Source organism: Streptomyces sp. NBRC 110035 (assembly GCF_000829695.1).
Taxonomy (GTDB): domain Bacteria; phylum Actinomycetota; class Actinomycetes; order Streptomycetales; family Streptomycetaceae; genus Streptomyces.
In genome coordinates this window covers 227,501-324,448 of sequence record NZ_BBNN01000017.1, presented here as the reverse complement: position 1 = coordinate 324,448, position 96,948 = coordinate 227,501, and the positions used below count along the sequence as shown (strand labels likewise).

Genomic DNA, 96,948 nt, shown 5'->3' with positions numbered 1-96,948 from the left:
TCGGCTCCGCGTCCCGCCAGATGAAGCCGTGGAACGGGGCCACGGTCACCGCCGTGTCGGCGCCCTGGCCGGCGACCGCGCCGGCCACCCCGTCGATGTCCTCGCGGATCAGGAACGGGCTGGTGCACTGGACCAGCAGGACGACGTCCACCGCGGCGCCGTGCAGCGCCTCGTGGGCGTCCATGGCGTGCAGGACGGCGGCCTCGGAGGTGGCGAGGTCGCCCGCGATGGCGGCGGGGCGCATCACGATCTCGGCGCCGGCCTGCCGGGCGGCGGCCGCGATGGCCTGATCGTCGGTGGAGACGACGACGTCCGTGACGTGGCGCGCGGCGCGGCACTCGCGGACCGCGCGGGTCACCAGGGGCGCACCGCCGACCGGCGCGAGGTTCTTCGCGGGCACGCCCTTGGAGCCGCCGCGCGCGGGGATCACGGCGAGCACCCGGCGCGCCGGGACGTCCTGGCCCGCTGGCGGTCGGTACATGGGATCAGCTCCTTGAGCCGGACGGGAAGGGAGGCGGTCTCGGCCGGCCGGAGACGGGGTGCTCACAGCTCGCCCATCCGCCGGATCACCGGGGCCACCCGCTGGACGCCGTGGCGGTAGGCACCGCGCGCCGCGCGGCGCACGATCTGCCGGACCGGTCCGGGCTCCTTGTCGGCGGCGGGGGTGCCGGGCAGCGGAGTGCCGTCCGGGCCGAGGTGGTGGCGGGCGAGCAGGGCGGGCAGGTAGCCGGGCGCGGTGACGGTCGTGTAGTACGGGGCCGGCGGCGGCAGGCTGCCGGGGCGGTCGAGCAGTTTGGTGATGCGCGCCCGGGCGGCGTCGAAGGCGGTGTCGTACGACGCCTCCCCGGCGGCGGTGCCCCCGGCGGCGACACCCTGCCGGGACACCCACTCCTCGTCCGGCACCGGCCGGTGACCGGCGTCGAGCTGGTCCCAGGAGGCGAGGCAGCCGGAGCCGACGAAGTGGTGGTTGCCGAGTGCCTCCCGCACCCCGAGGTCGGTGAGGACCACGGTCGGGACACGGCGGTGCAGGGACTCCAGCGCGGCCGTGGAGCTCACGGTGACCAGCAGGTCGGTGCGGTCCAGGACCTCGCCCATGTGCCCGTACACCAGGCGGAAGTTGGCCGGCGGGTCGAGCCGCTGGACCAGCTTCTGGTACGGCAGTTCCTCGATGTGCGTGGTGTGCTCGCCCGGCTTGGAGCGCAGCTTGAGCAGCACCTCGCGCTCGGGGTGCCGGCGGGCGTGCTCGACCAGCCGGTTCAGCAGGTAGGTGCGGTCCCGGCGGTTGTCCGGCACGGAGGGCTGGGCGGCGAAGACGACCGTGTAGGGCCTGCCCCCCTGCTCCGCGGACGGGTCGGGCTCACCGGCGTAGGCGGCCCCGCCGAGGAACGGCAGCGCGACCTCCGTCACCGAGCCGGCGTCGGCGCCCACGCCTTCGTACACGGCGCGGAAGCGCTCGGCGTCCTGACGGGAGTTGGCGAGGACGAGGTCGGCGCCGTGGCGCAGCAGCAGGCCGTCGGCGAGCTTCTCGTAGACGACTCCGACGTACCCGGTGACGACGACGGGCCGCTTCGCCCGGCCGGCGGGGTCCTCGGAGCGGACCCCGGCGTCCGCCCAGATCCGCCCGAGTCCGTGCAGCATCGCCTGCACCCCGCCGCCGACCAGGGCGAGGACCAAAATGTCGTACGTCTCCTCGCGCATGGCGTGCAGGAACTGGACCGCGGTCACCTCGTGGAGGGCGTCCGCCTGGACGCCGACCTCTTCGAGCTGACGGGCGGTGGGAGTCGCACGGCCCCGCAGGAGATAACCGTCCAGACGGATGTCCGAGTTCTCCGGGGCGATGCGGTTCGCGGTGAGCGATCCCCATTTCCACCGGGTGTCGGAATCCGCGAGGACGGCGACTCGCAGGGTCTTCTTCGCACTGGCTGGCACAACGAAGACGCTAGAAGCAATTTCTAGGGGCCGCCCAACCCAAATCCAACAAATGGTGAACAGGAGACCGCCGAATGGAGAATCACCCCGCCCGCCACTCGGAAAAACGTTCGCTTCACTGCTTCGCCACGCGCCGTTCATCCCGCATCAAGGTTCAATCAATGACGAATGACGGGCCGCCGCCTAACGTCGAAGACGTGCCCAAGCTCTCCGTCATCGTGCCGTTCTACAACGTGCGCCCATACGTCCCAGATGCCCTGCGAAGTCTGCGCGCCAACGCGCGGGACGACTTCGAATTCATTCTCGTCGACGACTGCTCGACCGACGGGACCGCGGACCTCCTCGCGCGCGCCGAGCGCGAACTGCCGGGGGCGGTGCTGGTCGGACACGAGAAGAACGGTGGCCTGGCCACCGCCCGCAACACCGGTATGGACCGGGCCCGCGGCGAGTACCTGACGTTCCTCGACGGCGACGACTGGCTGGCGCCCGGCCATTACGCCAAACTGGTGAACGCGATCGAGGAACTGGGCTGCGACTTCGTCCGCACCGACCACGTGCAGTGCACCGCGCGGGCCCGGGTCGTGCACCGCGTCCCGCACGGCCGGCGCAATGTGGTGCTGGACCCGCGTGACGCGATCCTCCCCGCCCACCGGACCACCTCCGTCGACTACGCCTACGCCTGGGCGGGCATCTACCACCGCAGGCTCGTCGAGCGCGGCGTGCTGCACTTCACCGACGGGCTGCGCACCGCCGAGGACCGGCCCTGGATCTGGAAGCTGCACCGGGAGGCGGAGTCCTTCGCGGTGACCGGCCTCCTCGGGGTCTTCTACCGGCGCGGCGTCTCCTCGTCGCTCACCCAGATCGGTGACGCCCGGCAGCTCGACTTCATTCGCGCGTTCGACCAGGTGATCGAGGAGACCGCGCGGGATGCCGAAGCGGCGGCCCTGCTCCCGAAGGCCGTGCGCACGTACTGCGCCATCATTTCCCACCATCTGGGAACCATCGAAAGGTTCGAGCCGCCCGTGGCACGACAACTGAAGGCGATGAGCACCGCCGCGCTGCGACGCATGCCGCAGGACGTACTCGAGGACGCGCTCGGCTCGATGGACGCCGAGCGCGCCGGCCGGCTGCGCAGGCTGCGCCGCCGCGCGACGTCGGTCCCGGAGGTCGCCGCGTGACCACGCAGATCTTCATGGCGTCGACCCTGTACGGCACGGCCACGCTCGCCGCCGCGCTGGACTCGGGCTGCTTCGCGCCCGCCGACCGGCGGATCCTGTTGGTCTCCAACAACGCGACGACGCCCGAGACGACGCCCGCCGTCGACGAGATGCCCGGGTTCGAGCGGCTGCGGTCCCGGTTCGACGACGTGCTGTCGTGGAACGAGGCCATCTTCCCGTTCCACCCCGGCGGCTGGGCGCCGCGCCTGGAGGACGTTCCGCTGTGGGAGCGGTATCTGCGGCTGCTCTGGGAGCTCGGCGACGACGACCTCGCACTCGCCGTGGAGTCCATCCAGGTCAACCCTGCCCTCGGGATGACGCAGATCTTCACCGACGCGCCCGTCACGGTCTACGCGGACGGTCTGATGAGCTACGGCCCGACCCGCAACAAGATCGACCCGCTGGTCGGCACCCGGGTGGAGCGGCTGCTCCACCTCGACCTGGTACCGGGTCTCGAACCGCTGCTGCTCACCGAGTTCGGGGTGGCGCCGGAGATCGTGGCCACGCCGGCCTTCACCAAGGTGCTGGCCGAACTGGCCGGCACCGGCGACGCGCTGCCGGACGTGACGGAGCCCGCGCTGCTCCTCGGCCAGTACCTGTCCGCGCTGAACATCCTCTCCCCCGAGGAGGAGGAGAACCTTCACGTGCGGATGCTGGAGGGCGCGGTGCACCTCGGTCACACCCGGGTGGTGTTCAAGCCCCACCCCACGGCCCCGGCACGTTTCACCCGCACCCTGGAGGACGAGGCCGAGCGGCTCGGCGTCGCCCTCACGGTGGTGGACACCCCGGTCCTGGCCGAGGTGCTGTACCAGCGGATGCGTCCGGCCCTGGTCGTCGGCTGCTTCTCCACCGCCCTGCTGACCGCGTCCGCCCTCTACGGCCTGCCGGTCGCCCGGGTCGGCACCGAGACCCTGCTGAACCGGCTGACGCCGTTCGAGAACAGCAACCGCGTACCGGTCACCGTCGTCGACGCGCTGCTGCCGGAGCCGACGGACGGGGCGGCCGTCGCCGAGCGGCGCGGGCGCATGGACACCGGCGCCCTCGGCGACCTCGTACGGACCGTCGGCTTCACGATGCAGCCGAAGATCCTGCCGGACCTGCGGCCCGAGGCCGAGCGGTACCTGGCGACGCGGCTGGACGACACCACCCGGCGGTACTTCAGGAGGAAGCGGCTGACGTCCCTCGGGCTGCCCGGCGGGGTGCCGCCCCAGCTGGCGTTCCTGCCGCGCAACACCACCGTCCGGAAGGTCGCGCGCAAGGCGCGCAGGCTGCGCCGGACGATGATGCGCCGCTGAGCACACGGGGGCACCCGTCCGGGACACCGGTGGGGGGGGCGGGCGCCCGGTACACCGGACGGGACGGGCGCTGCCGGCCTCATCGGTCGACCGGCCTTCCGGTCCAGGCGAACGGCGGGTGAAGACCGAAGAAAGACCGAGTCGCAACCATCTGACTCCATGGATTCCATGGTGAACTGACGGTCACAGCCATAGGCTCACGACGCTTGCCGTCCCTCTCCGGCGTCACCCAACCCGTGAGGCATCCCATGACGAACCTCGGTCGGCTCTACCCGCTTCTCGACGACGTCCAGCTGCCGGACGACCTCCCCTACTCCCAGGTCAGCACCTGGGAACTGCGGTTCCTCTATCTGCTGGGGCGCCATCACCTCACGGGCGGGGACCGGCTGGTCGAACTGGGATCCGGTGGCGGCGGCTCCACCTACGCTCTCGCCCTCGGGCTGCGCGAGAGCACCCTCTTCGACGAGCGCCGGGGGCGGCTGCACGCGTACGACTTCTTCCGTGTGGGCAGGGGCACCTTCGCGACGGAGAAGTTCTTCGCCCCGGGGAGCAGGCCGGCCGACGACGGCTCCTTCCTGGAGGACTTCCGCGGCCGCCTCGAGCCGTTCCTGCCGTTCCTGGAGATCCACGCCGGAGACCTCTGGGAGACCTCGGACCCCGAGGACACCAGCCCGGTCGAGTTCCTGCACATCGACATCGCCAAGACCGCCCGGGTGTTCCGCTGTGTGACCGAGCGGTTCCTGACCAGGCTGCGGCCCGGCTCGGTCGTCCTGCACCAGGACTTCGCCGGTCCCCGGCTGCCGTGGCTGCACCACAGCACGGGCGCGCTGCTGCCGTACATCGCGATCGCCGGGCCGCCGATCCGCTCCACGCTCGCCTTCGAGGTCGTCCGGCCGATCCCCGAGAGCGTGCTGAGGTCCCTCGCCGAGGACACCTACTCCGTCGACGAGAAGCTGGCGCTGATCTCCGCCGTCCAGGAACGGATCGACCTCGACCACACCGGCGGCATCCCCTTCACGTCCGTCCTGGAGTTCGCCAAGGCCTACGTCGCCCACTACGCCGGCGACCACCGGCGGGCGTGGTCGCTGGCCAAGCCGCTGGTCGACGACGCGTACCTGAGCCGTACCCGCTCCGACCACTTCGAGCAGCTGCGCAAGGCGTACGACGAGGACCGGGCGAGGAACGGCGGCGGTTCACGGCTGGCCCGGCTGGCGAAGAAGGCCGTGGGACGCTGAGTCCGCGGACTCGGCGCGAAAGGAGTCGGCGCGCGGCACGCGGGAGCCCCCGCCGCCCGTCCCGGAGGGCTTCCGGGCGGGCCGCGGGGGCTCGGCGTGTCACTCCCCGAGGATCGCCCTCAGGTCGGCCGCGTTCGCCTCGGTGACCTTCCACAGCGACTGCTGACGCTCGTGGACGTCGGCGACGGTCGCCGCGTGGCGGTCCAGGATGCCGGTCGCCCGCTCGGTGAGCACGGCGCCCAGGTTCCGGTCGTGCACGGAGACACCCCACTCGGGGCGCTCGATGTCGGCCAGGAAGTACGCCATCTTCGGGTGCGAGATCAGGCTGATGATCGGCGTGCCCACGCCGAACGGGATCATCCCGGCGTGCCCGCGCATGCCGATGACGAGGCGGGTCTTCGCGTACAGGTCCCGGATCCCGTCGTTGTCGAAGTCGTACATGGGGATGACCGGCAGTGAGATGCCGTGCTCGCGGCGCAGGTCGAAGGCGATCCGCTCGTCGTCCAGGGAGTGCGCCACGCAGCGGACCTCGGTGTGCGCGCCGATGCCCCGCACGGCCTTGGCGATCTCCGCGAGGAAGTGCCCGTAGTCGTGTCCGAAGCGCAGGCCCGCCCGGTCGTAGGCGGCGTTGAGCAGGACGGTGTCCTCGCGCTCGGCCGGGTCCGTCCAGCCCGGCACCAGCTGGCGGCTGACCGTGGTGGGGCAGGGCTGGAAGCGGACCTTGTCGTGCAGGTGGTCCGGGAGCATGGCCCGCACCTTGGCGATGGAGCCGTGGTTGCGCAGCCCGAAGAAGGAGGACTTCTCCACCAGCAGGCGCAGGCTCTCGCGGAACCGCCCGGCACGGTACGACTGGCCGTCGAAGGCGTTGAAGCCGACCGCGTAGACCATGATCGGCGCGTCGATGGCGCGCAGGTGTTCGTCGGGCACGTTCCACTGCCAGGCGCTGTTGCCGTTGGGCATGGTGTCCGGGATGAACAGTCCGCCGCCGCCGATGACCAGGCCGCGCCGGGCGTTGACCCGCTCCAGGGCGGCCTCGTCGAACAGCCGGTGGGCGTGGACGGAGTGCCAGCGGCGGGAGGTGGTGTCCGGCCCGAAGCCCAGGCGGACGGTCTCCGGCAGCAGCTTGTCACCGGCGTTGCCCTGGCGGTCCATGTAGAAGGCGACGTGCGCCAGCTGGTCCCCGGCGCCGCCCAGTTCCCGCTCGGGCACGGAGGCGGCGCGCTGCGCCCACAGCCGGCTCGAGCGGTGGGTGGGGTCGACGGAGATGCCGGCGGTGGCATGGCGCAGCGACGTGGCGTCGTCGCCGTGCACCCAGGCCATCTGGGCGAGCCGGGCGTAGGCGGTGGCGGCCCGGTTGGGAGCGGCGGCGGCGAGCAGCAGTCGTGCCCTGGCCTCGTCGTAGCGGGAGACGCTCATCAGGGCGTGCCCGAGCACCTCGTGCGGCCAGGCCTCGTCGAGCGGGATGTGCACGCTGCTCAGGATGTCGACGGCGTCCTGGTAGTCGCCGGCCGCGATGTGCGCGGCGGCCACCTTGCGGGCGCTCTCGGTGTCCTTGGTACGCGCGACGTGCGGGGTGCCCAGGTGCACCACCAGGTCGTGGTGGAGGCCCCCGGACTGGGCCAGGTAGGCGGCCTGGAACTCGGCGTCGGACAGGTCGAACTCGCGCCAGCGGCCCTCCGCCTGCCCGTATCCGGCCTCGCCGCCCTGCCAGGGCTTGTGGCGGCCGGTGAAGTGCAGGATCGCGGTGTCCTCGGGGACCGGCAGGTCGCCGGACAGGCGCCGCTTGACGAAGTTGTAGCGGGCGTCGAGGCGGACGAAGTCGCCGTCCAGGACGGAGTTGAGGATGCCCTGGTCGTGCTTGTCGAGTTCGTAATCGCCGCTGCGTCCGGTCGCGTCCAGCCTGGCGCAGAAGGCGTCGCTGAGGTACTCGCGCTGGATGACCAGCAGCCCGGAGTTCAGCTTGTGCTGCCCGTAGAAGAACTGCGGGACGGCGGCCAGGCCCTCGCGCAGCCTCAGCAGTTCACCGAGGTCACGGAGGACGACCATGTCGGTGTCGAGCGTGATGATGGTGTCGTACTCGCGCAGCCGGAAGACGTCGAGGATGAAGTACGCCTTGCGGACCAGGTAGTTGTCCTGGTCGCCCTTCTTGTACGTGTCGTAGTGCTCGGTGTTCACCCGGCGCAGCACGATCCGGGGGTGCAGGGCGCGGATCCTGGCGACGGAGCCGGGGCGCAGGTCGTCGTGGAGGACGACGAAGTCCTCGCACACGCCCGGGTTGGACAGGGCGAGGCTGCGCAGGAGGGCGAGGAAGCCGGGCAGGTAGTTCTCGTCGACGTAGGAGGCGAAGGCGACGCGGCGCTTGCCGGTGAGCGCGTCCGACGAGAGAGCCGGTGCCAGGGGGGCGCCGGTCACGGCCCCGGGGGTGTTGGTCATCGCAGGGAGATCCTCATGTCGGTCACTCGCTGGGCCCGCTGCATGACCCATTCCTTCTCGCTGGTGTACTCGTGCACGGAGGTGATCGGCATCTTCATGGCTTCCGGCACGCGGTAGGCACCGCTCTCGTAGAAGTCGAAGCCGATCAGGTCGAGGGTGGGGCTGACGTCCAGGAAGTCCAGCAGGAACAGCATGTTGAAGCCGGTGGTCGGAATGCCGGACCAGGCGTCGGAGCCGAGCTTGCCGATGTTGCGCACGGGCCAGCGCAACGACTCGTCGCCGAGGTGGCGCTGGGCACCGGGCACCAGGCGGTTGCGCAGGGAGTACTTCCAGTCGCCGGAGATGCCGCCGAACACGAGCCGGGTGGTGACCGGCTGGTCCCAGTTGAAGCCGTGCTTGTGGATGGTGGCGTGGATGTCGGTGCGCCCGCCGGTGTGCTTCTCGTCGATGCGGTACGAGTTGAAACGGACCACCAGGTCGTAGGCGTCGATCTCGGCGCCCATCGAACTGCTGGCGACCCGACCCGAGTTGGCGATGAGGCAGACGGACTTGCCGGCGATCAGGTTGCGGAACTCGCCGAGGCTGACCCACTGCACGCCGCCGATGGTGGGGTCGGCGACGGGCCCCCGCATCCGGTTGCGGCGCTGCTCGGCGTAGAGGGCGAGGGCCTCGGTGAGCGCGGGGAGGTCGGCGTCGCCGCGCGCGGCGCGCAGTTCCAGGTACTGGCTCAGGAGTTCCTGCCGGTCGGCGACCGGCGCCTGCTCGGCGGCCAGCGCGAGGAGCGCTCCCACCATGCGCGGCTCGGCCTGCGGCCAGTCCCCCACGGCGTGCGCGGCAAGGCCCTCGGCCCATACGTCGGTGGCGGGGCCGGCGGCGAACTGCTCCGCGCGCGGGCACTGGCGCCGCAGCAGGGCCAGCAGCTCCTGGTCCTTCTCCCCGGCGACGCGCAGCCCGGCGATCTTCGCGGAGACGCCGAACCCGTCGCTGTCGGTGAGGTCCAGGTACCGCTCGTAGGCGGGTACGGCCTCGGTCTCGTCGCCGAGGGCCTCCATCAGCCGGGCGCGCAGCCGCCAGCCGGCGCGGGAGTTCTTCCGCTGGGCGAGCACGGTGTCGCTGATGACCAGCGCGAGGTCCAGCTCGTCGTCGTAGCCGCACTCCAGGGCCTTGTTGGCGACGGCGAGCAGGGCGTCCAGCGCTTCGTTGGGAATGCCGGCGGCGGGGGCCGACGCACCCTTGACGGCCCGCTTGAGGCGGGCGGCGGCGCCGCCCGGCACGGCGGTGGTGGCGGCGGCGGTGGCGTCACCGGTGGTGACCACGACGAGCAGCTTGCGCAGCTGCTCCGCAAGCTCGATTCTGCGGCGGTCCACACTGCCGACGAGTTTGCCACTGTGTACCGCGCAGGCACGCAGACAGTCGTCCAGCCCCCCTCCGCGCACACGTGCCCGTCTGTTCTGAACCGTCGTCATGGCACTCCTGTTTTGCCGAACCAGCTGCGCGCTCAACTTATCGCGACAGCATGGGTTGCGTTTTCTTCTGCGTAAGGGGGATGCCAGGAGATTTTAGAAAGCCAAAACGACATCCAGGTGAACTCGTCTCTACTGGACGGGAAATCGTTGGCCTGGCGTTCGATTGCTCTCCACCCGTCGGACTAACGTGCTGACATACCCGCGGCCGAAGCCGGCCGGAATCATGGAGCACAGGGGTTTCCTTGACCAGCACGCTCGCCCGTCCGACACCCGAAGAGACCCGGCGGGCGGAGCCGGGGAAGCCACGCGTCCGCCCCCGTCTGCGGGCCCTGGACGGACTGCGTCTGGTCGCCGCGCTGATGGTGGCCGCCTACCACTACGGCGGTCGCGGCGGCGACGTCACCACCGCCTGGGGAAGCTCCCCGAAAGACCAGTTCCCCACCCTGCACGAGTACTTCGCGTACGGCTGTCTCGGCGTCCAGGTCTTCTTCGTGATCAGCGGGTTCGTCATCTGCATGAGCGGCTGGGGCAGGCCGCTGAGGTCGTTCTTCGCCTCCCGCGCCTCCCGGCTGCTGCCCGCCTACTGGGCGGCGGTCCTCCTCGTGACGGCGGTGTTCGCGCTGCCGGTGGTCGTCTACGAGGCGGTCTCGCCGAGCGACGCGCTGGTGAACCTGACGATGCTCCAGCAGCCGCTCGGCGCGGACCGGGTGCTGGGGGTGTGCTGGACCCTGTGGGTGGAGATCCGCTTCTACGCGCTGTTCGCCCTGTTCGTGGTGATGCCCGGGGCGAGCCGGCAGCGGGTGATCCTGTTCTGCGCGGTGTGGACCATGGCCGCCGCGATCGCCGACGCCGCGAACGAGCCGCTGCTCGACCTCGTCCTCATGCCGGAGTACGCGCCGTTCTTCGTCGGGGGCATCGGCCTGTACCTCGTCCACCGCGACCGCAAGGACGCGTACGCCTGGGGCATCGTCGGGGTGAGCTGGCTGATCGGCCAGCGCTACGCGGTCCAGGACCTGTGGCACGCGCCGAGCGCGGACGCCTTCTCCCACCGGACCTCGTTCGGCATCATCCTGATCGTCACGCTCGGCTTCGTCGCCGTCGCCGCCATCGCGCTGGGCTGGCTGAGCTGGGCGAACTGGCGCTGGCTGACCGTCGCGGGCGCCCTCACGTACCCGTTCTACCTGGTCCACGAACACCTGGGCTGGGTGGTCATCCACGGCCTCCACCGCGGCCTCGGCCTCGGCTCGGCGGAGACCTTCGCCCTGACCGTCGTGGCGATGCTGCTGCTGGCCCGGCTGCTGAACCGGTACGTGGAGGAGACGCTGACGCCGAGGATCCGGGCACGGCTGTCCCGGTCATCCCCCGAGCTGCTGTCCAGGGCTGCCTGAACACCTGGGGTCCGCGGGCCTGTACGGCGAGTCCCCCCTGCGCCGCGAGGAATCGGTGCGTGTCCCGGTCGGCGGCCGCTTCGCCCGCTCGGCCGGATCCGGCCGAGGCACCGGCCCCGATCCGGAGCGGACCCGGCGTGCGCAGGAGGGTCGCTCCCGCGCGCCGGGTCCGCCGCCCGTTCCACGCCCGTGACAACGCGCGGAATCAGCTCAGAGGCAGAGGAGACAAATCCACCGGGGCGGCCCCCGCGACACGGAAGTTGTCGGCGTGCTCCAGCGTGAAGCGCTCCCAGCCACCGGCGACGCTGTCCGAGCGGGCTCGCAACTGGCCCGCGTCCTCACCCGTGTAGTTGGCCTCGGTCACGACGTACTTGCCGTTGGCCCGCGACTGCAGGGCGTACTTCCGGTCTCCCTGAGGTACCAGCGTGTACGACTCCCACCCTCCGGTGACGGACTCGCTGCGGGCGCGCAGCATCCCCTCGTGGGCACCGGTCCGGTTGAGCTCGGTGGCGACGAAGAGACGGCTGGCCTCCGACCGGAGCGCCACCGTCGCTCCGTCGTCACGGGTGTGGAACGTGAACTGTTCCCAACCCGCCACCGTGTCACTGCGTGCCCGCAGCCTGCCCTCGTTCTCGCCGGTGGCGGTCACCGCGGCGGACACGTACTTGCCGTTCGCCTGTGCCTTCAGCGACCAGCGGGCGACCCGGACGCCGATCCAGTCCGCGATGTCGTCCAGCCGGGTCTCCACCGCGCCGAGGCGGGTCTCCTCGGAGCCGAAGCATCCGCCTTGCCATGAACGGCTGCTGACAGCGACGAGCTCGTCCCCCTCGCTGCCGGAACGGACGGCCGGGCCGCCCGCGTCGCCCTTGCACACCGCGGCGCCTTCCCGGCCCTCGATGTCCAGCTCCGCTTCCCGGGTGCCGGTGACGGAGAACGTGCCGACATGCAGCCGGGTGGGCGCCCACTCGTCCTTGGTGCGGCCGTATCCAGCCACGGACAACGGCTCTCCCACGGCGGGGGCCACAGCGCCGAGAGGCACGGGAGCGATGTCCCGCACCGGCGAGGACAACCGCGCCAGCACCAGATCGCGATCAGCGCGGGGCACCAGTTCCACGATGTCCCGGACCTGGCCGGACGTGGACGTCAGGTCGGCGCGTCCGATGATGGCTTCGGTGGGGAGGGGAGGCGCACCGGCGGCGACCGACGCGTACCGGGCGGGGTCGTCGGCGAAGCAGCTCGCCGCCGTGACGATCCACCGCTCCTCCACGAGCGCCCCGGAGCAGGCTCGGTCCGCCTCACCCATCTCGATTCTCGCGACGTAGGCCTTCTCCCCGCCGCCGGCCGGGTCGCCCACCGTCGCCTGCGCCGGACCCGCGACGAGCGTTCCCGCCACGACCAGCACCCCGGCGAGCCAGGACCCGCATCTCGTTCTCCTGCTCACGCTTTCGCCCCTGTCACAGATCGTCGACCGCCTTCCCAGGTGTCGGACCGTTCCTCCCCGCCCGCCGAGGACCAGGAGCCGCCGGTGCTGTCACGTTCCCCGGACTCGGCACCGGCGCCGCCCCGGTGCCGCTGTTGCGACAGGCGGTTCGGACACTTCACGCACTAGATCATCCGGGCGGCGACCTGCGGGCGGAAATAAAAAAACGAGCGCTTCCCACCCTCGAGGAAACCGGGATTCCCCTTTTCCTTCACCCTGCATTTTCCGTACGTTCAGACATCGGCGGCGCAGCGGCGCCCACACCGCCACCAGCCATGAAGTCGACCGGGAGCCGAACGCGGGCCGACTCCGCAGCCTCGACCCCGGTCACACCCCGCCAACAAGCGGAAAGACCGCCCTCTCCGGCGAATAAACTTTTCCCGCCCCACCACGAGGTTCGGCGGGAAACTCACGGAAATTCACTCACCTCACTGCACGCAATGCGTTTTTAACGTGAATGTCGGACACCTTCGTGTGGACAGACGGCAGCTGAAAGCTTTAGATCTGACGGGACCACAGATCTCTTCAGGTTCCCTGGGGTGTACAACCATGTGAGGAAGAGGATGAGGAAACGCGTTACGCGGACACTGCTGTCGTGCACGGCGGCCGGGGCGGCCGTCCTGGGGCTGGGTGCGGGGCTCTCCGGCTTGGGACCGGGCGGGCAGGAGGCGCCGCCGATGGCCGCGGTGGCGGAGGGGGACCCGGGGTACGCCGTCGAGGACTTCGCGTACCCGCAGGCCGACAAGATCCTCGAGGAGCAGGGCATCCTGCTCAAGCGGGGGGACGGGCACATCGTTCTCGCCGCGTGTGACAGCGGGACGGGGCTGTTGAAGGTCTACACGCGCAACAACAGCACCGTCTGTTTCCGCACCACGGGCGACAGCGGCTACCTGAGCCTGGAACTGCCGGCCGTCTACGGCGTGCAGACCAACGCGTACCAGGCCGACCTGCACACCACCGTCGAGGACGAGGAACACCAGTACGAGGTGGATCCCAACTCCTTCGCCCCCGTGGGGGAGGCCGCCGACCCGGAGGGCCGCCGGCACGTCCTCGTCGAGATCGTCACGTCCAAGTAGCCGCCACCCGTTCCCGAACGGGGACAAGCAGCGCCCCGGAACTGCCGCGGCCGGCCCGGCTCTCCGGCATCCCCGTGGTGGAGAAACCGGGTCGCCGGTCTCACGCCGCCAGGGACAGCTTCGCCGCGAAGCCCAGGAACAGGACGCCCGCCGCCGAGGTGGCGCCCGCCGACAGGGCCCGGCGGCGGCGGAAGGCGGCGGCGAGCCGGGTGCCGCCGAATATGAGGGCGCTCAGGTAGAGGACGCTGGCGATCTGGGCGAGGATGCCGAGGACCACGAAGGAGAGCGCCGGGTAGGCGTAGGCCGGGTCGACGAACTGCACGAAGAAGGAGACGAAGAACAGGATCGCCTTCGGGTTGAGCAGGCTGATGACCAGCGCCCTGCGGTACGGCCGTTCCCCGGGGGCCGCGTCGGCCCGAACCGCCTGGGAGGCGCTCTCCAGGGCGCTCTGTTCCCGCCGGGTCCGCCACATGCCCCAGGCCGCGCGCAGCATGCCGACCGCGAGCCACGTCAGATAGCCGGCGCCCGCGTACTTCACGATGCCGAACAGCACGGCGTTCGCCTGGAGCAGCGAGGCGACGCCCGCCGCGGACAGGGTCATCAGCACGGCGTCCCCGCACCACACCCCGGCCGCCGCCCTGTAGCCGACCCGCACCCCGCGCCGGGCGGCGACGGACAGGACGTACAGGGAGTTGGGGCCGGGCAGCAGCACGATGAGGATCAGGCCGGCCAGGTAGGTGGGGAGGTCGATGACGCCGAACATGGAGGGAGTGTCGCACAGGGGTGCGGCACTCCGGCTCGACTGTACGGGGGTCGGTCAGTCGTCGCCGTCCAGGAGGATGGCGACGGACAGGTCGAGGGTGGTCCCCACGGACCCCGGGGCGGGGACGGACCGGCCCCGCTCGACGTGCCGGGGGTCGGGACACGTGCCGTCCTCCGGGTCGGTGTGGAGCAGGACCTGGTCGTGGTGACGATCCGCGACGAGGTGGACCGGAATGCCCGCCTCGGCGTAAGCCCCGACCATGTCAGAAGGCGTCCGAAGGCACGTACGTCCCCCAGACCTCGCGCAGTGCGTTGCAGACCTCGCCGACGGTGGCGCGGGCGCGCAGGGCGTCCTTCATGGGGTAGAGGACGTTGTCCTCGCCCTCGGCGGCCTTCTTCAGGGCGGTCAGGGCGTTGTCGACGGCCCGCTGGTCGCGCTCCGCGCGGAGTGCGGCCAGGCGTTGGGCCTGCTGGGCCTCGATGGCCGGGTCGACGCGGAGGGGCTCGTAGGGTTCCTCGGTCTCGAGCTGGTAGCGGTTGACACCGACCACGACGCGTTCACCCGAGTCGGTCTCCTGGGCGATGCGGTAGGCGGAGCGTTCGATCTCGCTCTTCTGGAAGCCGTGTTCGATGGCGTTGACCGCGCCGCCGAGATCCTCGACCTTGTCCATCAGTTCCCGTGCCGCGGCCTCCACCTCGTCGGTCATCCTCTCGACGACGTAGGAGCCGGCGAACGGGTCGACGGTCGCGGTCACGTCCGTCTCGTAGGCGAGGACCTGCTGGGTGCGCAGGGCCAGGCGGGCGCTCTTGTCGGTGGGCAGCGCGATGGCCTCGTCGAAGGAGTTGGTGTGCAGGGACTGGGTGCCGCCCAGGACGGCGGCCAGGCCCTGGACGGCGACGCGCACCAGGTTCACCTCGGGCTGCTGGGCGGTCAGCTGCACGCCGGCCGTCTGCGTGTGGAAGCGCAGCATCAGCGACTTGGGGTTCTCCGCCCCGAACTCCTCCCTCATCACCCGGGCCCAGATCCGGCGGGCCGCGCGGAACTTGGCGACCTCCTCCAGGATCGTCGTGCGGGCGACGAAGAAGAACGACAGGCGGGGGGCGAAGTCGTCGACGTCCATGCCGGCCGCGACCGCGGTCCGCACGTACTCGATGCCGTCGGCGAGGGTGAAGGCGATCTCCTGCGCCGGGGACGCGCCGGCCTCGGCCATGTGGTAGCCGGAGATCGAGATCGTGTTCCACTTCGGGATCTCGGCCCGGCAGTACTTGAAGATGTCCGCGATCAGGCGCAGGGACGGCTTGGGCGGGAAGATGTACGTCCCGCGCGCGATGTACTCCTTGAGCACGTCGTTCTGGATCGTGCCCGTCAACCGGTCGGCGCTGACGCCCTGTTCCTCGGCGACGAGTTGGTACAGCAGCAGCAACAGGGAGGCCGGGGCGTTGATCGTCATCGACGTCGAGACCTTGTCCAGCGGGATCCCGCCGAACAGCACCCGCATGTCGTCGATCGAGTCGATGGCCACGCCCACCTTGCCGACCTCGCCCGAGGCGATCGGGGCGTCGGAGTCGTGGCCCATCTGGGTGGGCAGGTCGAAGGCGACCGACAGGCCCATCGTGCCGTTGGCGATCAGCTGCTTGTAGCGGGCGTTGGACTCGCTCGCCGTGCCGAACCCGGCGTACTGGCGCATCGTCCACGGCCGGCCCGTGTACATCGTCGGGTACACGCCCCGGGTGAACGGGAACTTCCCCGGCTCGCCCAACTGCTCGGCCGGGTCCCAGCCCTCGAGGGACTCCGGCCCGTAGACCGGTTCGATGGGCAGTCCGCTCTCGGTGGATCGGGCACTGCCCGACTCGCGTGCCATGGTGTGATGCCTCCCGCTGAGCAGCGCTGCTCGGCTGCTTGCCCGTTCACGTCAGGTCAGGTGCCCGTCAGGTGCTCACCCGTACCGACCGACTGCCCGCCGGTACGGACCCGGCCCCTCGACGGACTGTAGTCGTGGGGGTGCGACCCGGTGCAGGGGCGCACGCTGGGACCTTCCTCACAGGGTCGGTGGGACCCCGCTCACAGCGCTCGCCTCCGCCGCCGTCCGCCTGTCACTGACCACCATGCCCCCTGGTTCGGGAGTGGTCACGTCGGGGAGCATCTCGGGTGACGGCCCGCAGGGGCCGGTGAGGCGAGGGGGCTCGCGTGCGTACTACGGGCACGAGGACGAGGACGAGGGCGCGGGCGTCGGCGGGGACCCGGCCGCGGCCGGGCACGGGTGCGGCGGCGAGGGCCGTCGCCGCGGGCGTGGCGCTGGCCGCGCTGGCCGGGGGCGCGGTGGGCTGCACCGTGCAGCCCGTCGACGCGGACGGCAACGGGCGGTCACCTGTGCGCATCGAACTGCCGAGCGGCACGCCGTCGGTGTACCGGCCGCCCTCCGGTTCCGGGTCCGACGACGGGTCCGGGTCCGACGACGGGTCCGGGTCCGGTTCCGGTTCCGGCAGCGGTTCCGGGTCCGAGGCCGACGACGACGGCGGGGGTTCCGGCAGCGGTTCCGAGGCCGACGACGACGGCGGGGGTTCCGGCAGCGGTTCCGGGTCCGCGGCCGACGACGACGGCGGCGGGGGTTCCGGCGCCGGTGACCGGCCGGAGAGCGTGCCTGCCCGGCCGCCGGCCCGGGTGCTGTGGGCCCCCGGCGACTCGGGGCGTGACATCCGCGAGCTCCAGGCGCGGCTGCGTCAGGTCGCCTGGCTGTTCGACGGGCCCACCGGGACGTACGACGGTGCCACGCGGGAGGCCGTCGAGGGGTTCCAGGGCAAGCGGGGGCTGCCGCGGACCGGGCGGACCGACACCGTCACCTGGCAGCGGCTGCTCGGCATGACGCGCGAGCCGGGCCGCTGGGAGCTGTACCTGATGGGCGGCCAGCCCGCCGCCGCTCCCGACGCGCGCTGCCGGACGGGACGCGTGCTGTGCATCAGCAAGTCCAGCCGTACCCTGCGCTGGATGATCGACGGGCGGACCCTGACGACGCTGCCCGTCCGCTTCGGCTCCGAGCCCACACCGACGCGCGACGGTGTCTTCGAGGTCTACTGGAAGTCCCGCGACCACGTGTCCACGCTCTACGACTCACCGATGCCGTACGCCATGTTCTTCAGCGGCGGCCAGGCCGTGCACTTCTCGGCCGACTTCGCCGCGCGGGGCTACGCCGGGTCCTCGCACGGCTGCGTCAACGTGCGGGACGAGGCGGCCATCGCCGGGCTGTACGAGCAGGTGCGCAACGGCGACAAGGTCGTCGTCCACTGGTGAGCCGCGCCGCGCGGACAGCCGGCGGCATCAGAGGGGTGACGGGGGAAGGGCGCGGGCGGGACCGGGGGAACGTGTCCCGCCCGCGCCGAGTGCACGGGCCGCAGGTACGGGGGGAACCCCGGCTCCGTGCAGAAGCCGATGACCAGTCGGCTCACCCAGTACTGCGCCCCGGTGGCCGAAAACGTCACACCTGGCGACGCGGACCTCCCGAACGCCCGTAAAGCCGCAGGTCAGCCGGATGTTTCGGCGCCCTTGCCGTTCTTTCCGCCCCTGCCCTCGTCACCGTTGGCGTTCCCGTCGGCATCGGCGTTGCCGGTCGCGTTGCCCTTCCCGTTCCCGTTGTCGCCGTTCGCCGCGCCCTCGGTGCCGCCGTCGCCGGTGCCGGTGTCGCCGCCCCCGTCACTCTTCGCCGTGGAGCCGGAACCGGAGTCGGGGCCGGCGCCGGTGCCCGTGTCGGCTCCGGCGCCGTGGGCGGCCAGGACGTTCTCGCAGTACGGCCCGACATGGACAAAGCCGCCCGCCGCGTCCTCCAGCAGGCGCTTGCGGCTGCCCGGGAGCTTGCGGCCGTCACGCAAGGCACGGCAGGCCGAGGCGATCTGTTTCCCGCGGCCGTTCCCGGCCGCGGGATCGTCGGTCTTCATACCGGGCTCCGTCACGCCGCCGTCCTCGTCGACGCCGGTGCCCGGTCCGTCCTGCTGTCCGGTACCACCGTCGGCGTCCCCGGACGGCTTGTCCGGATCGCCGTCCCCGGGCCTGGCGCCGCCCGGCGCGTCCCTCTCCGACCTCGGCGGCAGGGGGCGTTCGGGTGAGGTGGTGGCCGTGGCCGTGGCGGCGGGGCCGGAGACTCCGGACGGTGCCGGCAGGACCCCGGTACCGGCCAGGACCGCGGCACCGCCGACCATGCCCACGGTCAGCGCGGCGGCCAGCCCGAAGCGCGCCGGGCGCGCCCAGCAGGGTCCGCGCTCGGCCCCGGGACGGCCCGCGGGCGGGACAGCGATGCCGACCAGTCCCCCGTCGGTGTCCTGCGCGGCCTGTTCCGCCCGCTCCTCGCGGACCGTGCGGAAAACGGCCAGTGCGGCGGCCTCACCGGGGAGTTCCCCGCCGGCCGGCGGGGGTGGGGCGGACAGGGCACCGAGGACGCGCGCGAGCCGTTCGGCCTGTTCCCGGCCGACCGGGTCGACAGCTTCGGGTGACTCTCCGCCCAGCAGTCGCTCCGCCGTTTCGCGGTCCAGCCACCTGTGCTGCTCGTCGGCCATCACATGTCCTTCTGCGTCCGCGCTCGCACATGCGTCACACTCGCGGACGTCACCGCAGGGCTGCGTGGTTCTCTCGGGGGCGGGAGGGCGTCGAGCACCCCCGCGGATTCCGGATACGCCTCCGGATCGCCGTCGAGTATCTCAGCCAGCCGCCTCAGCCCCCGGTGCGCGGCCGTGCGCACGGCGCCCGGCCGTTTGCCCAGTGCGGCGGCGGCGGTCTTCGCGTCGAGGCCCACGACCACCCGCAGGACGACGGCCTCGGCCTGGTCCTGCGGCAGCCGGGAGATGAGGGCGAAGGCGCCGTCGGTGGCCATCGCCTCAATGGCCTGGTCGGCGGTGTCGGACTCGGCGGGCCGCCCGTTCAGCTCGCCCTCGTCGCCGCCGATCGCGGGGCGGCGCCCCCGCATGCGGATGTGGTCGAGGGCACGGTTGCGGGCGATCCGGGCGGCCCAGCCGCGGAACCGGTCCGCGTCACCGCTGAACCGCTGCAGGTCCCGGGCGATCTGCAGCCACGCCTCGGACGTCACGTCCTCGGCGTCGAGCTCACCGACCAGCGTGCGTACGTACCCCAGCAGCCGTGGGTGCACGGCCCGGTACACCGTCCGGAACGCGGTCTCGTCCCCGTCCTGTGCCGCCCCCACCGCGGCCGTCAGCTCCGCGTCGTCCCCCAGCACCGCGCACCCTCTTTGCGCCTCAGCCGGCGCCGCTCTCGCGGACCGGGTTCTCGCCGTCGTGGTCCCTCACTTGATGGTTGCGGTCTCCGGCCGCGAGCGGATCGTGGTCATGTTTCCGTCGCAGCCTGGCGCGAAAGGCACGTTACGACCTCAAACCTCTCCCCGTCCATGTCCGTCCATGTTTCCGTGCGTGATTCAACAAAGCTGTGACCGGGCGGTGTGACAGAAAACGCACGCATGGCGCTGGAGGAGTTACGGACCGCCGCGCGGTCCGTGCCGCGCGACGGCCGGGGCCTCTCCTGTGGGGGGTGGCGGCCTCGGCCGTTGCCTCGGCAGCCGTGGTCTACGGCTTCTCCTCGCCGCCCGGCCGGGCGGACGCGCTCTGACGCCCGCTCGCGCCGTTACCCGAACCACCGGTGTCGTTGCCGGAGTTGCCCGCTCCGCTCGAAGGGCTGCTCCCGGTTCCTCCCGCGCCGTCGGTCCGGGCCTCCGGCGCACCGGTGCCGGCGGGCTCCGCCTCGCCCGTCGCCGGACCGACCCGCCCGGCGCAGTACGCGTCGATGTTCGCCGCGCCGCCCGCCGCCTCGACGAGCCGCTTCCAGGCGGTCGAGTCGAGCGCCCTGCCGCGTTCCCCGAGCTTCTCGTACGCGCGGCAGTGAGCCCCGGTCTCCCGGGGCAGGAGGGCGCTCTCCGTGGCGGCGGGGCCGGAGCCGGGGTCCGGGTCGACATCGGCATCAGTGTCGGAGGACCGGTCGGCGGACGGGGCCCCGGACACCGCGGAGGTGTCGGCCGGTGCCGTGGGGCGGCCCCCGCCGTCCCGGGAACCGTCCGACGGCCCGGCCGCACCGATCCCCGCGACGGCGACCCCGCCCAGGCCGAGGCCGGCGATCAGGACGGAGAGGGTGGCCTTCACCGAGAGGCGGCCGAGGCGCCCCCGGGGACGCCAGTCGTCGCGACGCCGGGTGCGGGTGGAACGCGTGGCCGCGTCCCGCGCCTCCCGGAACGCGGTCACCGCCCGCTGCTCGGCCCCGGCGTCGACCACGTCCTGGACCAGGGCGTCGGCGAGCAGGGCCTCGAGGCCGGCGGTGTCGGGGGTGACGGCGTCACGGGCAGGATGCCGAGCGGAGGCGGAACCGGAACCCGGGCGGTCCGGTCCGGCCGTGCGGTGGCCCTGCGACGTGCCCTCATCAGGGTGCACACGCCGACGGCCGGGCGTCCCGCCGTCGTTCCTCCGTTCACCCATGTCCGTTTCCGTTCCTGCTCGATCCGTTCGATCCGTTCGATCCGGGCGACCCGGCCGGTCCACTCACCCGGCCCGGCCCGGCCCGGCGGCAGCCGCCCGGCCGACGCGTACGTTCCGCGCGTCCGGGCGGTTCAGATCACCGGGCCGACGCGCTTCACGGACGGCTCCGTCGGCCGTCACGCGCCGACCCGGTCACTGGTCACCGGCTACTTCGACTCACCCCAGCGTCCGCGGGGCCGCATCCGTCACACTCTCGCCGCCCAGCTGTGCGGCCAGGCGTTTCAGGCCCCGGTACACGGCCGTCCGTACCGCGCCCGGCCGCTTGCCGAGGACGCGGGCGGCGGCGGGGCCGTCGAGGCCCACGACCACCCGCAGCAGTACGGCCTCGGCCTGGTCCCGGGGCAGCCCGGCGACCAGCTCCAGGGCACGCTCGGTGGAGAGAATCTCCAGCGCCTGGTCGGGCGTGCTCTGCGGGCCGGGGAGGTTCAGCACGTCCTGTTCCAGCGTCGAGGGCCGTGGCCGCGCCCGTTGCCGGCGCAGGTGGTCCAGTGCCCGGTGCCGGGCGATGGCCGCCGTCCAGCCCCGGAACCCGGCCCCGTCGCCCTTGAACCGGCCGAGGTCACGGGCTACCTCCAGCCAGGCGTCGGAGGTCACGTCCTCGGCGTCGTCTCCGACCAGTCCGCGCACGTAGCCGAGCAGTGCGGGCTGCACGAGCCGGTAGGCCACGGCGAAGGCGGCCTCGTCACCGTCCTGGGCCCGCGCGACGGCCGCGCCCAGTTCCCCGTCGTGCGCCTGTGCGCGGCGGGGTCGCCCTCCCTTGCCCAAGAACTGTCCTCGTCCGTACCGGTCCGCGGCGCGGCCGTGCGGCGCGCCCCGTCGGGTCGTGCCGCACGGCCCCACGGTCGTCAGCGTCCGGCGCCACGAAAGTGTCACAGCCCGCCGGCCGCCCCGTGCGTCCCGCGAACCCGCCGGTGCGGACCGCCACGGCCGTCTGCGCGGCCCGTGCGTGCCGCCCGCCGTCTCAGAGGTCACCGCTCGACGCGTCCCGGCACAGCAGGCGCAGGGAACCGTCGGCCGTGTAGCAGCGGCGGGCCTCCTCCATGGGGTCCCAGAAGCGGCCGTCGGGAGTACGGACCCAGTACTCGCCGCCCGAGGCCACCCACTCGCCGCCGGCCTGGCGCACCATCACCTCACCGGCGTAGGCGCCGAACCCGCGCAGCACCGTCTCCACGGCGGCGTACGGGGCCGCCTCCCCGCGTATGTCCTCGATGGCGCGGTCGACGCTCCACAGGCTGCGCGCCGAGTAGTCGAGGCGCAGCCGCGCCCCTTCGCGCATCGCCGTCACGGTGTCCGCCGCCCACCGCACGGGCTTGGCCGCGGCCGAGGGCCGGGTCTCCTGCCGTGTCGTCGCGGTCGTAGAAGTTCCAGTCGTCGCAGTCGTCACACCCGATAGAGCGCCCGGGCCCGTGGTTTCGTCACCCGGATGCGCGGGGGCACGGGCAACCGGCGCAGAACCGGCCCGGCTCCGCCGCATCCCGGTCACAGGCGCCACCGTTTCGGCGGGTGGCCGGCTCTGCGAGCCGCGCGGCCGCCCTGCGGACGACGACGCCACTTCTGCCCCGGGCTCCGGCGCGGCCCGGGTCAGCCGTCCCTGCGGTTGCGGCGGGACAGGGCCGCGACGAGGACGCGCCGGCCCTCCGTCGAGACCTCCATCGCGCGCCGCAGCCCGGCCGGGCCGTGACCGGCCAGGACCTTCAGGACGGCGATCTGGCGGCGCAGTTCGGCGGCACCGAGCGGCGACAGCGGCAGACCCTCCGTACGGCCCCCGCGGGCTGCCTCGATCGCGTCCGCCACGTGCTCGTCCGGAGCACCACCGTCCAGGATGCGGTGGATCCGCAGCGCGGAGACCGAGCAGGCGTGCGCCCACTCCCGCAGTGCGGCGGCAGAGTTCCCGGCCGGGGCGGTGGTGAGCATCCGGTACGCGAGCGCCGCCGCGGCGTCCGCGCCGTCCGCCGCGGCGAGCTTGCCGCGCGTCTGCTCCAGCCGCTCCGCCCAGTCCTCGGCGGCGGCGTCCTCGGCGAGGCTCCCCCACAGCGGGCGCAGCGTCTCGTCGTCACCGCCCAGCAACGGCACGCAGCGATCCAAACAAGCCAGTCCGCTCGCGGCCAGTGCGCGCTCGTCGGCCTGCGCGATCAGTTCCACCAGGCTCATCCACGTCCCCCTCAGCGGGTCTTCGCGGGCCTTCGAGAAGACCCTTCAGGGACCTCACCAGTACGGAGGCCGCTCTTTGCCCTTACTGCGTGCGACGGCCCGGGAGTGTCACAGGGGCACCACTCCGAGCCGGTCGAGCAACCGGAAGAACAAGGTTTCGGCCACGGGGTCGGGGGCTGCGGTCAGCACCTCGACCAGTTCCTCCGCGGACACGGTATGTCCGGCCTCGGCGGCCCATGCGACGGCCCGGTCGGCTGCGTCACGGGGTTCCAGGAAGTAGTCCTCCAGTGTGAGCCCTCCCTGCACCACGCCCGCCGCGCCCTCGCCCCCGTCCGCCGCCGGGGCGCCGAGGTGGCCGGCCATCGCGGACCGCGCCAGGCAGGTCGTCCAGGCGCCGCTCTCCGGTGCGGCCGCCTCCACCACCACGCAGTCGCTGTCCATCACGTAGCCGAACAGCGCGGGTGCGCCGGTTTCCCCGGCGAGGTCGTTCATGTTCCCTATGCCGCCGTCGCCGCTCGGGTACTCCCAGACCTGCCATCCGCCCGGCGCCGACGTGCGCAGGGTCATGCCCCGCGCGCCGGCCAGCGCGTCCCGTTCGGCGAGCGGCCGCTCGTCACGGCCCACGACGAAATACCCCCAGTAGCCCATGTGCCGGTATTCCCCCCGGTGTGTTGGTTTCGGCTCAGCAGAAGATGACCACAGTCGCACGGGGGTTCGCAGGAATACGCCGCGATCCGCCCCGCACACCTCCGTCTGTACCGACTGGGGGACGCCGAAACCGCCCCACCGGGTCGGGCTCAGTCCACCTCGTCCGCCAGGCTCCGGAACTGTGCCCAGGACAGCGCCGGTTCGGCCGGGTCCCAGAGCTTCTGCGTGGTCGCCCGCAGCGGCATCCTGATCCCGGCCGCGACCTGGTCCTGTGTCTGGGAACGGGACAGGTCGCACCAGACGGCGAAGGACCCGCCGAGGATCAGGCCGTCGTACCGGGCGGGGACGGCGGTGGTGCCGCGCAGCACGCGCGGTGTCCACTGCTCGTAGATCCGCTCCCCCGTCGGGTAGACGAAGTCGTTCGGCTCGCCGAGCACGTAGTAGAGGAACTCGTCGTTGTAGTTGACGACCTCGCGGCCCTCGCCCAGGTAGTCCGCCGGCTGCCGGGCGCCGATCTCCTTGCCGGTCCAGTAGGCGACCTGGATGTCCTTCGCGGCCGGTACCGACCCGCCTTCGAAGAAGCCGTCGTTCCAGGCCCGGAGGGTGCGGTCGTGGGCGCGGACGGTGTCGGCGCGGTCGTTGAGCCAGCTCGTGGCGAGGTCCTCGACGGTCGCGCCGGGACCGTGCTCCTTGCGCGCGGCGGCGGCCAGGCCCGGGAACGACGCCTCGGGATCGGAGACCACCAGCGCCTGGTACTCGTCTGCGCCGAGGTGCCACTGCGAGCCGGGGAACAGTCCGGCGTACTCGTTCAGCAGGTCGTCGACGATCTCGGCGGCCCCGGGATCGGAGATGTCGATCGCGCCGCGCACGGGCCCGCCGCCCGCGTCGCGCAGCTGGAGGCCGGGGTGGGCGGCGATGACCGCGCCGAGGTGTCCGGGCGAGTCGATCTCGGGCACGACGGTGATGTGCCGGCTCTCGGCGAGGTCGACGATCCGCTCGACCTGCGCCTTGGTCAGATGCTGGTCGGAGACGATCTCCGGGTGCGCGTCGGACTCGATGCGAAAGCCCTGGTCGTCGGAGAAGTGCAGCCCCAGTTCGTTGTACTTCAGGTCGCCGAGCTCGCGGACCCGGTCCTCGATCCAGTCGGCGGTGAAGTGCTTACGGGCGATGTCCAGCATCATCCCGCGCCGCTGCTTGGCCGGCTCGTCGCGCACCACGCCCTCGGGGGCGGTCCCGGCGCCGCGGACCTGCTGCTTGAGGGTGCGGGTGCCGTAGAAGACGCCCGCCTCGGCGGGAGCGCTGACGGTCACCCGTCCGCCCCGCACGGTCATCGTGTACGACTCCGGGTTCGCGCCCCGGCCCTCGTTCAGCTCCAGGCGCAGGTCCCCGGCACGCTCGTCGTTCCGCTCCCCCGCGTACGCGAGGCCCAGCTCGCCGGCTATGAGGCGGCCCTCGTCCGCCAGCGCCGGATCGCCGACGACCACCCGGTGACCGCGCCCGGGCCGCCAGCCGGGGCCCCGCTCGGCGCTGTGGTCACGGACGGCGGGAATGGTCCGGGGCGCCTTCGACAAGGGGTAGGAACGGGTGGGGCCCGGCTCGGGCGTCCCGGAGGACGGCGAGCCCGCCACGTCCGCGGAGCGGGAGGCGGCGGAACCGGCCGGGCCTCCGTCGTCGCCCGACGTCGCCCAGAGGCCGATGCCCACCCCGGACGCCGCGACCAGCGCACCCGCGGCGAGGGCCACGGCCAGCGTCCGCCGCTGCCGCGTTTGCCGGGCGGAGGGCGGACGCCTGTGCTGCCTGTGCTGACTCACACGACCAACCTACGGCCCATCCGGGTGACGGATGTCGAGGAGGCGTTCCGAAACTCTCCCGTCCGAGTGAATTTCGACTATCGATCGGACACGTCATCGACTCACTCGACAACGTGACGGCACACCTCCCACACCCTTCACCACCCCACTCCCACCCTTCCCGCCCTCTTCCCTCACCGACGCACACGTGACACCCCGAGGACCCACGCTGCCCGCGCACCGTCTCCCGCACCTCCCCGGCCGTGTCGCCCTCCCCGGACAGTCGCGCGGCACCCCCCGGAGCGCCCGACACGCCCGGCGTCCCGTCCGGCCTGAAGCGCTTCAACGCCCTGCCGCCCGAGGAGGCCGAGCACGCCCTGCTGGCCTGCCTGCACAGCCCTCGCCGGGCGGCGCGCGTCGCGACCCACCGCCCGTACCCGGACCTGGAATCCCTCCTGGCGGCGGCGGACGAGGCGGCCTACGACCTGCCCCGCGCGGACCGCGCCGAGGCGCCGGCCGCGGAATCCCTCCCCGGCCTCCCGGCGGACGCCTACTCCGCCCACACGGCCCTGAACGCGGCCGAGGCGGCCTACGGGAGCCGGTTCGGACATCCGTTCGTCATCTGCCTCGACGGTCTGAAGCCGGACGAGGCGCTGGACCACGTACTCCAAGGCATCCGGTCACGATTGGCCAACGATCCGGAGGAGGAACGCCTGGTCGCCGCGGAGGAACTCCGGCGTCTGGCCCAGGACCGCCTGGCCGCCCTCCTTACGGACGCGGACCGCTGACGGACGGACGGCGCACCCCTCGGGGGCCGCGGCAGCCGCCCGGAGGCGACACCAAGCCGCACCAAAGCCCCTCGACGGCTCCCCGGAGCCCGCTCCGCGGCCCGCTTTCCTAGCCCGTAAGCGTGCCAGTTCGATCACAGCGGCAGGGCCCCTGTCCACCTCGCGGCCACACGTGGCTACGATGCTGGGGGCCGGTGGACCGTACCCGGCCGGGCCCGACCGACAAGGAAAGCCGGCGCGGCCCCAATCCCCGCTCCCGGAGGAAACTTCCGTGCCGGCTGGAACGCTGTACCGCGGCCGGGAAGGAATGTGGTCCTGGGTGGCTCATCGAGTCACCGGCGTCCTCATCTTCTTCTTCCTGTTCGTCCACGTGCTGGACACCGCCCTCGTGCGCGTGTCCCCCGAGGCCTACGACACCGTCGTGGCCACGTACAAGACACCGATCGTCGCGCTGCTGGAGTACGGCCTCGTCGCCGCCATCCTCTTCCACGCGCTCAACGGCCTGCGTGTCATCGCCGTCGACTTCTGGCTCCAGGGCGCCCGGTACCAGAAGCAGATGCTCTGGACCGTCGTCGGCCTGTGGCTCGTGCTGATGCTCGGGGCGATCTACCCCGTGCTCGGCCACGCCGCTCGTGAACTGTTCGGGAGCTGACGCCCATGTCCACGACTGAATCCACCGCTTCGGGCATCGGCCCCGTCGAGGGAGCGTCGCTCTACTCGGTCGACAACCCGGCGCCGGTCATCGAGCCCCCGCGCAAGCGGACCAAGAAGACCCCGAAGACCACCCGGGGCAACTTCGAGATGGCCGCCTGGCTGTTCATGCGCCTGTCCGGCGTCGTCCTGGTCGTCCTGGTCATCGGGCACCTGCTGATCCAGCTCGTCCTGGACGGCGGCGTCTCCAAGATCGGCTTCGCCTTCGTGGCGGGCCGCTGGGCCTCGCCGTTCTGGCAGGTCTGGGACCTGCTGATGCTGTGGCTCGCGATGCTGCACGGCGCGAACGGCCTGCGCACGGTCATCAACGACTACGCGGAACGCGCGAACACCCGGCTGTGGCTCAAGGGCCTGCTCTACACGGCCACGGTGTTCACCATCCTGCTGGGCACGCTGGTGATCTTCACCTTCGACCCGAACATCCGCTAGGCACGGGGCTGCGAGAATCATGAAGATCCACAAGTACGAGACCGTCATCGTCGGCGCCGGTGGCGCGGGCATGCGCGCGGCCATCGAGTCGACGAAGCGCAGCCGTACCGCCGTCCTGACCAAGCTCTACCCCACGCGCTCCCACACGGGCGCCGCGCAGGGCGGCATGGCCGCCGCGCTGGCCAACGTGGAGGAGGACAACTGGGAGTGGCACACCTTCGACACGGTCAAGGGCGGTGACTACCTGGTCGACCAGGACGCCGCCGAGATCCTGGCGAAGGAGGCCATCGACTCCGTCCTCGACCTGGAGAAGATGGGCCTGCCGTTCAACCGCACCCCGGACGGCACCATCGACCAGCGCCGCTTCGGCGGTCACAGCCGCAACCACGGCGAGGCCCCGGTCCGCCGCTCCTGCTACGCGGCCGACCGCACCGGTCACATGATCCTCCAGACGCTGTACCAGAACTGCGTGAAGGAGGGCGTGGAGTTCTTCAACGAGTTCTACGTCCTGGACCAGCTGATCACCGAGGTCGACGGCGTCAGGAAGTCGGCCGGTGTGGTGGCGTACGAGCTGGCCACCGGTGAGATCCACGTCTTCCAGGCGAAGTCCGTGATCTACGCCTCCGGCGGCAACGGCAAGTTCTTCAAGGTGACGTCCAACGCGCACACCCTGACCGGTGACGGCCAGGCGGCCGTGTACCGGCGCGGGCTGCCGCTGGAGGACATGGAGTTCTTCCAGTTCCACCCGACCGGCATCTGGCGCATGGGCATCCTGCTGACGGAGGGCGCCCGCGGTGAGGGCGGCATCCTGCGCAACAAGGACGGCGAGCGCTTCATGGAGAAGTACGCGCCGGTCATGAAGGACCTCGCCTCCCGCGACGTGGTGTCCCGGTCCATCTACACGGAGATCCGTGAGGGCCGCGGCTGCGGTCCCGAGGGCGACCACGTCTACCTGGACCTCACCCACCTCCCGCCGGAGCAGCTGGACGCCAAGCTGCCCGACATCACGGAGTTCGCGCGGACCTACCTGGGCATCGAGCCGTACACGGACCCGATCCCGATCCAGCCCACCGCGCACTACGCCATGGGCGGCATCCCGACGAACGTCCGGGGCGAGGTGCTGGCGGACAACACCACCGTCGTCCCCGGCCTGTACGCGGCCGGCGAGGTCGCCTGCGTGTCGGTGCACGGCGCCAACCGGCTGGGCACCAACTCGCTGCTGGACATCAACGTGTTCGGCAAGCGGGCCGGCATCGCGGCCGCCGACTACGCGCAGACCGCCGACTTCGTCGAGCTGCCCGAGGCCCCGGAGTCCCTCGTCGTCGCGCAGATCGAGCGGCTGCGGTCCTCCACCGGCACCGAGCGGGTCTCGGAGATCCGCCGCGAGCTGCAGGAGACCATGGACGCCAACGTCATGGTGTTCCGCACGGAGCAGACGATCAAGACGGCCGTCGAGAAGATCGCCGAGCTGCGCGAGCGTTACCTGCGCGTCTCCGTCCAGGACAAGGGAAAGCGGTTCAACACGGACCTGCTGGAGGCGATCGAGCTGGGCAACCTGCTCGACCTGGCCGAGGTCATGGCCGTCTCCGCGCTCGCCCGCAAGGAGTCCCGCGGCGGCCACTACCGCGAGGACTACCCGAACCGGGACGACGTCAACTTCATGCGCCACACCATGGCGTACCGCGAGGTGGGCGACGACGGCTCCGAGTCGGTCCGGCTCGACTACAAGCCGGTCGTCCAGACCCGCTACCAGCCGATGGAGCGTAAGTACTGATGGCTACCCCTGTTGTGGACAAGGCGGAAGCGGCCGGATCCCCCGAGCCCGGCTTCGGCGACTCCCCGTACATCACCGCCACCTTCCGGATCCGCCGGTTCAACCCGGAGGTCTCCGCCGAGGCGACCTGGGAAGACTTCCAGCTGGAGATCGACCCCAAGGAGCGTGTCCTCGACGCGCTGCACAAGATCAAGTGGAATCAGGACGGCACGCTGACCTTCCGCCGTTCCTGCGCCCACGGCATCTGCGGCTCCGACGCCATGCGGATCAACGGCAAGAACCGTCTGGCGTGCAAGACCCTGATCAAGGACCTCAACCCGGAGAAGCCGATCACGGTCGAGGCGATAAAGGGCCTCACGGTCCTCAAGGACCTGATCGTGGACATGGAGCCGTTCTTCCAGGCGTACCGGGACGTGATGCCCTTCCTGATCACGAAGGAGACCAACGAGCCGACCCGTGAGCGGCTGCAGTCCGCCGAGGACCGCGAGCGCTTCGACGACACGACGAAGTGCATCCTGTGCGCCGCCTGCACGTCCTCGTGCCCGGTCTTCTGGAACGACGGCCAGTACTTCGGTCCGGCCGCCATCGTCAACGCGCACCGGTTCATCTTCGACTCGCGCGACGAGGCCGGCGAGCAGCGCCTGGAGATCCTCAACGACCGTGACGGCGTCTGGCGTTGCCGTACGACCTTCAACTGCACGGACGCGTGCCCGCGCGGCATCGAGGTCACCAAGGCGATCGCGGAGGTGAAGCGGGCGCTCATCACGCGCCGCTTCTGACGCTTCGCCCGCACACGGCCAAGGCCCCGGTCCGATGGACCGGGGCCTTGGCCGTGTGCGGGCGCCGGAGCGGCCGGTGCCGCGTCAGCCGCGCAGGACGCGGCCCTGCTTGTCGGTGCGGTCGTTGCTCACGAGGAACATGACACCGTCGATCAGTGCCCAGAAGCCGAGGCCACCACAGGTGAGCAGCTGGGCGACACCGACGCCGACGGAACCGACGTAGAAGCGGCCGATGCCCAGGGTCCCCAGGAAGATCTGGAGGAGACCGGCGACGATCTTCGACTTGTCGGAGTAGGGGCGACCCTGCGGGTCGTAGCCGTAGGGGGCCTGGGGGTCGGCGGGGACGGTCATGGCACTGCTCCTGGGGAGAACAAGGTGGAACGCGCCGGGCTGACTGCCCGGACGGCTCAGGAGGAAGCAGCGGACACACGCATACGGGTCCCGCGCGACCACGGCGCCAAAACCCACGGTTCGCGAACCGTCCCCCCTGCGCCAGAGGCGCGTAAGACGCCCGGCGTTCGAACGGGAAAGCGAGAAGTCGAATGTTCCCGTTCCGTGATCATCTCGGCCCGATTACCGCACGTTTCAGACGATGTTGCGGGCGATCGTCCAGGCCACGGCCGTCGCCAGGATCAGCACCTGGACCCGGGGGCCGATCCGGGGCGCCCAGGAGCGGCCGCGCAGCCCCTCCAGCGTCCAGCGCCCCCACAGCGCCAGCGCGAACGGCGCGGCGAGCAGCAGGGCCCTGTTGTCCAGCCAGGCGGCGGCGAACTGGCCGTGCATCAGGTCGTACGCCATGCGTGTGCCGCCACAGGCCGGGCACAGCAGGCCGGTGACGGCCCGCAGCGGACACCGGGGCAGGAGGTGACCCGGCTCGTGCGGGTCGGTGCCCCACAGGTAGGCGGCGCCGGCGACGCCCGCGGCCAGCACCGCGACGGGGGCCACCGCGGGATGCCACCGCGGGTGCCCCCGGAACGGGACCTGGGGTGCCGCGTCAGCCACGCAGGATCCGCCCCTGGGCGTCCGTGCGGTCGTTGCTGACCAGGTACATGATGCCGTCGATCAACGCCCAGAAGCCGAGACCGCCACAGGTGAGCAGCTGGGCGACACCGACGCCGACCGAACCGGTGTAGAAGCGGCCGATGCCGAACGAGCCGAGGAAGAGCTGGAGAACACCGGCGACGATCTTCGACTTGTCGGAGAGGGGACGCCCGTAGGGGTCGTACCCGTAGGGCGCGCCGGGGTCGGGAGCGCCGGGGACGAACCCGGGGGGCGGGGGCTGCTGGAACCCGGGCGGGGGCGGGTAGCCACCGGGGGGCGACGGGTAGCCGCCGGGGGGCTGCTGGCCGCCGGGGGGCTGCTGGGGCCCGGGCTGCGGGTAGCCGTAGGGGCCGGACGGACCGGACGGACCGGAGTTCGGGGGGCCGAAACCGGGTGGCGTGGACGGCTGCTGCGGCTGCTCGCTCACAGTGGGTCTCTCCTGAAAGATACGGATGACTGTCGGTCATCTTGCAGGACTCGGGCGGCAATGAGAAGTCGGATCCCGACCGGGGCCTTTGGCACGTGATCCGCCGGGGAGGCTCCGGGGCCGTCCGCCCGGACGAGTGACCCTCCGCCGCCCGGTCACCGCCTCGGCCCGCTCTGTGCCGTTACCGCCTAATGTGACGCCATGTCAGACGACGAGTCCTACGAACTGCTCGGGTTCGACCATGTGCTGCTGCCCGTCGGGGACCTCGACGAGGCCGTCGGATTCTACGGACGGGCCGGGTTCCCGGTCGGCTTCCGGCTGGACGAGGCCGGGATCGTGCTGCTGAAGGTGGGCGGCGAGACGCCCGGGGTGCTGCTGCGGCACGAGGCGGGCCTGGGCTGCCGGCCGCCGGCGTGGCCCTCCGTGCGGGTGTGGCTGGAGGTGCCGGACGCCCGTCTCGCCGCCGAGGCGCTGGAGGGCGCCGGGATCGGCCTGCTCGACGGACCGTTCACGGGCGCCACCGGCTGGACCGTCGAGTTCGCCGACCCCTGGGGGAACGTGGTCGGCCTGACCGACTACACCAAGCGCCCGCAACTGGGCCGCCGACCGTAGGGCGTGTCGCGAAGGTCCCGTCTGCCCGGCAACGCCCGGCCCGCACGCTCGCCGCGTTGTCGGGGGCGCCCCGATACGACCGGTATCGGGGCGCCCCTCCGCCTTGCGGTCGCACGCACCGGACGCCGCCGGGCCTGCCCTTCGGGCAGACGACGCTCCTTTCGCGACACCCCCCGGCACTCCAGCCGGATTCCGCGGCTTGAGCTGGGGAGACGTGGAGCGGTGGGAGTGCGGCGGACGGGATGCCGCGGGCCTCCGGTTGCCGGCCGGTCCGCGTGGACGCCGTCCCAGAACGCGACCGCGTCAGTGGTGCTCGTCAGGGCTCCTTGTGTCGGTGTGCGCTCAGTCCTGCCAGGCATCCCACGGACCGGCACGGAATCTTGCGGTTACGGCAAGACGGCCTGACGGATCGCGCAACGGACGACGACGTGCCCGACTCGGTGGGGCCGCGCCTGCGTGCGCTGCGCCGTGACCGCGGCATCACCCTCGCCGGCCTCGCGGCGGCGACCGGCGTGTCGGAGAGCACGCTGTCCCGGCTGGAGAACGGGCAGCGTCGGCCGAGCCTGGAACTGCTGCTGCCGCTGACCCGTACCCATGACGTTCCGTTGGACGACCTCGTCGGCGCCCCGCGCACCGGCGACCTCCGGATCCGCCTCAAGCCGATCAGGCGGTTCGGGATGACCTTCGTGCTCCTGTCCCGGCGACCGGGCGGGGTCCACGCGTTCAAGACGATGATCCCCGCCCGGCCACGACCCCTCGAACCGGGCCCGCAGACCCACGAAGGCTTCGAATGGCTCTACGTGTTCAACGGACGCCTGCGGCTCGTGATCGGCGAGCGCGACCTGACGCCGCCGCCCGGTGAGGCAGCCGAGCTCGACACGTCCCTGCCCCACCGGCTGGGCAGCGCCGACGGCGGCGCGGTCGAGCTTCTCGTCCTGTTCGGCCTGCAGGGGGTGCGTGCGCACGTCCGCACCGATCCTCCTCGGTCGTCTCGGGCCGGGAGCCGGCCGTGAACCCGAAGAGGACTCCTGGATGCGCGTCAGCGACGGGCGTCACCGCGTGAACGCCGCGGCCTGCGATGTCGCACCCACTGCGCAGCGCCGGATGTCGGAGTGGACGAACCGGTGCGCGTGGCCGGCGCCCGGCGGGCGGTGGAGGAGTGTTCCCGGGCGGCGACGCCCGGACTCGGTCACGGCGCCGGAGCAGTCCACACCCCCGGTGCGGGTGACGGCAGGACCTGGCGGCGGTCCGCACGGGCGCGGGGGCGTTCCGGCCTGGGGCTAGGCTCTCTGTCCGTGTCCGTGAAGAACGACGGCCCCGGTGACGGTGCCGCACTCAGCAAGTCCGAGCAGACCCGCGCCCTGATCCTGGAGACGGCCATGCGGCTGTTCCAGGAGCGCGGGTACGACAGGACGACCATGCGGGCCATCGCCGCGGAGGCCGGGGTGTCCGTCGGCAACGCGTACTACTACTTCGCGGGCAAGGAACACCTGATCCAGGGGTTCTACGACCGGATCGCCGCCGAGCACCAGCGGGCGGTGCGGGAGGCCCTGGAGCGGGAGACCGATCTGGAGGCCCGGTTCGCGGGCGTGCTGAAGGCGTGGCTGGACATCGCCACGCCGTACCACGAGTTCGCCGTGCAGTTCTTCAAGAACGCCGCCGACCCGGACAGCCCGCTCAGTCCCTTCTCGCCCGAGTCGGAGCACGCGCGCGCGGAGGCGATCAGCGTCCATCGGGACGTGCTGGCCGGCTCGAAGGCCAAGGTGCCCGTCGAGCTGCGGGAGGTGCTGCCGGAGCTGATGTGGCTGGCGCAGATGGGGCTCGTCCTCTACTGGATCTTCGACCGCGCCGAGGGCCGCGAACGCAGTTACCGTCTCGCCGAGCGCGGCGCCCGCATCACCGCGCGGGGCGTCGCGCTGGCCCGCTTCCGTGCCCTGCGCCCGCTGGTGCGCGAGGTCCACGACATGTTCACGGAGTTCCTGCCGGGGATGACCAGGATGCTGCCGGACCCGGCGAAGGCCCGGAGAGTTCCTGCCGGAAACGGTGACGGGACGGGCCCCGGGGAGCCCGCCGACCACGACGGCACAGACCACACGGCGCCCGCCGACCACGACGGGCGCCCCGGTCCGGTCAGTTGACGGCGTCCACCTCACCGGGGGCGAGTTCCACGTCGTGCACCAGCGGGCCGTCGAGCACCGTCACCTGCCCCGCGCGGGAGCCGTGCGGGGCCGCCGTCACCGCCAGCAGGTAGGTGCCCGGGGACGGGACGGAGACGACGTACGAGCCGTCGGCGCTGGAGACGGGACGGTCCAGCCGGCGCCCGCCCGTGGTCAGCAGGGTGACGGCCGCGCCGTCCACGGGACCGCCCTCGGCGGTGCGGACGAAGCCGTGCACGACCGAGGCGGACGGGGCCGCCGGGCCGGGCCCCTCGCCGGGGGCCCCAGCGGCCGGGAGCGGGTCCGCGGCGTCCTCCTTCGGCTCGACCGCCAGATGCGGCAGCCTCTTCTCCAGCCCCGCCGGCAGCCACCAGTTGGCCTTGCCGATCAGGTGCATCACGGCCGGGACCAGCGCCGTACACAGGATGAACGCGTCCGGGGCGACGGCCGCGGCGAGCCCCACGCCCGCCGTGCCGGCCGCGTAGTCGCCGCTGAGCACGAAGGCGAGGAAGACGCACACCATGATCAGGGCCGCGGAGTTGATGACGCGGCTGGTCTCCGCGAGGCCGACGCGCACCGCGCGGGCGTTGTCCCGGGTGTGCACCCATTCCTCGTGCATCCGGCTCACCAGGAACACCTGGTAGTCCATGGAGAGGCCGAAGAGCAGCGACAGCATGATGATCGGCAGGAAGGCCGCGATGGGGCCCTCCCTGCCGAAACCGAGCAGGTCCAGGCCCCAGCCCCAGAGGCCCAGCACGCCCTGGCGGACGAGGTCGGCGATCCGCGCTTCCTGGTCCGGGACCCCGAGCCGCGCGACCTCACCGTCCTGGGCACCGGCTACCGTGCCACGGCCACCCGGCTCGGTGACGGCACGTACATCCTGATCGCCACCTCCACCGAGTCCCTCCACGCCGGGGTCGCCAAGGTGGTCAGGCCCGATGCGGCCATCGGGACGCTGCTCCTCGCGCTGCCGGCCCGTCTGACGATGGTCAGTGTGAGGCGCCGGATGCGGCCGCTGGAGGACACGGTGGAGACCTCGTCGGCGATCGCCGAGGGCGACCTGACCCGGCGCGTGCCCTCCAGCCGGGACCCCATCCTGGAGGTGGAGCAGCTGCGGCTCGCCCTGAACTCGATGCTCCAGCAGGTCGAGTCGGCGTACCGCACGCGCGAGCGCAGCGCGGCCCAGCCGCGCCGGTTCGTCGCCGACGCCTCGCACGAACTGCGCACGCCGCTGGCGGCGATCCGCGGTTACCTCCAGTTGTACGACCGGGGGATGCTGCGGGAGCCGGAGGAGCGGCGGCGTGCCTGGGACAGGATGCTGGCGGAGTCCGACCGCATGGCGCGGCTCGTGGACGAACTGCTCGTGCTGGCCCGCCTCGACCAGCGGCCCGAACTGCGGCTGCGGAACGTGGACGTGTGCCGTCTGGTGCGGGACGCGGCCGAGGACCTGCGGGTGCAGCAGCGGGAGCGGCCCATGACGGTCGACGCCGGCGGCGCGGTGCTGGTGCGGGCCGACGAGTCCGGGCTGCGACAGGTACCGGGCAACCTGCTGGGCAACGTGCGGACGCACACACCGGCCGAGGTGCCGCTACGACTCGGGGTGACCCGCGCCGACGGGGTCGTGCGGCTGTGCGTGGCGGACGACGGCCCGGGGCTCGGCCCCCAGGACGCGGCACGCCTCTTCGACCGCTTCTTCCGGGCCGGCGGCGGCGCGGGCAGCGGTCTCGGCATGGCGATCGTGCAGGGCGTGGTCCACGCACACGGCGGCGAGGTGACGGTACGGACCGCTCCCGGCGAGGGCCTGGCGGTCACGGTGACCCTTCCGGCGCGGGCGGAGGCAGAGGGGTGGGGAGCGGACCCGGCGGTCTCCGCGTCCTCACGGAAGGAGCCGGTCACGGCGCCGGCCGGCCCGGCGGACCGGACCGACCCGCTGCCCACCGCCTTCCGGGACGGGTGCTGAGCACGCGGAACGGACCTGGGCCGCGGAGCCCGGGGCACCGGTCCGTGCCGCAGGGACCCGGGGTGGCACCCGGGCCCCTGCGGCGGGGCCGTCAGGTCTGCTTCGACGCCAGTTCGATCACCGTGATGTCCGACGGCGCGCCGATCCGGGTCGGCGGGCCCCAGGCGCCTGCGCCGCGGCTGACGTACAGCTGGGTGTCGCCGTAGCGGTCCAGACCCGCGAGGGTCGGGTTGGCGGCGGCGGCGAGGTAGCTGGCGGGCCAGAGCTGGCCGCCGTGGGTGTGGCCGGAGAGCTGGAGGTCGACACCGTGGTCGACGGCCTCGTGGACCATCACCGGCTGGTGGGCGAGAAGCACGCAGGCGCGGTCCCGGTCCCGGTCGCCGAGCGCCCGTGCGTAGTCGGGTCCCTGGCCCTCGTCCTCGCCGGCCAGGTCGTTCACGCCGGCGAGGTCGAGGTGCGGGAGGTGGGTGCGCGCGTTCTCCAGCGGGTTCAGGCCGAGTCGGCGCACCTCGTCGACCCACTCCTCGGCGCCGGAGAAGTACTCGTGGTTGCCGGTGACGAAGAAGGAGCCGTGCCGTGCCCTCAGCTGCGCCAGCGGGGCCGCGGCCGGGCCGAGTTCCCTGACCGTGCCGTCCACCAGGTCGCCGACGACGGCGATCAGGTCGGGCTGGGTCGAGTTGATCGTGTCGACGACCTTCTGCGCGAAGCCCCGGCCGAGGACCGGTCCCAGGTGGATGTCGCTGACCACGGCGATCCGGTAACCGTGCGCCGCGCGGGGCAGCTTGGCGAGCGGCACGGTGACCCGCTTGACCTTCGGCCCGCGCACCGTGCCGTACGTGCCGTACCCGACCGTTCCGACGGCCGCCGCGGCGGCGGCCCCGGCGACCACCCGGGAGACGAACAGCCGCCGGGAGGGACCGGCGGGCCCCACCGGGGTGACGGGCTCCTCGAACGCGTCGGGGACGTCAGGGGCATCGGAGGCGGGCGCGGCGGTCGTGGTCCCGGCCGGCGCGGGGGCGTCCGCGTCCGCCGGCCGGGATGTTCCCGGTGCCGACGCGGCCGGTGCGGCAGTGGCGGCCGCCGGTACCGGCGTCGGCTCCCGGCTCGGCGGGGCGGTCGGCGTGCGCCGCGCCCGGCGCTCCAGGACCCGGCGCAGCACCGGGCGGACGGCCTCGCCCACGAGCACCGCGAGGAGCAGGTAGAGACACAGGACCAGCCAGAGGTAGCCGGGCCAGGCCAGGACCTGCTTGAGCCAGAACGGGACACCGCTGCGCGTGGCGAAGAACGCCGCGAAGGTCACCGCCCAGCCTCCGGCGATCACCACCACGCCGATGCGGCGCACGGCACCCGGGGCCCGGGTCGTGTCGCGGAACAGACGGCGCCACAGGTACCAGTTGCCCGTCACCAGGACGGACAGGACCAGCAGGGCGATGAGTACGAAGGCTATGGCCACGGTGCGGTGTTCCCCAGATTTCCGTTACGACGTCCGTGACGTCCGGCTCAGTGCGCGCAGACCGCGCAACCCGATGCCCCCGATGACCGTCCCCCATACGAAGGAGACGACGGCCAGCAGCAGGTGGACCCAGAAGTACGCCGTCGGCTCGCCGTCGTCGAAGGCCAGCCCGCTGCCGTCCTTGACCAGGTTCTTGACGAAAGTGATCCAGATGATCCAGCTCCACACCCCGAAGACGAGCAGGAACCAGGAGACGGGGCGGCTGAGTTTCACCAGATCTGACCTTTCATCGCAACACCGGGCGCCCGGATTCGGCCAGGGCTCCGGAGGGTTTCCCCCGGGCGGGCACGGTAGGGGTCCAGTATCACCGGCCGGTGTCCGGTTCCGTTCGCGGGGTGGGGAGGGAGAGGGGACTTCCTCAGGCGCTGCATGTACGTTTCCGATCGTGCCCGCACCCAAAAACTCCATCACGCGCTCGCTGTTGGTCACTTCCGTCATAGTGGTGTCCACCGCACTGACCGCTCCCGTCGCCCTCGCGGCCCCGAGCCCGTCCTCCACCCCCTCGTCCAGGCCCTCGGCCGACCCGTCGAAGGGGTCCAAGGCCGCTCCTCCGGCCAGGATGTCGACGGTGGGCGGCGCCCGGCTCGGGCAGGCGGGGACCCAGGTCGACCTCGCGAGCGGCGTGCCGGTGCTGCCGAAGGACCTGTCGGCCCGGTCCTGGATCGTCGCCGACGCGGAGTCCGGCGAGGTGCTCGCCGCGCACAACGCGCACTGGCGACTGGCCCCGGCGAGCACCCTGAAGATGCTGTTCGCCGACACGCTGCTGCCGAAGTGGCCCGGTTCGACGAAGCACCGGGTCGAACCCTCCGACCTGGCCGGCATCGGCCCGGGCTCCAGCATGGTCGGGATCAAGGAGGACGAGACGTACACCGTCCACGACCTGTGGCTCGGCGTCTTCCTCCGCTCCGGCAACGACGCGGTCAGGGTGCTGTCCGCCATGAACAGGGGCCTCGAGAACACCGTCGAGGAGATGAACGAGCACGCCGAGGAGCTCCAGGCCCTCGACACGGTCGTGATGAGCCCCGACGGCTACGACGCCGAGGGGCAGGTGTCGTCCGCGTACGACCTGACCCTGATAGCCCGTTCCGGGCTGCAGAAGAAGGACTTCCGGGAGTACTCCTCGACGGTCCGCGCGGACTTCCCCGGTGAGACGAAGAAGAACAAGAAGGGCAAGAAGGTCCGCGGGTCCTTCGAGATCCAGAACACCAACCGGCTGCTGTCCGGCGACTACGACGTGCCGGTCTACGAGGGCATCGCGGGGGTGAAGAACGGCAACACCACCAACGCGGGCGCCACCTTCACCGGGGTCGCCGAGCAGGACGGCAGGGTGCTGCTCGTCACCGTGATGGACCCGCAGAAAAAGGAGAGCAACAGGGTCTACAAGGAGACCGCGCGGCTGCTCGACTGGGGTTTCAAGGCTGCCGGGAAGGTCGACCCGGTGGGTGAGCTGGTGCCGCCCAGGAGCGCCGCGCGGACCGGAGCCCGGCCGGGCTCCGGTGCCTCACCCGGCGAGGCGGGCGGCGCGGGCGAGGTGGCGCCCGGCGCCGCGGGCTCCCAGCCGGTGGCGAGCGCCGCGGCCGGGAGCGGGGCCGGCGGCATCGGGGCCGCACTCGCCGTCACGGGCGGGGTGCTGGCCCTGCTCGCGGGCGGGGCGTTCCTGGTCAACCGCCGCTGGCCGCTGCCGGATCTGGTGCGCCGCCGGCCACGTCCGTGACCTGCCCGCCCTCCTCCTTGTTCCGCGTCGCCGTCCAGGCGGCGCAGAACACGACCAGTTTCATGCTGAGGTTGATCCACAGCAGCAGGGCGACCGGAACGCCGAACGCGCCGTACATGCTCTTCGCCGCGACGCCCTGCACATAGCCGCTGAGCAGCAGTTTCAGCAGTTCGAAGCCGACCGCGCCGATGAGCGCGGCCACGACCAGACGGCGGCGGGCGGGTTCGACGCCGGGCAGCGGCGCCAGGACGTACAGCAGGAGCAGGAAGTCGGCGCCCGCGGCGACGGCGAAGGCCGCGATCTGCAGCACGATCCCGCCCCAGCCGCCCTTCTCCAGCCCGACGGCGTCACTGGTCCAGTCGACCGCCGTCGAGGCGACCGTGGAGGCGACCAGGGTGACCAGGACCGCGCCACCGAGCCCGACGAGGATGCCCGCGTCCTTGGCCTTGCGCAGGAGGGGGTTCTCCTCCGGTTCGGGCAGCTCCCACACCGCGCGCAGGCACTCGCGCGTCGATCCGGCCCAGCTGATGCCGGTGAACAGCAGGGCGGCACCGGCGATGAGACCGACGGTGCCGGCGTTGTCCACCAGGCTGCCGATGTCCAGCTGGTCGGAGATGCCGGGCACCTGTTCGGCGATCTTCTCCTGGAGGGTGTCCTGCTGCTCCTGGCTGAGCATGGCGGCGCCGACCGCCGCGGCGACGGTGAGCAGCGGGAACAGTGCGACGAAGCTGGTGAACGTCATCGCGGCGGCCAGCCGCGTCCAGGCCACCCGTTCCATCCGCTCGTACGACCGCCACGCGTGCGTGAGCATCAGCCGCGTGGCCCACGGGCCGACGACCGGGAGTCTCTTCAGCCAGTCCATGAACCGCCTCTGCCCCCGTGGGGGAGGTCCCATGTGCGGAACGACGTCCCCTTCGTCACCCGTCCCGGCTTCGTCCGTACCCGGACGACCGCCGCGCCGCCCGGAGCTCCGCCCGCCACCACCCCGGAGGCGGTCGCGACGGCGGTGGAGCCGGGGCTGCGCCGCCGCGCGGAGACGGTGTGGGTGCCGGGCGGACTGCGCGTGGTGACGTCGGCGCTCCGGCACCTGCCCCGGGCGGTGTTCCGGCGGCTGCCGCTCTGACGTCCGGGCCCTGCGGGGGCCGGAGGTCAGAGCGCGGTGACGGAACCGCGGTCGGCACGGCCGGACTGCGGGGGCACCGCCGGCGAGCCGAACGGGAAGTCCCGCAGCTTGCGCCACACAGCGTCGGCTCCCTGTTCGTAGAGCGCGAAGCCGGTGCAGGGCCACCGCGCCTCGTAGTCGGCGAGCTCCTCGAAGGCGCGGTCCATCGCCGCCTCCTCGATCCCGTGCGCCAGGGTGACGTGCGGGTGGTACGGGAACTGCAGCTCGCGCGCGACGGGGCCGGACGCGTCGCGGACCTGCTTCTGCAACCAGGTGCAGGCCTCGGCGCCCTCCACGATCCGGACGAACACGACCGGCGACAGGGGCCGGAAGGTGCCGGTGCCGGAGAGCCGCATGAGGAACGGCCGGCCGGCCACGGCGACCTCGTCCAGATGCGTCTCGACGGCCGCCAGGTCGCCCTCGTCGACCTCCGTCGGCGGCAACAGGGTGACATGCGTGGGGATACCGTGAGCAGCGGCGTCGCCGAAGCCCGCGCGCAGCTGCTGAAGCCGGCTGCCGTGAGGCTCCGGGACCGCGATCGACACACCGATCGTTACGGTCCCCACGTCGTCTCCTTCGTTTCCGTCGTTCGGTCCTTGTGGTGGCGCCGCCCCGGCAGGTCCGGTGCGCAGCGGGTGGCCGCCGAAGCGGCCGCCCTCGTACCGACTGTACGACCACGGCCCGCTCCCGGGCAGGCACAGCCGGAGTGATGTACGGCGCTCAGCCGGTGGTACGGACCGGGGCCGGGCCCGCGTTCAGTTCCGCGGTGGTGGCCGCGGGAGTCCCGGTCCGGGGCCGGGTCAGTGCTTGGCGGGCAGGAAGCCCACCCGTTCGTAGGCCAGGGCCAGGGTCTCCGCGGCGACGGCGCGGGCCTTCTCCGCGCCCTTGGCCAGGATCGAGTCGAGTGTCTCGGGGTCGTCGAGGTACTGCTGGGTGCGCTCCCTGAACGGGGTCACGAACTCCACCATGATCTCGGCGAGGTCCGTCTTCAGCGCCCCGTAGCCCTTGCCGGCGTAACGCTCCTCCAACTCGGTGACGCCCGCTCCGGTGAGGGTCGAGTACACGGTGAGGAGGTTGCTGATCCCCGGCTTGTTCTCGACGTCGTAGCGGATCACGGTGTCGGTGTCGGTGACCGCGCTCTTCACCTTCTTGGCGGTGGCCTTCGGGTCGTCGAGGAGGTTGACGAGGCCCTTCGGCGTGGACGCCGACTTGCTCATCTTGACCGTCGGGTCCTGGAGGTCGTAGATCTTCGCCGTCTCCTTGAGGATGTACGGCTTGGGGACGGTGAAGGTCGGGCCGAAGCGGGTGTTGAAGCGGTCGGCCAGGTCGCGGGTGAGCTCGATGTGCTGGCGCTGGTCCTCGCCCACCGGCACCTCGTGCGCCTGGTAGAGCAGGATGTCGGCGACCTGGAGGACCGGGTACGTGAACAGGCCGACGGAGGCGCGGTCGGCGCCCTGCCTGGCGGACTTGTCCTTGAACTGGGTCATCCGGGAGGCCTCACCGAAGCCGGTGAGGCAGTTCATGACCCAGGCGAGCTGGGCGTGCTCGGGGACGTGGCTCTGGACGAAGAGCGTACAGCGCTCCGGGGCGAGCCCGGCGGCCAGCAGCTGGGCGGCGGCGAGCCGGGTGTTGGCGCGCAGCTCGGCCGGGTCCTGCGGGACCGTGATCGCGTGCAGGTCGACGACCATGTAGAACGCGTCGTGGGTCTCCTGCAGGGCCACCCACTGGCGTACGGCGCCGAGGTAGTTGCCGAGGTGGAACGAGCCTGCGGTGGGCTGGATTCCGGAGAGCACGCGAGGACTGTCAGGGGCCATGCCCATCATTCTCTCAGGCCCCGGGGTGCGGTCGGGCACTGGTCCGGAACAGGCGGGTTCCGACCCGTGCGCGGGGGTGCGACAAGGGGGTGGGGCGGGAGGGGGCGTCATGCGACGGCACGTGGGACGGGGTGCGGGGACGGGGGTGTGGGGACGGGGGTGGCGGGTCGCCGCGGGGGCCGCCGGAACCCTGCCGACACGCCGCTCGGCGGTCCGCCGCCGTGCCGGACCGCCGCGCGAGGAACCACGTCGGGAGCTGATCGGCCGCTGAGTGCCGTCGGCGCCGTCAGCCGAGGTCGATCTCCGGGTACAGCGGGAAACCGGCCACCAGGTCGGTCGCGCGGTGGGAGACCTCGTCGGCGATCTTCGCGTCGAGGACGTGGGCCGCCTTGGAGGGTGCGCCGGACTTCGTGGTGCCGGCCTCGGTGGTGGTCAGGACGCGGTCGATCAGGCCCGCGACCTCGTCCATCTCGGCGGCGCCCAGGCCGCGCGTGGTCAGCGCGGGGGTGCCGACGCGGATGCCGGAGGTGTACCAGGCGCCGTTCGGGTCGGCCGGGACGGCGTTGCGGTTGGTGACGATGCCGGAGTCGAGGAGGGCGGCCTCGGCCTGGCGGCCGGTGAGGCCGTAGGAGGACGCCACGTCGATCAGGTTCAGGTGGTTGTCCGTGCCGCCGGTGACCAGGGTGGCGCCACGGCGCATCAGGCCGTCGGCGAGGGCGCGGGAGTTGTCCACGACGCGCTGGGCGTAGTCCTGGAAGGAGGGCTGGCGGGCCTCCGCCAGGGCGACCGCCTTGGCGGCCATGACGTGCGGGAGCGGGCCGCCCAGGACCATCGGGCAGCCGCGGTCGACCTGGTCCTTGAGGGAGTCGTCGCACAGGACCATGCCGCCGCGCGGGCCGCGCAGCGACTTGTGGGTGGTGGTGGTGACGATCGGGGCGTGCGGGACCGGGTCGAAGTCGCCGGTCAGCACCTTGCCGGCGACGAGACCCGCGAAGTGCGCCATGTCGACCATGAGCGTGGCCCCGACCTCGTCGGCGATCTCGCGCATGATCCGGAAGTTCACCAGACGGGGGTACGCGGAGTACCCGGCGACGATGATCAGCGGCTTGAACGCGCGGGCGGACGCGCGCAGCGCCTCGTAGTCGATCAGGCCGGTGCCCGGGTCGGTGCCGTAGGAGCGCTGGTCGAACATCTTGCCGGAGATGTTCGGGCGGAAGCCGTGGGTGAGGTGGCCGCCGGCGTCCAGGGACATGCCGAGCATGCGCTGGTTGCCGAAGGCGCGTCGCAGCTCGGCCCAGTCGGCGTCGGAGAGGTCGTTGACCTGGCGGACGCCGCTCTCCTCCAGGAAGGGCACCTCGACGCGGGCGCCGAGGACGGCCCAGAAGGCGACGAGGTTGGCGTCGATGCCGGAGTGCGGCTGGACGTAGGCGTGACGGGCGCCGAAGAGCTCCTTGGCGTGCTCGGCGGCCAGCGACTCGACGGTGTCGACATTGCGGCAGCCGGCGTAGAAGCGGCGGCCGACGGTGCCCTCGGCATACTTGTCGCTGAACCAGTTGCCCATCGCCAGGAGGGTGGCCGGCGAGGCGTAGTTCTCGGAGGCGATCAGCTTGAGCATCTCGCGCTGGTCGGCGACCTCCTGGCCGATGGCGTCGGCGACGCGCGGCTCGACGGCGCGGATCACGTCGAGGGCGGAGCGGAAGGCGGTGGAAGCGGTGGAGAGGGGCTCGGCGGGCATGAGGGACCTCCGGACGTGGCGTTCGGCGTTCACGGCATGGCCCAGGCGCACGGCACTCGGCCGGTCCCGGCGGGTCACGGGTCCGGGGGCCGCTTCCCGATGGTCGGTCCCATCCCAGCACGCCAGTCACGGCCCGCCGGCCAGCCTACCGGGCGGCACGGGGTGCCGTGGCAAGGCGTCCGCCATGCGAGCGGACGCGCCCGCCCGGCGGCCGCGGGCCGCGGGCCGCCGACCGTCAGCTGCGGGCCGCGGGTTCGGTGTGGCCGGCCGCGCGGTTCCCCGCGCCCCTCTGAAGGGCCCGCGGCCCCCGAAGGCGTCGGGTCAGGGGACGCTCACAGGATCACGTGCGGGAGGAAACGGGCGTACTCGTCGGTGACCAGGCCCGACGACTCGCGGATGCCGAGACCGGCGGACTCGCCCCCGACGGTCCAGGCGCCGAGGACGACATGGTTGCCGTCGAAGTCCGGCAGCGGGGCGAGCTGCTGGTAGCAGCAGGGTTCGTCACGGACCACGGGGGCGCTGCCCGGCGGGTGGATCGTCACCCCGGCGCCCTCGCGGCCGAGCAGCGGCTTGGCCACGTAGCCGGTGGACGACGCCAGGTCTCGGGGGCCGTCGAGATGGGCCGGGAGGAGGTTGGGGTGGTCCGGGTAGAGCTCCCAGAGGATCGCCAGCAGGGCCTTGTTGCTCAGCAGCATCTTCCAGGCGGGCTCGATCCACAGGGTGCTGCCGGTGCCGCCGCCGTTGTCGAGGGTGTCGAGGACGTGGCCGGCGAAGCGGTCGGTGGTGAGCCATTCCCAGGGGTACAGCTTGAAGATGCTGCGGATGAACCGGAGGTTGTTGTCGACGAAGCGGCCGGAGAGCCGGTCCCAGCCGATCTCCTCCACGGTCAGCCATTCGGTCTCGAGGCCCGCCTGCTCGGCCGTCTCCTTGAGGTAGGCGACGGTCATGAGGTCCTCGCCGAGCACGTCGTCCCAGGAGTGGGCGAAGTACAGCGGGCTGCCCGGCGGGAGGAGCGCGGCCTGCCCCCGCCAGGCGTCGACGAGGCGTTCGTGCAGGGAGTTCCACTGGTCGGCGCCGGGAAACCGTTCCTCCATCCAGAACCACTGGGGCGAGGCGGCCTCCACCAGGGAGGTGGGGGTGTCGGCGTTGTACTCCAGCAGCTTCGCGGGGCCGGTGCCGTCGTAGCGGAGGTCGAAACGGCCGTAGATTGAGGGGAGTTCGGCCCGCCGGTGCCAGGCCTCGGCAACCGCGCGGGCGACCCTCGGATCGGTGATGCCGAGGTCGGCGAAGCGGTCGGCGCCGACGATGTGGTCGGCGGCCGCGAGACACATGCGGTGCAGTTCCTCGACGGCCTCCTCCAGCGCCTCGACCTCGTCCATGGCGAAGACGTAGTACGCGCTCTCGTCCCAGTACGGGACCCAGGCGCCCTCGGGGACGGGGATGCCCGCCGCCCGGTCGGCCTCGAGCGGCTTGGGCAGGGTGAGGGGGTAGATCAGGCCCTGCTCCTCGACGGTCCGCTGCCAGCCGGGGCGGGGTTCGATGGTGCGGCGTTCCACGGGTGAGCCCTTCGTTCCTTCGCCCGTCCGGGTCCTCAGCCGCCCCTCTTGCCGGAGGACGAGCCGAAGCCGCCCCGGTCGACGGCCTCGCTCCGGCTGAAGGTGCCGTCCTCGGCCCAGCTGCCGCTGACATCGGCGTCGTAGTACCAGTCGGCGTCGACGCGCTGCGCCGAGCCGGACCTGCCGGCCCTGCCGGCGGAGCCGGAGGCCGTTGTGCAGTTCTTGTCGGCGACGACCTTGTAACCGTTGACGTAGTCGTAGCTGTCCCGGTCCACGCAGCGGCGGTCCGGATCGGAACTGCACGCGGACAGGGCCGCCGCGAGGACCCCCATACTGCCGAGCATCACCGTGCCGGACCGCAGCCGCCGTGCCCGAGCCTTCCGGGCCGTGCCCTGCACCGTCTTCTGGGCTGTGCTCTGGGCTGTGCTCCGCGTCATCTTCTCCGCTCCCCCGTGTGTGCCGCGTGGCCGCTGCCGGTCCGTCATGCTCCCCGGCTCGCGGCGGACAGCCTAGGCGCCGACCGGCAGGCGCGGGCAGGGGGCCCGGCCGGGCCCGGTTCCGGGGCCTTTGGGAGGGTGTGTGCGCTCGGCACGGCCGCCCGTCGCGAAGGCCGCCGGGCCCACCCCTCAGGGAAGAGCCCGGCACAGGGCGTCCAGGGTCGCCGTCCAGGCGTGGTCCGGCGGTGTGCCGTAACCGACGACCAGGGCGTCCAGGGGGGCGACTTCGGCGGCGGGGTGGCGGAAGTACGCCAGGCCCTTGACCGCGAGGCCCTGCCAGGCGGCCGCCCGGACGACCGACTGCTCGGTGCCCGGGGGCAGTCGGAGCACCGCGTGCAGTCCGGCCGCGATGCCCGTGACCCGGACGTCGAGTGCCCGCTCGGCGAGGACGTCGACCAGGGCGTCGCGGCGACGCCGGTAGCGCAGCCGTGCGGCGCGCACGTGCCGGTCGTGGGCGCCGGAGGTGAGGAACTCGGCGAAGGTGAGCTGTTCGAGGACGCCGACGGAACGGACGGCACCGTGCTCGACGACCTCCGGCAGCAGGGACGGGGGCAGCACCATCCAGCCCAGACGGAGACCGGGGGCGAGGGACTTGCTGACCGTGCCGAGGTGGACCACGTGGTCGGGGTCCAGATCCTGGATCGCCCCGACGGGCTGGCGGTCGTACCGGAACTCGCTGTCGTAGTCGTCCTCCAGGATCAGGCCGCCGGTGCGGCGGGCCCAGTCGATGACGGCCGCCCGGCGCTCCGGGCGCAGGACACCGCCCAGGGGGAACTGGTGGGCGGGGTTGAGCAGCACCGCGGCGGCGTCGCCGGGGTCGGCGTCGTCGGAGGGGACCGGAGTGGTGCGCAGGCCGGTGCGTTCGATCAGGTCGCGGTGTTCGGCGAGGCCGTAGGACTCCACGGCGAGGGTGCGGGCGCCGCGGGCGCGCAGGATGTCGCAGAGCAGGTGGAGGCCGTGGGCGAACCCGGAGCAGATGACGATGCGTCCGGGGTCGGCGCGTACGCCCCGTACGCGGGCCAGGCGGTCCGCGAGGGCGGTGCGCAGTTCGGGGCGGCCCCGCGCGTCGCCGTAGCCGAGGGCGTCGTGGGGGGCGGCCGCCAGGGCCCGGCGGGAGGCCCTGAGCCACTCGGCACGCGGGAAGGAGGCGAGGTCGGGAACGCCGGGGGTGAGGTCGTACCGCGGCCGCCCGGACGGGCGCCGCGGGGTGGGCCGCCGGGCGGGCGGCCGGGGCACCGCGCGGTCGGCGACCCGGGTCCCGGAGCCCTGCCGTGCGGTCAGCCGGCCCTCGGCGACCAGCTCGGCGTAGGCCTCGGCGACCGTGTTGCGGGCGATGCCCAGGTCGGCGGCGAGGGCGCGGGAGGAGGGCAGCCGGGTGCCGGGGGCGAGCCGGCCGCTGCGGACCGCTTCGCGCAGGGCGTCGGTCAGACCGCGGCGCAGACCGGGTCCGGCCGGTTCCAGGTGGAGGTCGATACCGAAAGTGGCCCATGGTTTCGCCATGCGAATGGACCATACTCCTGGGCTGCCTCGCTCCTACGCTCGTAGCCATGACCACGATCACCACCACGACCACCACCACGAACGACGGCACGAACGACGGCACGAACGACGGCACCGCGACGGCAGCCACCGTCGGCGGAGGTACGGCCACGGAGTACGCGCCCGAGGAGACACCCCGACTGGACTGGGCCGCGCTCGCCCCCGACGTCTACAAGGCGATGGTGCGGCTCGACGCGGCGTCCCGTGAGGGGATCGACCCGAGGCTGCTCGAGCTGGTGAAGATCCGGGCTTCCCAGCTCAACCACTGCGCCTTCTGCCTGGACATGCACTCCAAGGACGCGCTCGCGGCGGGCGAGAGCGTGGAGCGGATCGTGCAGCTCGCCGCCTGGGAGGAGTCGCGCCACTTCTACACCGGGAAGGAGCTGGCGGCGCTCGAGCTGACCGAGGCGGTCACCGTGCTGACGGACGGCTTCGTGCCCGACGAGGTGTACGGGAAGGCCGCCCGGTTCTTCGACGAGCCGGAGCTGGCGCGGCTGATCGCCGTGATCACGGTGATCAACGCCTGGAACCGTTTCGGTGTGACGTGCCGGAGGACGCCGGGTCACTACACGCCGGGGCACTACAGGTAACGGCGTGCACCACGCTGCCGGCCGGCGACGTCGGGTCCGCGCTGCGGGGCCGGGACGGCGCCGCCGGGCAGGGGGTGGGTGGGAGGCGGTCCGATCCACCGGGCCCCCGGAAGGGGGCCGCCCGGCACTTCGACGCCGACGGGCCGGCCCGTCGCCCGGCGCCGGTCGCCGCCGTCTGCACCGGTCGCCGTCGTCTGCGGCGGGGACCGGCCGGTGGCCAGCCGGCGGTTCCCTCCGGGGGACCGAGTGGTGAGCGGGGCCGGCCGTTTCCGTGCCCTCCACCACGAGCGGGCTCCGGGCGACCCGCCCGTCCTGCCCGGCCCTTGGGACGCGGCCGGCGCCCGGGTCCTCGCCGAGGCAGGGGTCCCGGCGCTCGCGACGCCCGGTACGGGGGTGGCGGCGTCCCTCGGGCACGAGGACGGGGCGGCGCCGGGCCGCACGGGCACCGGCCGGCATCGCGGCCGGACTCACCCCCGGGGGGGGCCTCTGGCGCTGTGACCGGGAGGGGTGCCGGAGCCGGCGAGCCCTCCCGGCCACAGCACCAGGGGCACGGTCACCCCCGTGCGGCGGTGGGACTTCGGTCAGGCCAGCCACGCCTTCCAGACGTCCTCGTTGGCCTTGGCCCAGGTCTCGGCCGCCTTCGCGGAGCTCATCTTCTTGTCCGCGATCATCGCGGCGACCTCGTTCTGCTGCTCGGCGGTCCAGTTGAAGTTCTTCAGGAACCGGGCCGCCTCCCCGCCGTCCTTGGCGAAGTCGGCGTTGAAGTACTTCTGCAGAGGCGTCTGGGCGTAACCGCAGGCGACCTTCTTCGGGTCGGCGTCGCAGCCCTCCTTGTACTCGGGCAGCTTCACCTCGACCAGGTCGACCTGCGCGTTCAGCCACTGCGGCGTCCACCAGTAGGTGATGAACGGCTTCTTGGCCTTGTAGTCCTCCTTGATCTGCGTGATCTGCGCGGCCTCGGAGCCGGCGTACACCGTCTTGAAGTCCAGGTCGAGGTTCTCGATGATCGCGTCGTCGTTGGTGGTGTACGACGGCGACCCCTCGAGCAGCTGGCCCTTGTTCCCGCTCTCCGCGGTACGGAAGAGATCGCTGTACTTGTTGAGGTTCTCCCAGTCCGTGATGTCCGGGTGCTCGTCCACGAGGTACTTCGGCACGAACCAGCCGATGTGGCCGGTGACACCGAGGTCGCCGCCCTCGACGACGGACTTCTTGCCCTCGACGTACCGCTTGATCTTGTCCGGCGCGCCGCCCCAGTCCTCGAGCACGGCGTCGACCTTGCCGCTGTTGAGCCCGTCGATGGCGACCGACTCGTCGAGCTGGGTCAGCTCGACCTCGACCTCGGTGTCGAGCTCGTTCTCCAGGAGGTACTTGGCGACGGCCCCGTTGGCCTCGGCGCCGACCCACGACGGGACGGCGATGGTGACCGTGTCGGAGCCGCCCGACGAGGAGGAGGAGGAGTCGGTCTTGGCGGCACCGCACGCGCTCAGGCCGGTGACGGCGAGGACGGCGGCCGTGGCGGTCGCGGCGCGCAGGAGGTTCTTTCTGCTCTTCATGTGAGTGTCTCTCTCGGTGGGAACAGGCAGGGGGTTGTTTCCCTGCGGAGGGGGCTTGGGAGCCGGGTACGGGCGGGGGGGGGCCGGGGCCCGGGAACGGCGGGCTAGCGGGTACCGGCCTGCCGGCCCGGGCGCTGTGTGGTGCGGTCCAGGACCAGTCCCAGCAGCACGATCGCCACACCGGCGCCGAGGCCGACGCCGAGCTCGCTCTTCTGCAGGCCGTAGACGACGTCGTAGCCGAGGGCGCCGGAGCCGACGAAGCCGCCGACGATCACCATGGCCAGCACCAGCACCACGCCCTGGTTGAGGGCGAGCATCAGCGCGGGCCGGGCCAGCGGCACCTGCACCTGGCGGATCTGCTGGAAGGAGCTCGCGCCCATGGAGCGGGCCGCCTCCAGCGTCGCGGCGTCGACCTGGCTCAGGCCCTGCACCGTGATCCGTACGACGGCGGGCAGCGCGTACAGCACGGCCGCGGCGACGGCGGCGGAGCGGCCCACGTTGAACAGGGCCACCACCGGGATCAGGTAGATGAACTGCGGCAGGGTCTGCATGGTGTCCAGCACCGGCCGCAGCAGGCGGTTCAGCAGCGGCACCCGGGCCGCCACCACGCCGATCAGGAAGCCGAGCACGAGCGTGACGGCGACGCCCGCGATCGCCTGCGACAGGGTGTCCAGGGAAGTGGCCCACACACCGATGACGCCGACCCCGGCCATCGCCAGGCCCGCCGTGCACATCGCGCCCCAGCCGCCCGCGAGCAGGGCCAGGGCTGCGGCCAGCAGCACCATCAGCCACCACGGCATGGCGGTCAGGCCGTCCCGGAGCGGGTCGAGCACCCAGATGGTGAAGCCGTCCGCCCAGGTCCGGGTGCCGCCCAGCACGGGCACGCCCTCGGCCAGGTGGCCGGTGAACCAGCCGACGGCGTCGTTGACGGGCGGGGCCATGTTGACGGTCCAGGTCGCGGGCCACTCGGCGATCAGCAGCAGCCACCCGACCGTACCCAGCGCCGCACCGGAGCCGGCGGCCACGGCCCAGGCGCGCCGGCCGTGCAGCCAGGAGGAGCCGGCCGGGGCCGCGCCCTCGCTCAGCCGCTCTCCGGCGACGGCGGTGGTGCGGTCCAGCCAGATGGCCAGCAGCACGATCGGGATGCCCGCGGCGAGCGCCCCGCCGACGTCGACGGTGGACAGTGCGCGGAACACCTCCTCGCCGAGGCCGCCGGCGCCGATCACGGAGGCGATGGTGACCATCGACAGCGCCATCATGATCGTCTGGTTCAGGCCGAGCAGGATCTCCTTGCGGGCCAGCGGAAGCCGGGCCGTCAGCAGCCGCTGCGACGGGCTGGTGCCCAGCGACGTCGCGGCCTCCATGACGGACGGGTCCGCGCCCCTCAGACCGAGCGCGGTCAGCCGTGCCATCGGCGGGGCCGCGTAGATGACCGTCGCGATCAGGGCGGACGGCACGCCGATGTCGAACAGCAGCACCAGCGGCAGCAGGTACGCGAACGCCGGCATGATCTGCATGGTGTCCAGGACCGGCCGCAGGATCCGCTCGAAGCGGTCCGACAGCCCGGCGCCCAGGCCCAGCAGCGCGCCGATCGCGGCCGAGACGGTGACCGCGACCGCCATCAGGGCCAGGGTCTCCATGGTGGCTTCCCACATACCGAGCACGCCGCACACCGCGAAGGCGGCGAACGTGACGCCGGCCAGCTTCGGTCCGCGCCGGTCGCGCAGCCCGCCCGCCCGCCAGGACAGCAGCACGGCGGCCGTGATCACCGGGAACCAGCCGAGGGACTCCAGCAGGTCCGTCATCCAGCTCACGGAGCCGTCGGACCAGTTGCTCAGGTGCAGCAGGAAGTAGAGGAAGACCGGGTGGGTCTCCCGGTTGTTCACGACCCAGGTGTAGGCGTCGTCCAGGGGCGTCCGGACGTCCACGGTCAGCTCGGACGGCCAGGTTCCGCTGCCCCACAGCAGGGCGGCGAGCGGCACGAGCACGGCGGCGGCGACGGCCAGCGGCAGCAGACGGCGCACCACGGGGTGCCGCAGCAGGGGGCGCCGCTCGGCGGACGCGGGTTCCTCCGGCTGTCCGGCCTGCTTCGTCGGCGGGGCGGGCGTGATGACGGCGCTCACGCGGTCCACCCCCGGCCGTGGGAGACGGCCCCGGTGGCCACCGGGGCCGTGCCGGTGGCCACCGGGGTCATACGGGGAGGGGAGGTCATGCGGCCGCCTCCTCGCGGTCCAGTCCGGCGACGACCCGCAGCAGGTCCACCTGGTCGACCTGCCCCAGGCACGCGCCGTCCTGCACCACGCACGCGGCCCGGCCGCTGCGGGCGACGGTCTCGATGGCCTCGACGACGATCGTGTCGGGGGTGAGGGAGCCGGGGTGCTCGGAGCCGCCGCAGCCGCCCGGCCGCATCGCGGTGCGCACGGTCATGACCTGCTCGCGCGGCACGTCGCGGACGAAGTCGCGGACGTAGTCGTCGGCGGGCGAGCCGACGATCTGCTCGGGGGTGCCGAGCTGCACGATCTCGCCGTCCCGCATCAGTGCGATGCGGTCGCCGACCCGGAGCGCCTCACTGAGGTCGTGGGTGATGAAGACCATGGTGCGGCCCTCCTCGTGGTGCAGCCGGATGACCTCCTCCTGCATGTCCCGCCGGATCAGCGGGTCGAGGGCGCTGAACGGCTCGTCGAAGAGCAGCACCTCGGGGTCGGAGGCGAGCGCCCGTGCCAGGCCCACGCGCTGCTGCTGACCGCCGGAGAGCTGGCCGGGGCGGCGCAGTTCCAGGCCGTCGAGGCCGACCTTGTGGACCATCTCCTCGGCCCGGGCCCGCCGTTCCGCCTTGGACATGCCCTGGATCTCCAGGCCGTAGGCGATGTTGTCCAGGACGGAGCGGTGCGGCAACAGGCCGAAGTGCTGGAACACCATGGCCGCGCGGTGCCTGCGCAGCTCGCGCAGCCGGTTGCGGTCCATGGCGAGGACGTCCTCGCCGTCGATCTCCAGGGAGCCCGAGGTCGGCTCGATGAGCCGGGTCAGGCAGCGTACGAGGGTGGACTTGCCGGAGCCGGACAGGCCCATGACGACGAAGACCTCGCCCTTGCGCACGTCGAAGGAGACGTCCCGGACGGCCGCGGTGCAGCCGGTGCGGGTGCGCAGTTCGGACTGGGTGAGGCCCGCGGTCTCCGGATCGGCGGGGATGCGCTCGGCCTTCGGTCCGAAGACCTTCCACAGGTTGCGCACGCCGAAGACGGGCGGCTGCCCGGACGGGTCCGCGGACGGGGTCTGCGTACCGGGCCGGGGCTTCCCGGGTGTGACGGTGCTGCTCATCAGGCGTGGTTCCCTTCGCTGGTCTCGGCCAGCAGTTCGGCCGCCTTCTCGCCCACCATCAGCACGCCGATCATGGGGTTCACGGCGGTCATCGTCGGGAAGACGGAGGCGTCGGCGATGCGGATGCCCTCCAGGCCGCGGACCCGCAGTTCGGGGTCGACGACGGCCCACGGGTCGGTGGCCGCGCCCATCCGGCAGGTGCCCGCCGGGTGGTAGACGGTGTGCGCGACCTTACGGGCGTACTCGCTCAGCTCCTCGTCACCGGTGACGTCGGGGCCGGGGGCCACCTCGCGCTTGAGCCAGTGGGCCAGCGGTTCGGTCTGCGCGATCTCGCGGGCGATGCGGATGCCGTCGACGAGGGTGCGGGCGTCGTAGTCGTCCGCGTCGGTGAAGTAGCGGAAGTCCAGCGCGGGCTTGACCTCCGGGTCGGCGCTGGTCAGGTGGAGCCGGCCGCGGCTCTTCGGCTTGGGGATGTTCGGGGTCATCGAGACGCCGAACTCCGGCCGCCGGTAGCCGAGGCGCTCCGGATTGTCCGTGAACGGGATCTGGTAGAAGTGGAACATCAGGTCGGGGCCCGCGTGTCCGGGGTCGCGGCGCACGAACAGGCCGGCGTCGGAGTCCATCGCGGAGTTGTCCGGGATGGGCCCGTCCGTCTCCCAGACGATCACCGACTCGGGGTGGTCGAGCAGGTTCTCGCCGACACCGGGGAGGTCGTGCGCCACGGGTATGCCGAGCGCCTCCAGGTCGGCCTTCGGACCGATGCCGGAGTGCAGCAGCAGCCGGGGCGAGTCGACGGCTCCGGCGCACAGCAGGACCTCGCCGCGGGCCCGGACGAGGATCTCCTCGCCGTCCTTGGTGCGGACGTGGACGCCTTCGGCGCGGGTGCCGTCCAGCTCCAGCCGGTACGCCCAGGTCTCCAGCAGGAGCGTCAGGTTGGGGCGCTCGTCCATCACCGGGTGCAGGTAGGCGACCGACGCCGAGGAACGCCGGTTGTTCTCCGGGTGGTAGGCGAGGTCGAAGAAGCCGACGCCGTCGTTGAACGGCTTCTTGTTGAAGCCCTCGACGCGCGGCACGCCGAGCGTGCTCCGGGCGGCGTCGACGAAGTCACGGGCGATGGCGTTCCGGTCCTTCTCGTCGACCGGGACGATGTTGTTCTTGAGCCGGGCGTAGTACGCCTCCATCTGCACCGCGCCCCACCCCTGGGCGCCGGCCTTCTCCCACTCGTCCCAGTCGGACGGGAGCGGCTTGAAGGCGATGAGGGTGTTGTGCGAGGAGCAGCCGCCGAGGACGCGGGCCCGGCTGTGCCGGATGTGCGAGTTGCCGCGTGGCTGCTCGGTGGTGGGGTAGTCGTAGTCCAGCTCGCCGCCGAGCAGGCCCATCCAGCGGCGCAGGGTCAGCACGTCGTCGCGGCCCACGTCGCTGGGACCGCCCTCGATGACCGCGACGGTGACGTCCGGGTTCTCCGTCAGCCGGGAGGCGATGACGGACCCTGCGGTGCCGCCGCCGATGACGACGTAGTCGTACGTGTGGTCGCGGGTGGCGTCCGGGCCGTGCTCCCGGTCGGGTTCGTGGCGGTGTTCGTGCAGGTGCTCGTGGGTGCGCTCTGGCATGGGCGGTCGCTCCTCCGGGGGCTCGGGGCGGGTGGGCAGGAAGTTGTGCGGTGTGCTGTTCGAAACGGTGGGGCGGGGCGGGGCGGGTGGTTCCGCTGCCCCTGGTGCGCCGGACACGCCGGGGTGCCGCGCGCCCCGAGGGCCGTGGGTGCCGCGATGCCGCGGGTTCCGGGGAGAGGCGCGGGGCCGCCTCTCCCCGCGGTGCCGCGTGTTCGCCGCGTTCGCCGTGTGGGCCGCTCGGTGGGGGCGGGCTCAGCCGGCGAACCAGCGCACCGGCTTCGGCGCGAGGTTCTGGTAGATGTGCTTGGTCTCGCGGTACTCGGCGAGACCCGCCGGGCCGAGTTCACGGCCCACTCCGCTCTTGCCGAATCCGCCCCACTCCGCCTGCGGGAGGTAGGGGTGGAAGTCGTTGATCCACACGGTGCCGTGGCGCAGCCGTCCGGCCACCCGCCGGGCGCGGCCCGCGTCGGCGGTCCAGACGGCGCCGGCCAGCCCGTACTCGGTGTCGTTGGCCAGGGCGACGGCCTCGTCCTCGGTGCGGAAGGTCTCGACGGTGAGGACCGGCCCGAACACCTCCTCGCGCACCACCCGCATCCCGCGGTGGCAGTGGTCGAGGACGGTCGGCTCGTAGAAGTAGCCGGCCTCGGGCCGCTCCGCGGACGGCTCGGGCCGCTTGCCGCCGGAGCGCAGCACCGCGCCCTCCTTCAGCGCGGAGGCGACATGCGCCTCGATCTTGTCGCGCTGCTGCTCGGAGACCAGCGGGCCGCACTCGACACCGTCCGCGGTGCCCCGGCCGAGCCTGATCCGCTCGGCGCGGCGGGCGAGTTCGGTGACGAAGCGGTCGCGGACCGACTCCTCGACGATGAGCCGCGCGCCCGCCGAGCAGACCTGGCCGCTGTGGATGAAGGCCGCGTTGAGCGCCTGGTCGACGGCGGTGTCGAAGCCTTCCTCGGTGGCGCAGGAGTCGGCGAAGACCACGTTGGGGTTCTTGCCGCCGAGTTCGAGGGCGACCTTCTTCACGGTCGGCGCGGCGGCCTCGGCGACCTTGGTGCCGCTGACCAGTCCGCCGGTGAAGGAGACCAGGTCGACGTCGGGGTGCTCGGCGAGCCGGGCGCCGACGGTGTGGCCGGGGCCGGTGACGATGTTGGCGACACCGGCGGGCAGGCCCGCCTCGGTCAGCAGGCCGATGAGGGCGGCCGTGGTCAGCGGTGTGATCTCGCTGGGCTTGACGACGAAGGTGTTGCCGGCCGCGAGCGCCGGGGAGATCTTCCAACTTGCCTGGAGCAGCGGGTAGTTCCAGGGCGTGATCATGGCACAGACGCCGACGGGCTCGTGCACGACCACGCTGTGGACGTCGGTGGAACCCGCGTCGACGACCCGGCCGGGGGCCTCTCCGGCGACCAGGTCGGCGAAGTAGCGGAAGGCGTCGGCGACGCAGTCGATGTCGACACGCCCCTCCTCGACGGTCTTGCCCGTGTCCCGGCTCTCCAGCAGGCCGAGTTCCTCCCGGTCCCGGACGAGGAGACCGGCGACGCGGCGCAGCAGCGCGGCCCGCTCGGCGACCGGGGTGTGCGGCCACGGGCCCTCGTCGAACGCGCGCCGCGCGGCGGCCACCGCGAGGTCGGCGTCCTTCTCGTCGCCCTCCGCGACGACGGCGAACGGCAGGGCGTCCGCGGGGTCGAAGATCTCGCGCGTGGCCCCCGAGACGGCCGCCCGCCACTCGCCTCCCGCGTGGATGGAGGTGCGCACCTGAAGCTCTGTAGTGTCCGCCATGATCGCCTACTGCCTTCCGTTCCTGTTCAGCGCCCGCGAGTGACCCAGGTCGAGTGACCGGATCGAGCCACACAGGCGTCACCCACAGAGCGGGAGGGCTTCTGCCCGCGGGCTTCGCATGCATGCGCGATTCACGGCGGAAAGTGTGCAGCGTCACGAACCGTGCGACCGGAAACGGGCAAACCACCCCGCATCGCCGACCGCGATCGGTTCAGCGGAGGTCCGTGGCCGTCCCGCAGGTGGTGTCCGGCGGGCAGAAGTGTGCGAGGGCGGTCCGGATCAGCTCGCGTTCGTCCTCGTGACCGTCGGAGTCGGCCCCGTAGGCGGCGAGCGCGTACAGCTTGCCGTCGGCGGCCTGGAAGCGCAGGTCGACGACGTGCCAGGTCCCGATGTCGGGCTCTCCCCTGAAGGAGTCCGCGAGGTACTCCAGCCGGGAGCCGGTGAAGTCGCCGTCGTCCAGGGTCTCCAGGGAGAGCTGCTCGAATCCGGGGGCCTTCGGGGTGGCGTCGGAGAGGAACAGTTCGTACGACGCGTCGGGCGAGGGCTCCGCCACCTCGAACACCTGGAGCCGCCTGCCGCTGCCGGGACTGCGGTAGCTGACCACGTCCATGCCGTACTGGGAGGACACGCTGGTACGGGTCCACCCCTCGGGGCGGGCGAGGGTGAAGCCCTCGGAGTCGGTGTACCGGTCGTAACCGGCGGGGACCGTGCTGTCCGGGTCCGGGGTGGACGGCGCGGTCTGCTCGGCGGGGAAGGACGGCTGCCGCGGGGCGGGTGGCTCCTGCGGTCCGGGGGTTTCGGAACCGGTGGGCTGCGACACGCTCGCCGAGGCGGCCTTGTCGTCCTCCTGGCCGTCCGCACCCTCGCCGCCTCCCAGGGTCCGGGTCAGCACCAGTCCCACGGCCGCCCCGACCACGACGGCCCCGCCCACCACGGCCCACACCCGCCTCCGGTCGAGCCCGTGCCGCGCCGGTGGCGGGGACGCGGGCGGGACGGGTGGCCCGGCGGGGCCGTGGGGCAGCTCGGGAGACGACCATGAGGCCGGTGCGGGCTGCCCGGAGGGCACCGACGGAGGACCGCCGCCCGGCCACCGGATGCCCGTGAGGGTGGGGGCGGAGGGCGAGACATCCGGGGGCGGTGGCATCACCGGAGCGGACGCCCCCGCGGCGTCCGCCGTCGTGCCCTCCTCCCCTTCCTCCCAGCGCTGGTTCTCCTCGTTCCAGTACCGCGGTCCCCCACCCATCGCTTCCTTCTCCTCCCCCGTCGTGTCTCCTGCGTCTTCTGCGTCTTTCGGGTACTGCCGTCCTCACATCCCGAGCAGTCCCGCCACGGTCCCGGCCGAGGCGAGCAGCGCCATGACGGCCTGGGCGTCCGTGAGTACCTCACGCAGCCGCTGACGGCGGCTCTCGCCGGCCGTACCGGTCCGGTCGATCTCCTCCTCGGTCTCCGCGAGGGCGGCGTCGAGCTGTACGGTCTGTCCGCTCCTCTGGAGCCGGGACAGGTCGGCCCGCAGTTCCCTTACCGCGGTGAGCAGTTCCTCGGTGGCGGCGTCGCGCGGAGCCGGGACGCCGTGGTGGCTCTCCGCGCGCGCGTGGCTGCCGATGGCGAAGGTGCTGTGGGAGACGTCGCCCACGCGGACGCCCTTTTCCTCACTGGGTGCCATTGCTGGAAGATCCTCTCTGCGGCGCGGGGCCGCCGGTGGTGGCGGCACGGGCGTGCGCACCGATGGCGAAGGTGGAGCCGTCGACGCGGTTGATGTTGACCGCGCCATTGCTGATGTTCACGATCTTCTGTACGAACTCACCGGTCTCGTAGCCGGCTTCGGCGAGCGCGAGCCGCACCCCGTGCCCGACGCGGTCCTGGATGCTGCGCAGGTAACGCCGCACATCCATGTCCTGGAAGGTGGAGCCCGCCCTCACCGCGGCCAGTTCACGCACCGAGACGGCGGGTCCTTCGAGCAACCCACCGCCCCGGCCGACGGTCAGCAGCCGCCACCCGTGGCCCAGGCCACGGCACAGGACGATCAGCGCGCGGCCCGCGGAGCCGGGCACCTGGACAGCGGCCGCGACGGTCCTGCCGAACCCGGTGGCGGTGCGGAGCTCGTGCTGGACGCGGTCGACGTTCTTGAACTTCTCCTGCAGCGGGGGCATCACGTGCGGGGCGATCTCCAGCATGAGCATCCGCCCCTGCGTGTGAACCCGCACGTAGACCGTGACGATCAACTCCTCCTCCCAGCCGCCGACCCGGATGCGCAGGAAGTGCCGGCGGCCCTCGCCGCCCTCCTCGACCGCCCGCAGCCGATGCCGCTCGATCTCCTGCGGCGTGTACAGGGCCTGCGCGCGATCGGTCTGTTCCTTGTCGACGGGAAGGAACACGCACTCGTCGATTTCCAGATGCCGCAGCCGGTCGCGCGCGGCGGAGCCCGCGCTCTCGGCGGGCACACGCAGTTGTTCGATCAAGGGCCGGATCCGGTCGAGGATCGCCCGGTTGCTGAGCGGCTCCTGGTTCTCCTTCTGCTCGTCCGGCCGGAGTTCGACGGCCAGCACCCAGCTGTCGCGCCCGATTCCCGCCCCGCGGAACGGACTCGCCTCGTCGTACATCACCAGCGGCGCGTGCTGTTCCTGCCGGATACGCTCTCTCAGCCGGACGAACCGCTCTCCCCCGGCCTGTTCCGCGGAATCTTCCGCGACGTCCCGGAATCGCCGCCGCGACAGTTCCTCGGTGAACACGCGGGCGAACTGGTCGCGCCGGCCCGCCGCGCACAGTCCGATCAGCACGAGGAAAACGAGCGCCGTCCAGGCCTGCCACGGCTCGAACGTCCCCGCAGCGCCGGTGAAGAGCGGAAACAGAAGGTCACCGAGGCCGAAGACGTCGCCGCTCGAACCACTGGAGCCGTAGGAGTCGTAGGCGGGATCGTACGAACCGTACGAGGAACCGGAATCCGAACCGGAACCGCCGGTGTCGGCACCGAAGCCGACCCCGACCATGGCGGCCAGGCACACCGCGAAGTAGAGACGTCCGAACCAGAGCACCAGGGCGGCGCCGGACTGCCTGACCTGGGGCGACTCACCGTCACGGCCTTTGACCCAGGGCACGAGACCGAGCAGCACGCTGGGCACGAGCAGCGCGGCCAGCAGGCCGTCGGTCACCAGTACGCCCACGGCCCAGAGCCCGAGGACGGCGGCCGACCAGCACAGCGCCCGCCGCTGGGCCCGCAGCGCGTGCGCCAGGACCCGGGCCGCGTCGAAACCCGGCGAGGGGGCCACGATCCGCTGCTCGTGGAGGTACAGCTCTTCGATGACCCGGTCGCGGTAGACGAGGTCCAGGTTGACGCCCCCGCACAGCAGCCTGGTCACCTCGCTGGCACGTGGCGGGACGCGCGGGAGGTCCGGCGGTGCCGTGCCGTCCGTGTGGTGCGATTGCTGCGGCACGTGGGCAGTGCTCATACCGGTCCCCCGATGCGGATGCGCATGTGTCCTTGGTGGCGGAAGAGTTGAAGAACCATCAGCATAAGGGGGCGACAACATCACGCAAAGCGAATTGTCAAGGGTGCGATGATGTGACTTGCGTTAACCTTTGGCCATGAGTTGGAGCCATGACCGCTCCACCGCACACGTGGACGCGCCCGCACACGCGAACGGGCCCCGTACCGGTCAAACCCGGTACGGGGCCCGTGGCCCGGAACGTGACCGACGGATCAGATGAGGCCGAGGCCTCGGACCGCCTCGCGCTCCTCCTCGAGCTCCTTGACGGAGGCGTCGATGCGGGCGCGGGAGAAGTCGTTGATCTCCAGGCCCTGGACGATCTCGTACTTCCCGTCCTTCACGGTGACCGGGAAGGAGGAGATCAGGCCCTCCGGGACGCCGTAGGAGCCGTCCGACGGGATGCCCATGGAGACCCAGTCGCCGTCCGCGGTGCCGTTGACCCAGGTGTGGACGTGGTCGATGGCCGCGTTGGCGGCGGAGGCGGCCGACGAGGCGCCACGGGCCTCGATGATCGCGGCGCCGCGCTTGGCGACGGTCGGGATGAAGTCCTCGGCCAGCCACTTCTCGTCGTTCACGACCTCGGCGGCGTTCTTGCCGGCGACGGTGGCGTGGAAGACGTCCGGGTACTGCGTGGCGGAGTGGTTGCCCCAGATGGTCAGGCGCTTGATGTCGGCGACCGTCGAACCCGTCTTCTTCGCCAGCTGGGTCAGCGCGCGGTTGTGGTCCAGGCGGGTCATCGCGGTGAAGCGCTCGGCCGGTACGTCGGGCGCGGCGGCCTGGGCGATGAGCGCGTTGGTGTTGGCCGGGTTGCCGACCACGAGCACCCGGATGTCGTCCGCGGCGTGGCCGTTGATGGCCTGGCCCTGCGGCTTGAAGATGCCGCCGTTGGCCTCCAGGAGGTCACCGCGCTCCATGCCCTTGGTGCGCGGGCGGGCGCCCACGAGAAGGGCGACGTTGGCCCCGTCGAAGGCCACGTTCGGGTCGTCCGAGATGTCGATGCCCTGGAGCAGCGGGAACGCGCAGTCGTCCAGCTCCATGGCCGTGCCCTCGGCCGCCTTGAGCGCGGGGGTGATCTCCAGCAGACGCAGCTTGACCGGCACGTCCGCGCCGAGCAGCTGGCCGGAGGCGATGCGGAAGAGCAGGGCGTAACCGATCTGGCCGGCCGCGCCGGTGACGGTGACGTTCACGGGAGTGCGGGTCATGGCGTTCTCCGTATGACAGCTGGCGGTGGGGCGTCCCTGCCCCGGGGTACGGGATCCCGTCCGGCTCGTGACCGGTGCCCGCCACGGTGATCGATCACCGGTACGGAGGGATCACCGCTGGATGATCGATCTCTTGGCGTCAAGAGATCCAGCGGTCAGGCTATCGCGCATCCACGATCGTGGACGGCCGGGCTCCATGTGGCCCGTCCCACAGAGTGACCGGGGCATACGCGAGCGCACTCACGGGAAAGGCGGCCGCCTGCCCGCAAGAGGGACGGAGGCGGCCGCCGTTCGGGTGACCGATCCTGCCGGACTCCCGTGGGGGTGACGTGCTCATGCCCGGCATTCGCCGGCTCATGCCCGTCCCGCGCCACGAACTTCACCGGGGGCATGCCGACCCGGGCGGGCCCCGGAGGGCCGCCACCGTCCCGCACCGCCGGCGCTCACCTCCCTGCGCCCGTACTCGGCGGGCCGGCGGGCGTGCCCCGGAGACCTACTCCGCGGTTCCCGCCGCCGTCCTCTCCGTGCACCCCTCCTCGCCGGAGGCCAGCAGCACGCACGCCTTGGCGTCCGCCGCCTTCCCGACCGCCATCATCGGGGTGTACGTGATCGTGTCGCCGACCTCGGTGATGCTGTCGCTCTGCTTGCTCTTCCCGCCGGTGATCTCGACCGTGTCGCCCTGCGCGGCCTGGGTGATCCGGCCCCACGCGGCACCGCAGACCTCGCTGTAGCGGACCTCGACGACAGCGGTGCCGACGGTCGCCGTCTGCGTCGTGGTGACGAGGTCACCGCTGCACCCCATGCTCTCCGCGTCCTTGCCGTGGCAGCTGTCGCCGCTGCACTCCACCCCGGCGGGCAGATTCGCGGGGACGGAGGCCGTGGGCGAGGGCGACTTCACCGCCTCGCCCTCCTTGTCGCCCTCGAGCCCGGTGACGTAGAACGCGGCCGCGATCACCACCAGCACGCAGACGGCACCCGCGAGGAACCCTCCCGCGCGCCGCTTGCCACCGGAGCCTCCGGAACCGCCACGGCCCGCCGCGCCCTGGGACGGCACGTCCTGCGCGCCCGGCGTACGCCCGTCGTCCCCCGCGGGCTGCGTGGCCGCGTGCGCCGGGACGTTCCGGCGCCCCGCCGGGGACGGTCCGGCGTACCCGGCCATGCCCCAGGAGTTCGACCCCGCCGTGTCACGGACGTCCGAGGGGGTGGGCTGCGGGGGCACCAGCGGGGAGCCCACGGCCGGTCCGGCGCCGCCCGGCCGGACCGCGGCACCGCCGCCCTTGCGGCCCCGGCCGCCCGCACCGGCCGACGACGGTCCGGCGAGCTCGCCCAGCGCGGAACGCGCCTGCGAGATCCTGATCGCCTCCATCGTCATGTCGTGACGCATCTCCGAGCGGCTCCAGGCCCGCTCGGCCAGCTCCCACATCGTGGTCAGGTGCACCGGATTGGTTCCGGTGACCTCGGCCAGTGCCACGATCGCGCCCTTGGGCGCGAGCAGCCGGCCGTTCAGATAACGCTCCCAGGACGTCTTGCTGTAGCCCGTGCGGTCCGAGACCGACGCGACACTCATGCCACTGCGGTCCACCACCCGCCTGAGCTGACTCGTGAACTCCTTGATCTGCGGATCGAGTTCATCCGGCAAGGCCTTCCAACGAGGCATCGATTCCCCACCTTCCCCCCGGTCGTGCTGGTATTTCCTCGCGCGTGGTGCCTCTGCCGAGTCCCCGTTCCGGCCACCCACATGGATGCCGCCGGTCAGGATCTCGGTTCCCGGGGTGGGGCGCACGGGAGCGTCAGGGCCGCGGGCATGCGCCGTCGCACGCTCACTCGCTCGTGTCCCAGTCTCCCACCGGCAGCCCTTCCGACCGAACGGAACCGGCACAACGCGGGGGACACCACAGGTTGTCCCGGATCGTCATGATTATCACGCCGCCCGGTTTCCAGGGGCACTTCGCGGAAGTTCCCGGGCCGGTCCGGGCCATCCGGGGGACGTACCGGAACGGTCACTTCCGTGCCACAGCGCCCTGACAGCCGTTGAACAGCCGGTTCACGGTGCAGGAAGGTTGCTTCCGGCGGCAGCCCGTCCTTTCACGGGGGTGAGGACGGGCCGCCGTTCACCGGATGTGCGGAACAGTGGGGCGGGGCAGCGGGGGCGTCAGCTGTTGCTGACGGTGAAGTGCAGGGTGTCCTTCAGGAACGGGATCTCCAGCCAGGGGTCGGGCTGCGCCATCATCGCCAGCAGCGCGATCGACAGACCCAGCACCCCGTACGTGGCGATGTCCGTGAAGCGGGAGCGCACGGCGAGCATGCCGACGCCCGGCAGCACCCAGCGCAGCGCCCCGCCGACCAGCAGCGCCACGCCGATCAGCAGCGTGCCGATCCGGAACAGGTCGAGCGCCGTCAGCAGCAGGCCGAGCCCGGCCACGAGCAGGACGGCGAGGATCGGCCACTGCCGGGCGGGCGCGGGAGCGTCACCGGGTGCGGCCCGGCCGCCGCCCTCCGGGCGGGCGGTGTCCTTGGTGAAGAGGGGGAAGCGACGGGTGGCGCGCCGTGGCCGCCCCGAGGCGTCGGGCGCGCTGACGGGGTCGACGACCGTGATCTCCTCGTCGGCGACGTCCCCGGAGGCCTCCTCGTCGGCGGCACCCTCGACCGGCTCCCGTTCCTTCCCCTTCTCCTTTTCCTGTTCCTGTTCCCGCTTCCGGTCCTGCTTCTGTACTTGGCTCTGCTTCTGCTTGTGCCCCCGGTCCGGCTCCGGCTCCGGCTCGTTCGTCTCGCCGAAGTCCGCCCCGGTCTCGCGGGCCCCGGCCTTCGCCTCTCGGGCGCTGCGGTCAGCCGGCACTGCGCTCCGCCGCCTCGACCACGTTGACCAGCAGCTGGGCCCGGGTCATCGGGCCGACACCGCCGGGGTTCGGGGAGATCCAGCCGGCCACCTCGGCCACGTCCGGGTGCACGTCGCCCACGATCCTGCCCTCGGCGCTGCGGGAGACGCCGACATCGAGGACGGCCGCGCCGGGCTTGACGTCCTCGGGGCGGACGAGATGGGCGGAGCCGGCGGCGGCGACGATGATGTCCGCGCGCTTGAGGTGCGCCGACAGGTCGCGGGTGCCGGTGTGGCACTGGGTCACGGTGGCGTTCTCGCTGCGCCGGGTCAGCAGCAGCGGCATCGGACGGCCGATGGTCACACCGCGGCCGACGACGACGACCTCGGCGCCCTTGATCTCCACGCCGTAGCGGCGCAGCAGGGTGAGGACACCGTTGGGGGTGCAGGGCAGCGGAGCCGGCTCGTTCAGGACCAGCCGGCCGAGGTTCATCGGGTGGAGGCCGTCGGCGTCCTTGTCCGGGTCCATGAGTTCGAGGATGCGGTTCTCGTCGATGCCCCTGGGCAGCGGCAGCTGGACGATGTACCCGGTGCAGGCCGGGTCCCCGTTCAGGTCGCGGACGACCGCCTCGATCTCCTGCTGCGTGGCCGTTTCGGGCAACTCCCGCTGGATGGAGGCGATACCGACCTGGGCGCAGTCCCGGTGCTTGCCTGCGACGTACTTCTGGCTGCCGGGGTCGTTCCCGACGAGGATCGTGCCGAGGCCGGGCGTGACGCCCTTCTCCTTCAGCGCCGCCACGCGGGCGGTCAGATCGGACTTGATCGCTGCTGCGGTGGCCTTGCCATCGAGAATCTGGGCGGTCATGGCCCCATCCTCGCGGATGACCGGCCCCGGGTTCCAATCCGCCCGCATTCCGGCCGCCCCGTGCGAAGGCCGCACCCGGGCCGTGCGACGGGCGCGCCCGGGCGGCCTCGAGGTTCGCGATCCCACACACCGGCTCCGGGCCGCCCCCGCACCGGTCGCGTTCCACATGCATCCGGCCAAGATCAGCAATGTTGCACTTGCACAACACCATCTGCCTGCGGCTGGACAATCGACAGATCCGTCGAGAACGATGAACGGACAGTGCCGCGGGCAGTACCGGGGGGACGGACCGCATCTGTAGACCTTCCTCCGACCCGCGCCCCGCGTGTCCCCGCACCTGAAGCGACAACGGAGGAAGAACCGCCATGAGCTTCGGCGACCCGAACAACCCCTACGGGCAGCCGCCCCAGCAGCACGGCGGGCCCGGCTACGGCTACCCCCAGCAGCAGCCCCCCGGCCAGCCCGGTTACGGCTACCCCTCGCCGCCGCAGTTCCCGCAGCCCTACGGACAGCCGGGGCCGGGCCCCGTGGCGGTGATGCCGGGCAGCGTGAAGGCCGCGCGCGTGATGCTGTTCGTGCTCGGCGGGTTCCAGGCCCTCGGTGGCGTGCTGATGATGGTGGCCAGCGCCTGGTTCGCCGACTACCTCCAGGAGGAGCTCTCCTCCGACCCGAACATCTCGTCGGACGACGTGAACACGGCCGGCGACATCGGCGCGGGCGTCATGATCGTGTTCGGTGTGATCGTCCTGGGATTCGCGTTCTGGGCGATCCTCACCGCCGTGAAAATGGCCACGGGCCGCGGCGGGGTGCGCGTCTCCGCGATCGTCTACGCCTCGGTGGTCACGCTGTTCAGTGTGATCAGCCTGCTCACGGCCAACGTCTTCGCGCTGATCAGCCTGATCCTCGGCATCCTGATCATCGTGTTCTGCGCCAACCGCAACGGCAGCCACTGGTTCAACCGGCCCCGGTACTGAACCCGTTCCCCCGCCGTGCCGGATCCGCCCGGCACTGCTTTCGGCCCATCACGCACCAGGGCCGTGTCTCCCCCGTACGGGGGAGACACGGCCCTGGTGCGTCGCCCTGATCTGGCGGGATGGCCGTCAGGCACGGGGAGGCGCACCTTGTACCGCATCATCGCCGTACCTCCGCCGACCCCGGGGGACGCAGGACACCACAGCACACGGCTCCGGCCCGCCCCGGGCGAAAGCCTCGCCTCCGGCCGGGCCGCGCGCGTCGGGGCCGGGCCGGAGCGGCTGGACACGCCGGTGCCGTCCGGTTTCCCACGGTTCGCCCTCCCCGCGGTCGGCGGCCTGCTGCCGCTGGGGGCCCGGGCACCGCGCCACGCCTGCCTGCGCACCGACGGCGAGCACCCGCGCGTCGACGGCGGTCCCGGCACCACCGGCCCGGGCCCGCGGCCCAACGGCAGGAAGGAGGAGTCGCCGGTGTCCCCGGCGCTCCGCTTTGGTCCGGTCCGGGAGGAGGACCCGACGGTGCCGGCGGCGGCGCCCTGCCGCCGGACGGTCCGATGACCGAGCCGTACGCCGTCACGGTGCCCAAGGGCTACCGGGTCGGCGTGTGGGAGGTGCGCGAACCGATCGCCACGGGCGCCTTCGGCAGTGTCTACGCCGCCCGGCGCACCGGCGAGGGCGAGGGCGACAGCACCGGGGCGGCGCGGGACAGGGCCGGGAAGGCACCCCCCGGGCGCGCGGTCCCGGGCGCCCGGGACCCGAGCGGGTACGAGGGGTGCGGGAGCCGCAGGAACCGCTGCCCGGGTCGGTCGCGCTGAAGTTCCTGCCCACCGGCACGGGCACACCCCGGCAACTGAGCCATCTGCGCGAACTCGTCGAGCGTGAGGTCGAGCTGCTGCGCCGACTCAGCAGACCCCGGCCGATCCGGATGTACGAGACACTCACCGTCGACGACCCCGGCCGCCCCACGCTGGACGGCGCCACCGTCCTCGTCGTGGAGAAGGCGGAGGGCTCGCTGTCCGCCCTGCTCGCCGCCGCCTCCCGTACGTCGTACCGGAAAGTGAACGACGCGGGCGGAGTTCCCCCGAAATACCGCACGTACGCCGACCGCGTCACCCATTACCTCAGGGAGTACACGCCTCCGGCCGGGAGGTGACCCCGGGACGTCCGAGGTCGCGTCCCTCGGCCCGCGCGCCCCTCCGCCCGTCCGCTCGCGCGGGCAGTCGGAGGGGCGCGAACCCCGGCGGGCAGTCGGCGTCACCGTCGCTCCACCGTCAGTGGAAGAAGTGGCGCGTCCCCGTGAAGTACATCGTCACGCCGGCCTTCTCCGCGGCCTCGACGACCTGCTCGTCGCGGACCGAACCGCCTGGCTGGACCACGGCCTTCACGCCGGCCCCGGTGAGGATCTCCAGGCCGTCGGGGAAGGGGAAGAACGCGTCGGAGGCCGCGTAGGAACCGGCCGCGCGCTCGGCTCCCGCCCGCTCCACCGCGAGCTTCGCGGAGTCGACCCGGTTGACCTGGCCCATGCCGACGCCGACCGAGGCACCGTCCTTGGCGAGCAGGATGGCGTTGGACTTCACGGCCCGGCACGCCCTCCAGGCGAAGGCCAGCTCGGCCAGCTCCGCCTCGGACAGCGCCTCGCCGCTCGCGAGGGTCCAGTTCGCGGGGTCGTCGCCCTCGGCCTGGAGGCGGTCGGCGACCTGGAGGAGGGCACCGCCGTCGATCGGCTTGACCTCGACCGGGGCGGCGGGGGCCTCGGGAGCGCGCAGCACGCGGATGTTCTTCTTCTTGGTGAGGGCCTCGAGGGCGCCCTCCTCGTAGTCCGGCGCGACGACGACCTCGGTGAAGATCTCGGCGACCTGCTCGGCCATCTCCTTGGACACCGGACGGTTGACCGCGATCACGCCGCCGAACGCGGACAGCGGGTCGCAGGCGTGCGCCTTGCGGTGCGCCTCGGCGACGTCCGCACCGGTCGCGATGCCGCACGGGTTGGCGTGCTTGATGATCGCTACGCACGGCTCGCTGTGGTCGTACGCGGCACGGCGGGCGGCGTCCGTGTCCGTGTAGTTGTTGTACGACATCTCCTTGCCGTGCAGCTGCTCGGCCTCCGCGAGGCCCCCCGTGCCGGAGACGTACAGGGCGGCGGGCTGGTGGGGGTTCTCGCCGTAGCGGAGGGTGTGCGCGCGGTCGTACGTGGCGCCGAGGAAGTCCGGGAACCGCGACTCGTCGACCGGGGCGTACTCGGAGGCGAACCAGGAGGCGACCGCCACGTCGTACGCGGCGGTGTGCCGGAAGGCCTCGGCGGCGAGCCGCTTGCGGGTGGTGAGGTCGAAGCCGCCGTCCTTCACCGCCGACAGGACGTCGGCGTAGCGGGCGGGGCCGGTCACCACGGCGACCGAGGGGTGGTTCTTCGCCGCGGCGCGCACCATCGACGGACCGCCGATGTCGATCTGTTCCACGCACTCGTCGGGCGTCGCCCCCGAGGCGACGGTCTCGCGGAACGGGTAGAGGTTGACCACGACCAGGTCGAACGGCTCCACGCCCAGCTCGCCGAGCTGCTGCCGGTGGCTGTCGAGGCGCAGGTCGGCGAGGATGCCGGCGTGGACCTTCGGGTGCAGGGTCTTGACGCGGCCGTCCAGGCACTCGGGGAAGCCGGTGAGCTCCTCGACCTTGGTGACCGGTACACCGGCGGCGGAGATGCGGCCGGCCGTGGACCCGGTGGAGACGAGCTCCACACCGGCCTCGTGCAGGCCGCGCGCGAGGTCCTCGAGGCCGGTCTTGTCGTAGACGCTGACGAGCGCCCGTCGGATGGCCCGCTTGTTGCTCTCGGCGGTCACTGGATAACTACCTTTCGTCCCTCAATGCGATAGCCGTTGCGGGCGAGCCGCCCCACGACCTCGACGAGCAGCCTTCGCTCGACTTCCTTGATGCGCTCGTGCAGCGCGCTCTCGTCGTCCTCGTCCCGGACCTCCACCACGCCCTGCGCGATGATCGGCCCGGTGTCGACGCCGTCGTCGACGAAGTGGACGGTGCAGCCGGTGACCCTGGCGCCGTACGCGAGCGCGTCCCGCACGCCGTGGGCTCCGGGGAAACTGGGCAGCAGGGCAGGGTGGGTGTTGACGAACCGCCCGCCGAAGCGCGCGAGGAACTCCTTGCCCACGATCTTCATGAACCCGGCGGAGACCACGAGGTCGGGCGCGTGGGCGGCGACGGCCTCGGCGAGCGCCGCGTCCCACTCCTGCCGGGTGGCGTGGTCCCCGACCCGGCACACGAAGGTCGGCAGCCCGGCGCGCTCGGCGCGGGCGAGCCCTTCGATGCACGCGCGGTCGGCACCGACGGCCACGATCTCGGCTCCGTACGCCTCGGCGCCGGTGGCGGCGATCTCGTCGAGAAGCGCCTGAAGGTTGGTGCCGGATCCGGAGACCAGCACGACGAGACGCCTGACGCGCTCGGCCACGGGCTTGGCGGCCACGGTGAGGCCCTTTCTCGGGGAGCACTGGTGCGGTCGGGGACCAGCACTTTGTACATTCATACGAATGCTTCGCGCCCTCGGATACGGGGAAGCCTACGAAGCGGCCGACCGCCCGCAACGATACCGGCACATGAGGCGGCCCTCACGGGACGGGGGCGTGGCCGGAAGGTAGCGTCTGGGAAGAGCCGGTTCACCACGTCCGGGAACGACCGGTCGCCCGGGAACGCCACCTGTGCACCAAGCGTTCACAGGATGAGGCGCCCGGGCCGGGAAGCGGACGGGAACGCGTCGGCTCGGCCGCACATGTCCCAGCCCGCCTGGCAGTAGCCGCAGTCGGGCAGTGACTGCAGCAGTTGTTGATGGACTTGATGGACTTGATTAAGGGGAAGACGCTCACTTGATGCCGGACCGCAGCCTGCGATTCCTCACATTCCCCCAGCCGTCGGCGCAGGGAGGGGAGCGTGGCGCCGTGCTGCTGCGGGAGCGCCCCTCCTCGCCGCCCGAGACGCCCGGGACACCCCGGGGCGAGGGCGGCGGCGGTGACAGGCGCCGTGACTCCGAGGAGAACAATCCGTTCGCGCCGCCACCGGAGGGGGCTCCGGACCAGCCCTGGCAGCCCCGCCGCCCGTCCGGCGACGAGGACGGTGACAGTGGCGGCCAGGGAGACGGCAGCGGCCGCCCCCTCTGGGGCGGGCGGTGGAGCGACCGGCAGCCCGGCCGCTCCACCGGCGGCTTCGGCGAGCGCCCGCACGGCCCGGAAGGGCAGGGCGGCGGCGGGGCCGGCGGCCCCCAGAACCCCGGCCCGCGCTGGGATCCCACGGATCCCGTCCAGCGCCGGGCGCGCTACTCCCTGCTGTCCGGCATGTGGGCCTTCTTCTTCGCCCTGTTCGGCTGGCCGTACGTCGCGCTGCTGCTGGGCGCGCTCGCCCTGCACTGGGCCGTCAGCGCCCTGCGGGCCAAGCCCCACGCGGCGTCCGCCCCCGACTCCCCGGCGCCGACCGCGCAGACGGACCGTCCGCAGAAGGGCCGTCCGCAGACCACGGCGGCGGTGAGCGGGCTGGTCACGGCCTCCCTGGCGCTCATCCTGGTCGCCGCCGGCTTCACGGCCCAGATGGTCTACCAGGATTACTACACGTGCACGAACGACGCCCTCACCCAGCAGTCCAAGGAGTCCTGCGACGACCTCCTGCCGGACCCGCTCCAGAACCTGCTCGGGACGGCCGAGTGAGAACCGGCTGACAGCCGGTCGGCAGCCGGTTGACCGGCAGTCGTCCGGCAGCGTGCCCCGGCTCCCCGGCACCCGCTTTCCGAAGCCGCCTCCCGCCCTACCGGGCGGGAGGCGGCTTCGGGGTTTCGGGAACGGTGGGGAGACCCCGGCCGGGGAGGTCATGGCCGGGGAGGTCATGGCCAGGGAGGTCATGGCCGGGGGCGGGATCCGCCGGAAGGAAGTCGTAGGGGCCGGCGGCGTCCCGGCGCCGTCGGCCGTCCGCCGTCGCGCCGGTGCCGTCCTCCGGCGCCCCCCGGCGCGGGCTGCCGATCCTCACCCTCCATGCCCGCGCAGTCGCCCGCGCCCCTGCCCACGCCTTCTCGTCCACGCTCGCCGGTGCCCGCTCCGCCCGCTCGCTCCGGGGCGTGCGGCACCGCCAGGCCCGTACCGGCAGGGCCGTCGCCGTGGCCACCAGCCCGATCCACACCAGCGTCGCGCCCCCCGTCTGCCACCAGACCGGCCCGAACCGGGAGAGCGCGGCGACACCCATCGGCCCGCCCGCCCACGCGGCGAACAGTGTCAGCAGGACCGCGCACAGGACCGCCGCGACCACGGCGACACCGGCCGTCCGGCCCGGCGACCAGACCACGTACGGTTCCCGCCCCGCCCGCCCGCCTCCGGGCTCCGCCGGGTGCCCGGCCGTCGTGGCCCCCTGCGCGACGTACCACCCCGCCGACGCCCCGGCCGCCAACGGCACGGCCAGGGCCGTCCAGTTCGCCGGCGTCCCGGCCCCCGCGTCCGGCACCGCCGCAAGGAGCGGGAACGCGGGCAGCAGCGGAGCCGGCGCGGCGGAGAGCGGGGTCACGGCATGGCCGACGCCGAGGAGGAACCCGGGGCCCAGGGCGTACGCCGCCGCCCACACCGCCGCGTTCGGCAGCAGAACGACGCCGAGCAGCAGCACCGCGACCCACCCCGACCACCCCTGCGTCAGCCGCAGGAAGGCGTCCCGGGTCTCGCCGCCGTGCCACAGCAGTGAGACCGTCAGCAGCAACGCTCCACCGCCGACGAGCACCGCCGACCCCGCCGCCGCCGCGCGCGCGGCGACTCCGAGGCGCCCGTCCGGGCCGAGGAGCAGATGCCGTACGCCCCGTGGCAGCAAAGCCCCCGCCGTCCGTTCCAGCGGCCCGCGCGGGCAGCCGTACGCCCGCCACACCCCCACGCCCGCCGCCACCACCGCGACCAGTGGCACGTACACGCCCGCCGACGCCCACGCCGGCCTCAGCGGGCCGCCCGCGGCGTAGAGCGCTGCGGGCGTGCCGACGGCCAGGTAACCGAGGACGACGCCCGCCCAGGCCGTCGGGCCGTGGACGAGCGGGGCGTCGCCCGAAGCTTCCGGTGCCTCCAGGGCACCCGACGCCTCCGACGCGCCCCCGTCGGTGGCGTCGCGGGCCGCACGGTGCAGCAGCCACACCGGGAGCGCGAGCAGGAGCAGCGGCGGGACGCCGAGTGGAGCGGGCACGCCCGAGAGCGTGTCGGTGCGGACCAGTTCGGCACCGTGCGCCAGCAGCCACAGCGCCGCCGCGACACTCAACGCGCCGTCGGGTCCGCTGTCCGGGTACGGCGAGCTGATCCACAGCAGCGTCACGAGCATGGCGAACGCGGCGAGTCCGAGCCCCGCCGCGAGGGCACCGCCGAGGAGGGAGGGGCCCAGTCCGGGCGAGCGGTCGCGCACCCGGGTGAGCAGGAGGGACGGCCTCGTTCGTCGGGTGGTCGTCTGGATCACACCCGCCATGCTCCCAACGACACGCCCTTTCCCCGCGTAACAGGCAAAGCACCGCCGTGTCGCTCAATATACGTTTATGTACTTTTTTGCACGAAGGGGCGCCCTGTGACACGGAGCCCTGCCACTCCCCTCCCCCCGCCCGAGGAACGCCGACGCCTGCGCGAGTCCCGCTCGCTGACACAGGATCAGCTCGCCCGGCGGGTCGGCGTCAGCCGCGAGACGGTGCGTGCGTGGGAGTCCGGCCGCACCGCACCGCGCGGCCGGAAGGGGGAGGCGTACGCGAAACTGCTGACCACCACCACCGCCGCCACCACCACCACCGCCACCGCCACCGCCACCGCGACGAACCCCGAGCCCACCGAGCCCTTCACTCCCGCCAGGTCCCTCACCCCGACCGAGCCGGCGAAGTCGGCCGAGCCCTCCGGGTCCTCCGAGTCCTCCGAGTCCGCCGAGTCCGCCGAGTCCGCCGAGTCCTCCGGGTCCCCCCGGCGTTCGACCGAGCCTCCGGCGCGTTCGGCCGCCCGGCGGGCCGTCCGGGAGCCGCCCGCCCGGTCCTCCTTGAAGGAGACCGTGGATCCCGCCTCCCTGACGCCCGCTCAGGCATTCGACGCCCTGTACGCCTTCTGCGCCCCGGCGCTCGTACGACAGGCGTATCTGCTGTCCGGCCGTCGCGACCTGGCGCGTGAATCGGTCGAGCGGGCCTTCCAACTGGCCTGGGAGCGCTGGCCCGAGGTGGCGCGCGACCGTGACCCGGCCGGCTGGGTGCGCGCAGCGGCGTACGAGTGGGCGCTCGCCCCGTGGCACCGGTTCCGGCCCCGCTGCCGGCACCCGGAACCACCGCCCTCGCAGCCCGTCGACCGCGCGCTGCTCGACGCCCTGCTGCGACTGCCGCCTCCGCACCGCCGCACGCTCGTGCTCTACGACGGTGTCGGCCTCGACCTGCCGGAGACCGCGGCGGAGACGGAGGCGAGCACGTCCGCGACCGCGAGCCGCCTGCTGCACGCACACGAGACCCTCGCGGCCCGGCTGCCGGAACTGTCGGATCCGCTCGTGCTGCACCGCCGGCTGGCCGAACTGGCCTCCGCCGAACACCTCCGGTCCGCCGAACCGCCGGAGGTACGCGACGGCAGCGAGCGCAGGGCCCGCCTCCGGACCCGGGCCGTCATCGCCTTCACGGTCGCTCTGATCGGCGCCACCGCACTCACCCTGCACACGGCCCCCACACGGTACGACCCGCCGGTGCCGCCCGGCGAGACGGTCCAGGGGGTACCGCCGCGGGTGGCACCGGGGCCCCTGTCCGGCGAGGAGCGGGAGTTGCGCGCCAAGCTCCGCGAGGAACTGCTGCACGGCCCGGAGCGGCTGGCACCGCAGTCACGGTGACGGTCCCGGCCGCGGCCCCGGTACGGCTTCCGGTCCCGGCCGCGGCCCTTCCTCCGAAAACGACGACGGGCCCGTCCCCTCCGGGGGAACGGGCCCGTCCGTGTTCTGCGGCTGATCAGCCCGCGAGGATCTCGCGCGCCAGCTTGGCCGTCTCGGTCGGCGTCTTGCCGACCTTGACGCCCGCGGCCTCGAGGGCCTCCTTCTTGGCCTGGGCGGTACCGGACGAACCGGAGACGATGGCGCCGGCGTGGCCCATGGTCTTGCCCTCGGGCGCGGTGAAGCCCGCGACGTAGCCGACGACCGGCTTCTTCACGTTCTCCTTGATGTACGCCGCGGCCCGCTCCTCGGCGTCGCCGCCGATCTCACCGATCATCACGATCAGGTCGGTGTCGGGGTCGGCCTCGAACGCGGCCAGCGCGTCGATGTGGGTCGTGCCGATGACCGGGTCGCCACCGATGCCGACGGCCGACGAGAAGCCGATGTCCCGCAGCTCGTACATCATCTGGTACGTCAGCGTGCCGGACTTCGAGACCAGGCCGATGCGGCCCGGCTTGGTGATGTCGCCCGGGATGATGCCGGCGTTCGACTGGCCCGGGGTGATCAGACCGGGGCAGTTCGGGCCGATGATCCGGGTCTTGTTGCCCTGCGACACGGCGTACGCGTAGAACGCGGCCGAGTCGTGGACCGCGATGCCCTCGGTGATGACGACCGCGAGCGGGATCTCGGCGTCGATGGCCTCGACGACGGCGGTCTTGGCGAACGCCGGCGGTACGAAGAGGACGGATACGTTCGCGCCCGTCTTCTCCATCGCCTCGGCGACCGTGCCGAAGACCGGGATGTCGTTGCCCTCGATGCCGACGGAGGTGCCCGCCTTGCGCGGGTTCACACCGCCGACGATGTTCGTGCCGTCGGCCAGCATGAGCTTGGTGTGCTTCATGCCCGTGGCACCGGTCATGCCCTGGACGATGACCTTGGAGTCCTTGTTGAGGAAGATAGCCATGGCTGTTCTGTCCCTCGTCCCTTACTTCGCAGCCGCGAGCTCGGCGGCCTTGTCGGCCGCGCCGTCCATGGTGTCCACGCGCTGCACGAGCGGGTGGTTGGCGTCCGAGAGGATCCTGCGACCCAGTTCGGCGTTGTTGCCGTCCAGGCGCACGACCAGCGGCTTGGTGACTTCCTCACCCTTGTCCGCGAGCAGCTGCAGCGCCTGCACGATGCCGTTGGCGACCTCGTCGCAGGCGGTGATGCCACCGAAGACGTTGACGAACACGGACTTGACGTCCGGGTCGCCGAGGATGATCTCCAGGCCGTTCGCCATGACGGCGGCGGAGGCGCCACCGCCGATGTCGAGGAAGTTGGCGGGCTTCACGCCGCCGTGCGCCTCACCGGCGTAGGCGACGACGTCCAGGGTGCTCATCACGAGCCCCGCGCCGTTGCCGATGATGCCGACCTCGCCGTCGAGCTTGACGTAGTTGAGGTTCTTCTCCTTGGCGGCGGCCTCCAGCGGGTTGGCCGCGGCCTTGTCGTGGAACTCCTCGAAGTCGGGGTGGCGGAACTCGGCGTTGTCGTCGAGGCTCACCTTGCCGTCGAGGGCGAGGACGTCGCCGGAGGCGACCTTGGCCAGCGGGTTGACCTCGACGAGGAGCGCGTCCTCGGCGATGAACGTCTTCCACAGCGTGACGAGGACGTCGGCGACCTTGCCGGCCACCTCGGCCGGGAACTTCGCGGCCTCGACGATCTCGCGCGCCTTCTCGGGGGTCACGCCCTCGTTGGGGTCGATCGGCGTCTTGGCGACGGCCTCCGGACGGGTGGCCGCCACCTCCTCGATGTCCACGCCGCCCTCGACGGACGCGATGGAGAGGAAGGTGCGGTTGGCACGGTCGAGGAGGAAGGAGACGTAGTACTCCTCGACGATCTCCGGAGCGGTCTCGGCGATCATCACCTTGTGGACCGTGTGGCCCTTGATGTCCATGCCGAGGATGTCCGTCGCGCGGGCGACGGCCTCGTCCGGGGTTGCTGCCAGCTTCACACCACCGGCCTTGCCGCGGCCACCGACCTTCACCTGCGCCTTGACGACGGACTTGCCGCCGAGACGCTCGGTGATCTCGCGCGCCGCCTCAGGCGTGTCGATGACTTCACCGGCCAGCACCGGTACATCGTGCTTGGCGAAGAGGTCCCTCGCCTGGTACTCGAACAGGTCCACGCGCTTCCGTCCCTATCAGTGATCTCGCGGTTCGTTGGATGCGTGGGCGTGCCGCGAAGGGCAACGTGACGACGTCCGCTGTGTCACAAGGGAAGCGCACACGGTGTCCGAGCGCGCGGCATGTCCATCTCGCAGGCTATCGCCGGTTGCGAGGCCTCCCGAAATCGTGGGGTCACACCTGAGCGGTGATACCTGTCACATGATGCCCGATTCGGTGACACAGAGTGCCATGGGCAAGTGACCTCACCGGGCCGGGGTCGGCCCGGTGAGGTCCGCCGTACACCCGGCGGGCGGGAACGTTGCCGCCCTTCGGGGTGCGGGGTGGCCGGCTCCCACCCCAATGGGGCAGGCCACCTCATCCACGGCCCCCGGACGGACAGGCCGATGGCGTTCGGCCGTCCACGTCCGGATGTCCCGTGAAACCTTTATTACTCGCGAGTCAGGTTAGTCGTGTGATCTGCATGACGCATACGACATAGGTGATGTACACGACGTAGGTGATGTACGCGATGGACAGAGGCCTCGGAGACGGCGGGGAGGTCCGGGGCTCGGGTTTCCGCACCCGGAGAGGGGCGGGGGCGACCCGGCAGGCAGGCCCACGGCACCGTGCACGGTCCCGCACGGACAGGGCCGTGCGGGACCGGCCGGGGAGCACGGTCCGCCCGTCGCGGGCTTGCCTACGCGGGGGAGACGGGGACGTCCCGGTACCGCTCCCGTGTGTCGGCCGCTCCGGCCTGCGCGGCGGCACCGGGGACGAGCAGGGGCGGGGCGGAACCTCGCGTCACGGTGACGGCCGGGGTGTCCCCGTGACGCGGGGTTCCGTGGCCGGTGGCGGTGCGGTTGCCCCTCGTGCCGTCCGGGCTTTCGCCGGGGGTGCGGGGAGCGGGGGCCACCGGCTCGGCACGCTCCCCGCGGCCCCGCGGCCGTCGGCTCCGCCGTGCGGTCAGGTGTCGTACGCCTCGGCGCCGACCCCGGCGCCTCCGTGGTGCGGGCCGTACGGGGCGGCCTCCGCCGCTCCGGGTCGACCCGCGGCCGGTGACGCGGAGGCCTCCGGCTCCGGCTGAGGAGCGGGCGCCGTCTGCCGAGAGGCCCCGGCGCCCGGTGCCCATCGGCGGGTCGCACGTGAGCGGCGCAGGCAGGGGGACCGACAGCAGCCGACAGCCCCGGGGATCCGGGCGGCACCGGGAGATCGGGCGGCACCCGGAGCACCGGGAGCTCAGGGAGTGGCGCGGGCTGCGCCGTCCTCCTCTTCTCCGCGCCTCTCCCCTCCTTTCTTCCCCCCTCCTCACACCGGGTCCGGTACCGGCAGCGGACGTTTCTCGATCGCCGCGGCCATCACCTCCGGAAACAGGTCGGGCGTGCAGGCGAACGCCGGCGCGCCCAGCGCGGCCAGTGCGGCCGCGTGCTCCCGGTCGTAGGCGGGCGCTCCCTCGTCGGACAGCGCCAGCAGCGTCACGAACTGCACCCCGGACGCCTTCATCGCCGCGACCCTCTTGAGCATCTCGTCGCGGATGCCCCCTTCGTAGAGGTCGCTGATGAGGACGACCACCGTCTCCGCGGGCCGGGTGATCTGTGACTGGCAGTACGCCAGCGCCCGGTTGATGTCCGTACCGCCGCCGAGCCGGGTTCCGAAGATCACGTCGACGGGGTCGTCGAGCTGGTCCGTGAGGTCGACGACCGCCGTGTCGAACACGACCAGCCGCGTGGCGATCGACCGCATGGACGCGAGGACCGCTCCGAACACCGACGCGTAGACGACGGACGCCGCCATCGACCCGGACTGGTCGACACAGAGGACGACCTCCTTCTTCACCGACCGCGCGGCACGCCCGTAGCCGACGAGCCGCTCGGGCACGACCGTCCGGTACTCGGGGAGGTAGTGCTTGAGGTTGGCCGCGATGGTGCGGTTCCAGTCGATGTCGTGGTGGCGGGGCCGGTCGACGCGGGCGCTCCGGTCGAGGGCACCGGTGAGGGTGGCCCGGGTGCGGGTGGCGAGCCGCTTCTCCAGCGCGTCGACGACCCTGCGGACGACGGCCCGTGCCGTCTCCCTGGTCGTCTCCGGCATCGCCTTGTTGAGCGACATCAGAGTGCCCACGAGGTGGACGTCGGCCTCGACCGCCTCCAGCATCTCCGGTTCCAGGAGGAGAGTGGCGAGCCCCAGCCGGTCGATGGCGTCGCGCTGCATGATCCGGACGACGGAGGACGGGAAGTAGGTCCGGATGTCCCCGAGCCAGCGCGCCACCGACGGCGCGGACGCCCCCAACCCCGCCGAACGCTCCTGCCCCGACCGCTCCTTGCCTCCCTTCTGCGGTCCGTCCGCCTTGCCGTAGAGCGCGGTGAGCGCTCCGTCCACGGCGGCGTCCTGCCCGGACAGACCGCACCCGGTGCCGTCCGCCGCGCCCCCGCCCAGCACCAGCCGCCACCGCCGCAGCCGCTCCTGCTCCACGTCCGTCACCGCAGCCGACATGTGTCCCCCTCGTGCTGTGATCCTCCGCGCCGTGGCCCTTCACTCCGTCGCCCTTCGGGCCCGGGGTTCTTCGGTCCGGGGTCCTTCGGTCCGGGGTGTTCGTCCCGCACTCGTGCGTCCTGGGCTCGTGCACCCTGCGGCTGTGCGCCTCGCTGCCGTACCCGTGCGTCGGTCATCGCGCCGCCTCCACCAGGCCGGCACACGCGCCCCCGCCGCCTTCGCCGCCCCGGGCGGCGGCCCGGTCCTCGTCCAGGCCGAGCAGCAGCCGCACCACGGGCAGGACCGCGTCCGCACGGGCGGTGTCGAGGCCGGCCGCGAACCCGGGTGCTCCACAACCGGCGGTCGCCGGGCCGACCGGCGCCCCCGGTCCGCGCCGGACCAGCTCGCCCAACGTGCGCCGGACCCCGGACTCGTACGCCGAGAACGTCCGCCGCAGCAGCGGCAGTACGTCCGTGAACGCCTCCGCCGGCACGCCCGTCAGCCACGCGTCGACCAGTCCGCGGAGCCGCTCGTCGTGGACGAGGAGCAGACCGCCGCCCGAGCCGCCTCCGACGAAGCCCTCGATCCACGCCGCCGCGTCCGCCGGTGCCGTACCCGGCGACGACAGCACCAGCCCCATCTGCCGGGCCGCCTCGTCGTGCGCCAGTTCCCCGTCGTCCAGCAGCAGGCGGACCGACCGTCCCCGTATCACCCCGGGCACGGTGTCCCGCGTCGCCAGCGTGCGCAGCACCGACGCCCAGCGGGTGCGCAGGTCGCCGTGGCCCGGCGCGGGTGCGTCGCCGAGGAGGCCGACCGCGCCGTGCACGGCGTCGAGGTGGCCGCGCATCTCGTCGGCGGCGTCCGCGTCCAGTCCGGCACACGCCGGCGGCAGGCCGACCAGGATCCGCTCCGCCAGCCCGGCGGCGACCTCCGCGAGCGCCCCGGAACCGGTGCCGCGCACATCGCCGTAGCGCAGCGAGCGGACCAGGGCCGGCAGGGCCCGGGCGAGATGGCCGACGTCCGAGTCGAGGGCCGCGCGGTCGGCCAGTATCCGCATCACCGTCGGCAGCGCGTCGGGCAGTTCGGCCAGGAGGCAGCGCTCGGCGAGCCCGGTGACGTCGGCGAGGCCCTGTGCGGCTTCGGCGTCCGCCTCCGCCCTGGCGGTCGCGGCGGCGCGTACGGTCGTCCCCCATATCCCGGCCTCCGCGACCCGCACGGACAGCTCCGGTTCCCAGCGCAGCCGCCAGGCCTCCCGGAAGGTGCCCGTACTCCCGTACGAGGCGACCGGCTCGCCCCAGTCCACGGCGAGCAGACGCAACCGGTGCAGCAGTCTGCTGCGCTCCCCGTCGGTCTCCTTGCGCAGGTCGAGCTCCAGCTCGCGCTCCGCGGCCTCGGGCTTCAGCCGCAGCCTGCGCTGGGTCCGCGTGAGGTCCCGCTGGAGGGGTACCGCGGGCGCCGCCGCCGGCACCTCCCCCAGCACGTCCCCGACGACCAGCCGGTCGTGCACCAGCGCCAGCGGGACGTCGGAGCCCTCGCACATCACCGCCCGGACGGCGTCGGTCGTCTCGCCCAGACCGGGCAGGGGCCGGCCGCGCATCGCGGCGAGCGCGTCCGCCAGCCGCACCGCCTCGATGACATGGGCGGAGGACACGATCCGGTCCTCGGCCCGCAGCAGCCCCGCCACCTTGGTCATCCACCGCTCGACGGGCCGGTCCACCGCGCCGAACAGATGCCCGTACCAGCCGGGCGAGGTGATGCCCGCGCCGTATCCGCTGAAGCGGGACAGCCTGCGGTTCGTCCACGGCACCCAGGTCATGTCCGCCCTGACCTTCGGCAGCCCCTTCAGCAGGGCCCGGTCGGCGGTGACGGTGGTCCTCCGCCGCAACGCGGGCACGTGCCAGGCACCGCAGACGACGGCCACGCCGCCCCCGAACTCGCGCTGCGCCGCCCGGATCTGAAGGCGCATGTACGCCTCCCGGACGGGATCTTGGTCGTGTCCGCCGCTTCCGCCCTCCTCCCGGAGCGCCGTCATGGCCTCCTCCAGAACCGTGAACGGTGCGAGTGCCTCGCCCTTCTCCCCCACGCCCCGGTGCTCGACGACGTCCTCCCACCAGCGCTCGGCGTCGTCGTACCCGGCTGCCTCGGCCAGCACCGCGAGCGGATCGATCCGCACACCGGCACCCGCGCCGGACGCCCGCTCCCCGTCCGCCGTTTCGCGGTCCTCCGGTCCGCCCTCCTCCTCCTTGCTCCAGGCCAGGCTGTGGACGGCCGGCAGGTCGATGAAGCGGGCGGGGACGCCGTGTTCGAGCGCCCAGCGGATCGCGACCCACTCCGGGGAGAACCCGGCGAGCGGCCAGAACGCCGAGCGGCCGGGCTCGTCCACGGCATGGGCGAGCAGGGCGACCGGCGGGCGCATGTCCTCGTGCACGGCGAGCGGAATCAGATCGTTCGCCTCGGGCGGGCCCTCGACCAGGACGGCCTCCGGCCGGGTCTCCTCCAGCGCGGCCCGCACCGCCCGCGCCGACCCCGGCCCGTGGTGCCGCACTCCGAGCAGCAGCGGTCCCGTTCCCCGGACGCCACCGGGCCGGTCCACGTCGCTCATGTCTCCCATGCCGTCCCCGTCCCCCTCGAAGCCCCGCCGGGCGGGCACGCCGGCTCCCGGCACGCCGCGCTCCCCCTGCCGTTCACGCGCCGGCCTCCCGGCAGGCCCGGTAGAAGTCCGTCCAGCCGTCACGCTCGCGGACGACGGTCTCCAGGTACTCCTGCCAGATGACGCGGTCCGCCGCCGGGTCGCGGACGACCGCGCCGTGAACGCCCGCCGCGACGTCCCCGGCCCGCAGCACGCCGTCGCCGAAGTGGGCCGCCAGCGCCAGACCGTTGGTGACGACGGAGATCGCCTCGGCGGTCGACAGCGTGCCGCTGGGCGACTTCAGCTTCGTCCGGCCGTCGGTGGTGACCCCGTCGCGCAGCTCGCGGAAGACGGTCACGACCCGGCGGATCTCGGCGATGCCGTCGGGCGCGGCCGGCAGGTCGAGGGAGCGGCCGATCTGGTCCACGCGGCGCGAGACGATGTCGACCTCCGCCTCGGGGGTTTCCGGCAGTGGCAGCACCACGGTGTTGAAACGGCGGCGCAGGGCGCTGGACAGGTCGTTGACCCCGCGGTCGCGGTCGTTGGCGGTGGCGATCAGGTTGAAGCCGCGGACCGCCTGCACCTCCTGGCCCAGTTCGGGAATCGGCAGTGTCTTCTCCGACAGGATCGTGATGAGCGTGTCCTGGACATCGGCCGGGACACGGGTCAGTTCCTCGACACGGACCGTCGTCCCGTCCGCCATCGCACGCATGACGGGGCTGGGCACGAGAGCGTCGCGGCTGGGTCCGTGGGCGAGCAGGCGGGCGTAGTTCCAGCCGTAGCGGATGGCCTCCTCCGGGGTGCCGGCGGTGCCCTGGACCAGCAGGGTGGAGTCACCGCTGACCGCGGCGGCGAGGTGCTCGGACACCCAGGTCTTCGCGGTGCCGGGCACACCGAGGAGGAGCAGCGCGCGATCGGTGGCCAGGGTGGTGACGGCGACCTCGACGATGCGGCGCGGGCCGACGTACTTCGGTGTGATCACGGTGCCGTCCGCCAGCGTGCCGCCGAGCAGATAGGTCGCGACGGCCCACGGGGACAGCTTCCACCGGGCGGGGCGCGGACGGTCGTCCTGCCCGGCCAGCGCGGCGAGTTCGGCGGCGAAGGCGTCCTCGGCGTGCGCCCGCAGGACCTCGGCCGGGGGCAGGGTCCCGGAGCCGTTCTGACGCGGGTCGACGGATGTCGGTTCTACGGAGACAGTCATGGTGCGCTCCCCCTCCGGCTCGGCCGGTTCGGATCTGGTGACCACCGTGCACCACACCACTGACAATCGCTTTGAGCTGTGCAAACGCAAGCACCGGGGCGATTGTCAGTGGTGCGGCCTACCTTCGATGACATGACTCAGCAGGGGGAGCGCTGGAGTGCGGACCAGGTGCTGGCCTTGGCGCCCGACACCGCGTCCCGCAAGGCGGGAAGCAGGCTCGGCGCGGCCGGTCCGTGGTCCGGGGCCGGCCGTTCGGACGAGGGGGCGGTGTGGGGGCTGTGCGAGGGCAGCGGCAGCAAGCCGTATCGGACGGTGGTCGACCTCGCGGACGCCTCCGGTCCCGCGTACAAGTGCAGTTGCCCGAGTCGTAAGTTCCCGTGCAAGCACGCGCTCGGTCTGCTGCTGCTCCGGGCCGGCGACGAAGGGGCGGTGCCGCGGGCGGAGGTGCCGGAGTGGGCCGGTCGGTGGATCGCGGACAGACGCGGACGCGCGGAGCGGAAGAGGACCGCGGCCTCCCCGTCGGGTCCCTCGTCCGGGCCCGCCGATCCGGAGGCGGCCCGGCGCAGGGCGGAGCGGCGCGCCGAACGGGTCACGGCGGGCGCGGCGGAGCTGGAGCAGCGGCTGGCGGACCTGCTCCGCGGCGGGTTGGCCACGGCCGAGCAGGCCGGGTACGGCCTGTGGGAGGAGACGGCGGCCCGGATGGTCGACGCACAGGCGCAGGGACTGGCCACCAGGGTGCGCGAGTTGGGGGCGATCCCGGGCACGGGTCCGGGCTGGCCGGTGCGGCTGCTGGAGGAGTGCGCGCTGCTCCACCTCCTCGATCAGGGCTGGCTGCGCCGCGAGCGGCTGCCGGAGGGCCTGGCCGCGACGGTCCGCTTCCGCATCGGCCTGCCGGCCTCGGCGGACGGTCCGCCGGTGCGCGACCGCTGGCTGGTTCTCGCCCAGTACGACACGGCGGACGCGCGTCTGACGACCCGTCGGACCTGGCTGCATGGAACCCGGTCGGAGCGTACGTCGCTGCTCCTCTCCTACGGCGCTGCGGGACGTGCTCCCGAACCGGCGCTGCCGGTGGGACTGGCCCTGGACGCGGAGCTGTCCGCCTATCCGGGCCCGGGGCAGGTCCGGGCGGCGCCGGGCGAGCAGTTCGCGCAGCCCGCGCCCACGGCCGAGCGGCCTTCCGGGACGACGACGGCCCTGGCCGCCGCCCGGTACGGCGACGCGCTGCGCGACGATCCCTGGCTGGATTCGGTGCCGGTGACCCTGGACCGGGTGATACCGGTTCCGGACGGGGACTGCTGGCAGCTCGCGGACGCCGACGCCGACGCGGACGCGGCCCTGCCGCTCACCCCGGCCGCGTGTTCCCGTCCCGGCCTGTGGCGTCTCGTCGCCCTCTCGGGCGGGGCGCCGGTCAAGGTCTTCGGCGAGTGCGGCCACCGGGGGTTCACTCCGCTGTCGGCCTGGCCGGAGGGGCCGGGCGAGGTGGTCCCCCTGTGCTGACCCACCCACCGCTCCGCCCCCGCCGCCCTCCGCGCTCCCCGGACGTCTCCGCACACGCGGTACGCGCGGTACGCACCGTACGCGCGAGCCTCTCCGGGCCGCTCCCGGACGTCCGACGGAAAGGAACGTGATGAGCAGGACCTCCACCGCCGCGCCCCCGCCCCTTCCGCATGCCCCCGCCCCTTCCTCACCGGTTCCGCCCGTCGCGGACCCGTCCGGCGGATCGGGCCCGCCGACCCCGTCCCTCCCTGACGACTGGGAGAACCCTGACGACTGGGAGGACCTCGTCACCACCGCCCTGCTGGGGACCGCCCGGCGCACCCCGACGGGTTCCGTGTCCGGTGCAAACGCCCCGGCGGCCCTGCTGGACGCGGCGGCCGTGGCGACCGTACGGCGTCGGGCCGGGCTGCGCCCCGCCAGGGCGGCCGGGCGCCCCCCGCCGGCGCCCGAGGACCTGCGTCCCGGGCTGCCGCCCGCCGCCGCCCGACGGCTGACGATGCTGCTCACCGACCGCTCCGGCGCCTCCGGCAGTGGCCGCCGGGGGGCGGCACCGGATCTGATGGAGCTGCTGCCCCAGTGGCTCGCGGCGGCGAACGCCCACGGTTTCGCGGCTCCCCCGCCGGCGCTGCCCGCGCTGCTGGACGCCGCGCGGGGACGTACGGATCTGCGGCCGGCGGCCCTGCGGTTCGCGGGTCCGCGAGGCCTGTGGCTGGCCCGCCTCAACCCGGACTGGCGGTTCGCCCTGCGCTCGGCGCCGGATGGGGGCACGTCGCTGCCGGGGCCCGGGGACACGGAGGGCGTCCTGCGGCTCTGGCAGGAGGGTCTCTTCGCGGAGCGGGTCGCGCTGCTCTCCTCCCTGCGCTCCCGCGAGCCCGCCGCCGCACGCGAACTGCTCGCGACGACCTGGGCGACGGAGCGGGCCGAGGACCGGCTGATGTTCCTCGACTCGCTGCGCACCCGCCTCGGCCCGGACGACGAACCGTTCCTGGAGCAGTCGCTCGCCGACCGCAGCCGCACTGTACGGGCGACGGCCGCCGAGTTGCTGTCGGCGCTGCCCGGCTCGGCCCTCGCCCGGCGCATGGCGGTCCGGGCCGGAGCGTGCGTGGCCGTCGACCACACACGGGATGCGCCCCTGCTCACCGTCGAGGCGCCGCACGAGTGCGACGCGGGCATGGAGCGGGACGGCGTGGTGGCCAAGGCTCCCGCGGGACGGGGCGAACGGTCTTGGTGGCTCGGACAGTTGGTGGAGGCGACGCCCCTGGGCACATGGTCGCGCCGGCTCGGCGGGCGTACGCCGTCGCAGATCGTGGCCCTCCCGGTCGGGGACGACTGGCGGAGCGAGCTGCACGCGGCCTGGTGCCGCGCGGCGGTGCGCCAGCGGGACGCCGAGTGGGCGCGGGCTCTGCTCGGTGAGCCCTCCGCCGCGGAGACGGGCGGCCCGGGGGCGGTGTCCCTGGCCGAGCGCTCCAAGCTGCTCGGCACGCTCGATGCCGCCGAGCGGGCCGGGTGGGTGGCGGGGTTCATCGGGACGCACGGGTTGCCGGACGCGTTCCAGTTGCTCGGTGTGTGCGCGGTGCCGTGGTCGCCACAGCTCGGTCGGGCCGTGGTGGACGCACTCGACATCGCACGGGACGCGGGGAGTTACCCATGGAGTTTCAGCGGCGTCATGGGGCTGGCCGAGCGCTGCCTCGATCCCCTGGAGGCGAGCCACCTCGATGCGCTCCTGGCCGGACCGGGCGAACCGGAGGACGTCTCACCGGGTGCCGGTGACTACTGGTCCGAGGCGTTCCAGCGGCTGGTCACGACGCTGCGCCTGCGCGGCGCGATGCTGGCGGAACTGGACCCGGCCGCCCAGCTCCCGCCACACGCCCGGTCCTGACACACACCCGCACCCGCCACGGCCGACCGGCCCGCCGGTCGGCCGCACGCCGAAACCCCTCCGGCACGCACGACCGCACGATCCTGCCGCCCCGGTGCGACACCGCACCGCACGGGCGGGGCGAGCGGCCCGCCGGTCGGGCCCGGGGCAGGTGTCACGCCTCCGCGGGTTGCCGTACGGTCGCGCGGACCCAGTCCACGATCGACGCGGTGGTCGCCCCCGGGGTGAAGATCGCGGCGACACCCTTCTCCTTCAGCGGCGCGATGTCCGCCTCGGGGATGATCCCGCCGCCGAAGACCAGGATGTCCGCCGCGTCCCGCTCCTTGAGCAGGTCGATCACCGCCGCGAAGAGCGTGTTGTGCGCACCGGAGAGGATGGACAGGCCGATCGCGTCGGCGTCCTCCTGGATCGCGGTGTCGACGACTTGCTCGGGGGTCTGGTGAAGCCCGGTGTAGATGACCTCCATACCGGCGTCGCGCAGGGCCCGCGCGATCACCTTGGCCCCGCGATCGTGGCCGTCGAGCCCCGGCTTGGCCACCACCACGCGGATCGGACCGGCTGCCACACCCATCACTGCCTCCATGAAGCGACTACATCCATCCGTACCGATAGATACCGCACACATCAGTCGTCCCCGTACCCGTCACGGGTGCCGCACACTCCGCCGCCCACTGCACCGGCTGCACCACCGCGGTACGGACACCCCGCCCGGACCGGCCGGGGAAGTGAACGAACGTTATCGCCAGCATCCCGCAACCGGCGGTTTCGCGGTGGGGACCGAGGGGGAAATCACACAGAGGGACACGTTCGCCGCGCACCGTTCCGGGCTTCGGGAACTCGACATCCTGCCCATGCATCACACGGGCATCAGTGGGAACATGCGCATAAGGGATTCACGACGAGGCCGCCGTACACCACGGCCGCACCAAGCGCCTGCCGCGCGTGGCGCCGACCGCGTTCGTCGCGACTCCCCATGAGGGCACACGGGGGACAGGGCTGTCCTTCCGCGTGCCGACAGGAGGTCGGCCATGAAGGTCACGGAGGCAGCGCTTCCCTTTCTGCCGCTCTGCCGGCGCATGGTGCCGAACAGGCCGGTGATCCCCTCCACCGCCCTGCTGAAAGCCACCGCCCTGGAACTCGCGATCCTCGCGGGCCACGCCCTCCTCTATCCCGCCGGCATGGTGCAGGAGCGCCGGGAGGCGTCCCTTGAGCCCTCCGCACCGGACGGCACCGCGAAGCTGCCGACAAAGGCCCGGCCCCCGGTCGTAATGCTGCACGGATTCATCGACAACCGCTCGGTCTTCCTCCTGCTGCGCCGCAGCCTCGTCCAGCACGGCAGGCAGCGGATCGAGTCGCTCAACTACTCTCCGCTCACGTGCGACATCCGTGTCGCGGCCGAACTGCTGGGCCGGCACATAGAGGAAGTGTGCGAGCGCACCGGCAGCAGCCGCGTCGATGTCGTGGGGCACAGCCTCGGGGGCCTGATCGGGCGGTACTACGTGCAGCGTCTGGGCGGTGACAGCCGGGTACGGACCCTGGTCACGCTCGGCACCCCGCATTCCGGCACCCGCGTCGCCCCCCTGGCCAACGCGCACCCGATCGTGCGCCAGATGCGCCCCGGTTCACCGGTGCTCGAGGAACTCACCGGCCCCGCACCCGGCTGCCGCACGCGCTTCGTCGCCTTCTGGAGCGACCTCGACCACATCATGGACCCGCTGGAAGCGGCCCGCATCGAGCACCGGGACCTCCTCGCACAGAACGTGCGGGTGAGCGGCGTCGGCCACCTCGCCCTGCCCGTGCACCCTGCCGTGGCCGGCGGCATACGGCAGGCACTGGACACGGCACACCCGGGAGAACCGTCCACGGCCGCACGGACAGCCTGACGGCGGCCCGGTTCCCGCCCCTCGGCCCAACGCCCTCGGCCCCGGCTTCCGCCCCGCCCGACACGCCCGGATCATCCACCCCTCGGCAACTGCGGCGACATCGTTCACCCACCCGAACAACAACTGCCCCGCCCGGCCGACTTGGCGACGCGAACCCGACGAATTTCGAACAAATCTCGAACACAAGGCCAAGACCGCGTCTGTCCGTCGCCAAAACACAACCGAATGCCCGTTTCCTGCGCGCGTGAAACCTACGGAAGATTGTCGCGCCCGCGTACCGCCGGGTACAGTCGCCGCACTGCTCTGGCAGCCCCTGTTGTCGAGGCGAAAGAGAAGTTGGTGAACGACCGTCACCCGTCGGGGACCATGGCCCCGGCCCCGGCTTCCGACACCTCGTCGGCGCACTACGCGTCGTACGGCACTCCGGAAGCCCAGTACGGCGACTTCACCACGTACGACGGCTACGGCGCCACCGGTTTCGACCCCACGGGCTCGGGAACCGGCGGCCACGCCACCGCGGCCTTCGCCGCCGACCCCCTCTTCGGCGACCTTCCGGGCAACGGCCACGACCAGGGGGCATATGCCACCGGGACCTGGTCCGCCGTCGGCCACGACACCGCGCCCCACGACGCCTACGCGGCTCAGCAGCAGGCCGGCTACGACACCGGCGGCTACGACACGACCGCGTGGACCACCGGGCAGCAGCAGGCACCGGAGGTGCCGCAGCAGGCCACGGCGCACGACGCGAGCGGCCAGTGGGACTCCGGCGCATGGCTCCGGCCCGACCAGGCCGCCCAGGGCACCGCCGATCCGACCCAGCAGTGGCACTGGGGCACCCAGACCTTCGACACCGGCGCCTACGACGCCACACAGTGGAACTCCGACGGCAGCGCGGCCGCACCGGTCCCGGACGCCTACGCGGACCCCTACGAACACCAGGCCGTGCCCTTCGACCAGCAGGCCACCGCCACGTTCGAGCAGCACCCCGACCCGCAGGCCCCCGACCCCTCCGCCTTCGGCTCCCGGACCTCCGCCCAGGAGTCGCACGAAGAGGAGTCCTACGGGCAGGACTCGCACGAGCAGGGCGTGTCCGGGAACGCCCACGACGACCCGTACGGGTCCACGCAGGACTCGTCGGGCGACACCGGTGAGCTGCCCGCGGTGGCCCCCCTGCTCGACGACCAGGAGGAGTCGGTCCCGGTCCCCGCACCGCGCTCGGCGTCGCGTGCCGGGTCGCGCTCCCGCCGCCGTACGCCCGCGAAGCGTTCCGCGCTGCTGACGGTGGCCGTGCCCTCGGCGTGCGTGATGGGTGTCGCCGGTATCGCGGCGGCCTCGGTCGGCGATCTGGCGGAAGAAGGCGGCGGCCAGGAGACCAGGACCACCGCCGCGGACGCGCAGCCGGTGCAGCCCGCCGTGGCCAACAACCAGCTCGACACCCAGCTCGAGAGCCTTTCCGCCGGGGCGGACGACTTCGCCGACCGGGCGAGCCGTACCCAGGAACGCATCGACCTGAAGGCACAGCAGGAGGCCGACCGCAAGGCGGCGGCGGAGGAGGCGGCCCGCCAGGAGCGGCTGCGTCCGAAGTTCGCGCTCCCCGTCGCGCAGCACGGCCTCAGCGCCTACTACGGCCAGTCCGGCATCAACTGGATGTCCCTGCACACCGGCATCGACTTCCCCGTCTCATACGGCGCGACGGTGATGGCCGCGACCGACGGCACAGTCCGCACCCAGTACAACAGCGCCTACGGCAACATGATGATCGTGACGGCGATGGACGGTACGGAGACGTGGTACTGCCACCTCTCCAGCTACCAGGTCCCCTCCGGCACCACGGTGAAGGCCGGCGACCCGATCGCTTTCTCCGGCAACTCGGGCAACTCGACCGGCCCGCACCTCCACTTCGAGGTGCGCCCCGCCGGCGGCTCGGCGATCGACCCGCTGGCCTGGTTCCGCAGCCACGGCCTCGAACCGTCGTAGAACCGCCCCGCCGTCGGGGACACCGGCTGTGACGAAACGGGCCGGGCCCCGTGAAGTCGATCGCCCCTCGCCCGCGAGCCTTCACCGCTTCGTGGCGGCGAAGGCTCCGGATGTGCCGGACTCCCGGTTACAGCTTCTCGACCGGCGCGTACCGCAGCAGCAGCCGCTTCGGCTTGGTGTCCCCGAAGTCGATCGTCGCCTCGGCGTTGCCGCCCGTGCCCTTCACCGCGACGACGGTGCCGAGCCCGAACTGGTCGTGCGTGACCCGGTCCCCGACCACCAGCGACACCGCCGGCTTCTCGGCGGCCCGTCGCGTGGCGAAGCCGGACGCGCCCGACGCCGACGAGCGGGACCGGGACGACGACAGCGAGGCCGCCACCCCCGACACCGGCCCGGAGGACACGGGCGCGGTCGCACCCGTCCTCTTCCACTCCAGGTGGGTGGCCGGGATCTCCTCCAGGAACCGGGAAGGCGGGTTGTACGACGGCTGCCCCCAGGCGCTGCGCAGCGTGGACCGGGTGAGATACAGCCGCTCACGCGCACGGGTGATGCCGACGTACGCCAGGCGCCGCTCCTCCTCCAGCTCCTTGGTCTCGCCGAGGGCACGCATGTGCGGGAAGACGCCGTCCTCCATGCCGGTCAGGAAGACGACCGGGAACTCCAGACCCTTGGCGGTGTGCAGGGTCATCAGGGTGATGACGCCGGAGCCGTCCTCGTCCTCGTCGGGGATCTGGTCGGAGTCGGCGACCAGTGCGACCTGCTCCAGGAAGTCGGCCAGCGTGCTTTGTTCTTCTTCGCCGCGCTCCTGCTCGAACTCCAGCGCGACGGCGGCGAGTTCCTGAAGGTTCTCGATCCGGGTCTCGTCCTGCGGGTCGGTGGAGGCCTGCAACTCGGCGAGGTAACCCGTCCGTTCGAGGACCGCCTCCAGGACGGTCGCCGGGCCCGCTCCGGATTCGACGATCGTCCGGAGGTCCTCCATCAGGGTATTGAACCGCTTCACCGCGTTCGTGGAGCGCGCGGCCATGCCGTACGCCTCGTCGACGCGCTTCAGCGCCTGGGGGAAACTGATCTTCTCCCGCTGGGAGAGTGCGTCGATCATCGCCTCCGCGCGGTCGCCGATGCCCCGCTTGGGGACGTTGAGGATGCGGCGCAACGGCACCGAGTCCTCGGGGTTGGCGAGCACCCGCAGGTAGGCCAGGACGTCCCGGACCTCCTTGCGCTCGTAGAAGCGGACACCCCCGACGACCTTGTAGGGCAGACCGACCCGGATGAAGACCTCTTCGAAAACACGGGACTGGGCGTTGGTCCGGTAGAAGACGGCGACGTCACCGGCCTTGGCCTCGCCCGCGTCCGTGAGGCGGTCTATCTCGTCGGAGACGAACTGGGCCTCGTCGTGCTCGGTGTCGGCGACGTATCCGGTGATCTGCGCACCGCTGCCCGCGTTGGTCCACAGGTTCTTGGGGCGGCGGGACTCGTTGCGCTCGATGACGGCGTTGGCGGCGCCCAGGATCGTCTGCGTGGAGCGGTAGTTCTGCTCCAGCAGAATCGTCGTCGCGCTCGGGTAGTCCTCCTCGAACTGGAGGATGTTGCGGATCGTCGCGCCGCGGAAGGCGTAGATCGACTGGTCGGCGTCGCCCACCACGCACAGCTCGGCGGGCGGCAGGTCGTCCGCGCCCGCCGGTACGCCGACGGGGTGCCCGGAGGTGCCGACCAGCTCGCGCACGAGGGCGTACTGGGCGTGGTTGGTGTCCTGGTACTCGTCCACGAGGACGTGCCGGAAACGGCGGCGGTAGTGCTCGGCGACGTCCGGGAAGGCGCGGAGCAGGTTGACCGTGGTCATGATCAGGTCGTCGAAGTCGAGGGCGTTGGCCTCGCGCAGCCGCGACTGGTAGAGCGCGTAGGCCTGGGCCAGGGTCTTCTCGAAGCCGTCGCCCGCCTGCGCGGCGAAGTCCTCCTCGTCGACCAGCTCGTTCTTCAGGTTGCTGATCCTGGCGGTGAAGGACTTGGGCGGGAAGCGCTTCGGGTCGAGGTCCAGGTCACGGCAGACCAGGGCCATCAGCCGCTTGGAGTCGGCGGCGTCGTAGATGGAGAACGACGACGTGAAGCCGAGCCTCTTGCTCTCGCGGCGCAGGATGCGCACACAGGCGCTGTGGAACGTCATCACCCACATCGCGTTCGCGCGCGGGCCGACGAGCTGCTCGACGCGCTCCTTCATCTCGCCGGCGGCCTTGTTGGTGAAGGTGATCGCGAGGATCTGGCCCGGGTGCACGCTCCGCGCGGCCAGCAGGTGCGCGATGCGGTGGGTGAGCACCCGGGTCTTGCCGGAGCCGGCGCCGGCCACGATGAGCAGCGGGGAGCCGGAGTGCGCGACGGCAGCACGCTGGTTGTCGTTCAGCCCTTCCAGGAGGGCCGCGGGGTCGAGCACCGGGCGCGGGGCGCCGTCGCGGTAATGGGTGTCCCGGTCCGGCGGCACGTCGAACTTCCCGCCGAACAGATCGTCCGGAACCTCCTCCGGTACGTGATCGTCCTCGGGTGGCGGCGGGGGCTCCTCCACGGGGCCGCGCCGGCCCTGGAGGTCCGCCAGGAAGCTGTCGTCAAAGAGGCTGCTCATCGCTCTCCGAGTCTAGGCCGCCCCACCGACAACCCGTGGCCACCCCGGGAACATCCCCGCATTCCGGCCCGTTCCCCGGCGGCCGACGCCGGCGCGCGACCGGCGACCGGACGCGCGCCCACCCTTCAGGAGCACTCCCTCACCCTGTGCGACGTGACGAAGAAGGTCACGAAAACGTATCGGGCATATCACCCATCAACCTTCACACGAGCCACATGAGTTGGCTACGGTTCGGGCGGGCCGCGCGATCCCCACCGGTGAACCTCGCCGGGCGAGCGGCCTCCGCCGAGTCCGTCACTGCCGCCGCGGCAGTCGGAGCCGGGGGCCCACCGGGACCCCGGGGTGAACCGGCCGCTCCCTCCCCGGAGCAGTCGTGGGGCAGTCCTTCCGGTCCACCCCGCCCGCACCCCTCCCGAACCTCCCCGGGGCCGACACGGCCCGGGAGCCCCTGCCGCTCCCCCGCGGCGGAACGTTGGAAGGAGTCGCCTCCCTTGGCGTCGCACCGCAAGTCGCGCACCCCGGGTACGCGCGTGGCCGGCATACGGACCCCCGCTCTCGCCACGGCGGCCCTCACCTCCGTCGCCCTCCTCCCCCAGACGGCCGACGCCGCCCCCTCGGACGACGACCGGCCGAGCCTGGAGGAGGTCGAGAAGAAGGTCGGCGACCTCTACCGCCAGGCGGAGTCGGCGACCGAGAAGTACAACGGGGCCAAGGAGAGGACCGCGAAGCAGCGCAAGCGCGTCGACACGCTCCTCGACGACGTGGCCAAGCGCACCCAGACGCTCAACGAGGTGCGGGAGGAACTGGGTTCCTTCGCCGCCGCCCAGTACCGGACCGGTGCCGGCATCCCCGACACGGCGACCTTCCTGCTCGCGGACTCCCCGCAGGACTTCTTCGACCAGGACCAGCTGCTGGACCGGATGACCGGCCGCCAGAAGGAAGCGGTCGACGACTACGTCACCCAGCAGTCCGAGACGATGGAGAAGCGCAGGGAGGCCACCGAGAGCCTCGAGACGCTCACCGAGTCCCAGGACGCCCTGAAGACCGCCAAGGCCACCGTCCAGAAGAAGCTCAGCACCGCGCGTGAGCTGATGTCGAAGCTGACCGCCGAGGAGAAGGCGCGGCTCGCGGCGATCGAGGAGAAGAAGCAGGAAGAGGCCGCCCGCAAGGCCGCCGAGCTCGCCCGGCAGCAGGCGGAGCAGCAGAAGGCCGCCGAGCTCGCCCGGCAGCAGGCGGAGCAGCAGAAGGCCGAGGAGGAGGCGCGGCAGCAGGAGGCGGCGAGCGGCACCTCGGGCGCGTCGGGCACCTCCGGCACGTCGGGCACCTCCGGCACGTCCGGCTCCACGACGACCACGCCGCCCGCCTCGACGGACTCCTCGTACGCGGCCAAGGCCGAGAAGGCCCTCGCCTTCGCCCGCGCGCAGATCGGCAAGCCCTACGTCTGGGGCGCCACCGGCCCCGGCTCCTACGACTGCTCGGGCCTGACCCAGGGCGCGTGGAGGGCCGCGGGCGTCTCCCTGCCCCGTACCACCTACGACCAGGTCGAGGCCGGGACCACGGTCCCGGTGTCCCAGGCCCAGCCCGGCGACCTCGTCTTCTTCTACGACGACATCACCCACGTGGGCATCTACATCGGCAACGGCATGATGATCCACGCCCCGAAGCCCGGCACCTACGTCCGCGAGGAGTCCGTCTTCTACGACGGCGAGTCGTCGATCCACAGCGTGGTCCGCCCGGCCTGACCGAGGTCGCGTTCCGGCGCCGTACGCGCGGTGGCCGGCATCGTCACCGCGTGGTAACCCTGTGCGGGGACCCGTCAGGTCCAGACCACGGCGATGAAGACGTTCGCCGTGGTCAACAGCCCGACCAGGCCGAACAGGCCCTTGTCCACCTTCTCGTCGTCCCGCTTCACGTAGACCAGGCCGAGGATCACGATCAGCAGGGCCAGCTTGACGCCGATCTTGATGTTGTCGACGGAATAGTCCTGCGCCTGGTTGAGCCCGACCAGGACCACACCGGTGACCAGCATCGTCACCGCACCGTGCAGCATCGCGGGGACGAAGCGGGCGGTGCCCTGGCCCATCGCCTTCATCTGGGTGAGGAACCCGCCGAGCAGCGACGCGATGCCGATGATGTGCAGTCCGACGAAGAAGTGGATGAGTACGTCCATGAGGCCGGAGCCTAACGAGACTCCCGCTCTCCGCCCGACACCGCCCCGGCCCTCCGGCCTCGAGGCTCGCCCCTTCGCCCCTTCGCCCCTGGAAGCTCAAGCTCCGGTACGGGCGTACGCGACGAACGCGGTCCAGACACCTCCGGCGGCGGCGAACCGGGGGGGGAGTCCGGGCGCCGAGCTTCGAGTCCCGGACGTGGACGGTGCGGGGGCAGAAGGCGACGTCGACGCAGTTGCTTCCCTCGCTGTCACTGTGGCTGGACTTCCGCCGGCCGAGGACTGCTTCTGGACAGGCACCGCCCTGATCGTCGCCGCAACTGGACTCGGACCATGCCAACTCGTAGATCACGGATCCGTGGAGCACGCCGATCCGTCGGGTCAGCGCTTCCTGCCGTCGAAGCCGGACCACCCCCGAGGGACATCGAGCGGCGTCTGCCGCGTCACACGAGAAGCGTGGGCAGAGCACGCGCGCTGCTCCGCGGACAGGTGACGTCCTGGGAGCTGCCACAAGACGTGACGGACACGGCGGAACTCCTCCCGAGCGAGCTGATGACCAACGCCTACCGCCGCGCGAAGGTCCCGGCCGGCCGTGAGATCCGGTCCCGCTGCGAGCTCACGGACACCCGTCTCCGCATCACGGTGGCAGACGCCAACGACACGCTGCCGACGCCGACTGCCGCTTGCCCGGACGACGAGTCGGGCCGAGGACTCTCATGGGTGGCGACTCCGGCGGAGGACTGGGGCACCCGGAGAAGGGAGTGCGGTATCGGCAAGGAGGTGTGGTTCGGCGTGGCACTCGCGTGGGGCAGCATTGAACCGCGCGGCTTGCGCCTGCAGTAGGTCGTCCACCAGTCACACCAGGCGCCGTGCCGTAGCCCAGCGGGTCAGCTCGTGGCGGTTGGACAGCTGGAGCTTGCGCAGCACCGCCGAGACGTGGGACTCGACCGTCTTCACGGAGATGAAGAGCTGCTTGGCGATCTCCTTGTACGCGTAGCCCCGGGCGATCAGCCGCAGTACCTCGCGCTCGCGCTGGGTGAGGCGGTCGAGGTCCTCGTCGACCGGCGGGGCGTCGGTCGAGGCGAAGGCGTCGAGAACGAAGCCGGCCAGGCGGGGCGAGAAGACGGCGTCGCCCTCCTGGACCCGGAAGATCGAGTCGACCAGGTCGGCCCCGGTGATCGTCTTCGTGACGTATCCGCGGGCGCCGCCCCGGATCACGCCGATCACGTCCTCCGCCGCGTCCGAGACGGACAGCGCCAGGAAGCGGACCGGCTGCTCGGTGTCGCCCATCAACGGGGCACAGCGGCGGAGCACCTCCACGCCGCCGCCACCGGGCAGGTGCACGTCGAGGAGCACGACTTCGGGCCGGGTCGCGGTGATGACCGTGACCGCCTGGTCGACGTCCGCGGCCTCGCCGACCACTTCGACGCCGGTCTGCTCGGTCTGTCCGATCTCGGCCTGGACGCCCGTGCGGAACATGCGGTGGTCGTCGACGAGGACGACGCGCACGTGGCGTCCGGTGCCGTCGGCCGGTCCCGCCGCACCGTTCGTCCCGCTTGTCCCGGTCGGCCCGGTCGGCTCGCTCATGACGTCTTCTCCGCCCTTTCCATCTCCAGCTCGACCTCCGTGCCGCCGTCCGGCACCGCGCGCAGTCGCGCCGTGCCGCCGTTGCGCTCCATGCGGCCGATGATCGATTCTCTGACACCCATGCGGTCGGCGGGTATCGAGTCGAGGTCGAAGCCGGGGCCGCGGTCCCGGACGGACACGAAGACCGTCCTTCCCTCGACTTCGGCGTAGACCTGTACGGCACCCCCCTCGCCACCGTACTTGGCCGCGTTCACCATAGCCTCGCGCGCGGCCTGCATCTGCGGGCCGGTCTTCTCGTCGAGCGGGCAGTCGCCGACGACGACGACCTCGATGGGGACGCCGTGCTTGTCCTCCACCTCCGCGGCATTGCGCCGTACGGCGTCGGCCAGGGTGGTGGGCTCGTCGGCCTCGTCCTTGCCGGTGCCCTCGGGTTTGTAGAGCCAGGTGCGCAGGTCGCGCTCCTGGGCGCGGGCGAGCCGGCGCACCTCGCCCGGACTGTCGGCGTTGCGCTGGATCAGGGTGAGGGTGTGCAGCACCGAGTCGTGGACGTGGGCGGCCACCTCGGCGCGCTCCTGTGCGCGGATGCGCATCAGCCGTTCCTCGGAGAGGTCCTGGCTCATGCGCACGAGGTAGGGGCCGGCGAGGAGGGTGATCCCGACGAGGACCGCGAGGGCCGCCTGGAGCACCGAGGCGAGGTGGGCGCCTGAGCCCCGGAGCACGAAGATGCCCGACACCCCGGCCGTCACCAGCAGGACGCCGGCCCCGGCCCGCAGCAGGGTGACCGTGCGGCGGCGGCTGCCGACCTCGACCCAGCGGGCGCGGCGCGCGTTGTCCGCCTGCCGCCACACGAGGGCGACGCCCGCGCCGACCAGCACGGTCGGCCACAGGTAGGCCCTGGCCCCGTTGGACGTGTTCACGTTGCCGACGAAGACCATGGTCACGACGACCATGAGGAGCAGGGCGACGATCTGGCCCTTGTCCGGTCTGCGGGTGACGAGTCTGCGCCGGCCGTCCGGCGCTCTCTCCGTCGTGACCGGGGCGGGCGGCTTCTGGGCGTCCACCCCGCCGACCCCGAGCGGTACGAAGAACCAGAAGGCGGCATACAGCAGGGCGCCGAGACCGTCGGCCATGAACAGGCCGACGAAGACGAGCCGTACCCAGACCACGGGCAGCCCGAGGTGTCCGGCGAGCCCCCGCGCCACACCACCGAGCCAGCGTCCGTCACTGCTGCGGTAGAGCTTGCGCGGCGGC

80 protein-coding genes and 6 pseudogenes (1 of these 86 running past the window's edge) are annotated in these 96,948 nt (G+C 72.4%); 30 read left to right on the top strand and 56 right to left on the bottom strand.

Annotation, left to right across the window (positions count from 1 at the left end; translation table 11 throughout):
• Positions 1 to 481, bottom strand: a 481-nt coding sequence (locus TU30_RS06005) for a cytidylyltransferase domain-containing protein (RefSeq protein ID WP_042165411.1), incomplete at its 3' end; no start/stop codon positions are given.
• 62 nt (positions 482 to 543) lie between these two features.
• Positions 544 to 1,929 (bottom strand): DUF6716 putative glycosyltransferase, encoded by a 1,386-nt coding sequence (locus TU30_RS06000; RefSeq protein WP_042165409.1) that lies wholly within the window; start codon positions 1,927 to 1,929, stop codon positions 544 to 546.
• A 197-nt stretch (positions 1,930 to 2,126) separates the two neighbouring features.
• Here TU30_RS06000 and TU30_RS05995 point away from each other — a divergent pair, with 197 nt between their 5' ends.
• From TU30_RS05995 to TU30_RS05985, 3 genes are all read left to right on the top strand, one after another.
• Complete coding sequence (locus tag TU30_RS05995) at positions 2,127 to 3,107, top strand: glycosyltransferase family 2 protein (RefSeq protein WP_042165406.1); 981 nt, start codon at positions 2,127 to 2,129, stop codon at positions 3,105 to 3,107.
• Positions 3,104 to 4,441 carry an alpha-2,8-polysialyltransferase family protein gene (locus tag TU30_RS05990; RefSeq protein ID WP_042165403.1) on the top strand — a complete coding sequence of 446 codons (1,338 nt, stop codon included), beginning with the start codon at positions 3,104 to 3,106 and terminating at the stop codon, positions 4,439 to 4,441. The genes TU30_RS05995 and TU30_RS05990 overlap by 4 nt, the downstream gene beginning before the upstream one ends.
• A gap of 248 nt (positions 4,442 to 4,689) precedes the next feature.
• Positions 4,690 to 5,676 (top strand): class I SAM-dependent methyltransferase, encoded by a 987-nt coding sequence (locus TU30_RS05985; protein WP_042165400.1) that lies wholly within the window; start codon positions 4,690 to 4,692, stop codon positions 5,674 to 5,676.
• Between the two features lie 99 nt (positions 5,677 to 5,775).
• Here TU30_RS05985 and TU30_RS05980 read toward each other — a convergent pair whose 3' ends face one another.
• Positions 5,776 to 8,109, bottom strand: a complete 2,334-nt coding sequence (locus TU30_RS05980; RefSeq protein ID WP_042165398.1) for a glycosyltransferase — start codon at positions 8,107 to 8,109, stop codon at positions 5,776 to 5,778.
• A complete protein-coding gene (locus TU30_RS05975; RefSeq protein WP_042165396.1) occupies positions 8,106 to 9,575 on the bottom strand; it encodes a glycosyltransferase family 29 protein in 1,470 nt (489 codons plus the stop codon). Before TU30_RS05975 ends, TU30_RS05980 begins: the two co-directional genes overlap by 4 nt.
• Before the next feature lie 242 nt (positions 9,576 to 9,817).
• On the opposite strand from TU30_RS05975, the gene TU30_RS05970 reads away from it, so the two are divergent.
• The gene (locus TU30_RS05970) at positions 9,818 to 10,963 is read left to right on the top strand and encodes an acyltransferase (RefSeq protein ID WP_042165394.1); all 1,146 of its coding nucleotides are present in this window, start codon (positions 9,818 to 9,820) and stop codon (positions 10,961 to 10,963) included.
• A 205-nt stretch (positions 10,964 to 11,168) separates the two neighbouring features.
• Here TU30_RS05970 and TU30_RS36950 read toward each other — a convergent pair whose 3' ends face one another.
• Positions 11,169 to 12,404 carry a trypsin-like serine protease gene (locus TU30_RS36950; RefSeq protein WP_078878135.1) on the bottom strand — a complete coding sequence of 412 codons (1,236 nt, stop codon included), beginning with the start codon at positions 12,402 to 12,404 and terminating at the stop codon, positions 11,169 to 11,171.
• A gap of 602 nt (positions 12,405 to 13,006) precedes the next feature.
• Here TU30_RS36950 and TU30_RS05960 point away from each other — a divergent pair.
• On the top strand, positions 13,007 to 13,519 hold the full coding sequence (locus TU30_RS05960; RefSeq protein WP_234307786.1) for a hypothetical protein: 513 nt from the start codon (positions 13,007 to 13,009) through the stop codon (positions 13,517 to 13,519).
• A gap of 100 nt (positions 13,520 to 13,619) precedes the next feature.
• On the opposite strand, the gene leuE is transcribed toward TU30_RS05960, so the two are convergent.
• The 3 genes from leuE to TU30_RS05945 are packed head-to-tail and all read right to left on the bottom strand — an operon-like array spanning position 13,620 to position 16,143.
• Positions 13,620 to 14,282 (bottom strand): leucine efflux protein LeuE, encoded by a 663-nt coding sequence (gene leuE / locus TU30_RS05955; protein ID WP_042165390.1) that lies wholly within the window; start codon positions 14,280 to 14,282, stop codon positions 13,620 to 13,622.
• Positions 14,283 to 14,336: 54 nt separating this feature from the next.
• The gene (locus tag TU30_RS05950; protein WP_052479750.1) at positions 14,337 to 14,543 is read right to left on the bottom strand and encodes a hypothetical protein; all 207 of its coding nucleotides are present in this window, start codon (positions 14,541 to 14,543) and stop codon (positions 14,337 to 14,339) included.
• A gap of 1 nt (position 14,544) precedes the next feature.
• On the bottom strand, positions 14,545 to 16,143 hold the full coding sequence (locus TU30_RS05945; protein ID WP_042165388.1) for a methylmalonyl-CoA mutase: 1,599 nt from the start codon (positions 16,141 to 16,143) through the stop codon (positions 14,545 to 14,547).
• Between the two features lie 434 nt (positions 16,144 to 16,577).
• Between TU30_RS05945 and TU30_RS05940 the strand changes: the two genes are divergently transcribed.
• Positions 16,578 to 17,570 carry a L,D-transpeptidase family protein gene (locus TU30_RS05940; protein ID WP_042165668.1) on the top strand — a complete coding sequence of 331 codons (993 nt, stop codon included), beginning with the start codon at positions 16,578 to 16,580 and terminating at the stop codon, positions 17,568 to 17,570.
• Between the two features lie 230 nt (positions 17,571 to 17,800).
• On the opposite strand, the gene TU30_RS05935 is transcribed toward TU30_RS05940, so the two are convergent.
• The 8 genes from TU30_RS05935 to TU30_RS05900 all read right to left on the bottom strand — a co-directional run bounded on the left by TU30_RS05935 (position 17,801) and on the right by TU30_RS05900 (position 25,350).
• Positions 17,801 to 18,826: a hypothetical protein gene (locus TU30_RS05935; RefSeq protein WP_042165386.1), complete on the bottom strand. Its 1,026-nt coding sequence runs from the start codon at positions 18,824 to 18,826 to the stop codon at positions 17,801 to 17,803.
• Positions 18,826 to 19,500: an RNA polymerase sigma factor gene (locus TU30_RS05930; protein WP_042165385.1), complete on the bottom strand. Its 675-nt coding sequence runs from the start codon at positions 19,498 to 19,500 to the stop codon at positions 18,826 to 18,828. Before TU30_RS05930 ends, TU30_RS05935 begins: the two co-directional genes overlap by 1 nt.
• Before the next feature lie 343 nt (positions 19,501 to 19,843).
• On the bottom strand, positions 19,844 to 20,743 hold the full coding sequence (locus tag TU30_RS05925; protein WP_052479749.1) for a hypothetical protein: 900 nt from the start codon (positions 20,741 to 20,743) through the stop codon (positions 19,844 to 19,846).
• 216 nt (positions 20,744 to 20,959) lie between these two features.
• Positions 20,960 to 21,568 (bottom strand): RNA polymerase sigma factor, encoded by a 609-nt coding sequence (locus TU30_RS05920; protein ID WP_042165384.1) that lies wholly within the window; start codon positions 21,566 to 21,568, stop codon positions 20,960 to 20,962.
• A gap of 196 nt (positions 21,569 to 21,764) precedes the next feature.
• Positions 21,765 to 22,187 carry a hypothetical protein gene (locus TU30_RS05915; protein WP_042165383.1) on the bottom strand — a complete coding sequence of 141 codons (423 nt, stop codon included), beginning with the start codon at positions 22,185 to 22,187 and terminating at the stop codon, positions 21,765 to 21,767.
• A 197-nt stretch (positions 22,188 to 22,384) separates the two neighbouring features.
• Complete coding sequence (locus TU30_RS05910) at positions 22,385 to 22,954, bottom strand: hypothetical protein (RefSeq protein ID WP_042165381.1); 570 nt, start codon at positions 22,952 to 22,954, stop codon at positions 22,385 to 22,387.
• Between the two features lie 108 nt (positions 22,955 to 23,062).
• The gene (locus TU30_RS05905) at positions 23,063 to 23,602 is read right to left on the bottom strand and encodes a hypothetical protein (RefSeq protein ID WP_042165379.1); all 540 of its coding nucleotides are present in this window, start codon (positions 23,600 to 23,602) and stop codon (positions 23,063 to 23,065) included.
• A 149-nt stretch (positions 23,603 to 23,751) separates the two neighbouring features.
• Positions 23,752 to 25,350: a glycoside hydrolase family 20 protein gene (locus TU30_RS05900; RefSeq protein ID WP_042165661.1), complete on the bottom strand. Its 1,599-nt coding sequence runs from the start codon at positions 25,348 to 25,350 to the stop codon at positions 23,752 to 23,754.
• Between the two features lie 305 nt (positions 25,351 to 25,655).
• Here TU30_RS05900 and TU30_RS05895 point away from each other — a divergent pair, with 305 nt between their 5' ends.
• The 5 genes from TU30_RS05895 (at position 25,656) to TU30_RS05875 (ending at position 29,873) form a co-directional block, all read left to right on the top strand.
• Positions 25,656 to 26,180 (top strand): 2-oxo-4-hydroxy-4-carboxy-5-ureidoimidazoline decarboxylase, encoded by a 525-nt coding sequence (locus TU30_RS05895; protein WP_042165376.1) that lies wholly within the window; start codon positions 25,656 to 25,658, stop codon positions 26,178 to 26,180.
• 271 nt (positions 26,181 to 26,451) lie between these two features.
• On the top strand, positions 26,452 to 26,832 hold the full coding sequence (sdhC, locus tag TU30_RS05890) for a succinate dehydrogenase, cytochrome b556 subunit (protein WP_078878133.1): 381 nt from the start codon (positions 26,452 to 26,454) through the stop codon (positions 26,830 to 26,832).
• A 5-nt stretch (positions 26,833 to 26,837) separates the two neighbouring features.
• A complete protein-coding gene (locus tag TU30_RS05885; RefSeq protein ID WP_042165370.1) occupies positions 26,838 to 27,320 on the top strand; it encodes a succinate dehydrogenase hydrophobic membrane anchor subunit in 483 nt (160 codons plus the stop codon).
• Positions 27,321 to 27,339: 19 nt separating this feature from the next.
• On the top strand, positions 27,340 to 29,094 hold the full coding sequence (sdhA, locus tag TU30_RS05880) for a succinate dehydrogenase flavoprotein subunit (protein ID WP_042165368.1): 1,755 nt from the start codon (positions 27,340 to 27,342) through the stop codon (positions 29,092 to 29,094).
• A complete protein-coding gene (locus tag TU30_RS05875; RefSeq protein ID WP_042165365.1) occupies positions 29,094 to 29,873 on the top strand; it encodes a succinate dehydrogenase iron-sulfur subunit in 780 nt (259 codons plus the stop codon). The genes sdhA and TU30_RS05875 overlap by 1 nt, the downstream gene beginning before the upstream one ends.
• Before the next feature lie 84 nt (positions 29,874 to 29,957).
• Here TU30_RS05875 and TU30_RS05870 read toward each other — a convergent pair whose 3' ends face one another.
• The 3 genes from TU30_RS05870 to TU30_RS05860 form a co-directional block, all read right to left on the bottom strand.
• Positions 29,958 to 30,224, bottom strand: a complete 267-nt coding sequence (locus tag TU30_RS05870; RefSeq protein WP_042165362.1) for a TM2 domain-containing protein — start codon at positions 30,222 to 30,224, stop codon at positions 29,958 to 29,960.
• Between the two features lie 234 nt (positions 30,225 to 30,458).
• A complete protein-coding gene (locus TU30_RS05865) occupies positions 30,459 to 30,818 on the bottom strand; it encodes a DUF2752 domain-containing protein (protein ID WP_370626558.1) in 360 nt (119 codons plus the stop codon).
• Positions 30,819 to 30,867: 49 nt separating this feature from the next.
• Positions 30,868 to 31,341, bottom strand: a complete 474-nt coding sequence (locus tag TU30_RS05860) for a TM2 domain-containing protein (protein ID WP_042165357.1) — start codon at positions 31,339 to 31,341, stop codon at positions 30,868 to 30,870.
• Between the two features lie 201 nt (positions 31,342 to 31,542).
• Here TU30_RS05860 and TU30_RS05855 point away from each other — a divergent pair, with 201 nt between their 5' ends.
• From TU30_RS05855 to TU30_RS05845, 3 genes are all read left to right on the top strand, one after another.
• Positions 31,543 to 31,953, top strand: coding sequence for a VOC family protein (locus TU30_RS05855; RefSeq protein WP_042165354.1), 411 nt, complete (start codon positions 31,543 to 31,545; stop codon positions 31,951 to 31,953).
• Between the two features lie 428 nt (positions 31,954 to 32,381).
• Positions 32,382 to 32,966, top strand: coding sequence for a helix-turn-helix domain-containing protein (locus TU30_RS05850; protein ID WP_234307792.1), 585 nt, complete (start codon positions 32,382 to 32,384; stop codon positions 32,964 to 32,966).
• Positions 32,967 to 33,248: 282 nt separating this feature from the next.
• Positions 33,249 to 34,091: a TetR/AcrR family transcriptional regulator gene (locus TU30_RS05845; RefSeq protein ID WP_234307791.1), complete on the top strand. Its 843-nt coding sequence runs from the start codon at positions 33,249 to 33,251 to the stop codon at positions 34,089 to 34,091.
• Here TU30_RS05845 and TU30_RS05840 read toward each other — a convergent pair.
• Positions 34,084 to 34,854, bottom strand: a pseudogene (locus TU30_RS05840) (MMPL family transporter); the annotation flags it as partial. The gene TU30_RS05845 and the pseudogene TU30_RS05840 sit on opposite strands and share 8 nt — an antisense overlap.
• On the opposite strand from TU30_RS05840, the pseudogene TU30_RS05835 reads away from it, so the two are divergent.
• A pseudogene (locus tag TU30_RS05835) lies at positions 34,855 to 36,069 on the top strand (sensor histidine kinase); the annotation flags it as partial. It abuts the pseudogene before it with no gap.
• Between the two features lie 91 nt (positions 36,070 to 36,160).
• Here TU30_RS05835 and TU30_RS05830 read toward each other — a convergent pair.
• Together TU30_RS05830 and TU30_RS36945 are read right to left on the bottom strand one after the other, a co-directional pair.
• Positions 36,161 to 37,522: a metallophosphoesterase gene (locus tag TU30_RS05830; RefSeq protein WP_042165348.1), complete on the bottom strand. Its 1,362-nt coding sequence runs from the start codon at positions 37,520 to 37,522 to the stop codon at positions 36,161 to 36,163.
• 24 nt (positions 37,523 to 37,546) lie between these two features.
• The gene (locus TU30_RS36945) at positions 37,547 to 37,795 is read right to left on the bottom strand and encodes an SCO4848 family membrane protein (RefSeq protein ID WP_042165347.1); all 249 of its coding nucleotides are present in this window, start codon (positions 37,793 to 37,795) and stop codon (positions 37,547 to 37,549) included.
• 172 nt (positions 37,796 to 37,967) lie between these two features.
• Here TU30_RS36945 and TU30_RS05820 point away from each other — a divergent pair, with 172 nt between their 5' ends.
• Complete coding sequence (locus TU30_RS05820; RefSeq protein WP_042165345.1) at positions 37,968 to 39,296, top strand: D-alanyl-D-alanine carboxypeptidase family protein; 1,329 nt, start codon at positions 37,968 to 37,970, stop codon at positions 39,294 to 39,296.
• Here the strand turns inward: TU30_RS05820 and TU30_RS05815 are convergent.
• On the bottom strand, positions 39,244 to 40,158 hold the full coding sequence (locus tag TU30_RS05815; RefSeq protein WP_042165343.1) for a YihY/virulence factor BrkB family protein: 915 nt from the start codon (positions 40,156 to 40,158) through the stop codon (positions 39,244 to 39,246). The two genes, TU30_RS05820 and TU30_RS05815, sit on opposite strands and share 53 nt — an antisense overlap.
• A gap of 54 nt (positions 40,159 to 40,212) precedes the next feature.
• Here TU30_RS05815 and TU30_RS05810 point away from each other — a divergent pair.
• Positions 40,213 to 40,419: pseudogene (locus tag TU30_RS05810) on the top strand (decaprenylphospho-beta-D-erythro-pentofuranosid-2-ulose 2-reductase); the annotation flags it as partial.
• Positions 40,420 to 40,445: 26 nt separating this feature from the next.
• Here the strand turns inward: TU30_RS05810 and TU30_RS05805 are convergent.
• From TU30_RS05805 to TU30_RS05780, 6 genes are all read right to left on the bottom strand, one after another.
• Positions 40,446 to 41,024: a 2'-5' RNA ligase family protein gene (locus tag TU30_RS05805; RefSeq protein WP_042165340.1), complete on the bottom strand. Its 579-nt coding sequence runs from the start codon at positions 41,022 to 41,024 to the stop codon at positions 40,446 to 40,448.
• Positions 41,025 to 41,258: 234 nt separating this feature from the next.
• On the bottom strand, positions 41,259 to 42,272 hold the full coding sequence (trpS, locus tag TU30_RS05800) for a tryptophan--tRNA ligase (protein WP_042165649.1): 1,014 nt from the start codon (positions 42,270 to 42,272) through the stop codon (positions 41,259 to 41,261).
• Between the two features lie 286 nt (positions 42,273 to 42,558).
• On the bottom strand, positions 42,559 to 44,007 hold the full coding sequence (locus TU30_RS05795) for a glycine hydroxymethyltransferase (RefSeq protein ID WP_042165647.1): 1,449 nt from the start codon (positions 44,005 to 44,007) through the stop codon (positions 42,559 to 42,561).
• A 332-nt stretch (positions 44,008 to 44,339) separates the two neighbouring features.
• Complete coding sequence (locus TU30_RS05790; RefSeq protein WP_042165338.1) at positions 44,340 to 45,563, bottom strand: glutathionylspermidine synthase family protein; 1,224 nt, start codon at positions 45,561 to 45,563, stop codon at positions 44,340 to 44,342.
• A gap of 35 nt (positions 45,564 to 45,598) precedes the next feature.
• A complete protein-coding gene (locus tag TU30_RS05785) occupies positions 45,599 to 45,907 on the bottom strand; it encodes a hypothetical protein (RefSeq protein ID WP_042165644.1) in 309 nt (102 codons plus the stop codon).
• Positions 45,908 to 46,189: 282 nt separating this feature from the next.
• Complete coding sequence (locus TU30_RS05780; protein WP_042165336.1) at positions 46,190 to 47,560, bottom strand: PLP-dependent aminotransferase family protein; 1,371 nt, start codon at positions 47,558 to 47,560, stop codon at positions 46,190 to 46,192.
• A 47-nt stretch (positions 47,561 to 47,607) separates the two neighbouring features.
• Here TU30_RS05780 and TU30_RS05775 point away from each other — a divergent pair, with 47 nt between their 5' ends.
• Together TU30_RS05775 and TU30_RS05770 are read left to right on the top strand one after the other, a co-directional pair.
• Positions 47,608 to 48,189 (top strand): carboxymuconolactone decarboxylase family protein, encoded by a 582-nt coding sequence (locus TU30_RS05775; RefSeq protein WP_042165334.1) that lies wholly within the window; start codon positions 47,608 to 47,610, stop codon positions 48,187 to 48,189.
• Positions 48,190 to 48,438: 249 nt separating this feature from the next.
• Positions 48,439 to 48,621, top strand: a pseudogene (locus tag TU30_RS05770) (isocitrate lyase/phosphoenolpyruvate mutase family protein); the annotation flags it as partial.
• A 149-nt stretch (positions 48,622 to 48,770) separates the two neighbouring features.
• On the opposite strand, the gene TU30_RS05765 reads toward TU30_RS05770, so the two are convergent.
• The 12 genes from TU30_RS05765 to TU30_RS05710 form a co-directional block, all read right to left on the bottom strand.
• Positions 48,771 to 49,742, bottom strand: coding sequence for an ABC transporter substrate-binding protein (locus TU30_RS05765; RefSeq protein ID WP_042165329.1), 972 nt, complete (start codon positions 49,740 to 49,742; stop codon positions 48,771 to 48,773).
• A 104-nt stretch (positions 49,743 to 49,846) separates the two neighbouring features.
• Complete coding sequence (locus TU30_RS05760; RefSeq protein WP_078878145.1) at positions 49,847 to 51,865, bottom strand: proline/glycine betaine ABC transporter permease; 2,019 nt, start codon at positions 51,863 to 51,865, stop codon at positions 49,847 to 49,849.
• An 85-nt stretch (positions 51,866 to 51,950) separates the two neighbouring features.
• Complete coding sequence (locus TU30_RS05755; RefSeq protein ID WP_042165326.1) at positions 51,951 to 53,060, bottom strand: glycine betaine/L-proline ABC transporter ATP-binding protein; 1,110 nt, start codon at positions 53,058 to 53,060, stop codon at positions 51,951 to 51,953.
• The gene (locus tag TU30_RS05750) at positions 53,060 to 54,670 is read right to left on the bottom strand and encodes a GMC family oxidoreductase (protein ID WP_234307790.1); all 1,611 of its coding nucleotides are present in this window, start codon (positions 54,668 to 54,670) and stop codon (positions 53,060 to 53,062) included. The genes TU30_RS05755 and TU30_RS05750 overlap by 1 nt, the downstream gene beginning before the upstream one ends.
• A gap of 252 nt (positions 54,671 to 54,922) precedes the next feature.
• Positions 54,923 to 56,443: an aldehyde dehydrogenase family protein gene (locus tag TU30_RS05745; RefSeq protein ID WP_042165324.1), complete on the bottom strand. Its 1,521-nt coding sequence runs from the start codon at positions 56,441 to 56,443 to the stop codon at positions 54,923 to 54,925.
• Between the two features lie 211 nt (positions 56,444 to 56,654).
• Positions 56,655 to 57,686, bottom strand: a complete 1,032-nt coding sequence (locus tag TU30_RS05740) for a hypothetical protein (protein ID WP_234307789.1) — start codon at positions 57,684 to 57,686, stop codon at positions 56,655 to 56,657.
• A 63-nt stretch (positions 57,687 to 57,749) separates the two neighbouring features.
• On the bottom strand, positions 57,750 to 58,106 hold the full coding sequence (locus TU30_RS05735) for a hypothetical protein (RefSeq protein ID WP_042165320.1): 357 nt from the start codon (positions 58,104 to 58,106) through the stop codon (positions 57,750 to 57,752).
• On the bottom strand, positions 58,093 to 59,889 hold the full coding sequence (locus TU30_RS05730; protein ID WP_042165317.1) for a hypothetical protein: 1,797 nt from the start codon (positions 59,887 to 59,889) through the stop codon (positions 58,093 to 58,095). The genes TU30_RS05735 and TU30_RS05730 overlap by 14 nt, the downstream gene beginning before the upstream one ends.
• Positions 59,890 to 60,140: 251 nt before the next feature.
• Positions 60,141 to 61,130 carry a malate dehydrogenase gene (locus tag TU30_RS05725; protein WP_042165314.1) on the bottom strand — a complete coding sequence of 330 codons (990 nt, stop codon included), beginning with the start codon at positions 61,128 to 61,130 and terminating at the stop codon, positions 60,141 to 60,143.
• 493 nt (positions 61,131 to 61,623) lie between these two features.
• Positions 61,624 to 62,787 carry an XRE family transcriptional regulator gene (locus TU30_RS05720; protein ID WP_078878129.1) on the bottom strand — a complete coding sequence of 388 codons (1,164 nt, stop codon included), beginning with the start codon at positions 62,785 to 62,787 and terminating at the stop codon, positions 61,624 to 61,626.
• A gap of 495 nt (positions 62,788 to 63,282) precedes the next feature.
• Complete coding sequence (locus tag TU30_RS38225) at positions 63,283 to 63,726, bottom strand: DUF3017 domain-containing protein (protein ID WP_042165637.1); 444 nt, start codon at positions 63,724 to 63,726, stop codon at positions 63,283 to 63,285.
• A 229-nt stretch (positions 63,727 to 63,955) separates the two neighbouring features.
• A complete protein-coding gene (locus TU30_RS05710) occupies positions 63,956 to 64,810 on the bottom strand; it encodes a bifunctional methylenetetrahydrofolate dehydrogenase/methenyltetrahydrofolate cyclohydrolase (protein WP_042165309.1) in 855 nt (284 codons plus the stop codon).
• 365 nt (positions 64,811 to 65,175) lie between these two features.
• Between TU30_RS05710 and TU30_RS05705 the strand changes: the two genes are divergently transcribed.
• The 3 genes and pseudogenes from TU30_RS05705 to TU30_RS36935 form a co-directional block, all read left to right on the top strand.
• Positions 65,176 to 65,784 (top strand): hypothetical protein, encoded by a 609-nt coding sequence (locus TU30_RS05705; protein ID WP_042165307.1) that lies wholly within the window; start codon positions 65,176 to 65,178, stop codon positions 65,782 to 65,784.
• Positions 65,785 to 65,931: 147 nt separating this feature from the next.
• Positions 65,932 to 66,339, top strand: coding sequence for a hypothetical protein (locus tag TU30_RS05700; RefSeq protein WP_042165304.1), 408 nt, complete (start codon positions 65,932 to 65,934; stop codon positions 66,337 to 66,339).
• Positions 66,336 to 66,823: pseudogene (locus TU30_RS36935) on the top strand (hypothetical protein); the annotation flags it as partial. The gene TU30_RS05700 and the pseudogene TU30_RS36935, both read left to right, overlap by 4 nt.
• 229 nt (positions 66,824 to 67,052) lie before the next feature.
• Here the strand turns inward: TU30_RS36935 and purH are convergent.
• Complete coding sequence (gene purH / locus TU30_RS05685; RefSeq protein WP_042165297.1) at positions 67,053 to 68,615, bottom strand: bifunctional phosphoribosylaminoimidazolecarboxamide formyltransferase/IMP cyclohydrolase; 1,563 nt, start codon at positions 68,613 to 68,615, stop codon at positions 67,053 to 67,055.
• Positions 68,612 to 69,250, bottom strand: coding sequence for a phosphoribosylglycinamide formyltransferase (purN, locus tag TU30_RS05680; RefSeq protein WP_042165295.1), 639 nt, complete (start codon positions 69,248 to 69,250; stop codon positions 68,612 to 68,614). The genes purH and purN overlap by 4 nt, the downstream gene beginning before the upstream one ends.
• A gap of 400 nt (positions 69,251 to 69,650) precedes the next feature.
• On the opposite strand from purN, the gene TU30_RS05675 reads away from it, so the two are divergent.
• Positions 69,651 to 70,478 carry a hypothetical protein gene (locus TU30_RS05675; RefSeq protein WP_042165293.1) on the top strand — a complete coding sequence of 276 codons (828 nt, stop codon included), beginning with the start codon at positions 69,651 to 69,653 and terminating at the stop codon, positions 70,476 to 70,478.
• A gap of 97 nt (positions 70,479 to 70,575) precedes the next feature.
• Here TU30_RS05675 and TU30_RS05670 read toward each other — a convergent pair whose 3' ends face one another.
• Complete coding sequence (locus tag TU30_RS05670; RefSeq protein ID WP_063837618.1) at positions 70,576 to 72,249, bottom strand: DUF6350 family protein; 1,674 nt, start codon at positions 72,247 to 72,249, stop codon at positions 70,576 to 70,578.
• Between the two features lie 96 nt (positions 72,250 to 72,345).
• Between TU30_RS05670 and TU30_RS05665 the strand changes: the two genes are divergently transcribed.
• On the top strand, positions 72,346 to 73,620 hold the full coding sequence (locus TU30_RS05665; protein ID WP_042165291.1) for a helix-turn-helix transcriptional regulator: 1,275 nt from the start codon (positions 72,346 to 72,348) through the stop codon (positions 73,618 to 73,620).
• Positions 73,621 to 73,735: 115 nt separating this feature from the next.
• Here the strand turns inward: TU30_RS05665 and sucD are convergent, their stop codons facing one another.
• The 6 genes from sucD to TU30_RS05635 all read right to left on the bottom strand — a co-directional run bounded on the left by sucD (position 73,736) and on the right by TU30_RS05635 (position 82,096).
• A complete protein-coding gene (gene sucD / locus TU30_RS05660; protein WP_042165289.1) occupies positions 73,736 to 74,620 on the bottom strand; it encodes a succinate--CoA ligase subunit alpha in 885 nt (294 codons plus the stop codon).
• Between the two features lie 21 nt (positions 74,621 to 74,641).
• Complete coding sequence (gene sucC, locus TU30_RS05655; RefSeq protein WP_042165286.1) at positions 74,642 to 75,820, bottom strand: ADP-forming succinate--CoA ligase subunit beta; 1,179 nt, start codon at positions 75,818 to 75,820, stop codon at positions 74,642 to 74,644.
• Between the two features lie 677 nt (positions 75,821 to 76,497).
• A complete protein-coding gene (locus tag TU30_RS05650; RefSeq protein ID WP_042165283.1) occupies positions 76,498 to 76,713 on the bottom strand; it encodes a hypothetical protein in 216 nt (71 codons plus the stop codon).
• A gap of 392 nt (positions 76,714 to 77,105) precedes the next feature.
• The gene (locus TU30_RS05645; RefSeq protein WP_042165281.1) at positions 77,106 to 78,287 is read right to left on the bottom strand and encodes a VWA domain-containing protein; all 1,182 of its coding nucleotides are present in this window, start codon (positions 78,285 to 78,287) and stop codon (positions 77,106 to 77,108) included.
• A gap of 172 nt (positions 78,288 to 78,459) precedes the next feature.
• Complete coding sequence (locus TU30_RS05640; protein ID WP_042165633.1) at positions 78,460 to 80,868, bottom strand: DUF5682 family protein; 2,409 nt, start codon at positions 80,866 to 80,868, stop codon at positions 78,460 to 78,462.
• A gap of 82 nt (positions 80,869 to 80,950) precedes the next feature.
• The gene (locus tag TU30_RS05635; RefSeq protein ID WP_042165630.1) at positions 80,951 to 82,096 is read right to left on the bottom strand and encodes an AAA family ATPase; all 1,146 of its coding nucleotides are present in this window, start codon (positions 82,094 to 82,096) and stop codon (positions 80,951 to 80,953) included.
• 132 nt (positions 82,097 to 82,228) lie between these two features.
• Here TU30_RS05635 and TU30_RS05630 point away from each other — a divergent pair, with 132 nt between their 5' ends.
• Both TU30_RS05630 and TU30_RS05625 read left to right on the top strand, forming a co-directional pair.
• Complete coding sequence (locus TU30_RS05630; RefSeq protein ID WP_042165278.1) at positions 82,229 to 83,593, top strand: SWIM zinc finger family protein; 1,365 nt, start codon at positions 82,229 to 82,231, stop codon at positions 83,591 to 83,593.
• Between the two features lie 130 nt (positions 83,594 to 83,723).
• The gene (locus tag TU30_RS05625; protein ID WP_078878128.1) at positions 83,724 to 85,472 is read left to right on the top strand and encodes a DUF5691 domain-containing protein; all 1,749 of its coding nucleotides are present in this window, start codon (positions 83,724 to 83,726) and stop codon (positions 85,470 to 85,472) included.
• A gap of 154 nt (positions 85,473 to 85,626) precedes the next feature.
• Here TU30_RS05625 and TU30_RS05620 read toward each other — a convergent pair whose 3' ends face one another.
• Positions 85,627 to 86,043: a cobalamin B12-binding domain-containing protein gene (locus TU30_RS05620; protein ID WP_042165276.1), complete on the bottom strand. Its 417-nt coding sequence runs from the start codon at positions 86,041 to 86,043 to the stop codon at positions 85,627 to 85,629.
• A 457-nt stretch (positions 86,044 to 86,500) separates the two neighbouring features.
• On the opposite strand from TU30_RS05620, the gene TU30_RS05615 reads away from it, so the two are divergent.
• Together TU30_RS05615 and TU30_RS05610 are read left to right on the top strand one after the other, a co-directional pair.
• The gene (locus TU30_RS05615) at positions 86,501 to 87,355 is read left to right on the top strand and encodes a triacylglycerol lipase (protein ID WP_042165273.1); all 855 of its coding nucleotides are present in this window, start codon (positions 86,501 to 86,503) and stop codon (positions 87,353 to 87,355) included.
• A 225-nt stretch (positions 87,356 to 87,580) separates the two neighbouring features.
• Positions 87,581 to 89,332 carry a M23 family metallopeptidase gene (locus TU30_RS05610; RefSeq protein WP_078878127.1) on the top strand — a complete coding sequence of 584 codons (1,752 nt, stop codon included), beginning with the start codon at positions 87,581 to 87,583 and terminating at the stop codon, positions 89,330 to 89,332.
• A gap of 127 nt (positions 89,333 to 89,459) precedes the next feature.
• On the opposite strand, the gene pcrA is transcribed toward TU30_RS05610, so the two are convergent.
• Entirely contained in the window at positions 89,460 to 91,943 is a 2,484-nt protein-coding gene (gene pcrA, locus TU30_RS05605; RefSeq protein ID WP_042165267.1) for a DNA helicase PcrA, read from the bottom strand.
• 491 nt (positions 91,944 to 92,434) lie between these two features.
• On the opposite strand from pcrA, the gene TU30_RS05600 reads away from it, so the two are divergent.
• Positions 92,435 to 93,685 (top strand): C40 family peptidase, encoded by a 1,251-nt coding sequence (locus tag TU30_RS05600; protein ID WP_042165264.1) that lies wholly within the window; start codon positions 92,435 to 92,437, stop codon positions 93,683 to 93,685.
• A 74-nt stretch (positions 93,686 to 93,759) separates the two neighbouring features.
• Here the strand turns inward: TU30_RS05600 and TU30_RS05595 are convergent, their stop codons facing one another.
• Positions 93,760 to 94,113, bottom strand: coding sequence for a hypothetical protein (locus tag TU30_RS05595; RefSeq protein WP_042165262.1), 354 nt, complete (start codon positions 94,111 to 94,113; stop codon positions 93,760 to 93,762).
• A gap of 220 nt (positions 94,114 to 94,333) precedes the next feature.
• Positions 94,334 to 94,462, bottom strand: a pseudogene (locus tag TU30_RS36930) (DUF397 domain-containing protein); the annotation flags it as partial.
• Positions 94,463 to 94,566: 104 nt separating this feature from the next.
• On the opposite strand from TU30_RS36930, the gene TU30_RS05590 reads away from it, so the two are divergent.
• Positions 94,567 to 94,953, top strand: a complete 387-nt coding sequence (locus TU30_RS05590) for an ATP-binding protein (protein WP_042165261.1) — start codon at positions 94,567 to 94,569, stop codon at positions 94,951 to 94,953.
• Positions 94,954 to 94,965: 12 nt separating this feature from the next.
• Here the strand turns inward: TU30_RS05590 and TU30_RS05585 are convergent, their stop codons facing one another.
• Both TU30_RS05585 and TU30_RS05580 read right to left on the bottom strand, forming a co-directional pair.
• Entirely contained in the window at positions 94,966 to 95,697 is a 732-nt protein-coding gene (locus TU30_RS05585) for a response regulator transcription factor (RefSeq protein ID WP_042165260.1), read from the bottom strand.
• Positions 95,694 to 96,948, bottom strand: partial view of an ATP-binding protein gene (locus tag TU30_RS05580; RefSeq protein WP_042165626.1) — the 3' portion only. Its footprint extends 38 nt past the window's final position; 1,255 of the gene's 1,293 nt are visible here — the last part of the coding sequence; its start codon lies beyond the right edge, outside the window; the stop codon is at positions 95,694 to 95,696. The genes TU30_RS05585 and TU30_RS05580 overlap by 4 nt, the downstream gene beginning before the upstream one ends.

What these genes read in the sequence shown, in the direction of transcription:
- TU30_RS05675 (WP_042165293.1), top strand. Translation starts at nt 69,651, where the DNA reads ATGCCGGACCGCAGCCTGCGATTCCTCACATTCCCCCAGCCGTCGGCG.
- TU30_RS05720 (WP_078878129.1), bottom strand. Translation starts at nt 62,787, where the DNA reads ATGCCTCGTTGGAAGGCCTTGCCGGATGAACTCGATCCGCAGATCAAG.
- TU30_RS05785 (WP_042165644.1), bottom strand. Translation starts at nt 45,907, where the DNA reads ATGCTCGGCAGTATGGGGGTCCTCGCGGCGGCCCTGTCCGCGTGCAGT.
- TU30_RS05645 (WP_042165281.1), bottom strand. Translation starts at nt 78,287, where the DNA reads ATGTCGGCTGCGGTGACGGACGTGGAGCAGGAGCGGCTGCGGCGGTGG.
- TU30_RS05640 (WP_042165633.1), bottom strand. Translation starts at nt 80,868, where the DNA reads ATGAGCGACGTGGACCGGCCCGGTGGCGTCCGGGGAACGGGACCGCTG.
- TU30_RS05725 (WP_042165314.1), bottom strand. Translation starts at nt 61,130, where the DNA reads ATGACCCGCACTCCCGTGAACGTCACCGTCACCGGCGCGGCCGGCCAG.
- TU30_RS05620 (WP_042165276.1), bottom strand. Translation starts at nt 86,043, where the DNA reads ATGGGTGTGGCAGCCGGTCCGATCCGCGTGGTGGTGGCCAAGCCGGGG.
- pcrA (WP_042165267.1), bottom strand. Translation starts at nt 91,943, where the DNA reads ATGAGCAGCCTCTTTGACGACAGCTTCCTGGCGGACCTCCAGGGCCGG.
- TU30_RS05780 (WP_042165336.1), bottom strand. Translation starts at nt 47,560, where the DNA reads ATGGCGAAACCATGGGCCACTTTCGGTATCGACCTCCACCTGGAACCG.
- TU30_RS05625 (WP_078878128.1), top strand. Translation starts at nt 83,724, where the DNA reads ATGAGCAGGACCTCCACCGCCGCGCCCCCGCCCCTTCCGCATGCCCCC.
- TU30_RS05740 (WP_234307789.1), bottom strand. Translation starts at nt 57,686, where the DNA reads ATGGGTGGGGGACCGCGGTACTGGAACGAGGAGAACCAGCGCTGGGAG.
- TU30_RS05735 (WP_042165320.1), bottom strand. Translation starts at nt 58,106, where the DNA reads ATGGCACCCAGTGAGGAAAAGGGCGTCCGCGTGGGCGACGTCTCCCAC.
- TU30_RS05775 (WP_042165334.1), top strand. Translation starts at nt 47,608, where the DNA reads ATGACCACGATCACCACCACGACCACCACCACGAACGACGGCACGAAC.
- TU30_RS05870 (WP_042165362.1), bottom strand. Translation starts at nt 30,224, where the DNA reads ATGACCGTCCCCGCCGACCCCCAGGCCCCCTACGGCTACGACCCGCAG.
- TU30_RS05755 (WP_042165326.1), bottom strand. Translation starts at nt 53,060, where the DNA reads ATGAGCAGCACCGTCACACCCGGGAAGCCCCGGCCCGGTACGCAGACC.
- TU30_RS05745 (WP_042165324.1), bottom strand. Translation starts at nt 56,443, where the DNA reads ATGGCGGACACTACAGAGCTTCAGGTGCGCACCTCCATCCACGCGGGA.
- TU30_RS05705 (WP_042165307.1), top strand. Translation starts at nt 65,176, where the DNA reads ATGAGCTTCGGCGACCCGAACAACCCCTACGGGCAGCCGCCCCAGCAG.
- TU30_RS05615 (WP_042165273.1), top strand. Translation starts at nt 86,501, where the DNA reads ATGAAGGTCACGGAGGCAGCGCTTCCCTTTCTGCCGCTCTGCCGGCGC.
- TU30_RS05610 (WP_078878127.1), top strand. Translation starts at nt 87,581, where the DNA reads ATGCCCGTTTCCTGCGCGCGTGAAACCTACGGAAGATTGTCGCGCCCG.
- sdhA (WP_042165368.1), top strand. Translation starts at nt 27,340, where the DNA reads ATGAAGATCCACAAGTACGAGACCGTCATCGTCGGCGCCGGTGGCGCG.
- TU30_RS05975 (WP_042165396.1), bottom strand. Translation starts at nt 9,575, where the DNA reads ATGACGACGGTTCAGAACAGACGGGCACGTGTGCGCGGAGGGGGGCTG.
- TU30_RS05585 (WP_042165260.1), bottom strand. Translation starts at nt 95,697, where the DNA reads ATGAGCGAGCCGACCGGGCCGACCGGGACAAGCGGGACGAACGGTGCG.
- sucD (WP_042165289.1), bottom strand. Translation starts at nt 74,620, where the DNA reads ATGGCTATCTTCCTCAACAAGGACTCCAAGGTCATCGTCCAGGGCATG.
- TU30_RS05635 (WP_042165630.1), bottom strand. Translation starts at nt 82,096, where the DNA reads ATGACTGTCTCCGTAGAACCGACATCCGTCGACCCGCGTCAGAACGGC.
- TU30_RS05630 (WP_042165278.1), top strand. Translation starts at nt 82,229, where the DNA reads ATGACTCAGCAGGGGGAGCGCTGGAGTGCGGACCAGGTGCTGGCCTTG.
- TU30_RS05985 (WP_042165400.1), top strand. Translation starts at nt 4,690, where the DNA reads ATGACGAACCTCGGTCGGCTCTACCCGCTTCTCGACGACGTCCAGCTG.
- TU30_RS05795 (WP_042165647.1), bottom strand. Translation starts at nt 44,007, where the DNA reads ATGCCCGCCGAGCCCCTCTCCACCGCTTCCACCGCCTTCCGCTCCGCC.
- TU30_RS05750 (WP_234307790.1), bottom strand. Translation starts at nt 54,670, where the DNA reads ATGCCAGAGCGCACCCACGAGCACCTGCACGAACACCGCCACGAACCC.
- TU30_RS05765 (WP_042165329.1), bottom strand. Translation starts at nt 49,742, where the DNA reads ATGAAGAGCAGAAAGAACCTCCTGCGCGCCGCGACCGCCACGGCCGCC.
- TU30_RS05815 (WP_042165343.1), bottom strand. Translation starts at nt 40,158, where the DNA reads ATGGACTGGCTGAAGAGACTCCCGGTCGTCGGCCCGTGGGCCACGCGG.
- TU30_RS05875 (WP_042165365.1), top strand. Translation starts at nt 29,094, where the DNA reads ATGGCTACCCCTGTTGTGGACAAGGCGGAAGCGGCCGGATCCCCCGAG.
- TU30_RS05595 (WP_042165262.1), bottom strand. Translation starts at nt 94,113, where the DNA reads ATGGACGTACTCATCCACTTCTTCGTCGGACTGCACATCATCGGCATC.
- TU30_RS05925 (WP_052479749.1), bottom strand. Translation starts at nt 20,743, where the DNA reads ATGGGTGAACGGAGGAACGACGGCGGGACGCCCGGCCGTCGGCGTGTG.
- TU30_RS05905 (WP_042165379.1), bottom strand. Translation starts at nt 23,602, where the DNA reads ATGGGCTACTGGGGGTATTTCGTCGTGGGCCGTGACGAGCGGCCGCTC.
- TU30_RS05980 (WP_042165398.1), bottom strand. Translation starts at nt 8,109, where the DNA reads ATGACCAACACCCCCGGGGCCGTGACCGGCGCCCCCCTGGCACCGGCT.
- TU30_RS05960 (WP_234307786.1), top strand. Translation starts at nt 13,007, where the DNA reads ATGAGGAAACGCGTTACGCGGACACTGCTGTCGTGCACGGCGGCCGGG.
- TU30_RS05910 (WP_042165381.1), bottom strand. Translation starts at nt 22,954, where the DNA reads ATGAGCCTGGTGGAACTGATCGCGCAGGCCGACGAGCGCGCACTGGCC.
- leuE (WP_042165390.1), bottom strand. Translation starts at nt 14,282, where the DNA reads ATGTTCGGCGTCATCGACCTCCCCACCTACCTGGCCGGCCTGATCCTC.
- TU30_RS05935 (WP_042165386.1), bottom strand. Translation starts at nt 18,826, where the DNA reads ATGGCCGACGAGCAGCACAGGTGGCTGGACCGCGAAACGGCGGAGCGA.
- TU30_RS05670 (WP_063837618.1), bottom strand. Translation starts at nt 72,249, where the DNA reads ATGGCGGGTGTGATCCAGACGACCACCCGACGAACGAGGCCGTCCCTC.
- TU30_RS05855 (WP_042165354.1), top strand. Translation starts at nt 31,543, where the DNA reads ATGTCAGACGACGAGTCCTACGAACTGCTCGGGTTCGACCATGTGCTG.
- TU30_RS05945 (WP_042165388.1), bottom strand. Translation starts at nt 16,143, where the DNA reads ATGGCACGCGAGTCGGGCAGTGCCCGATCCACCGAGAGCGGACTGCCC.
- TU30_RS05730 (WP_042165317.1), bottom strand. Translation starts at nt 59,889, where the DNA reads ATGAGCACTGCCCACGTGCCGCAGCAATCGCACCACACGGACGGCACG.
- trpS (WP_042165649.1), bottom strand. Translation starts at nt 42,272, where the DNA reads ATGGCCCCTGACAGTCCTCGCGTGCTCTCCGGAATCCAGCCCACCGCA.
- TU30_RS05885 (WP_042165370.1), top strand. Translation starts at nt 26,838, where the DNA reads ATGTCCACGACTGAATCCACCGCTTCGGGCATCGGCCCCGTCGAGGGA.
- TU30_RS05710 (WP_042165309.1), bottom strand. Translation starts at nt 64,810, where the DNA reads ATGACCGCCCAGATTCTCGATGGCAAGGCCACCGCAGCAGCGATCAAG.
- TU30_RS05950 (WP_052479750.1), bottom strand. Translation starts at nt 14,543, where the DNA reads ATGGTCGGGGCTTACGCCGAGGCGGGCATTCCGGTCCACCTCGTCGCG.